The organism is Alteromonas sp. LOR, from assembly GCF_000753865.1.
Taxonomy (GTDB): domain Bacteria; phylum Pseudomonadota; class Gammaproteobacteria; order Enterobacterales; family Alteromonadaceae; genus Alteromonas.
Genome location: NZ_JQFW01000057.1, coordinates 115,971 through 231,313 on the forward strand (window position 1 = coordinate 115,971; position 115,343 = coordinate 231,313).

Here is a 115,343-nt window from a genome sequence, read left to right on the forward strand (position 1 = left end):
GCGCAGCAGAGGCAAGGCTAATGGGCGCCCAGCTAAATCTTGAGCGAACCGTTATCAAAGCGCCTTTCGATGGCATGGTGTTGAGTCAGTCTATCGATGTTGGTCAAGTTGTGACGCCATCACAGACTATCGCGTCTATTTACAGCACCGACGTTGTTGAAGTTAGGTTACCTATTAAAACTGCGGAGTTGGAATACTTTTATCTTGGTGAAAACGCCTCCCAAACTGCTGATAACCCCCGCGTTAGATTATACGGCGACTTAGGCACTAAAACTTATCAGTGGGAAGGCGAGATTGTGCGAAGTGAAGGTGCTTTCGACCCTACCACCCGCATGCTATTTCTTGTGGCTCAGGTAGAAGCCCCTTTTCAAGCTACTCAACAAAGGCCAGCGCTACGAGTAGGTCAATTTTTAAGTGCTCGTATCGAAGGGCAGAAACTCAATGATGTATTTGTCATTCCTCGTCAAGCTGTGTCTCAGAACAATATGGTAAGTGTGGTGGACGAAGGAGTCTTAAGAAAAAGGCCCATCACTCCGTTATGGACCGACGACAAAAACGTGATTGTTTCTGCCACTAATCGTCAAGTTACTGGCAATGCCAGCAATGTGTTAACGCCAAACGATCAGTTAATTCTTACCCCTACAGCCAACATTCCCGATGGCACAAAGGTGAAGTCACTGGCCGATAGCTTGCCAGAGACGTCGTCAGCTAAAAAATCGCTTCAGGCAAAGACTGCTGACAGTGCAAAAAACACTGAACAACAGTAGGAGATGCCAACATGATTGCATGGTTTGCTAAAAATGATGTGGCGGCGAATATCTTACTTGCCGTAATTTTTATCTCAGGGCTGTATGTTGTATCAAACCATATCCCCGTTGACTTGTTTCCCGAATTTGAACAGCGCAGCGTGCGAGTTACCATGTCTCTGCCTGGTGCATCGCCTCAGGAAGTTGAGGAAGGGATCACCATTCGTATAGAAGAGGCTGTTCAAGACTTAGAGGGAATACGAGAACTTAACTCATCAAGCAGTGAGGGCAGTGCATCGGTCACTATCGAAGTTGAGGAAGGATACAACGTACGGGAAGTGCTTGATGATGTAAAAATAAAAGTAGATGCCATCAATAACTTTCCGGTTGATGCTGAGAATTTACTTATTCAAGTTCCCCAATGGCGAAGAGACGCCATTGGGGTAGTGCTGTATGGCGATTACGACCCCATAACGCTGCGCCGATTAGCAGATACAGTGCGTGATGAACTGGCTGCCATTAACGGTATTTCTCAAGTTGAAGTGGGGGGAACCCTTCCTTTTGAAATTTCTATCGAGATCCAAGAATTGGTGCTCAGAAAGTACGATTTAACCTTGGAGCAGGTTGCTACCGTTATTCGTCAAAACGCAACCGATGTGTCAGCAGGTAACCTAAAGACCGAAGGCGGTGATATTTTCATCCGTAGCAGAGGCCAAGCCTATAACGCTGATGAATATGCAAATATTCCTATAGTCACCACGCAAGACGGCACAATGATTAAGTTGGGCGACCTGGCGAATATTGTAGATGCTTTTGAAGAAACGCCGCTTAAAACACGGTTTAACGGAATGCCAGCTGTGGAAGTAGAGGTATTTCGCACCGGTGATGAAAGTATTATTGAAGTTACCCAAGCGGTAAAAGATTACGTAGTAGCAAAACAATCGCAAATGCCTGAAGGGTTAAGTTTAGATTTTTGGCGAGACAGAAGTGAGCCAATTAAAGCCCGTCTTGCAACGTTATCGACTAGTGCTTGGCAGGGGGCGCTATTGGTGATTACCTTACTTGCCCTATTTTTGCGACCGTCGGTGGCGTTTTGGGTGTGTTTAGGCATTCCCATGAGTTTTATGGGGGCGTTCTTACTGATGCCTGTGTTCGACGTTACGCTAAACCTAATGAGCCTATTCGCTTTTATTCTGGTGCTAGGCATAGTGGTGGACGATGCCATCGTGACCGGGGAAAATGTTTACGCCCATTTAGAACGTGGCGAAAACCCTCTCGATGCGGCCATTAAAGGCACGCAAGAAGTTGCGGTACCAGTTACGTTTGGTATTTTGACTACAGCGGCGGCTTTCTTGCCACTCGCTTTTCAAACAGGCAGGGGAAGTTGGTATGCGGCTATTCCGTTTGTCATCATCCCAGTATTGCTGTTTTCATTAATTGAATCGAAATTTATTTTGCCCGCTCACTTAAAACATGTGAAACCCCGTGGCGACAAACCAGCCTCAAAGCTGTCAGAAATTCAAAAGAAGGTTGCTCGCTCTTTAGAAGTTCTTATTGAACGAGCGTATCAACCTGTATTAGCCCGCGCAATGCAGTGGCGCTATGCATCGTGGGTGCTCATGTTTTCAGTGCTGGTGATTATTATTGGTTCTATCGCCAGTGGACAAACCAAGTTTGTTTTCTTCCCAAGAGTTCAAAGTGAGGTGGCAACTGCTACCTTAGTCATGCCTGCGGGAACGGCATTTGAAAGCACGGATCGCATCGTAAAATCTATCACGGGTCATGCTCAAGCGCTTCGCGAGGAGTACCTTGATGAAGATACCGGTGAGTCAGTCATTCGAAATATTTACTCAGTGAGTGGTGGAAGAAATTCCACCACAGGTAGAGTGCAAATTGATTTAGTGCCGCCTGAAAAACGCACGGTAGACGTATCTACACGAGAAGTGGTTAACGAGTGGCGTAAACGCGTTGGCCAAATTGCTGGTGCAGAACAGCTTAACTATCGCGCTGAAATTGGTGGATGGGGCGGCTCGCCCGTGGATGTTGAGCTTAAAGGCAGAGACACCAATGCACTTAACGAGCTTGGTGAAAAGCTGAAAACAAAAATGGCGGAATATGCGGCTGTTTTCGATATCGAAGACTCATTGTCAGATGGTAAAGAAGAACTTCAGCTTGAATTAAAACCCGAAGCTCGACTGCTAGGGTTAGACCTTAATACTGTGGCAAGGCAAGTTAGACAAGCGGTGTTTGGGTTTGAAATTCAGCGCATTCAGCGAGGCCGAGAAGAGGTACGCGTGATGGTGCGTTACCCATTACAAGCTAGGCAGTCTATTGAGACCCTCGAACAAATGATGATCCGCATTGGACCGAACCAAGAAGTGCCACTTTGGCAAGTAGCAGATGTGATCCCCGGGTTTAGCCCAGACAGCATTTTGCGCGTAGATAGACAAAGAACACTTTCAGTTACCGCAGACTTTGATAAAAAGAATGGCGATTTAACCCTTGTGCAAGCAGAGGTAAACGATTGGTTATCTGAGCAGTTAGGTCAGTACCCTGGCGTTAGCTTTGAAATGGCAGGTGAAGCGCGAGACCAAGAAGAGTCGTCTCAAGGGCTAATTGTAGGAGGAGTGGGTCTGGCAATACTGATTTATATTTTGTTAGCCATTCCGTTTAAGTCGTATTCTCAGCCGATAATTGTAATGTCTGTTATACCTTTTGGCCTTGTTGGCGCTGTTATTGGCCACTGGATCATGGGTATGGACTTAACGCTTTTAAGCTTTATGGGCATGCTTGCGCTTTCGGGGGTTGTGGTGAACGACTCATTAGTATTAGTCGACTATATAAATCAAAAGCGTCTTGAAGGCGTAGCCCTTAAAAAAGCGGTTTACGATGCTGGTGGTCGACGCTTCAGGCCCGTACTACTTACATCGCTTACGACTTTCGCGGGGCTGATGCCGCTGTTATTTGAAAAGTCGACTCAGGCTCAGTTTCTTATTCCAATGGCAGTAAGTCTTGGTTTCGGCATTTTGTTCGCGACCGTGATTACTTTATTTATTGTTCCGCTAAACTACCTCATTCTTGAGGATATAAAGCGGTACTTTAGAGGCTACGGTAAAGACATGAAGGGGCTAGTAAAAGGAAAAAACGCACAAAGTTAATTCAATGATATCGCCAGAGACGGGGCTTCAACACGTGTGCAATGCCGTATAGCATGAAAACACGTGTTATTGTAAGCATATTAGCGAGCCCCGTCGCTTTCTTCTCTGCAAGGTGCAAAGCCTGAGCTATTGCCCAAGTTAACGTCTAAACTAACCCCTATGCTCGCGGCTTTACTTCTTACCTTAATACCAGCTTAAAGCTGCTGTTCAGATGCCATAGCTATATCGATAAGTATCTCGATAACTATTTCGGTAACTAAGTCGATAAAGAAAGCGAGAACTCCGCAGAAATTTCACAAAATCTTCTCCCATACTTACGAAAAACCGTCTTTACTGATAAGGTTATTAGTACACGCCTTCCGCGGTGACCATTGCATGGTAAACCCGTTTAACGCAACGCAAAGAGAAGTGGCAGATGAAAATAAGAAGTAAGCTGATAACTGCATTTTTAGTAGCGGTAACCGTTCCTATCATTGTTTTAGTTGTAACAACGACAGTGCAAACCTTTACACAATCTCGCAATTACTTCGTCAATAGTGCATCCCAAGAAATAAAACAAATAGATAATGCGTTTGAATTGTTTTTTGAAGGAATGAAAGAGCACGTTCGCTACCTTTCTGACGACGTGAGAGTAAAGTCAGCGGCAAATACCTCAATTACCAACTACATCAACCGCTCTGCAGACATGACCCCCTTAAGTAACGGGGATATAGAGAGAAACATTTATGAGTTTCACGGTCAGTTTCGAGAAAAGCATCCCAATTTACTGAATGTCTACATGGGAACAGAGACGGGGGGCTTTATTCAATATCCTGCTGAACCTATGACTAATTACGATCCTCGCAAGCGGCCTTGGTACGAGCAAGCAAAGCAAGCGGGGGGGGAGGCGATTATTACCTCACCTTATCAAGGGGTGTCTGGCGGACCGATGATTTCCATTGCCACCACAATAGAGTCTGACAGCGGCAGTGTAATAGGTGTTCAGTCTATTGACGTGACCTTAGATACGCTAACGCGACTGGTTAACGATGTTAAAATTGGCGAGTCGGGATACGTCATTTTAGTTGACGATAATGGTGTGGTACTGGCTGACCCACGCAATAAGAGCAATAACTTTAAAAACGTGAGTGAGTTGCAAAATTTAGCCATGTACAAAGCGTTGCAAACACAAAGAGACAATACGTTTTCTGTCGATACTAAAGAGGGTGAGGTGACGGTTACGAAATACAGCTCTCCTAACTTGAAGTGGCAGTTTATTGGGGTAATCGAAAGTTCGGATATTGAAGCGCCGGCAAGAAATATTGTGACCACCATGATGATTGTACTTGTTGTAATGCTAGTGCTTTGCAGTGTGCTTGGTGTGCTGCTCGCCGATAAAATTGTTGCGCCTATTTTGCATATTAGTCGAAGCTTAAAAGGTATCGCTGACGGAAAAGGAGATTTAACCCAGCGTTTAGACGTTAAAACACGGGATGAAATTGGTGAGCTTGCCAATTACTTTAACCAGTTTATGAACTCTATTGGCGATTTAATCAGTCAAATAAAAGCCCAAGCACAAACGCTACACAGTTCATCTCAAGACTTTAAAGCGGTAGCTGAGTCGCTTAATCAAGCAAGTGAAAAACAGGAACAATCAATAGAGCACACCGCTACTGCCACCAATCAAATGGCCGCGGCAGCGCAAGAAGTAGCCAGAAGCTGTGTATCAACTCAAGATGCGACAGAGCAAACTGATAATGCAAGTCAAAACGGCCGCTCTATCATTAAAGATACAGTGGTGCAGGTTGAGCAATTGATGACATTGATGCGTGATGCATCATCGGCTACTGATGAGCTTGAAAACGAAAGTGGTAATATCAATAAAATTCTTAATGTCATTCGAGATATTGCTGAACAGACAAATTTATTAGCGCTAAACGCCGCCATAGAGTCCGCCAGAGCCGGTGAGCAGGGTAGAGGTTTTGCCGTGGTCGCCGATGAAGTTAGGACCCTTGCAAAGCGCTCACACGGTGCAACAGAAGAAATTGATAGCATGCTCAACAAGCTTGTAGAGCGAACGCGATTTGTATCAGCGAAAATGACGACAAGTCTTGAGCAGTCCGAGCAGGCTACCACGCAGTCAAATGAGGCAAGCGAAACTTTTGAGAAAATTGGGCTGCTGGTGCAGCAAATTATGAATCAAATCACGCAAATTGCCACAGCAGCTGAACAGCAATATCAAGTGTCAGAAGAGATAAGCAAAAACATTGTAGGAATGCAGGCCTCAACCTCAGAAGTTAGCAAGGCGTCACAGGGCCTATCGAACAACGCTGAAAACTTGCTGTCGTTATCTGATGATCTTAACGACCTAGTCGGACAGTTTAAGCTGTAGGGTGGGTACGGTAAAAAGCGATAGATATATATAACTATAATCAATCGTTTATGTGTGCCTTTTGCATTGCATCACGGGATGGTCAGCGTTTACTCTATGTTAATAATTTGTAATAACATAGAGTAAGCGAGAGTCTTATGAATTTTGCAGAATTTGCCGCTTCAAGAAAGAGTGTCCGCGGCTTTACTAAGCAGCCTGTGTCAAAAGCAACCGTAGATTCTATTATCAACGCGGCTAAGTGGGCGCCTTCTTCTTACAATACACAAACGTGGAAGATACACGCTGTTACTGGCGATGTTTTAGATAAAATACGCGAAGGTAATACAGAAAATACCCTTGCGGGAAAGCCTCATAAACGGGATTTTCCCTACAAGGAAGACTACGAAGGTATTCACCGCCAGCGACAAATCGATGTAGCCGTTCAGCTGTTTGATGTCATGGGCATAACTCGCGAAGACAAAGAAAAGCGAATGGACTGGATGATGCGCGGTTTTCGTCAATTCGATGCACCTGTATCGTTAGTGCTGACTTACGACAAAACGCTTGAGCCTGCAGGAATTACTCAGTTCGGTTTAGGCTCTTTGGCTTACGGTATTGTACTGGCCGCGTGGGACTTAGGCTTGGGGTGCGTGATAAACGGCCAGGGCATTATGCAGTCTGACGTAGTGCACAAGCATGCCAATATTCCAGACGATGAAGCCATTATGATTTGTATAGCGCTTGGCTATCCAGATCCTGATTTTCCTGCCAACTCTGTTCGCTCTACCCGCGCAGACAACGCAGATTTTGTGACCTACCACGGTTTTGAGTGAGCGCTAAACAGCTAAGCCGCTAAACAAAATCTACTCATTTTTATCTACTCAACCTTTTCCTGCCGCATGATCATTACAATGATGATAGTGAGTAACAATGCGGTAGGTACCCCCACCATTAAAAACTGCTGTTGACGCACGAAGTACCACGCCAGAGATATCAAAGACACAATTACTGCAGCGGCAAAGCCTAGTTTAAAGAATTTCATAATACTTTCCTGATTTTAATTAATAAGTGTGTACGAAAATACAGTCTAAACATAGTTCTTATTAATGTTTTTTAATATTAGCAGAAATCAGGGTGATGTTCTGATCCCAAAAGTTGTTAATCAATTACCTAATGGTACGTTAAGTAATTGTTAAAATACTCAACGTCAACCTAAACTCAGTGATGAATGTGAGAGAAAAATAATGAAGATAAACTTTAGCTCCATCTCAGAAATGTGTAAAAACGTGGGTAAAGTCGGAATGAAAGGCAAAATGCTCGCCACAGTCGGTTTATTGCTTTTAACTCCAACGATGGCCCACGCGGCCGCCAACCTTGAGCCTGATGATTTCGTTGGAATTTCATTCTGGCTAATTTCCATGGCACTTATGGCCTCAACCGTGTTTTTCCTATGGGAAACACAAGCTGTAACGGCGAAATGGAAAACATCCTTAACCGTGTCGGCGCTAGTAACGTTTATCGCCGCAGTGCACTACTTCTACATGCGAGACGTGTGGGTAGCAACGGGTGAAACACCAACAGTATATCGTTACATAGACTGGTTACTAACAGTGCCACTGCTAATGATTGAATTCTACTTAATATTACGTGCTATTGGCGTAGCAACAGCCGGCATATTCTGGCGCCTGCTTATTGGTACACTAGTCATGCTAATTCCAGGATATCTTGGCGAAGCAGGATATATGGACCTTACGCTCGGCTTCGTAATTGGTATGCTTGGTTGGTTCTACATTTTGTACGAAGTATTCCTTGGTGAAGCAGGTAAAGCAGCAGAAGCCCATGCAAGTGATGCAGTAAAATATGCATATGGCGCAATGCGTTGGGTTGTAACTATCGGTTGGGCAATTTATCCAATCGGCTATGTGATGGGTTACCTAGTGGGTGCTGCAGATGCAGATTCGCTTAACATTATCTATAACTTAGCAGACGTAGTTAACAAAATTGCATTTGGCCTCTTGATTTGGTTCGCCGCAACGAATGAAAGTGACGGCAAACTAAAAAATTAAGAGAACAGGCAGTAGTTAACTAACTGCTGCTTTGCGTTATGCACGCTTGCGCTGCAAAGCAGCGCAAGCGTTACTGCCAAGGGTGTGAAAATGAACAAAAGCAAAACTAAAAGCACCAGTAAAAACAGCCTACAGGTAATGGAGTTATTAGAAAAAGAGCTCTTTTCATCTGTATCAGAAAATTCAGCTGCGTGTTACCACCTCCAAAGCGGAGGTTCGCGAACACGAGCTAAACTTTGCCTTCAAGCTTGCGAGGCATTGTCACTTAACGAGCAAACTGCTTTAACGCTAGCTAGCTGTGTAGAGCTATTACACAATGCTTCGCTGGTTCATGACGATTTGCAAGACAACGACGCACAGCGCCGTGGTCGGGCGTCTGTCTGGAGCCGGTTTGGAAAAGACATCGCGCTGTGCGCAGGTGACTTAATGCTGTCAAAGGCCTACGGCGCTTTGAGCGATATTGAAGACGTTGCAAAACTTCCTGCTTTAATTCGCTGTGTAAGCAACAATGTTTCCAAAACTATCGAAGGTCAGTGCAAGGATATCCATCAACAGGTTAAATCACTTGCCGACTTTGAAATTATCGCAGCAGAGAAATCTGGGCCTCTTCTACAGCTATCTCTAGCGCTACCGCTCGTTGCAGCTAATTATGAAAGCGCAGTCGACAAAGCCAGTGAAGCCATTCGCCAGTTTGCAATAGCCTATCAAATCGCTGATGACATGGATGATTGGCAGGCAGATTTAGCCAATGGTCAGCTCAATGTGGTTAATTTATTGGCCAGAGAATCTGATCACGACCAGGCCATTGAACTGGCTAGAACGCGAGCGCAGTATTTACTTAAACGCTGCGAACTTGAATTGAAAGAATTACCCGCTAATTGTGGCGAGTCTGCGATAAAAGCGTGTCAGCTTTTGTTCAAGACAGTGTGTAGGAGCCAAAATGAATAAAGCAGTAGTCATTGGAGCCGGGTTTGGCGGCATAGCATCGGCCTTGCGTATGAAAGCAAAAGGCTACGACGTTACTTTAGTCGACCGCCAAAATGAATTGGGCGGGCGAGCACGGGTTTTTCGTCGCAACGGCTTTGTTTTTGATGCAGGTCCTACCGTGATTACTGCACCTTTCTTATTCGAAGAGTTATTCGAACTTTTCGGAAAGAAAATTGAAGACTACATAGATATTGTGCCCGTAGAGCCTTGGTATAAATTTGCGTACCCCGATGGCGATACGTTTAACTACGGCGGCACACTTGAAGATACGTTAGAAGAAATTAGGCGTATTTGCCCAGAAGATGAGAACGGCTACCTCGAACTATTAAAAGAATCAGAAGCTATCTTTGATATTGGTTTTAGCCAATTGGCAGATAAACCTTTCCATACACTTTCTAGCATGGTCTCCCAAATTCCCAATCTCGCCAAGCTTCGTTGCTATCGCAACGTGTGGCAGCTAGTGTGCGAACACTTAAAAAGTGAAAAGCTGCGCCAAGCCTTTTCTATTCAGCCTTTGCTGGTTGGCGGCAACCCATTTGACACTACCTGTATTTATAACCTAATCCATTTCTTAGAGAGAAAGTGGGCAATTCATTTTGCTATGGGTGGCACCGGCGCATTAGTTCAGGCGCTAGGCAAGCTGATGGAAGAAGAAGGCATTAACATTCAGCTAAACACCACTATTACGGGTATCGAAACTGAAAATAAGAAAGCCACAAAAGTGCACTGCGAATCGGGTGCCATTGACTGCGATACCCTAGTGTCGAATATCGATCCAAAATACCTTTATTCAAAACTGATTAAAAAAGAAGATCAAAAACTGTCAGCTCGGATAAAAACCAAGCATGCCAAGCTCTCCATGGGACTGTACGTTTTATATTTTGGTACTACCAAAAAATTTGAAGACATAGCTCACCACACCATTTGGTTAGGCAAGCGTTACGAGCCACTTTTAGATGATATCTTTAATAAGAAAGTGTTAGCAGACGATTTTTCCCTATATTTACATCGCCCAACAGCCACAGATCCTAGTATGGCGCCCGAGGGTTGCGATAGCTTTTATGTGTTATCTCCTGTTCCCAACTTGTCATCCGAGACACAATGGGAAGACATTCGTGAAGAGTATGCAGAGAAAATTATAAAGGCTCTCGAATCATCTATCATGCCGGGTCTTAGCGACTGTATTGTTGAACAATTTGACATGACACCTAAAGAATTTTCTGAAGAGTATTTAAGTGTAGAGGGCGCAGGTTTTTCAATTGCTCCCACCCTTACTCAATCGGCGTGGTTTAGATTTCACAACAAATCAGAAGGAATAGAGAATCTTTATCTGTGTGGTGCAGGGACCCATCCTGGGGCAGGGTTACCCGGCGTACTTTCCTCTGCAAAAGTGGTAGAAAGCCTAATTCCTAGCGTGGTGCCTAATAAAACCCATGAAACGGCATCAACAAAAGCACAAGAGGTTAAACCTGTGTCCGTTGCACATTCAACGAATTGCAATGTTACCCAGTCAAGCTTGTCCGCATCTCCCGAATTACAGGGTGGGGGCGTGAATGCAAAATGAAGGGGTGGCATTAGCAACACTCGCTAAACATGGTAAGTCTTTTCGTTTTGCAGGATATTTTTTGCCTGAAGAAAGACTTAATCAGGCCGCCCGTCTTTACGCCTTTTGTCGCTGGGTTGATGATATAGCGGATGAAAGTAGCGACAAACAGCTCGCTAAGACAGAGCTGGAAACTATTCAGCGCGCTATTGAAACCGACACCGTATTATGCGCAAACACGGCAGATTTTCTGTCATTGCAGCGTGAGCTCGGCTTTTCTTCGACGCTTCCTATACAGCTTATAGAGGGGGTGAAACAAGATTTATACACCGTGGATTTTAAAACGCAGGATGACCTTATCAGGTATGCCTACCGGGTAGCAGGCGTAGTGGGGCTAATGATGTGTCCCATTTTAGGCGCTGAAGAGAAAGGGCTGCCTTATGCCACCAACCTCGGCATTGGCATGCAGCTTACCAATATAGCAAGAGACGTTTTTGAAGATGCGCAGATGGGAAGACGATATATTCCCCACAGCTGGTGCGATGTGTCTGCTGAAGATATTGTGGAAAATTCCGTTACTACGCAGCAAAAAGTAATAGATGCCACAAAGCGGTTACTGGCATTGAGTGAGTGTTACTATAATAGTGGTTGGCAAGGATTAAGGTACTTACCTAAAAATAGCAGAAATGCCATTGCCATCGCTGCTTCAGTTTACCGCGAAATAGGCATTAAGCTAGCGGCAAGTCATAACTATGCGTATTGGGAAGGAAGAACGCGGGTAGGGTTACCCAAGAAAGTACTGATTGCCTCTTCTGTAATGGTGAGAGGTGGCTACCCTGTATTTGCTGAAAAGCGTGCACCAAGTATTGATGTGCTTCACGCCTCCATTACCGACCTGCAGCCCGCTAGCATAATTAATGACTAATGATAACGTAGACATTATTATCCGCGGGGCAGGGTTATCAGGCATATCCCTGCTTTTAGCGTTAACAGAACAAGGCTACTCAGGAAACGTATTAGTCGTTGAAAAGCGCGCTAAACCCGAAACACAAAAAACATGGTGTTTCTGGGGCGAGCAAAATATTTCTTCCTCCCTACATCACTTAATTAAACGCCGCTGGTTTTCATGGTCATTCTCAAATGGCCGTCAAGAATATCACCACTGTACACAATCAAATGAACACGCTTACTGCTGCTTACAGGCCGAAGATTTTTATCGATACGCCTTTGACAAGCTCAAAGGCCTGCCCACCATAGAATGGCTATGGAATACCGATAGTGAGTTGATTAATTCTGTAGATGCCAATGCTCATGCCGATACTCATGCCGATACGCAGGCCAGCGCCAATAGTGTTGAGCTAGCGCTGAACGGCCGGCGAGTTTCAGCGTCCTTTGGGTTTGACAGTGCGTGTGGTATTTCTCTGCCAGAAGGTAATACCATTAATCAGTATTTTGTTGGTGCGTGGGTGAAAACGTCCACTCATTCGTTTAACGCAAAAAAGGCCGCACTGATGTCAAACATGACCGCTGATGAAAGCTGTTTTGAGTTCACCTATATTTTACCCTTCGATGCAGACTATGCACTTATTGAGCTAACTCGCTTTTCAATGCGCGATGAATCCCTTGCCGATATGCAGTCTGCCTGTGAGAAAATAGTTAATAATGGTGATTATGGCAATGATGTGGTTATTGAAAAGTGGGAGAAAGGTGTGCTTTCAATGGACACACGAATAGCCCCCGTTAAGGTAGGCAATTGGAATTGTATTGGTGCGCGAGGCAGTATGATTAGAGCGTCGTCTGGGTATGCGTTTTTAACCATTCAGCGTTGGGCGGAAAAAACAGCCCAAAGCCTCTGCAGTGAAAACAAACTATCTCTCGCCAAGCCTATATCGCCGCTATACTCTGCATTAGACTCTCTATTTTTGAAGGTAATGAGAAAAAACATGGCGCTGTCCCCAACGCTCTTCAACGCAATGGCTAAAAATGTGGGTGCTGATGTGTTTGCCCGCTTTATGACAGAGAGCGCTACTTTTTCAGACGTACTGTCTATCATCAAGGCTATGCCGATTAGACCGTTCGTCAAAGCGCTTTTTACCCCTGAGCACTAATGAATACCCATCGGCTTTTTAATTACTTTACGATTTCAAGTATCGTGCTTTGTATAGCCTGGTACGCGGCCTTTCCCATTTCAAATGATGGGATAGGCATAGCGGCTCTCATTGTAATTTTCATCATGGGAATGCCTCATGGTGCACTAGATATCCTTATGCTTAAGTCTTTAAGCAAGCAAGACATGGGAAAATTTCGCTTCAGCTATGCCGTGAAGCTCAGCCTACTTGTTTGCGTGTACACCGTATTAGTGGCGATGGCGTTTTTTGCATGGATGCTGTTGCCAACAGTGTGCCTCTTAGTGTTTTTAACTATTGGGGTTGCCCACTTCAGGCACGACTGGCAGCAAACACGTTCGACACCCGCATGGTGTCTCAGTACCGTGGTGGTGACAGCCCCATCGTTGGTGTACTCACAGCGTCTTGTAGATGTTTTTGAATGGCTTTTTTTACCCGCCTACCATGCGTCTATTATCCCTTTAGGCATGCAGGTGATAGCAGTGCTGTGCATTGCAATTGTATTGGCTTATTGGTTAAAAAACAGTATTGAGACGACAGTTGTTAAGAACATGATTATTGTTGTGATGTGCGCCTGCGTGCTGCCGCCGCTTGTCTTTTTCACGCTGTACTTTTGTATTGTTCACTCTGTTTACCACACAGTGTTAGTGCAAAAAGCAATGCAGATGAATTTCAAAAGTCTGGCTGTTGCCACGCTTATTCCCATGCTAGGAACTGTTGCGATTTTTAGCGTGGCCTATTGGTATTTTATCGAAACAGAAGCGTTGAGTGTGTACTACCCGCTTATCTTTATCGGGCTGTTTGCAGTAACGTGCCCCCATGTGTTGCTCACACACCTTTGTAACCGCAATAGCTAGGCATCATGCGTTGGCTTTTGTTCTCTGGCACTCACAAAGCGCTTTAGTAAATCTGCAAACCAAGCAGTATAGCTGTGTGGGTTTTGTGATAACTCAGCCTTAATGTCTTGTTCGCTTACCCAGCGAGTGGCGCTGACTTCATCAGGGTTAGGTGATAGAGCGACGTCGTTGTCATTGCAATACTGAACGAAAATATGATCGTACTCATGCTCAGTAAGCCCGTTATCTAATGACGCTTTGTATGTCATTGCGCCAACGTACTCAGGGTTAGGTAAATGGGTAACACCTAGCTCTTCAAAAACGCGACGCTTTACCGCACTATCAAGCCTTTCCCCTTCTCGAGGGTGAGAACAACAGGCATTACTCCATTTGCCACCGCTGTGGTATTTATCACTGGCTCTTTGTTGTAGTAAATGTTCAAAGCCGTTTTCGGTTTTTCTCACTAGCATCAGTGAAAAGGCAAGGTGAAGAAGGCCGTGTTGATGAGCTTGGAGTTTCTCACATGTACCAACCATATTGCCCATCGAATTGACTAACACTACTGACTCATTCATAACAATACTCATCTAAAAGAACCTGCCCAATATTTATTAATATATACGGGTGGGGGACAATATGGTTTTACATTAGTTGAAGTAAGTCGGCATGAAGCGCTGCTTTGCAATAGCAGTGATTTTTCTACCGCTTAAATTCAAATTATGTACGAGGAGGTAAGGGCGCTTTATTGATTGGTGTGATGCTTGTGTTTCATCACGCTATTTGTTGCGAAGCTGTGTGTTATCAGGAATTAAGCAATACGTCGAGTTCATGTTTTGGTATGGGCTTGCTCCAAAGGTAGCCTTGTCCAATATCGCAACCAAGCTCAATAAGCTTAGCTTTTGCTGCTTCGTTTTCCACGCCCTCTGCTACAACCTGCATGTCTAAGCTCTTTGCCATATTCATGATGGCAGACACTAAGGTTTCGTGTTTTTGGTCGATGCCGAGAGTAGTGATAAAAATCTTATCAATTTTTAATTTTCCGGCGTTAAACGCTCGCAGGTAGTTTAAGTTGGAATAGCCTGTACCAAAGTCATCAATAGAAAACTGAACGCCAAGCTGTTTAATGTGTTCCAGCTGCTTTCTAATGTTTCCGTGATCATCTGCTAGGATGCTTTCTGTTAGTTCAAGTTCAAGAGATGCGGCAGGCAAGCCACTTTTTTGCAATGCTGACTTAACAATACCGGGCAGTGAATTATCCCTAAACTGTGAAAAATACAGATTTACCGCCACGGATAAATATTTGTTGCCAATACTGTGTTGGTAAGCACAATATTCACAGGCTTCTGTGAGCACAAATGCGCCTAGTTGATTAATGAGTCCGCTGCTTTCGGCAACGGGAATAAATTGGTCGGGGAAAATAAGACTGCCGTCTTCTTGCGGCCATCTTACCAAGGCTTCCATAGCGCACACTTTTCCCGTTTCGAGCGCAATTAAAGGTTGGTAGTACACCGCTAGTTTATTATGTAATACGGCAGGGCGTAATTGCTGTAGTAAGTTAAACAGCACGTCACTGCGCTCATCGAGTGCGGCATTGTAATACTCAAACCGGTTTCGTCCTTTGCGTTTCGACTCGTACATGGCCACATCAGCTTTACGGCAAAGCTGCTTAAACGTCGTTCCATCATCTGGTGCGCAGGCTATTCCTATTGACGCAGAAACTACTATTTTGGCTTCTAATACTTCAAATTCAGTGCTGCACCACGCAATTAGGTTTGTGCAAAGCGCATCGACTTGATTTTTATCGGTTACACCGGCTGACAGCACAATGAATTCATCACCCCCAAAGCGAATGAGGCACTGATCATCGTTTAAATGCTGACTAACGGTTTGCGCAATGTTTTGTAAAAACTTATCGCCTGCAGCGTGGCCTAACGCATCATTAATAGGCTTGAAGTTATCTAAATCAATAAACAGTAGTGCCAATTTAGTCTGGGATGGGTTGTTTTTTTCCAGCATGGTCGAAAAAAGTCGCTCACCACATAAGCGGTTGGGTAAATCTGTAAGGGGATCGTGCAGTGCAAGGTGCTGTACCTGAAGCCGGCTTTCTTCTGCTTTTGTGTTTTCTATTTGCAGTGACTGCAGCAGATTCCTGATGTCTTGTACCAAGATGTACACGCAGAAACCAGTGAATATAAAAAGAATCATGATAAATATGACGTGGGACCACGTCACTGACGGGGCGTGGGGAACCACCACGCCTTCAATAGCCAACCAAGCCAGCAACACACACTGCAATAGCACTGAAGTCAGCGTGGTTAAAAATAGACGTCTATCGCCAAGGATGGCAGAAAAGATGATCACGCTTGGATAGCCCAGCATGGCCAGATCGAATACACCAGCGCCAGTTATCGACAACAGGAACAGCATAAGCGAGATTGATATTAAGAATAGGTAGTTACATAGGTTCGAATATCGCCAAACCGACAAACAGGTAGTAGCCACAAGAGAAAGCAAACCGAATGAAAAAATATAAACTGCAAGCCCACGGGCAAAGAGAAGGGCGATAAATAAACTTACGCTCGCGATAACGCAGGTTTGCACTAACCTTTGTTGTTTCACAAGTATCATCTTACCGCTTGATGTTACTGAAGAGGGCTCTGCTTTTCTATCCAACATGATGATAGTCCTAACCCATATATTGATTAATACAGTAACGGTTAGGGGGCAAAAATCAAGAAAGTAATGCGACCAAAACAGATTATGAGGATTCTGCGGCTAGTATGGATTCTTGAAGACGAGGTAAAAAAGGAAGAGGAAAACAAAGGCTAGGCGGATTAAAAAGAGCACAAACCCGCGCTAATAAGCAGACTCATTTGTTCTACATATTAGCGCGTTATTGATACCTACTCGCTTTATCTACTAGCTTAGGCGTGTGCGCTACTTGTACTAGCGCTTTAGCGCACTTAGCCTAAAACTTGGGAGTTTAAGCGTTAGGCTGCCAGCGTGAGAATTTCTCTTGCCTTTACTAGGTCAATATCGCCGTGCTCACCAAGCGCTGTTAGGCCGTTGCGCTCTAAGTTATCAACCAATCCATCAATGGCTGTTTTATCGATATCATAATCAGATAAGCGAGTTTTGACCTGCATTGTTTCAAAGAAATCTTGAACGGCTTTAATAGTCAAATCTATCGCCTTTTCTTCATTTTGTTCTGAGATATTAAATACGCGCTCACCAAGCTGCAAAATCTTCTCTTTTTTGCTGTCTCGCTGCACATACATTAGTGACGGTAGCACGATAGCTAGCGTTACCGCATGGTCTAAACCGTGAAGTGCCGTCAATTCATGGCCAATCATGTGAGTGCCCCAATCTTGTGGAACGCCTTTGCCAATAAGACCATTCAACGCCATTGTCGCTGACCACATTACGTTAGCTCTTACGTCGTAATCAGTAGGTGTTGCTAGTGACTTAGGACCTTCTTCAATAAGCGTTTGCAAAATGCCTTCTGCAAACCTGTCTTGTAACGGCGCGTTAACTGAGTAGGTAAGGTACTGCTCAATAACGTGCACAAAAGCGTCTACCACACCATTTGATACCTGTCGCATCGGTAGCGAATAGGTAAATTCAGGGTCAAGTACTGCAAATACCGGCTGTACAGACTCAGATGAAAACGCGCGCTTCTGTGAGGTTTCTTTGCGATTTACCACTGAATTACCGTTACTTTCTGAGCCAGTTGCAGGCAGTGTAAGTACGGCACCAATAGGTAATGGATTTTCAAACGGTGCTTCTTTAATTAAGATATCCCAAGGGTCGCCAGCAAAGTTAACCGCAGCAGCGACAAATTTTGCACCGTCGATTACACTTCCGCCACCCACAGCAAGGATAAAGTTAACCTTGTTTTCACGAGCCACCTCAACGGCTTTCATCAGCGTCGAAAATTCCGGGTTTGGCTCAACACCGTGAAACTCTACAACTTCGGCATCGCCAAGTGCTTCTAGGGTTTTATCGTAAATGCCGTTCTTTTTAATCGAGCCACCACCGTAAAGAAATAGCACCTTCGCATTGTGCGGTAAACGAGAGGCTACTTCACTGAGTTGGCCCTTTCCAAAAAGCACTTCTGTTTGATTTTTAAATGTAAAATTAAGCATAGTCAGTTTTTCGTCCTTATTAGTCTTGTTCATTCAGTTGGTTAATAAGCTTTTCAGCGAGTAATTTGTCTGAGAAAGGGTTTTGTCCCGTAATTAGCTCGCGGTCCACAACCACGTGAGGGGCCCACATTTCTTCGTAACTCATTTCGCCGCCAGCGGTGCTCATCGCATCGGAAGGATAGTAAAGTAAGCCTGCATCGGTAAGGGTGCTCTCAAAATACTCTTCTTCAGCTTGTGAGAAAATCGTCATTTCATAACCCGCGTAAATCCAGTCGTCAGCCTCTGCATTGGCTTGGCTTTTAAGCGATGAATTAAACGCTTCAGGGTCGTTTTGTGCGGATAAAAGCGCGATTGGGCCATGGCATATTGCCGCGGTGGGCTTTTCTGCATTATGAAAATAGCTCAAAATTTTACCCACTTCAGGGTTGTTGGCTAAGTCGATAAGTGGGGCGTGGCCGCCAGGAATAAACACGCCCTTGTAGTTATTTAAACCTGCATCGATGACTTCTGAAAGCGATAGGGTATCGTCAATGCCATCAATAGAGGCAACAAAGCGTTGTATTTGCTCCATGTAGGCACTGTCACCGCCAAAATACTGCGGGATCACCGATTTACTGTCTACGGCGGGCGCATTGCCTTTCGGCGTGGCTAATACCAGAGTGTAACCGGCGTCGACCAGTGCTTTTGCGGGTACGCCAAATTCATTTAAATAATAACCCGTTGGCTCAGTTTTACCTTCTGTAAGCTGCATTCTATCTTCGCTTGATAGCAGTACCAGTACCTCGCCTTTGGTATTAGTCTGACTTTCATGACCTTCACCGCTTCCGTGCCCGTGACTGAAAGCGCTCAGCGATAGCGATGATGATGAGATAAGTAATAATATCGGTAGTGTCTTGTTCACAAAAAATCCTTATTGATTTAAGCCAATTGCTTCAATGGGCTACATCTTACGGAGGTTTAATTGGCACGAGAAGTCAGATAAGTTAGTATCAGCCATCAATAATCTGATGGGTAGGTCGATGTCATATCTTACGCAGTTAAAAACCTTTGTTGAAGTGTATCGCAGTGGCAACATTACTCGAGCCGCATCGAGGCTACATATGTCACAGCCTGCAGTTACATCGCATATTCAAGCAATGGAGTCCATTGTGGGGAAGGAGCTGTTTGTTCGAAAAGCGAGAGGCGTGGAGCCAACCCCAATTGCCGATGATTTGGCGCTTCAAGTATCTAGTCACATCGACATTCTTGAGCAAAAAGTGGCGTCCATTCGAAGTCGAGCTTCTACAGATCACGGTACACTGCACCTTGCTGGGCCTGCTGAATACCTCAGCTCTGTGGCGGGGCCAACACTTGCCAATCTGCTGCAGGCCGATAGAGTCAACCTGGTTGTCCATACCGGCAATAAAACAGATATCTATGGCCTGTTAAAAAACGACGTGGCCGAGCTTGCTATTACCGGTTCAGAGCCAGAATCGACTATGTATGAATATCAAAAACTGGATAAAGAGCGACTAATCCTTGTTATGAACCGAGTTCAGGGCAAGTTGATAGGAGAGCGCGAGGTTACAGCTTCTCTATTAAATACGCATAAAGTGGTCGCTTACGATGAACAACTTCCCCTTATTCGCCGCTACTTTGCTGATGTGTTTAATGCTAAATGCGACTCGCCTGTGGCAGCTATTTGTCCAGATATAAGAGCTATCGCGTCTATTGTTACGTCTGGGGTTGGTTATTCAGTATTGCCCGATTACCTTTGCAAGCAAGGCATAAAGCAGGGTGAGCTTATTCAGCTGGGCAAGCCTGGTCCAGAGAATGATTTATACTTAGTGTGGAAAAAGGGCGCACTTTCTAACCCGAGAGTAGATTTTGCTAAGGACGTTATCACTGCATTTACTAACTTAAATTACCTTGCCGAATATCCAAGCTAGAACGAGGGCTAGTACGAGGGTGAAAGACTCAAAACGCAGTACAGGGGGCACTGTACTGCGCATTTCTTTTAAACTGAACAGGCGAGTTAATCGAACCAAAAGCTAGAACGTGCCTACAATTTTTACTGAGCCATCAACTTTGCTCTCATCAATGAAGCCGATAGTGTTCGGGTTTGTAGCAACGAGCGTTAGCATTTCATCTTCGTTTGAAATCATTTCAGGCGGCGTCCCTCGACCCGTGAACACAAGTTTTGACCAAAAGGCTGAGTATTGAGATTCAGACTTTCCAAGTACGTCTTTGTTAAATGTATCTCGAAGTCCATTACCTGTTTCAAACGTAAGGGGGATAGCTCTGCTCCCATCAGGAAACGCCTTTGATTTACCAAGATAAATGCGTTTCACCATTTCAACGTCAATGCCCGAAGCATTGTTGGCATTAATGATGATAGCCGTGCTAGCAAATACAGGCGTTGAAAGCAAAAGACACAGTGCGAAAATAAATTTCATGAAGGTTACCTTTAATCGTTGTAAATAAATCCGTTATAGAACGCTCGTCATTCAGATGGTCTGAAAACAGTTTAGCCAATAAAGGAAAGAAACAGTGAGTCGTGTTTACGTCTGTTAAAGTATAGCTGAAAATAACACCATGCTGCGATTGTACAATGGTAGCAAAACGTAGAATGAGTATTGGCGAGGTATTGATGGCAAAACCCCGAAAAAAAGCCCCGGAAAAAACCGTTCAGATCTATTGTGCTAAGTGTAAAACCTTACTCTATAAATACAAAAAAGGCGGTAAAGGGGCGTTGGTTAAGTGTTTCAAAGAGCGAATAGTTGAGGACTTCACAAAAGAAGAGGGCATATGCCCTAACTGCGAACAGCAATTTGCACGAGATGCATTAATTCGAGGAACTCCTTCTCTAAAAATGATTGGCGGTAAGGTGAATATGAAGTAAATGATAAAAAAATTTGCTCTATGGAAAAAGTTACCTAAATTTAAGTATATGGAGTGCGTTAACTAGGGAAGGTGCCTGAATAACAATAATTAGCAAATAGCATTAACAACCTTCATGAGCGAGCGAAAATTGTATGTCGATCCAGCGTAAGTTTTTATTAGCAATTAGTTCTGTCATCGCCTTATTAGCCTTGGTCATCGCAATTATCACAGTAGTCACCACGTCTTCCAGTGTCGTAAAGCAGATAGAAACGCAAAAACAAAACACAGCAGACAGGCTCGTTAATATTCTCACCGTTACTGACGCTATTGTACTGGAGCGAGTAAAAAGCAGTATGTCGCTGCTCAAGCAGCGAGGCGAAGCGCTGGGCGTTCCTAGTCATGGTGGGGTTGTCACCGTAAAAGACACACCAGCTCAACAATTATTTCTCGGTTCTCAAGCGCAAGCTAACGACTTTTCATTGGTAGACGGGTTGACTGACGTAATGGGCGGTACCGCCACCTTATTCAGTAAAACGGGCAATGATTATATTCGGGTCAGTACCAACGTTATTAAAAACGGTGCGCGAGCTATCGGTACTAAGCTCGCTCCATCCGGTAAGGCTATAAAACAAATAGAGCAACAACAGGCCTATTATGGTGCGGTAGATATTCTAGGTAGCCCTTATCTCACTGGCTATGAGCCCATGTTCAACGCCCAAGGCCGTGTTATTGGCATATGGTATGTAGGTTATTCTGCAGATCTAAACGTGCTCGAGGATGCAATTAAGAAAAGCCACCTTCTTGATGAAGGCTTCGTCGCCTTGAGAGATGGTAAGGGCAATATTCGCATGCACTCGTCTCATGTCAATGAGCAAACAGTGCAGTCTGCACTCAGTAATAGTGATAAATGGTCGACAACGATCGTGCCTTTTAAAGCGTGGGGCTACGATATTATTTTGGTCGCGTCGGAAAGTGAAAAATCGTCGCTCATAAGCGCGGCTGTTTTTGCGGTGATTGCAAAAGTACTGGTGGCCAGTGCAGGTGTACTTATTACGATATGGTTGCTCGTTAAATACATAGTGGGTAGGCCCCTTGAGGAATTTATTGCGGTGGTAACAAACTTAACCTCTGGCGAAGGCGACCTTACTTTTAGGTTTGAAGGCAAAAGGGGTGATGAGTTTGGGCAAATGGCTAGAGCCTTTAATCAACTATTAGGCCAGCTTCAAGAGACATTGCAAAACGTAGATGCCACAACCGGCGGTATGCTGACTAAATCACAGATGCTTAACAAAACCGCAGAGCAGTCTAGCGAGTCAGTGTCGTTACTTTCTTTAGAAACCGATAAAATTGATTCTGCCATCGTTCTCCTGCAAGAAAATACTGACAACGTCTCTGCCAGTATTACCAGTTCCAGTGAAGCTGCCACAGCCGCAGATAGCGACACCAGAACCAGCGTAAGCGTGCTTGCGCAAACTATCGATGATATTCAAGCCCAGGCTAATGATGTTGATGAGTCAGTTAAAGTCATTGATGAGTTAGCGCAAGCCAGTGAAGAAATTAGCGGCGTGATGGAAGTGATACGCAATATTGCCGAGCAGACAAACTTGCTGGCATTAAACGCGGCAATTGAAGCGGCTAGGGCGGGTGAGCAAGGACGAGGCTTTGCTGTTGTAGCTGATGAAGTTCGCTCTTTGGCAAGCAGAACGCAGTCATCGACAGAAGAAATTCGCATTACGATTGAACGTTTACAACAAGGTAGCAGAGAAGCCGCATCAAAAATGAATCGCAATAAAGATACGGCTTATAATACCCTTGAAGTCACTAAAAATGCAGGAGTCTCACTGGAACAAGCACTAGGTGCAGTGGCTCGAATTACTCGATTAAACCAAGAGGCCTCGCATACTGCACAAGGGCAAAAGGAGGTGGCAAGAAACGTTATTCAAGGGGTTGAGAGTATTAAGGCCGTTGGTGATGCCAATCGAAACTATGCCACCGAGGTGGCAATAAGCTGCAATGAGTTGGTTGATCAAATTAAACAAATGCAAGCGCAGCTTAGGCGCTACCGTTTCTAAGGAGAGGCCGCTAAGGCCTTTTCAATTAAGCCATTGACTCAATCAACTATTTGCGACGAATCTACCAATTGTCAGGCTTGAAACGAACGGTAACAATTTCATTATTGATTATGACAGCTTGGCATTGCCGTAGTCCTTGTTCCCTTTTATTCTATGCAGTGGAAAAAACATTGCAGCGGCGATATCGCACTGCTTCACACATGGAATAATTATAATGAAACGAATAACTGCGCTGTTTAATACGGCAGCGGTGCTGCTCACATTAAACATGCTATTGAGCAGTTTTGCTAACGCAGTCGATGTTGAGTATCGTCTGCCATCGTCAGTAAGCCCCACCTTTCAACGTATTCACTTAAATGTCGACCCGGATAAACCATCGTACTCGGGGACGACGGAGATTGACGTTGTTGTCAATTCACCGACTCAAAAAGTAGGTTTTTATCAGCACGATCTATCCATTACGTCTGCTGCGTTAGTCAACGCTGAGCAATCGTTGTCGCTAAGCGTTATGGAAAGTGACTATGATATTAATTGGGGGACGGCTGAGAACGTTATCAAGCCTGGCAACTACACGCTTAAAATTGCGTTTGAAGGCAATGTAAACACGTCGTCAGACGGCATGTACCTGTCTCGTTTTGAAGAAAACAATTATATCTTTACCCAGTTTGAAGACATGCACGCTAGAAAAGCGTTTCCAAGCTTTGATGAGCCTATTTTTAAAATTCCATATCAAATGACCATTAGCGCGCCTGCCCATCAGGTAGTGGTATCAAATACGCCTGTGCTTGAAGAGTCGGTAAGCGGTGGTTTGAAAACCGTTCAGTTTGAAAAAACAAAGCCTATGCCGACCTACCTTATCGCTTACACAGTAGGCCCATTTGATAGCACTGAGATGACAGGGTTGTCTGTGCCAGGTCGTATTTATGTGCCAAAAGGCTATATCGACAAAACGAAGTTTGTTATCAAGCACACCCCAGAAATACTGACGTCTTTAGAAGATTTCTTTGGCATCAAATATCCATACAAAAAAATGGATTTTGTGGCTGTACCTAACTTCACACATGGCGCTATGGAAAATGTGGGTCTAATTACCTATCGCGATAGCCTATTGCTTTTAGCTGATAACCCAAGTGTTACTGAGCGCTCTGGCCCACTTAATGTGATTGCGCACGAACTTGCCCACCAATGGTTTGGCAATTTAGTGACCATGGCCTGGTGGGACGACCTGTGGCTAAACGAAGCGTTTGCTTCATGGGCTGCAAGTCACACAATGAAGACGTTATATCCTGAGTTAAACTATGCGGATCGCCTTGTTCAAGAAGGCGCTTTTGGTGCAGATGCAAGCCCAACGGTAAAGCCCGTGAAAAAAGTAGTGAAACGTCAGCCTGACGTTATGGATGGTTTGGGGCTTAATTACTCAAAAGGCGAATCAATTTTGCAAATGATTGAGTCGCTAATCGGTACCGACAGCTTCCGTGAGGGCGTGCGTAATTACATGAAAACCCATTCATGGGGTAATACGGTAGCTGATGATTTGTGGCGAGCGCTTGATGGCGTATCCGACTTTAATTTAAGTGCAATGATGAAAGCCTATTTAGAACAGCCAGGCTACCCCATCATTCATATTACAGAAGGCGGTAAAGTCACTCAGTCTCGCTTCCATTTTGCTGGTGCATCGGTAGAAGAAAAAACGTGGGCCATACCGCTTAAGTTGACCTACCAGCAAAACGGCGAAATGAAAAGTGAGGTTGTGTTTATCGACAAAACCACTACAACGCTTCCTCAGCTAGCTGAGGCTGACTGGGTGTATCCTAATGACAATGCCACAGGCTATTTTCGCTGGTCTGTCTCGCCTGCGCAGTTAGACAATTTACTGGCAAATATTGAGGTACTGAACAAGCGTGAAAAGAAAAACGTGTTGTATAACTACCAAGCGCTGTTAAATGCTGATGAGGTTGGTGTTGATAGTGTGATGAAAGTACTCAATGCATTAAGTGCTGACGAAGACCCTGCCGTTATTCGCGCAGCTGTAGGTGTACTGCAAGAATTTGATTACTTAGTCAATGATAGCAATCGCGATGCGTATGCTACCTTGCTTACTAAAAATTATATGCCGCTATTAGATTCACTGAGCCTTACTCAGGCAGATGATGATTCGACAGACATTATTCGCCTTCGCAACCAGCTGTATGGCTTTCTAGGTATGTATGCCGATAGCGATAGCTTGGTTGAGAAGAGTAACGTGCTCGCTAAAAAGTACATCGACGATACAACAAGTGTTTCTTCTGGCCTTGCCGGAACTGCCCTTGCTATTGCGACAAAAAATAGTGCAGATAAAGATAACGCCAAATGGTTTAACGATGTGGTAAGTGCATTTAAAAAAGCGCAGTTGCCAAACGTAAAAAGTACGCTGATTTATTCCATGCGTTTTGACGACAAGGAATCTGTATTCAAGATGTTAGACTTGGCATTAACCAATGAGATAACACCAGCAAACACCATGTATATGGTTGCTCGGGTGGCAAGAAATCTTGATGATCATACCTTGTTGTATCAGTGGCTTCATAATAACGCTGACGCCTTGATTAAGAAGATGCCAGACTATCACGTAGCGCGCATGCCTGAATTTGTGTCTTTAAGCTGCTCTGAAACAAACCTTGCCATGGCGGACACGTTTTATAGCAAGATTCAAGACCGTTACGAAGGTATGTCGCGAGGTGTTGAAATTATGCAAGACGAATCTCAACAGTGCCTTCGCTTAAAAACAGCGTTTCAAAGTGACTTTGATAAGTTTCTTGCTAATTACGCCAAGTAGCTATATCAGAAATACATAGCAGGCAGCGCTGTTTGCTAGCAGTTAGAAAAAAGCACCGAAAGGTGCTTTTTTATTGCACGTGCCGACATGATGTCAGTCACACACTAACCGATTTACACTAACCGTCTCACACTAACCGTCTCACACTAACCGTCTCACACTAACCGTCTCACACTAACCGACCCGCAAAAACCAACTCACAGTAAACACTCATTGCGAATACCCTGCCTGATTAAAGTTTATATTTACACGCGGCTTAAAATGAACCACACTGGCTAAAAGAACACGTTTCTTACAGCGGTTAGCCCGTAACGCTTATTTTGTAATCTCTATTGTGAATGCGTTAACAAATAGCTTTGCCTGTAAAAATACTCTGTCGAAAATAATGAGGCGCTTTAATGCTAGATACCATCTCTTTTTCACAACGCCAGCGACTGGCTTACATCGATTTTTGCCTCTTATTTAAAGGCGCTATTCATCGACAAGACCTTATTAAGCGCTTCGAAGTGGGGCTGTCTGCCGGCTCTCGAGACTTTACGTTGTACAAAGAGTTAGCGCCTGACAACTTGGTGTATTCAGCGCAAGAAAAGCGGTATTTTCAAACAGAATCCTTTTTGCCACTCTTCGAGCACGATGCTAGGCGTACGTTAGTCAAATTAGCCAATGATATTTCAGATGGCTTTGATGCCATCGGCGATATTCATTTTCCCGTTGAAAGCGCGTCGTCCCTTAACGTGCCGGATATATTTGTTGTGGCTAAAGTAGTGCAAGCTATTGTGAATCAAAAAGCCATGAGCGTGATTTATACGTCGCTTAGTAGCGGCTCAGGCGCGCGAGAGCTGGTTCCACATAGTATTGTTGATAACGGGCAGCGGTGGCATGTTCGCGCATTTGATAGAAAGTCTCAGAGTTTTCGAGACTTTGTATTAACCCGGATTAGCAAGGTGACGGTTAAAGATACACCTGATGAAAGTGAACTCAAAACCTGTGACGAGGCGTGGCAAAGAATGATACCCCTTGAAATTGTTCCTCACCCTAAAAATATTAAATACCCTACAGCGATAGAGCTAGACTACGCCATGGAAGAGGGCGTATTGGTACTTCAAGTACGTGCTGCAATGGCGGGGTATTTGCTCAGAAGGTGGAACGTGGATTGCACTAAATTAGCCAGTCTGCGAACGGGTGAGTACCAATTGTGGCTGAAAAATCAGGCAAGCTTGGCAAATACAGACAACCTTGCTATTGCACCGGGCTATACCAGTGAGGAAGTTGAGTATCAGTAACATGATGCTGACGATTACGCTATTGTTCTAGCTGATGTGCAAGCCAGAGCAATAGCTATAATGCTAAGAATAAAACTCTGGTAAAGGTGCAATGGGTTAATGGGTTAATGTTAAGCATTAAGGCTAGGTCATTCACCTAGGTACTTTTTGATGCAGGTAATTAAGGTGTCTTTGTCTATAGGTTTGGTAAGAAAGTCGTTCATGCCAGCCGCCAAACACTCCTCTTTATCCTCGGTGAATGCGTTCGCTGTTAACGCAATAATGGGTGTTTTTAAGTCTAAAGTGGCTCGAATAGATATGGAAGATTCAATACCACTCATCACCGGCATATTGCAATCCATGAGAATGAGGTCGAAGGTGTGCTTAATACAGGCCTCAAGGGCGTCTTGTCCATTTTTAACGTGTAATATAATAAAATTTTCTTGCTGTAAAAGTGCTTTGACAATTTCCGCGTTAATCTCATTGTCTTCCGCTAACAGAATGCGCTTTTTCTTTCCCTTAGCTTTTGGCGTTTCAGCAACAGAATAAGAACTGGCAAGTAATTTACGCAAATCTTGTTCTATTTCACGTCTATTGATGGGCTTAGTGTGTGAGCGCCATATCACTTCCGTTAGCGTGTTTTGACCGTTTAGCCTCTCTAATTCCGCAGATACTACAATTATCTTTGGAAGGACACTGTGCTTACTGTGTTTCAATTGGTCAATAAGGTCTAAACCACTTACGTCCGGCATCGCTAAATCAACAATAATAGCGTCGTAGTCAAAAGGCGTGTGGTTTAAAAAGTCGCTGGCCGAAGAATAGCAGGTACCTTCAATATGCAGAGAAGCCAAAATATGGGCCAGATATTCTCTACTAGTTTGTAAGTCGTCAATAATAGCGCAGCGAACATCAGATTTTGACTGAACAGGCATAGAAGGTAAACGGGCCTCCTGTGTGTTCATAGTAAATGAAAAGGTCGTCCCTTTTCCTACCGCTGAGTGCACGCTTATGTCGCCACCCATCAGCAGCGACAGCTGTTTTGCGATGCTTAAACCAAGCCCCGTTCCGCCAAACTGGCGGGTAGTGGTTTGGTCGGCTTGTTCAAACTTTTGAAAAATTTTGTCAATGACACCTTCTTCTATGCCAATCCCAGTATCGATAATATCAAACGTGAGTAAAAGTGAATCGCCCGACATGGCGTGACTCACATTCAATGAAACGCTGCCGGATGGGGTAAACTTAATTGCGTTGCTTAGCAAATTATGCAGAATTTGTGAGATACGAGTCACGTCGCCTTCTATAATGGGGGGAAGGCTTGCCTCTTTATGGTAATAAAACTCGAGCCCTTTCTTTTGGCAAAAAACACGTTGCAACGATACGACGTCATCTAACACTTGAAGCAAGTCGACAGGCACTTTTTCTATTTTAATTTTGTTTGCTTCAATTTTTGAAATATCGAGAATGTCGTTGATAAGAGAGAGTAGCTGCCTACCTGAAATCTTCGCTTTTTTAAGGTAGATATTGCTTTTACTAGGCGTATCAATGGCAAGTTCAATCATCCCAAAAAGCCCATTCATCGGCGTTCGCAGTTCATGGCTCATACTAGATAGAAAGTCTGATTTCGCTTGGCTTGCCCGCTTCGCTTTTTCTGCTTCTTCCATAGCCACGTTTTTTAGTTTAGTGAGACGGGCTAACGAACGACGTATTTGCTTTTCCATTGGCGTAAAAACAAATACCGCCTCAATAACAAGTAGTAGTAACGTTATTAGCCAAAGATACAGCGCAAAATTTTCTGCATTGTTCACGCGGGCGCTGGCCTCGTCTTCAAATAAGGTGACAGCCATATCTAAGTGCTTAAGAAGTTGTGTGGAATCTGCAATTATCGAAGATAACGCAGACGGTTGAACTGATGCGTTTAGCAAAGATGTTGTGGGGCATTCTCTATTGCTTTCACTGACTTCACTCATTGCATTGCTTGTACTAGATGCACTCGCAAGTTTGTTTCTGCCGCTTTTTACATAGGTATTAACGGCTTTATCGAGGTTTACATCCCCAAAATACAAGTCTTTGTGGGCGGCTGATAAATTATCAAGGGCGATGAGTTTTGCATGGTTACTTTCGAGCTTATCTAATGAGGAGGCTAAATAGCTTTTGGTTTGCGTGCTGGCACATAAATTAGTGGATGACTGCAACAACGCAATTCTTTGAGAAAGCATTCGCTGCTGGCCAGCGATATTGATTATTTCTGCATCTTGACGCTGATCGTTCAATAAATCGTTAAGGATAAAAAAGGATAGAGACACTGCTGTGGCAGTAAGCAATAGGGCAAAGATGTACTGAGACTTTATGGTCATTACAAACGCATCTGGCAAACCTTGTCTAGTAATGTAATAGACACACTTTTGATAAGCAATATATCAGCTAGTTAACTTTATCAAGCAGTGATAAAATTTTAAGAAGAGCTTTAGGTCGGTGCTTATCCAGATACTTGCGCCAATGAAGAGGCAGCATAATGAGAACGCTGTGAAGCGCTAGGTTTACGTTGAATATTGTGGGCGATAAAAAGTGAGGTGGCTTCTTGAGCGGCTAACGCTTCATTTGAGCGCTTCTTTACCACGGACCCTTCCTGATCTGCCTCATCAATTGGTTCTAAGGCTTTTTCACTTTCTGTTATCTCTTCTTCGTTCGGCAAGCGAGTGACATGAATATTGCTAGTTTCAAAATCGTTATTTATTAATCCCTTTTCGGCGTAGCTATTAAGAATATCTTTGCGCGGAAAGAAGCCCCACTTTTCACGGAAAAGCTGTGCGTTATGGACAAAGTCTAATAAATGATTAACTGGGCATCGCGTGAGATCGCGAACCGGAGAAAAAACCATCGAAGGAGAGTCGGTAAGAGTCAGTCCAACTTCTCGACACTGTGCGAAGAAGTCTTCGTCATTTAACCCGTAACCGTCGAAGGTTTCATCGAAGCCGCCGGTTTTTTCAAAGTCTGTCTTACGTATAAAAAACATTGCAGAAGCAGTGCTATCGTTACTAAATTTTCCATGATTATCATCCTTTTTATTTGCTGACTCTGTATCGTGTTTTAGGCTCACTGTTGGCAAATTATTGCTCGTTGAAAGTCCGCTTTGCTGAGAGTTGTGATGCAGAGGGACGCTGGTTTGTGTTACAGGAACAGATTTATGAACATGTATTTCGCTTTTGGTATTTAAAAGTATTGAGTAGTGTTGATGGCGAGAAGTAATCGGTATGCGACACACCGGAGCCCTCATGACTGATGAAGGAGCGAGTGCTGATTTGACTTCTTCAAAACATGAGGGAGAAAAAATTGTGTCAACACTGATGTAAGCCAATAGCTCGTTTTTCGCTTCAAACAGCCCTTTATTTCTTGCCTTAGCAATGGGAAGCTCTTTCTGATTCACAAATTTATGTTCAATGTTGAATTTGCCACTGGTGATAAGTGACAAGTCAGAAGGTGGTGTCATCCAAACAATGAGTAATTCATTAGGAGTAGTGCTGCAAGCTTCAAGCTGATTAATGAGATTACAAAGCTTTTCAGTTCTGTTTTTCACTATTGTTATCACGCTTATTGGTGCACTCATTTTAAATATCCCTTTTCCATCACTATAAGAGGAGGCGTGTTGTAGATAAGAGAATGCACAACACTGTGCCTTATACTTTTGTCTACAATAATTCGTTCTTGTTTTCAGTTAAGCAATAGTCGAACCAGTTTTTAAGGTGCTGTTTTATATGTAATTATTTAATATTTAACCCAAGGGGAAGAAACGCGATACGTATTTTTACAAATGAGAAGGAAAAATTTACAGGCAGGCAACATTAGGGGGCTTTTTCTTTTTTGAGACGAATAATGCTATGCGACCGAAGGGTTATTTGCTAATCTGACATCAATGCTTAAGTAATTATTTTTCAACAACTTATTTGTAATCTTTCTTTATGCCGTAGGTATAGAACACAACCGTGGTATTGATGAAGATAGAATGTTTAAGCCTTTAACCATGTCTCGCACGTAATAGTGTTGGTTCATTTTTTTATTTTATCGATGGTGGTTATTCTTGTGTCATCTCAGTCTTCCGTAGAACTTCGACATTACGACAAACAAACGTTGCGCCTTGTAGACGTTATTTCAGGTATTTCTCCTAATGCTATGCGCAGAGTGTTTGGTGGCTGGATTTTTTTTGCTGCAGTTGTTGCAGTAATCGTGGTTGTAGCGCCAGATCTGAGCCTTCAATTTGTTTGTCTAACGCTTTTTGTATTAGTTGCTTTTACGCTAATTATGTTTGGTCAGAGTCGTATTTCTGAAGGGTGGCCGGCAATTATTAGCGACGATAACGTTATAGGAGTGGTACGGGATCCGGTTAAGAGAGAATACATATGCGTAGACAAATCATTAATCGTGGATGCCATACCTACCTTAATTAAGCCAAATAAAAAAGCGGTTGAAATTCAGCTGCGTGAAGATCAGTTAACCGATGACGATATTGAAGTATTAAATCAGGCGGTGTGGCCACGAGAGGGCAAGTTGGTAGGCTTAGCTCACTTTAAGCGTCGTGAGGATGCCTGCGAGAGCGTAATGTGGTGCGCTACCAAATCGCTTTCCTCAAAGGGATAAGCAAAGAAGCGCAACATCAAGAAATGGACTTCGGCAGCATTTTCGCTTTATTGAATAAAAATGATGATTGAGCCCCCTCTTTGAGGGGGCTGTTTTGTAAGGTAAAAAGTGTTGGGTGAGTTCTGTGTTTGATTATTTAAGAACGAGTTCTGTGTAAAGTGGATAATGATCTGAACCAATATCAGAAAGTCTTTCAAGGTCTACTAGCGCAAAATGTGAAGAGTGAAAAACGTGGTCTAGAGGCCATTTTATTAATGGATAGTGCGCGTGAAACGTATTGTAGAAGCCTCGTCCTTCCCGTGGGTCTAAAAGTCCGCTTATCTTCTTAAATTTACGTGTGGTTGGCGACCACGCCACATCATTTAAATCTCCCGCGACAATAATTGGTCCAGAGGTTTGTGCCACTTCCTGTCCCACAATATTGAGTTCAATATCTCTTGGTCGAGCGTATTCATTTTCGGTAGGACTAGGAGGTTTAGGGTGGAGGAACTGAAGCGTAACGCGTTCACCGTCTATCATTATAGTTATCTTCACAGAGGGGACATCGTCCTCCACCAAAAAGCGAAGCGTGTGCTCTACAAATTCATATTTGCTATACAAGTGCATACCGTAAAGATTTTCCAAGGAGCAGAACTGCGTGAAAGGATAGTCTTTTTCAATAGGCTTTAGTGCGCGCTCCCATTTTTCGTTAGATTCCAGGGTAACTACAAAGTCTGGTTTCTTAGTATGTATATGCTCTATTAGCTTGTGATAATTGCTGTTAGGCATATAAACGTTACTCGAAAGAATGCTTATAATCCGCTCCTTTTGAGGATTAACATCTTTGTTTACCTCTTTACGGTAAAACGGAGTGTAGGGGAGGATCCAAATAGCCTGATAAAGTAGACTGATACTCAATCCGGATACCAACGTAACCAATAACCAAGGTGGAAGTGAGAGTCCGTTGTAGCAGAGTAGTGTGATAAGCGTTACTGCAATCAACACCGCAAGTTGTAATCGCGGAAACTCCCACACTCTTACTAACCAGTGTGAAGATGGCAGCAAGGGAACAGCGCTAACTGTTATAAAAAACATTGAAAGTGATACAAGAAAAATGTCCATTAAATATCCGTATAAATTGCATGTCACAAAAGATGAAACTCTTATCGTGCGACTATTGTGCTGTGGAAGTACGCTAAGCGTGATGGTAGTAGTAAAACAGTGTTAAGTGAAATTACTGTAATGGCTTAATCATGAAAGTACAACTGTGGTTAATCTTACTCTGTAATTATTGATTACCGTGAACGTTATGAGTTACGCCTACCTATTTTCACTTATCTCGAGTTTCTAAGAGAATACATAACATTTGAAATGGTTTTTTAGCCTCTCCATATACAAAGCTTAAATCTAAATGAGAATCAGTAAAAATTGCCTGAAACCAAGCAAACTTTGCAAGGTAGCTATTCTTCTTTTTTGATATTTTGATAAAATCACATATATATTAGTAGCTTACGACTTTGGCACACATTTGGCTTTATTATTTGTGAGTTTCAACAAAGGAGAAATGTTATGAAACGTACAATACTATCTATTATTGTTGCTACATCATTGTCTACAGCTGCAGTTGCAGGCGATATGAATTCAGACAGCCATACAGATAACGCATGGGAAAAGGGTGCCAAAGACGCATGGATTGACGGCAAAGCAGAAGCTACGCTGCTGTTCAATGGTAACCTAGATTCTTTTGATATTAATACCGATGTAAAAAATGGCGACGTTATTTTAACCGGTAAAGTAGATAATTCAGTTGACAAAAAGCTTGCTGAAGAACTTGTGGCTAATATCGACGGTGTTATGTCGGTAGATAACAAGCTCACAGTCGTCGAAAGCGAAGACATGGATTCAATGACATCTGGTATGTCTGACGATCTTGAAGACGGCGTAAATGAAGGTACAAGCGAATTGACCGATGCGAAAATTGCAACTGTCATTAAGACGCGATTACTTATGGATTCTGATATTTCGGGTTTCGACATTGACGTAGACGTTGAGAACGGTAACGTTGTGCTTACGGGAAGCGTAGATTCTGACGCAGAGGAAGACTTGGCCGTAGCGATTGCACAGAACGCATCTGATGTGAAGAATGTTGAAAATAATCTTACTGTAGTTACAAAAACTGCGATGAACTAATTTTTTAGTTCTATAGATAGAAAAGGGGCTTTCGCCCCTTTTTTGTATCAAATTTTCAGGTGTTTACACAAAATTGCTGAGCAAAGTGTGTAAATCACATCAATGTTAAAGCCTGTCTAAGGCTGTTCGCTTATTTTTAACCTGTCTCAATGTCAGATTATTCAACATCTACAATTTTAAGTGTATTAGTCGCACCTACTTTTTCCATTTCATCGCCGTAGGTTAAGATAATACTATCACCACTCTCCACTAACCCTTTTTCTTTCAAACAAGCAACCACGTCGTGCTTAAGTTTGCCTGGCTCACTGTTTGATGAGTCGAAGAACACCGGTTTCACACCCCGATAAAGTGCCATTGCATTGAGCGTACTTTCATGACGCGACATGGCGATAATTGGCAGCGATGTGGTAATACGAGACATTAATTTCGGCGTGGTTCCGCTTTCTGTCAACCCTACAATTGCTTTTACGCTTGGCAAGTGATTCGCAGCATAAACCGCAGATAGGGCTATAGACTCACTAGTAGATGAAAACTGTTGGTCCATGCGATGTTTGGAAATTTTTACGCTAGGATGAGTTTCTGCACCCTCGCAGACACGTGCCATAGCTTGAACAGTTTCAATAGGGAAACTTCCCGCCGCTGTCTCAGCAGATAGCATAACTGCATCAGTACCATCTAATACGGCGTTAGCCACATCCATCACTTCTGCACGAGTAGGCATTGGGCTATCAATCATAGACTCCATCATTTGAGTTGCTGTGATAACCACTTTATTAAGCTGACGTGAACGAGCGATAAGTTTCTTTTGAACGCCAACAAGCTCGGCATCGCCTATTTCAACACCCAAATCGCCACGGGCGACCATGACCGCGTCAGAAGCACTGATAATATCGGTAATAGCGTCGTCAGTTGCAACGGTTTCTGCGCGTTCTACTTTGGCGCAAATTTTTGCATAGCAGCCAGCAGCTTCAGCAAGCTCACGAGCGTAGTTAAGGTCTGCGCCACTTCGTGGGAAAGATACTGCTAAGTAATCAACACCGATAAGCGCTGCAGTTTTGATGTCTTCTTTATCCTTCTCTGTCAAAGCCTCTGCTGAGAGGCCTCCGCCTTGACGATTGATGCCCTTATTGTTAGACAGTTTACCGCCGACAGTAACCTCGGTAATAACCTTTCGGCCTTCTACTCCAGTCACTTTTAACTGTATGCGTCCATCATCTAACAATAAGATATCTCCAGCAGACACATCATCAGGTAGTGCTTTATAATCTATGCCTACGTGATCAACGGTGCCTTCATCTCGCTCAAGTTCAGCGTCTAATACAAACTTTGCACCAATCTGTAATTTAACGGCGCCTTCTTGGAATCGGGCAACGCGAATTTTAGGTCCCTGCAAATCACCGAGTATTGCCACGTATTTACCCAAGCTTCTTGCCGCTTCACGAACACGCTTCGCGCGCTCAATATGGTCTTCTGCTTGACCGTGGGAGAAGTTCATGCGAACCGTATTTGCTCCGGCGGCAATAAGTGCTTTGATTTTTTCCAGTGAATCGGTTGAGGGGCCTAATGTGGCAAGAATTTTGGTTCTTCTAGTCATGGGATTCCGTCGCTGCTTCTTTTATAGAAAAGATGAGTAAAGCTGAATTTCAACTCAATGACCGCTGTAATCGCTTTACGTAATTTTATTACAGAATAGTAGAGTATTTTGACAAAAATGTGAATGAAAGAAAGAAAAACTCCCTACTGGCTTGACCAGTTGTCGTTAACTTTCCTTTATTTTGCGAGAAACAGATTAATAATCGCGATAGCGTTTGAGTATAGGATACTGACGCTTACACGCAAGCGTCAGTCATGTATAAGTGAAAGAGAAGGGCATGTAAAATAATTTATAGAAAAAAGAGAGAAGAAAGAGAAGTAACCCTTAGCCATCTCTTTTATCGTAACGAGACCCACGCAATGTATCCTTCACCCGTTTTAGATTTTCTCTGAATTTATTCCCACGGCGAAGTGTAAAGCCGGTAGCAAGCACGTCGATAAGGGTTAGCTGTGCGATGCGCGATGCCATTGGCATATACATGTCGGTGTCTTCAGGCACTTCTAGCGATAGTACGTAGCTACACTCCTGAGCAAGTGGACTGTCGGCAGACGTTATTCCTACCACTGTTGCATCATTCATTCGTGAGATCTGTGCAATTTCTACCAAGCTTTTGGTGCGGCCTGTATGACTTATTAGCACGACAACATCACCGGCAGAACAATTCATGCAGCTCATACGTTGCATAAGAATGTCTTCAAAGTAGACAACCGGCACATTAAACCTGAAAAACTTGTTTAACGCATCGTGGGCTACAGAGGCCGATGCACCGAGACCAAAGAAAGAGATCTTTTGGGCTTGAGTAAGTAAATCAACAACCCGATTGACCACATTCACATCTATCGACTGTCTCGCTACTTCCAACGAAGCCATTGTCGATTCAAAGATTTTGTTGGTGTATTCGTCTGGGCTGTCGTTTTCGTCAACATGACGATTCACATAGGGCGTGCCGTTTGCGAGGCTTTGTGCCAAATGAAGCTTGAAATCTGGAAAGCCTTTGGTATCAAGTCTGCGACAAAATCGATTCACAGTTGGCTCGCTGACATCTGACATTTTAGCTAAGGTTGCTATACTTGAATGGATGGCGGTTTGAGGATTAGCAAGTATAATCTCAGCAACTTTCTTTTCTGATTTGCTAAACGCAGCTTTGTTTTGAGTTATTTTTTCTAAAATGTTCATACAGATACGGCAAATAAATGGCTCGGTTTGTTGTAAGGCTCACTCTAATAGTACCCAATGTGAAAGCTGTGACAAGAAAAATGTAATTTTTTAACATTTTTTGTACTGTACATAGGAATGCACAGGGTGCTAAACCATCGTAAAGTAAAGAATTTCATCATATAGTTAGCAGAAGTTGTAATTTTACTACATTTGGTGTTAACTATACGGTAAAAATAGTCGCCAGTGTTGTAAATAAAGAACCAACATGGCACTTAAAACCACATTTATAAGGTCGACGAATATGGTATTGGAAAATTCCTACGAACCCTGTGATTTTGTACTCTTCGGTACTCTCGGGGATCTTTCACGACGCAAGCTGCTGCCATCACTCTATCAGCTTGAGAAAGCGAATTTAATGCATCCCGAAACCACTATAGTGGGTGTTGCTCGCCACGAAATGTCTTTAGAAGATTACATTGAAGAAGTGCACACTAACTTAGTCAAGTTTGGCGAAAAAGAGCTGTGTGAAGCAACATGGGAAAGAATGCGTGCTCGCCTTCATTATGCTTGTGTCGATATGAAAGACGTCGATAGCTATTGCGTGTTAGACGATCATGTAGACCCTTCTCGCACCATGGTGTGTTATTTAGCAACACCGCCTGCTATTTACGGTGACATCTGCCGGGGTTTACACAGTTGCAAAATTATCGATTCGAGCGTTCGCGTTGTGCTTGAAAAGCCAATTGGCCACGATCTTGAGTCGTCAAAAGTTATCAACGAACAAGTCGCTGAGTACTTTGATGAAAAGCAAATTTACCGTATTGACCACTATCTAGGTAAAGAAACGGTATTAAACCTTGTGTCTCTGCGTTTCGCCAATTCGATATTTGCGACAAACTGGGATCACAACTGTATTGACCATGTTCAGATCTCAGTGGCTGAATCCGTAGGCATTGAAGGCCGCTGGGGTTACTTTGATGACGCCGGCCAAATGCGTGATATGGTGCAAAATCATTTGTTGCAGATATTGAGCCTAGTGGCCATGGAGCCACCAACAACACTAGACGCAGACAGCATTCGAGACGAAAAACTTAAGGTGCTTAAGGCGCTTCGTCCGATCAATGCCACTAACATCAGTGAGAGTATTGTTCGCGGCCAGTACACATCCGGTTTTGTGAAAGGTGAAGAAGTTCCTGGATACCTCGAAGAAGATGATGCCAACACCCAAAGTAAAACTGAAACGTTTGTTGCTATCAAAGCTGAAATAGATAACTGGCGCTGGGCAGGCGTTCCATTTTATTTGCGCACCGGTAAGCGCATGCCAAATAAGGTGAGTGAAGTTGTTATTTACTTCAAGCGACAGCCTCACAACTTGTTCGGCGACAGCTTCAAGAACTTACCACCGAATAAATTAGTCATCCGTTTACAGCCTGATGAAGGCGTAGAAATTACCGTAATGAACAAAGTGCCGGGTTTGACTAACTCGGGCTCTATGGACCTTCAAAAGTCGAAGCTTAACCTAAGCTTTTCAGAAGCGTTTGCAGATGAGCGCATTCCCGATGCCTACGAAAAGCTATTGCTAGAAGTTATGCTGGGTAATCAGGCGCTGTTTGTTCGTCGCGATGAAATTGAGCAAGCGTGGACGTGGGTCGATTCAATACTCGATGCGTGGAAGTCATCAAATGAGCCTCCAGAGCCTTACCAAGCTGGTACGTGGGGCCCAGTAGATTCCATTGGCTTATTAGCGCGTGCAAATCGCAGCTGGTACGAAAGCAAAACGGTAAAGAAGAAATAATATGGCACTCACTACATTATCATTCGATAGCCCAGACGCGCTTACCAGCGCGTTTGCTGAAGATTTAGTTAGTATCCTTAAAACAGGTATTAAAACCCGTGGCCGTGCGTCGCTTATTGTTAGCGGTGGTCGCACGCCGTTAGCGTTGTTCAAGCAATTGAGCGACACCGACCTTGAGTGGGATAAAGTAGACGTTACTCTTGCTGACGAACGTTGGGTCAATGAAGACCACGACGCCAGTAACACGAGTTTAGTAAAAAATAACCTTATTCAAAATAAGGCTGCAGCTGCACGCTTTGTAGAATTAAAAAGTGATGTAGAAGATGCAAACGAAGGTGTGAATGTTGCTGAGCGCAATTTAGCCAGCATGTCTCAGCCTTTCGATGCACTTATTTTGGGTATGGGGGAAGATGGTCATACTGCATCGCTTTTCCCATGTTCAGAACAGGTTAATGACGGCCTTGATATGAGCAGTGGGCGAACGTGCATCGCTGTTCAACCTACAACAGCACCTCATCAACGTATTTCACTTACGCTGCCCGCTTTACTTAACAGCCGAAATATATTCTTGCACCTTACGGGCGAGAAGAAAAAACAAGTGTTGCTCGATGCTATCGAGAACGCCACCGAAGCGCAAAAGCCCATCACAGCCGTTGTTAATAGAGCGCCGGTTACCTTGATGTGGGCGCCATAGGAGACAACAAATGAACCCAAAAATTGCCGAAGTCACGCAACGCATTATTGAGCGTAGCAAAGAAACGCGAAAAGCGTATTTAGAGAAAATCGAAAAGGCTCGTCGCCAAGGCCCACATCGCGGTGTGTTATCTTGCGGTAACCTTGCCCACGGTTTTGCCGCATGCGGCACAGAAGAAAAGGGCGATTTGCGTTCGATGACGAAAGCAAACGTCGCTATTATTTCTTCATACAACGACATGCTTTCAGCGCATCAGCCTTACGAGTCTTATCCCGCTATTATCAAAGAAGCGATAAAAGAAGTGGGCAGCGTGGCCCAGTTCGCCGGTGGTGTGCCTGCTATGTGTGATGGTGTTACTCAAGGTCAGTCTGGTATGGACTTGAGCCTAATGAGCCGTGACAACATTGCGCAAGGTGCAGCAATAGCGCTTTCCCATAATATGTTCGATAGTGCCATGATGCTGGGTATCTGTGACAAAATTGTACCTGGACTACTGATGGGCGCATTAACCTTCGGTCACTTACCCACGGTATTTGTTCCTGCAGGTCCAATGCCTTCTGGATTGCCAAATAAAGAAAAAGCCCGAGTTCGTCAAGAATTCGCTGAAGGTAAGGTGGGCCGTGATGCATTGCTAGAAGCTGAATCACAGTCTTACCACTCGGCGGGAACGTGCACGTTTTACGGTACAGCGAACTCTAACCAGCTAGTGGTAGAGATGATGGGGCTTCATTTACCGGGCTCTTCATTTGTTAACCCAGGAACGCCTTTGCGTGAAGCGCTAACCAAAGCCGCTGCAGTGCAAGCAACTCGGTTGACTGATTTAGGCGACAACTACACGCCAATTGGCCATATTGTCGATGCTAAAGCTATTGTTAACGGCCTCGTGGGCTTGTTAGCCACAGGCGGTTCAACAAACCACACCATGCACTTAATTGCGGTAGCTCGCTCAGCTGGCTATATCGTTAATTGGGATGACTTCTCAGATATCTCTAACGCAGTGCCGTTAATGACGCGTATTTACCCTAACGGTTCAGCCGATATTAACCACTTTGTGGCCGCTGGCGGTATGTCATTGCTAATGAAGCAGTTGCTTGACGCTGGTTTACTGCACAATGATGTTAAGACAATTTGTGGCGAAGGCTTAGACTTTTACACCAAAGAGCCAAAACTTGTCGACGGTGAGCTAGAGTGGCGCGACGGACCAACTGAATCACTTGATAAAGAAGTGCTTGCAACGGTTGAGAAACCGTTTAAACCAGACGGTGGATTGAGTGTGCTAGACGGCAATTTAGGCCGTGGCGTAATCAAAACATCGGCGTTGCGTACACCACACTGCACGTTAAAAGCCCCTGCAGTGGTATTTGAAGACCAGTTTGAGTTAGACGCTGCATTTAAAGCAGGTAAATTAGATCAAGACTGTATCGTGGTTGTTCGCTTCCAAGGTCCATCTGCCATTGGTATGCCAGAGCTTCATCGCTTAACGCCGCCATTAGGTGTGTTGCAAGATAAAGGCTTTAAAGTGGCGCTAGTCACTGACGGTCGCATGTCTGGAGCGTCAGGCAAAGTGCCAGCCGCCATCCATGTTACCCCTGAAGCCTATAAAGGCGGTTTACTTGCTAAAGTGCAAGAAGGCGACATGATTGAGCTTAATACAGAAACAGGTGCACTGACTCTGCATGTCGATGAAGCAACATTGGCAGCCCGAGAACCAGCTCCTGCGAATTTGGCTAATCATCATGTTGGAATGGGACGGGAAATGTTTGCCGGAATGCGCGCAATATTGACTGGCGCGGAAGAGGGGGCATGCTCTCTTTTTTACACTCAGGAGCAAGCGTAATGAGCCAGAGATTTGTGGCTGACGTTGGCGGAACCAATATTCGTCTGGCTCGGGTTACCGAGTCTGGCGTCGCCGACATCAAAAAATATATGTGCGAGGAATTTGCTAGTATCGATCTAGCCATTGCACAGTATTTTTCAGATATGCCTCATGTTTCCTTTAGCGAAGGCTGCATTGCTATTGCGTGCCCCGTACTTGGCGATCAGGTAGAAATGACCAACCACAGTTGGGCGTTTTCACAAAATGCGTTGCGTTCACAGCTCAAGCTTGATGCACTCTTTGTGATAAACGATTTCACTGCAGTAGCTCACTCACTTCCTGTGCTAAGTAGCGACCAAGTTATACAAATTGGTGAGGGTACTGCCACTGAAAACGGCAACATTGCTGTTTTCGGCCCAGGCACTGGCCTTGGTGTTGAGCATATCACCATGACGGATTCAGGCTGGCAGACATTAGACGGAGAAGGGGGTCATATCGACTTCGCTCCGGTTGATGAAACTGACATTGTTGTTTGGCGTCATTTGCAGTCTTCTTTTGGAAGAGCATCCGCTGAAGAAGTGATGTCGGGTCGCGGAATTTTGAACATTTACACGGCACTTGCTAAACATGCTGACAAGCCGGTTGCTTTTCAAGAGCCAGCGCAAATTACCGACGCAGCCCTAGCTGGAACCTGCGAGATATCTGCAGCTGCTCTTACTCAGTTTTGCCGAATAATGGGAAGTTTTGCCGGTAACTTGGCACTAAATATGGCAACCACTGGAGGTATCTTCATTGGCGGCGGTATTGCTAACCGCTTTCCAGATTTTATACACAATAGTGACTTCAGAGCGAGATTCGAAGCTAAAGGTCAAATGAAGCACTATGTAAAAGATATTCCTACCTATTTGATAGCAGAGCCTGATCATGGTCTTTTAGGCGCAGCTGCTTATCTGAATCAAAACACAGCGAGTTAAATTATGACGACTAAATGGAAGTACACTCCAGAGGAAATTTTTGCGGCCGGACCTGTGGTTCCTGTATTGGTTATCAACGACGTAGAAAAAGCCGTTCCTTTGGCTAAAGCGCTGATGGCCGGTGGAATAAAAGTGCTAGAAGTTACCCTTCGAACACCTTCTGCTATTGACGTTATTAAGCGTATTGCGCAGGAAGTACCTGAATCTCTGATTGGCGCCGGAACAGTAACCAATGCACAGCAGCTAAAAGCGGTTGTAGATGCGGGTGCTAAATTCGCTATTAGCCCTGGTATGACTGCCGATTTACTGAAAGCGGGTATGGACGCAGAGATACCGCTGATCCCTGGTATTTCATCAACATCAGATTTGATGAAGGGTAAAGATGCGGGTTACACGCATATGAAATTTTTCCCTGCTGAAGCATCTGGCGGCGTGAAAGCTATTAAATCAATCAGCGGCCCGTTTCCAGACGTGACATTTTGTCCTACTGGCGGCATTGGCCCTAATAACTACAACGATTACCTTTCACTGAATAACGTGAAATGTGTGGGTGGTTCGTGGTTAGCGCCTGATGACGCAATTGAGTCAGGTGATTGGGACCGTATTACGCAGTTAGCGAAAGAAGCGGTTGCCGGTGCAAAGCAGTAATTATTTTAGCTTAAGCCTAAGCTAAAAGTATCAGCATTAAAAAACCTGCCAATTGGCAGGTTTTTTGTTTTACTCAATCCGTATTTGTCTGACGTTTTATCCACGCCACACTTGAGACTTATTTCGGTACTATTATCTGAACCAGTTCAAACTTTTCTCCCGGCTCAAGCTTAAGCCCTTTTGTTACCGACGATTCCACGCACAGCATATGCTTGTAGCCAAACGGGTCCATATCAGAAATAGACGCTGCACCTTGCCACGGGTTCCATACCACGAGTGAGTCGTTACCTTCTGAAATGACATCAGTAAATTCAGTGCTATCAACCGAAATAGTTGCTTGTTTTACCGCAGATAAGTGAATACGGTCTGTTTCGGCATCAATAGTGTAGGGCACAGGTGTGGGCTTTACCGCCCAGTCATCGAGCTTATCTTTGTACTCACCCGTTATTCCAACAAGCTCAGTATGTTTAATGTGGTCTACGTGAAAGTAGGTGTGTAATGCTGTGTTAAACGAGAAAGGAGCCACACCCGTGTTTTCAGTTTCTATGGCCACACGTAGACTTGCGCCTACGTGTATTCGAAGTACAACGTTACAGTCGTGTTCAAAGCCTTCTGCACGGGTAAATGAAGGGGTCAAGGCTAGCGTTGTTCCACTTTCGTCTTCTGACGACTCTGTGAGTTGCCACACTTGAGTTCGCAAAAAACCATGAGACGGTAACTCACCAGCCTCTTTGCCGTGGTCGTTAGCAAACCACGGCCAACAAATAGGGATACCCCCTCTGATAGGGCGTTCGCCGTTTAAATATGCATGAGGGCTAACCCAGAGCCTGTCTTTGCCGTCTGAAGCTGGCACAAAGGATAAAACATGCCCACCGAACAAACTGATTTTTGCCGACGCAAACTCATTGTTAACGTTGAGAAATGAGAGTCCGTTAGACTCACTGATAGAAATTGAGGGTACCGGCGACATAGATGCTCCGCTAAAAAATAAAGAAAATGAAAACGTAAAACTTAAACGACAGAAATAAAATAACAGAGCTTATACGTCAGAGCTTAAGCTAAAAGTGACGAAACATTACCACTGTCACAGAAACAAAAAAGGCGCAGATGTGACATCTACGCCTTTAGATTACCTTAACTGTAAAACAAATAAAGCGCTAACGCTGCAAAATTTGTTATTGCTAAGTTATTTAGAGATGTGAGCAACCAAATCAAGTACTTTTGACGAGTAGCCCCATTCGTTATCATACCAAGATACCACTTTAACGAAGGTGTCAGTAAGTGCGATACCCGCTGTCGCATCAAAGATTGATGTATTTGCGTTGCCAATGAAGTCATTAGACACAACAGCGTCTTCGGTGTAGCTCATAATACCTTTAAGCTCACCCTCGGAGGCTTCTTTCATTGCCGCACAGATATTGTCGTAGCTTGTTGGTGTCGCCAAGTTTACGGTTAAATCAACCACTGAAACGTTTGGCGTTGGAACGCGAAATGCCATGCCAGTCAGTTTACCGTTTAGCTCTGGAATAACTTTACCTACCGCTTTAGCGGCGCCAGTTGACGAAGGAATGATGTTCTGGCCAGCACCACGGCCGCCGCGCCAGTCTTTCATTGAAGGACCGTCAACGGTTTTTTGTGTGGCGGTTGTTGCGTGAACTGTTGTCATTAAGCCGTCAACAATACCAAACTTGTCGTTTAGCACTTTCGCAAGCGGTGCAAGACAGTTTGTGGTGCACGACGCGTTAGACACAATGCTTTCACCCGCATAGCTGTCGTGGTTAACACCCATAACAAACATTGGCGTGTCATCTTTAGATGGCGCAGACATAACAACTTTCTTAGCACCCGCTTCGATGTGTTTAGCGGCTGTTTCTTTCGTCAAAAATAGACCTGTTGATTCAACAACTACATCTACGTTAACGTCACCCCATTTCAAAGAGGCAGGGTCTTTTTCTGAGGTGATGCGGATAGTTTTGCCATTAACGACTAGGCTTCCATTGTCCACTGAAACTTCACCGTTGAAAACGCCGTGAGTAGAATCGTATTTTAGTAGGTAGGCGATATAATCTGTGTCTAATAAGTCGTTAATTGCCACAACTTCGATGTCTTGACGCTCTGCTGCTGCGCGCATTACTAGGCGACCGATGCGGCCAAAACCATTGATACCGATGCGAATTGTCATAACGTACCTCGAAAATTTAAAATAAAATGAAAATAAATTACGTAAAGTATGGATCAAAATGCCATAATTAGCAAAATAAAAAGATAAAGTGTTGCAAAATTACGAAAAAATACTTATGCAAACGTATTCAGTTTCGCGAGCGCGTCGTTTCTAGAATAATGTTAAAAAATTGTTTGTAGACGCTTTCTGCAAGTTTGCCTATGCCAGCGTCTTTTGCCGAATAACAGGAATGACTCATAATGACACAACAACTTCTGCAACAACTGGTTGAAATGCGTGGAATCGAGACCCACTACGTCGACGCATGGGGCAACCCGACAACTATCGCAGAACCGAGCAAAGCGAAACTATTAAACGCGCTAGGCTATGACACATCCAGTAATGAAAAAATTCAGTCTCAAATAGCTCAAGATGTTTCCTCCGTTTGGTTGTCGCCGCTTAATCCCGTCCAGGTAGTCAGAGCTACTGAAGCAATTTACTTGCCTGTGCGTTTACCTATCGAACTTGTTAATGACGAGCATGTGTTTGAGATTACCTTGGAAGATGGTAGTCAAAAACAGTACCCGTTTACGCCTGTGGACCAAGAAATGACGTCAATGGCCCATATCGATGACGTAGAGTTTCATGAGTACGCAGTGAAACTGCCTTTGGACTTCCCTCTGGGCTATCACAATATAGTACTTAAAGCCGACGACGACCAACTTGGCACCTCAAGACTCATCGTTGCGCCAGAAGCGTGCTATAGCCCAAAAGAAATCAAGGAAGGAAAAAAAATCTGGGGCCTAAGCGTCCAGCTTTATTGTGTGCGAAGCGAAAATAACTGGGGTATTGGTGATTTTTCTGACCTAGCAAAACTAATTGATAACGCTGCGGGCGTGGGGGCTGACTTTATCGGTCTTAATCCGATACATGCACTTTATCCGGCTAACCCAAATGCCTGCTCCCCTTATGGACCAAGCTCACGTCGTTGGTTGAACTATCTATATATTGATGTCACTGCTGTTGAAGGCTTCGAAGATAAATCCGTTCAAGATGTAGTTAATGCAGATGACTTTGTCGACACCTTGAAACATGCCCGGGACGCTGAACACGTAGATTACGAAGCGGTAGCCAAGCTAAAGCTTTCCGCTCTATACGCCTTGTTCAATATCTACGACAAACAATTTCTACGTGGCAAAACGCCGCAAAACAAAGCGTTTAATGCCTTTGTTGAAGCCGGTGGTGAGAGCCTTGATATGCTTGCGGTGTACGACGCATTGCAGTCTAAGTTAAAAGCTGATGGCAAAGAAAGTTGGGGATGGCCTGTATTCCCTAAAGCATACAAAGATTACCACAACTCTGCGGTTGCAAAATTTAAGAAAGATAACGCTCACGACGTTAAGTTTTATCTGTTCTTGCAGTGGATTGCTGCCCAGCAGCTCGACATGGCAAGCAGCAGAGCAACCGATGCTAACATGACCATTGGTCTTTATCGCGACCTAGCGGTTGGCGTGAGTGAAGGCAGCGCTGAAATTTGGGGTAACAAAGATTTATACTGTACCGATGCAAGTGTGGGTGCACCGCCAGATATCCTTGGTCCGTTAGGCCAAAACTGGGGGCTGCCACCCATGGACCCTCAAAAGCTCTACGAGCAGCAGTATCAACCTATTATTGATTTGTTTGCGTCGAACATGGCGTCTTCTGGCTCATTGCGTATTGACCACGTGATGGCACTCCTTCGCCTGTGGTGGGTGTGTAAAGGTGATAGTGCTAAAGAGGGGGGGTACGTTTACTATCCTGTAGATGATTTACTTGGGATTTTAGCGTTAGAAAGTCACCGAAATGAAAGCTTAGTGATTGGAGAAGACCTCGGAACAGTACCAGAGGAAATTCGTAGTAAGCTTGCCCAAAATGGCGTTTATTCATACCGTGTGTTTTTCTTCGAACAGGCCGAAGACGGTGGTTTTTATTCACCAAGTCACTACCCTGAACAGTCGATGAGTACATTAACAACCCACGATATGCCAACGCTTATTGGCTACTGGCATTGTTTAGATTTAGAGTTGGGTAAAGAGATTGGGCTGTATCCAACGGATGATATATTGCAAACCCTGTATGCTGATAGGCATGAAAACAAGCAAGAGATCCTTAATACACTGCACGGGCATCACTCTATCCCAGAACATGTGGGACACGACGTCAATGTTACCGGTATGAATCGAGAGCTTAACAACGGTATGCAGGTTCACATGGCTGGCGGTTCCAGTGCGCTGCTGAGCTTGCAGTTAGAAGACTGGCTGGAAATGGATAAGCCAGTGAATATTCCAGGTACGTTTAACGAATACCCGAATTGGCGTCGAAAGTTGACACAGAATATTGAGTCAATCTTTGAAAGTCATGATATAAATGCGTTAGCGTCTAAACTTACTGCTGCAAGAAAACAAGCGAGTAGTCGTTAAACTTGCAGGGTAATTTACTGAGAGGTGCTCTATGTTGCCTCTCACTATGACTTAGTTAGGCCCGCGTAACGCGGGTTTTTAATAGGAGTAACAAATGCAGTTAGTGCAGAAGGTAGTTGAGCAGTTTGAACAAGCAAAATGTTCACAACCGTTTTCCCAATTAGGTGTTATCGAGGGCGAAGGTGAATTACTTCTTCGGGTTTGGCGTCCAGAAGCAACATCGATAACGATAACGTGGGATAGCCCTGCACTGAAAGACATTTCGCTACTGCCTATTTCAACCTCAGGTTTATTTGAAGCTGTCATTCCAAGAGATTGTGCTAGTCATGTTTATCGCGTTGTTGTTAATAAAGGGCAGCAACAGTACGATTACATCGACCCATACCAGTTTAAAGAACAGGCATATCACGCCGTTCACTTTATCGACAGCACACCGTTCAATTTGTATCAGCAAGCGGGCGCTCAGTTGCTCACTATAGATGCGGCAGATAATTCATCGGTAGAAGGGGTCAGATATTGTGTGTTCGCACCGAATGCGTCGGCAGTATCGGTAATCGGCGATTTTAACCAGTGGGATGGCCGGGTTCATCCTATGGAAAAAACATCCATGGGTTATTGGGTGTTGTTTATTCCAGGTATGGCCGAAGGCGAGCGCTATAAGTATCAAGTTAAAGATTCTCGTGGCTACGACCTTCCGCACAAAGCCGACCCTCTCGGATTCAGCGCTGAGCAATACCCTTCCCACGCATCTAAAGTATATAACCACGACAACTACACGTGGAATGATGACGAATGGTTGGAGAAACGAAAAGCGAATAAATACACCACACCATTGAGCATTTACGAAGTTCATTTGGGGTCATGGAAACGTCCGAGTAGCGAGAGCGATGCACGCTACTTAAGCTATAAAGAATTAGCTGACAACTTAATCGATTACGTTAGCGATATGGGCTATACCCATGTCGAGTTGTTACCTATTTCTGAGTTTCCGTTTGATGGTTCGTGGGGATATCAGCCAGTGGGTATGTTTGCACCCACAAGCCGATTTGGCGACCCTGACGATTTCAAATACTTTGTCGACCGCTGCCACCAAGCAGGTGTTGGCGTTATTATTGATTGGGTTCCAGCTCATTTTCCTGAAGACGGACACGGATTGGCGCGCTTTGACGGCACGTGCATGTATGAGTATGAGGATCCTAGAAAGGGCTGGCACCCGGATTGGAATTCATGCATTTACGATTTTGGCAAAGACACGGTTCGTCAGTTTTTAGTCGCCAACGCGTTATTCTGGTTAGATAAATTCCACATCGACGGTTTGCGCGTCGACGCCGTAGCATCAATGCTGTACTTGGATTACTCACGCAATGATGGCGAATGGATCCCCAATGTGGATGGCGGCAACGAGAATTACGAAGCTATTAGCCTATTGCGCTGGATGAACGAAGAAGTCTACAAACACTTCCCTGATGCGATGACGATTGCTGAAGAGTCAACGTCTTTCCCTAAAGTATCTCGTCCTGTGTTTGACGGTGGTTTAGGGTTTGGTTTCAAGTGGAACATGGGGTGGATGCACGATTCACTGCACTACATTGCCAAAGACCCCGCATACAGAAATTACCACCACGGCGACATCACCTTCAGCATGGTTTACGCATTTGACGAAAGCTTTGTTTTGCCAATTTCTCACGATGAGGTTGTGCACGGCAAGGGAAGTATGTTGCGTAAAATGCCTGGTGACGAATGGCAGCAAACAGCGAATTTACGTTGCTACGCTGGGTTTATGTACGGGCACCCGGGCAAAAAGCTAAACTTTATGGGTAACGAGTTAGGCCAGTCTTCAGAATGGAATCACGATAGCGAACTAGACTGGGGGCTCTTGAACTTCGACCGCCATGCAGGGGTGCAAGCTGTCTACAAAGCACTTAATCATTTATACAAAACAACCCCTGCGCTTTATGAACAAGATCACCACGCCGATGGTTTTGCATGGATAGACCACAGTAATGCAGGGCAAAGCATCGTTTCATTTGTTCGAAACGCAAAGTCCTCAAAACAAAAAGTGTATGTCATTACAAACTTTACACCAATACCTCATGAAAACTTCAGGGTAGGGGTAGACTCCAAAAATGCGCTGACGCTTGCGCTTAACACCGACGATGAGAAGTTTTGGGGAAGCGGTATGACGGTATTAAGTAAAGCTACACCGCAAAAAACGGCGTGGAATGACAGAGACTACTCGGTAGAACTTACGATACCGCCCCTTGCGACAATATTTTATGTGGTTAATGAAAAGTAGCTATGAAAAGTAAATAGGCGCGGTACACCATAGGCACAGAAAAACGCCCCCTTAGGTATAATTTCGCAAAGTGAATGAGCAGTGAATAAAAACGTGAAGCTGAATAAAATAAACAATATAAAAAGCGGTACATCATTTCCTTTAGGAGCCACTGTAAACGCAGACGGATGTAATTTTGCAGTGTATGCACCTGGGGCATCCACCGTTATATTGTGCCTTTTTAACAGCGATACAGAGCAAACTACTCACGAGCAAGCGTTACCAGAAAAAACCGGGGACGTGTGGCACGGTTTTGTAGATGGCATTGCCGCCGGGCATCTTTATGGCTATCGCGTTGAGCGAACAAAGGGTGACCTTGACGAAGTAACGCGAGAAAAGCTGTTAATCGACCCCTATGCAAAGAAAATTAGCCGACCTATTAAATGGAATCGCCGCCAGTATGACGATGATTCACAGTTTATGGTCCCTAAATGTTTAGTTATTGATGACGCGGCATATGCACATTGTGATACCTCTCGCCCGAATATAGCGAAACACAACCGCATTGTTTACGAAGCCCATGTTAAAGGCCTAACAAAGTTACACCCTGACGTTCCTAAGGCACATCAGGGCAAGTTCCTTGGCGCCGCCCACCCAAGCGTCATTAATCATATTAAAGCACTAGGCGTCACCACCGTGCAATTTATGCCGCTGTGCTCGTTTATGCCAGAACCCTTTATTACAGATAAAGGGCTAACCAATTACTGGGGATATAACCCTGTTAATTTTTTTGCACCAGAACCGCGCTACGGTGTGTCTGACGCACTGGCTGAACTTAAAGAGATGGTGAATAGTTACCATGAGGCCGGTATTGAAGTCATTGTGGATGTGGTATTTAACCATACTGCAGAGGCCGGATTTGGCGGTCCAATATTGTCCTACAAAGGGCTGTGTCCTCATGAGGCCTATTTACTTGAGCAGACGGACGCCGGTGAGGTATTTTATTCAAATCACTCTGGCTGCGGCAATACTATTAACACAGCGCAACCTTTTATGATGGGGCTTATTCTTGATGCCATGCGCCATTGGGTAAACGTTATTGGTATCGATGGGTTTAGGTTTGACCTAGCAGTGTCTCTTGGTCGGGAACCTCAGCATTTTAACAGTCAGTCGGGCCTACTAAGAGCAATTAGTGCAGACCCGGTGCTCAGCGACAAAGTATTGCTTGCTGAGCCGTGGGACATTGGTCCTGGAGGCTATCAAGTCGGTAACTTTGAATCACCGTGGCTAGAAGTGAATGACAAATACCGAGACACCGTTCGCGCGTTTTGGCGCGGCGATGATGGTCAAACACCTGACTTTGCAACCCGCCTAATGGGCTCTAGAGATATATTCCATAAAGGCCATCGCCATATCTCTACGTCAGTCAACAATATTACGTATCACGATGGATTTACTCTGCACGATATGGTGACCTACGCCGATCGCCACAACCTCGATAATTTAGAAGACAATCGTGATGGTCATGGGAACAACCTGTCTGCCAACTACGGCGTTGAAGGGGAGACCAAGGACAGTGCCATTTTGGCAGTTCGTGAACGCCAAAAACGCAACTTGTTTGCCACGCTTATTTTTTCCCAAGGAACCCCGCATATACTCGGTGGCGATGAACTAAGCCGAACGCAAAACGGAAACAATAACGCGTACTGTCAAGACAATGCCATAAGCTGGCTGAATTGGGAGATGAATAAAAGCAAACAAGACTTCCTGCAGTTTTGTCAGTTTGTTATTCGCTTGCGTCAATCATCCACTTTATTGAGCGAGCTAAAACTTCACGATGATTCGTTTACGCTGTCGAGGAATGTGAAAGCCATTAATTGGTTTAAACCAGATGGTTCTGACAAAGCCTCCGAAGACTGGAATGCGCATCACAACAAGGCTTTTGGCGTTGAAATTAAAGGTTACCGTGACGGTAATGTTAAGCCCGAGCATTGGTTTTTATGCGTTAACGCCAGTGAAAATGACGTAAGGTTCCATCTGCCAACGTCAAAACGCCTTGGCGGCTGGACACTACAGCTAGATACCCGTTATGCCTCACTTGATGACCAGCCTTCAATTTGTATTCAGCAGGTCTTTTTACAAGCAAGCAGGTCGTTAACCTTATTCAGTTTCTCTGAATTAACCCGTTAACAGCGAATTAACCTTTACCAGCGGTGGTAAATACGGCATACCGCACTAAATTTTCGATGTTTGACTGTTCTTTATATCATCAAGTGGTAACATGCTCTCCCATCTAAATGTGAGGGTTTTCCTATGCAAAATAATGGTGGCAGTTCGCACAAAGACACTTTGTGCGATATCGGTTTTATCGGTTTAGGGGTAATGGGTAACAACCTTACCATGAACCTAGTAGATCATGGTTATCGAGTGGCATGCTTCGACTTAGATCAAAATAAAGTTGATGCAATTCTTGCCAAAGATGACAGTGAAAGAGAAAGCAATACCCCCCCACGGGTTGAAGGTTGCAGTTCTTATACTGAATTACTCAGTAAACTTAAAGCGCCACACCTCATTATCCTCTCAGTGCCGGCCGGCGACCCCGTTGACCACGTATGTAACCACCTTATTGATGCAGGAATTCAAGCCGACGATATCGTTGTTGATACGGGAAATAGCTTGTGGACCGACTCAGTTGCACGCGAAGAGCAGTACAAAGGCAAATTCATATTCTTCTCTACTGCTGTATCCGGCGGTGAGGTAGGGGCTCGTTTTGGTCCCTCGCTAATGCCATCGGGTAACCCTTACGCGTGGACGCGTATTGAGCCTGTTTTGAAATCTATTGCAGCAAAAGTTGACGCTGAAACCGGCAAGCCTATCGAGAGCTATGTACCGGGTAAGCCCGTGGTTGGCGGTGAGCCCTGCGCGACTTATATAGGCCCTGTGGGTGCAGGCCATTACGTGAAAATGGTGCACAACGGCATCGAATATGCCGATATGCAGCTTATTTGTGAAGCATACCAAATTATGCGCGATGCGCTTCACATGGCGCCTGCCGAAATAGCAGAAGTATTCCGCCGCTGGAACGATGGTAAACTGAATAGCTATCTTATTGAAATCAGTGCCGAAGTACTCGAACAGCTAGACCCTGAAACCAAGCAGCCTCTAGTGGATGTTATCTTAGACCGAGCAGGGCAAAAAGGCACTGGCCTGTGGACTGCGGTAAGTGCGTTGCAGGTGGGAAGCCCGGCTCAAACGATCACGGCAGCGGTATTTGCTCGCAGTATTTCAAGCCTCAAGGAAGAACGCGTTGCGGCAAGCCAAGTACTGGCAGGCCCAGAAGCCTCTGTGTTTGATGATGAACAAAAAATGTCAATCATCAACAAGCTTGAACAGGCACTATATTGCTCGAAAATCTGTGCTTACGCTCAAGGTTTCCAGCTAATGGCAATGGCAGGTAAAGAGCATGGCTGGACATTAGACTTTGGCGAAATAGCAAAAATATGGCGAGCTGGATGTATTATCCGCGCTGTATTCTTACAGTCTATTTCAAAAGCGTATGAAAATAACGAAGACCTGGCTAATTTGTTAATGGACCCGTATTTTGCAGAGCAAATTACCGAGTATCAGGCTGATTGGCGTGAGTCTATTGCGCAATCTGCACTAGCAGGAATTCCGTGTCCTGCAATGATGTCGGCACTGAGCTATTACGATTCGTACCGCTCAGCAGTGTTACCGGCAAACCTGCTTCAAGGGCAGCGTGATTACTTTGGTGCACATACCTACCAGCGCGTAGATAAGCCAGCGGGTAAAAAGTACCACATAGAGTGGAGTGATCCTGCAAGACCAGAGACTGCTATAAAACGTTAACGTTAAACACATAGCGAGTTAGCGTAAGGGTGTATTTGGTAACAAATACACCCTTTTTTGTTAGCCAGTTTACCCACATTATTTTGTTAAGAGTGAGGTTTAACAGACTGGCTACAAAGGTGAGCACTGGTAAACCGCTAACGTGAATTGGATTATATTAAACAAAGAGAGGGCGTAATGTCAGACGATAAATGGAAAGAAAAGCTGAGTGAGCAAGAATATCGTATTTGCCGTCAGGCCGAAACAGAGAGACCATTCACTGGCGCATTGCTCGATGAAACCCGTGGTGGTGTGTATGTATGCAAATGCTGCGATGCGCCATTGTTTCCTTCAGACACAAAATTTGATGCAGGGTGCGGTTGGCCTTCGTTTTATAAACAACTGGACGATGGCAATGTAGATTACCGCGAAGATGTATCTCACGGCATGCGTCGAGTAGAAATAATATGTAAGCAGTGTGATTCACACCTAGGCCATGTATTCCCAGATGGCCCAGAACCAACAGGCCAGCGATACTGCGTAAATTCTGTCTCTATGACATTTAAAAGTGAGAATAACGAAGTAGTAAAAGGCTAGCACCACGGGCTAGGTTAAAGGTAAACAGGTGGTTAAAGTTTAAGCTTGTTTCGTTATCGCTTTCAATAATAGAAAAAAAACCGCCAACGAAAGGCGGTTTTTTTGTGTTTTATACGCTTTTAAAATGTAATTTACTTTCAATATCAGAGCTTGTTGAGCTTTAATTTTGCAGCATCAAACGTATTGCTATCGAGGGCACTGATGATGTCAGCGGTGACCGAGTCTAGTATGTCTGTAGGTAAGTCGAAGCGTTCGCCTAACTGCACGCGCTGAGTGTCAGGTAATCTATCGTCATACTCTTCTGCTACGCCATACCACACATAAGCCATTTGGTAGTTGTCTGCATCAATGCCTATTGATGCCAGAGAATGATAAACGCCAATATCAATGTCGTCACTGTCGGTATACAGGCTTAGTGCGCGATAAAGTGTCTCTATGGTTCGCGTAGGATCGTTTTTAATTTGCACAGAGGCCAAATTAACCAGCAGTTCAGGATCTTTGACTTGGTTACTCGCTGCATAACGTTCGAAGCGATGAAACGCGTCGTCATCACCGAAGCGCGTCCAGTGATAATAGCTTAGGTGAGGGTCTAAAGAGTCTTTTGTTTCTCGGGCTAAACGCTGCAGTTCTCTTCTTGCGGTAATCACCCCTTTTAGACGCGTTGCTTCCTTACCTTTACGCTTTATATGCTCAATGTGCTGTACTTCTTGAACGCACTCAAGGTAGGTTTCGAAAGACAAGAGTAGGGGGTATTTATATGCATCACTCGACGGGTTTTGATTGTAGTAACGCAGCCTAATAATTTCTGCTCTTTGCGGCGTGCATCGAGCATCTAAGCTCAAGTCTACGCACATGTTCTCATGTTCTGCGCAAATTTCTTTGATGGTAGGCTCGAACCAATCACTACAGCCACTTATCACAACTAACGACGCCACAAGGCAGGCAGCTTTATAATGACTTGTTGGAAACTTACTAAATAATGTACGTCCATTCATAAAATATACTGCATTTTTGAAATTAATAGACAATTTGGTCTTCCCTGCGTGTTTAATTAAGATACGTCCCACGATCGTCAGGCAAAAACTCACCTACGTGTACCCTAAGAATAATAAAAAGCTGACGTGAAACCAACGTAAATTTACATCCATGAAGGCTGAAGCATGAATCAACAGTACGAGCAGGAATTACAAAGTAGCTGGCAAGAGCGTCAGGAATACGCAGAAATTATGCTGCCTTTGATAGGCAAGCTGTATCGCAACAAAGCCGTAGAGATATCCGTATACGGCCGCTCTCTTCTCAATGCCAGTGCTATCGACATCATTAAAGCGCACCGCAAGGTCCGTTTGCACGAAGGCATCAAGTTACGTTTGCGTGAAAGCTACCCTATATTGGAAGCGCTCAGTACAATGAAGATTGCTCCAGCGCAAATTGATATCGGCAAGTTGGCGTTTGACTTTCACTATGGTTCTGCCGTTGATAACGATGACTTAACTGCTTACCTCACTGACAAACTCAGTGATGTGGTTGATAAAGACGATAATCAGCAGCCTCAAGATGTTGTGCTTTACGGTTTTGGTCGAATAGGTCGTTTACTAGCTCGTTTGCTCATCGAGCGTCAGGGTAAAAACAACAAGCTTCGTTTACGTGCCATTGTAGTGCGCGGCGGTCGCGATGGCGATTTGGAAAAACGTGCAAGTTTACTTCGCAGAGACTCAGTACACGGTCCATTCAACGGCAGTATTACGATTGACCACGAGCGCAATGCACTAAAAGCAAACGGCTCGTTTATCCAGGTTATCTATGCGAACAGCCCTGATGAAGTGGATTACACACAATACGGTATCGACAACGCTATTATCATTGATAACACGGGTATTTGGCGCGACCGAGACGGATTAGGTCTTCACTTAAAAGCAAAAGGCGCAGCAAAAGCGGTACTGACCGCGCCTGGTAAAGGCGACATTAAAAACATCGTACATGGTGTGAATGATGGCGAAGTGACCCTTGATGACACCATTGTATCGGCAGCCAGCTGTACCACCAACGCTATTACACCAGTGTTAAAAGCCCTTGATGAAGAATATGGCATTAAGAATGGTCACGTTGAAACTGTTCATTCTTACACAAACGATCAAAACCTTATCGATAACTATCACAAAGGGGACCGTCGAGGCCGAAGTGCACCACTTAATATGGTGATCACCGAAACCGGCGCAGCGAAAGCAGTGGCGAAAGCATACCCTAAATTAGGCGGTAAGCTTACGGGTAACGCGATTCGAGTGCCTACCCCGAATGTGTCTATGGCAATTTTGAACCTCAATTTAGAGAAAGCCACAGACAAGCTATCGGTTAACGAATTCTTACGCGATACCGCCTTATTCTCTAAATTGCAGCACCAAATAGACTACACGGCGAGTAAAGAAATTGTATCTACCGACTTGGTAGGTTCAAGAGCTGCATCAGTCGTAGATTCACAGGCAACCATCGTGTCTGATGACCGATTAACGCTTTACGTATGGTACGATAACGAGTTTGGTTATAGCTGCCAGGTGCTTCGCGTAGTTCGCGATATGGCTAACCTTAGCTTTCCAACGCTACCGCTTTAGTAAGTTAAGCGGCTGCTGAAATCAGTGCACCGCCGCTAGCTAGAGCACCAAGCGTTAATTGATTAAAAAACCGACCAACAAGGTCGGTTTTTTATTAGTGTAAACAAAATGTGTACTTCATGCTGGTAAAACCAGCCAGTGCACATGGTATTTGTGTCGCTGACTATGCTAAATTAGCGCACAAATAATAAGGGAAACGACAGTCTATGCATATCTCCAGTCAATTCGACAGCGGCAACATCAATGTTGTGAGCGCAGAGTCTCCAGAAGATATTCTTCTCACTATACCGAAAGACAACCAATCAGAATTTGCCCAATGGTTTCATTTTCGTCTTGTGGGCGAAACGTTTGTCACTCACAAAATGACCATCCAAGGGTTGGCAAAATCTGCGTATCCAGATGGTTGGAAGGGGTATAACGTCCTTGCTTCTTACGATAGGCAAACCTGGTTTCGCGTTCCAAGTGAATTTGACGGCGACAATCTTACCTTCTCACTCACGTTAGAACAGCCAAGCGTGTATTTTGCGTATTTCATTCCTTATAGCTATGAACGCCACCTAGATCTAGTTCACGACGCGCAAATGTCACTGTTGTGTGAGCACCGCTTTCTAGGGCTAACGTTAGATGGCCGTGACATGTCGATGTTAGTTATTGGCGAAGAAACACCTAACAAGAAAAAAGTATGGATAACAGCCCGCCAGCATCCTGGTGAAACCATGGCTGAATGGTGCGCAGAGGGCATTATTTATCGGTTACTGGACGAACAAGACGGTTTGGCTCGACAGTTGCTTGATAACGCCGTGTTCTATGTCGTGCCAAACATGAACCCGGACGGCAGTGCCAGAGGGCATTTGCGTACAAACGCTGTGGGCACCAACTTAAACCGCGAATGGGCAACACCGACACCTGAAAAAAGTCCTGAAGTACTGTTTGTATTAAAGGCGATGGAAGATGCAGGCGTGGATATGTACCTCGATTTGCACGGTGATGAAGCACTGCCGTACAATTTTGTTGCAGGCGGCGAAGGAAACCCGAGTTATAACGACGAAATAAAAGCGTCAGAAGATACATTTAAATCGGCTCTACTTAATGCAACACCAGAGTTTCAAGATGAATTTGGCTACGACAAAGACGCGCCGGGTAAAGCAAACCTAACGGTGGCGTCGAATGCAGTGGGCGAAAAATTCACTTGCATAGCGTATACCGTTGAAATGCCGTTTAAAGATAATGCAAACGTGCCTGACGATGTTTATGGTTGGTCTGTTCAGCGATGCCGTCAGCTTGGCGAAGATATTCTCGTCGCTGTTAATGCTGTGGTAAAAAAACTCAATAACGATAAATAAAAAGAAGCGCCCGCTTCTAACAATAAAGGCCTCAGAGAATGAGGTTTTTTGATAAAAACAACAAAACGAAATAATAAAAAAGGGGAAATACCTTGGAAGGGTTATACGGTTTACTTATCACGCTTGATAGCTTCTTGGGGGGCGCAAGTTGGTTTCCTTTTGTGCTTCTTGGTGTGGGCTTATTCTTCACAGTTTACTTGAAGTTTCCGCAAATTCGATTCTTCAAACATGCATGGCAGGTTATTACTGGTAAGTTTGATAAAGAGAGCGATCCTGGTGATACCACACACTTTAGAGCGTTAACCACGGCACTTTCAGGTACCGTTGGAACAGGTAATATATCTGGTGTTGCTTTCGCTATTTTTCTCGGCGGCCCGGCGGCGCTATTTTGGATGTGGGTTACGGCCTTTTTAGGTATGACGACAAAGTTCGTCGAAGTGACCTTGTCGCACAAGTACCGAGTTAAGACAGAAGACGGCACGATGGCCGGCGGACCTATGTACTACATGGACCGTCGCTTAAACATGAAGTGGTTAGCCGTCGCATTTGCAATTGCCACTGTAGTAAGCTCGTTTGGAACGGGTAACCTTCCACAAAGCAACGGTATTGCACAAAGCATCGAAGCCACCTTTGGTTTCGAACCTTGGCTTGTGGGTAGCGTGCTAGGTATTTTGCTTGCGCTGGTTATTCTAGGCGGCATTCAACGTATTGCGGCATTCACCGCCCGCGTTGTTCCTGCAATGGCGGTTATCTACCTCATTGGCGCTATGGCGGTTATTTTTGCCAACCTTGAGAATATCATTCCCTCGTTCTTATCGGTAATCAGCGATGCGTTTACCGGGTCTGCCGCAGCAGGTGGATTCTTAGGTGCCTCACTTGCCTACGCATTCAACCGTGGTGTAAACCGTGGTTTGTTTTCAAACGAAGCGGGTCAGGGTTCTGCGCCTATCGCTCACGCGGCTGCTAAAACCAAAGAGCCTGCATCAGAAGGTATGGTGTCTTTATTAGAGCCATTTATTGATACTATTCTAATTTGTACTATTACTGGCTTAGTGATTCTTTCTTCTGGCGTGTGGAAAGAGAAGCATGAAAATGTATTCGACCGTTCAGACATGTTCTTTATAGCAGGCGAATATGATGATAGTGAATCAAAAGATGTCGAAACGCTATACGGCTTTTTAAACGGGGTTGAAGGTAACGAAATTAAACCATTTACAGGTGCGATTACCGTAGTCAATGGCACCGCAGTAAGCGGCGATTTCACCCTAATAAACTCTCGTTCAGTAGCAGAAGACGTGAAGTACTCGGTGGGCAGTGAAGATTTATTTACCGGTACGTTGAAAATAGAGGACGGTAAACCGCTAAAAGAGAACCTAGAGGTAAGCGGTAAGTCCTTGGTTCACTCTGCTGCACTGACTACTATTGCATTTACCCGAGGCTTCTTCGGTGATTTCGGGCAATATATCGTGTCGGTTGGTTTGCTTTTATTTGCGTTTTCAACGGCAATTGCATGGTCGTATTATGGTGACCGTGCGATGACATACCTTCTCGGTCCCCGTTCTGTTATGCCTTATCGAGTCATTTATGTCGCTGGCTTTGTATGGGCTGCGTTCTCAGATACTACATTGGTATGGGCGCTCTCTGCGGTAGCAATTGTGGTTATGACGCTACCTAACTTATTTGGCATATTAATGCTTAGTAAGGAGATGAAAGAGACAGTGAACGATTATTGGTCAAGAACCAAAAATAACCGCGATAAATGAATTAAGATTAAGACAAACAAGTAGTCTTAATCGGCTTCTAAACAGTAATAAAATGCGTGTTACGGCGTTATTCTTAGAATAACCCTTACACGCATTTTTGTTTGCGAAGTGTATAATCCGACTTCATTGTTGTAATCAACTTCAGTATGATACTCGTCCGCGAGATAATAGTACGCGCTGGCGTATTGTTTTCGTTTCTTACTCGCAGCGAATAAACAGGAGCAACACATGGCATTAGTTGACTGCCCGTCGTGCAAGAAAAAAACATCTGACAAGGCAAAAGAGTGTCCACATTGCGGATTTAAAGTTGGCGATGCAACGTCTGAAGATGTTGAGCGCAAGCAAAGCCTTAACCGTTTTCAAAAACTTCAAAGCATTCAAAATCAATCACTGCTGGCTATGCTGATATTTGTGGCAAGTTTTGGTTTTATGTATTGGGGTGGAACTAGACCGGGTGATTTGCAGCACAACCTCGCTATTTTAGGCGCTATTGTAGGTTTCGCTTGGTACCTCGTAAACCGAGCTCGAATTGTAATGATTAAGCGTTTCTCATAAATGAATATAGATGCACTAGTAAGTAGCATGACGCCAGAGGTTTACGAACGCTTGCGTCAAGCCGTAGAGACCGGGAAGTGGGTTGATGGAACGCCACTTAACGAAGAGCAAAAAGCCAGCACTATGCAGGCAGTTATGTTGTATCAGGCGAAAATTGAAAAATCGTCTGAACACATGACAGTAGGAGAGGGTGGCGAAATTGTGCATAAAAGCAAAGCCGATTTCAAACGCTCTCTATCGGACCACCAAAATGATAACAACACGATAGCGCGGTTCAAACAGGATGATATTTAGTCGTATATTTGCTCCTTCTCATACCAGTCAAAAGCCAGAAAAAAGACTGGAAGCCATTGAAAAACTCTCACCGGAAAAACCTCAAGACAAAACAATTCTACATGAGCTGGCTTTTAACGATGATAATGCAGACGTTAGTCTTGCGGCGTTGGCAAAGTTAGATAGTTTCGTGCTATGGCAAAAGATGGCACAAATTGCCAAGTCGCCAAAAGTAAAAAAAGCGGCCCAGCACAGTGTGAGCGAAGCGATATCAGGCAAAGGCAGTGTAGCCCTTAGCGCAGAAGAAAAGTCTTCGTTTTTGCAAGAAACGGCAAGCACAGATGTAATCATTGATGTAGTCCAGCGCGAGCCTGAGCTGCTAGGTAATACTGAGTTGGCCTTTGCGCTATTAGCCAAAGTCGACAAGCCTTCGTTTACGCAACACGTTTTTTTACATGCGAATAATGACCAATTACAACGCCAGCTTATCAGCAGTCAGTCTCAGACAAATACACTGCAAAAATGGGCAAAAAAACTGAGCGATTCCCCTACGCTTGATGCGATCAATAACCGAATCGATGAAATAAGGGCAGCAGAGCAAAAGCCTGTAGAACTTAAAAAGCAACTTACACTGTGCTTGTCTAAATACCGTGCGCTACTTGATAAAGCCGATGTTGAACAGGTTGTAGATTTGCAGTCCAGTTACCACAGTGAGCTGGAAGGCTTGTTTGCTCAAGCGGGCGTTCTTTCAACTGACGATAAGCAAGAGTTCGAAGAAAAGCGTAGCAAAATAACTGAGCAAGTTACGCGCTATGTAGACAGGATCCGTCCTGCGTGGGAAGAGAAGCAAAAGTCGGCGGTACTTGCAAATACACAAGCCCTTTGCGAACAGCAGCTAACCCATGCGAAAGAACAAGTAGGTTGGTTATTCAACACGCGCTTGTGTGAAGCCACGTTAGCCGATGTTGCAACGGTAAATGAAAGCGTAAGAGGTGTCGAGGCTACGCTGGAACAGTTGGGGCAGCTTGGCAGCAATGACAAGCGAGTCAACGAGATTCAATTAGCTGTTGATGGGCTAAATACAAAGCTTGAAGCTTTTTCCATGCAGCAGCAGTACGGTCAAAAGTTATTGTCTAGACTGAACGTCGTTGAAGACGTGGCGCAAAAATTAAACAGTGCTGATGTGAGTGATGAACACAAGCGCGACTTACGCAGCGAATTTGATACTGCGATAGAGGAATACTCAGCTATCAGTCGCGAGCTTATTGCGCAGCCCAAAGCGCTTTTACAGCGTTTTAAGGCAGCAACTAAGCAAGTGAGAGCCGATGAAAAAGCCGCTAAGTCAAAGCACCAAGACGAACTGAGACACGTTAGAAAGCAAATAAGCATTGTTGATAACCTAGTTTCACAGGGTAAGTTTCGTGCGGCGATGGCTAAGTTTAAGAAACTGTCTGATAATGTGGCTTCGCTGCCTGAAAGTTTAAAGAAAGACATCGATAAGCGTTTTCAGAAGACGGCTGACGACATAGCCAGGCTAGAAGGATGGCAGAGTTATATCGCCGCGCCGCGAAAACCTGCTTTAGTTGAAGAGGCCAAAGAGCTGGCCGCTACGCCAGCAGAGAACATAAAACAGCGCAGTGAGTCGATAAAGTATTTACGTAGCCAATGGTTATCGCTGAATACACCATCTGCAGGAGACAATGAGCAAGAAAATGCAGCGCTGCAGCAGGATTTTGATAATGCACTAGAAAAGGCGTTTGAGCCTTGTAGGGAGCATTACGCTAAATTAGATGCTGAACGAGCTGCAGCGTTAGAACTGCGTCGTTCGATTATTGAAAAAGTAGCGTCGGTACCCGAAGACATTGAACCAACTGAATTAAGCAAAACCCTCGATAGGCTTGCCAAGCAGTGGCGAGCTTGCGGTCAAGTTGAAAAGCAAGCTTACGAGGAACTCAAGGTCGAGTGGAAGGCTGTGTTTTCACCCCTTCAAAAGCGCGTTTATGGTTGGCAGAGTGACAATCAGGCGCTTAAGCAAACGCTAGTGGATAAGGTTAATGCGCTACAAGATGCTGATGATATTAGTGATGCAGCAGAGTCTGCGCAGCAACTACAGCAAGAATGGAAGCGTATTGGACATGCCGGTAAGCGCGAAGAAAGCCGGTTGTGGGCAGAATTTAAAGCCAGTAATGATGCTATTTTCGAACGTTTAAAAACCCAGCGTAAAGCGCAAACTAGTGAGTATACTGAGCAAGCTGAAAAGCTGTTGTCTTCTATCGCGTCTATCTCTGTAGAAGTTGACGACAGTACTTTTCACAGTGCAGTTCAGCCTATTCAAGAAGCCATGTTAGCACTGCCAAAACCACAGCGAGTGAAGGTAGAACGCAAGCTTGAGACGCTCTTTAAGCAAAGAGAGTCTATGCAGCGTGAACATGACGCAAAAGTGATAGAGGCGCGAGCTCATGCCATTATTCGGTTGCTGCAAAATGATGAACCTGAGTCTAGGAATGAGCTTTTAGAAATCTTAGGCAAACGTTGGTCGAATTTACTGACTAACGCTAGTGCATCAAATGTGCCGAGGAACGATAGAGCGTGGTTAACGGTAGCGTTAGAGGTGGCGAGTGGTATGCCTAGTCCGCAATCTGATGCATCGGTACGTTCGAGTGTGCAGCTTCAAATGATGACGGCAAAACTTGAGCAAGGTGAAGCCCCAGAGGCCCAAGAAATATTGAGCGATTGGTTACAACATGGTGAAGTAAAAGAAGACGAAAGCGGTCTTTTACAGCGTGTAGTTACCATTATCGATAACAATCCGAGTATGTTGGCATAGATGGAAAATAGTGTAGAGTTTCAATTTGATACAGAGATGTCAGCGTATCGATTTCTCAATACTGTAAAACATGTTGATGCAGACGGGTTACGGGCTAAGTTTGGTCAAACTGATCATCATGTTAGTGTGAAGTACACCTATATTGTGGGTGAATTTGATGAAACCCTGTCGATACTAGATGACTTGGCAAGGGATCTCGGCGGTATAGAGGTTTCTTAACGTCGTTCTCTTTGCGTCAGCCAAACTCAGTTTAAACAAGGGCCAATTTAATAAGGTCAGTTCAAACAAGGTCAGTTCAAACAAAGACCAGGACACGCAAACATAAAAAAGACCGGTATAAACCGGCCTTTTTTGATTTCTGTAAAATATGTAGGTAGCTATGCTTGTTATCTAGCTACACAACTACACAATTACATAACTACTTAGTAAATTAACAGTCGTCGTCTTCTGCTTCAACGCCTTCTTTAACGTCTTCACATGCATCTTCTACGGCGTTACCAGCGTCGTTGGCCATATCGCCAATTTTGTCACCACCGTCTTCAAGCGCATTGCCAGCGTCTGTGACCATTTCGTCAAGTTCTTCGCCTGCGCTTTCCGCGTCGTTTTCACTACACGCTGCTAGTGAAAGTACAAATGCTGATGCTGCTACTACTTTTAATAAATTCTTGAATGAACTCATGTCCTTACTCCTTTTCAATTACTACTGTATATAATATGTTGTTTACGCTTTCGGTGCTTTACCGCGCAAGGCATTCACTAGAAGTGATATGACAAGAAAGGCGACAAATACAAAAAATAATATCTGTGCAATTCCTGTTGCTGCCCCAGCGATGCCTCCGAAACCAAAAACTGCTGCAATAATGGCGATAATAAAAAATGTGATTGCCCAACCTAACATGACTTATTCCCTCTTGTTGCTTCCGTTACGTTCACAATAGCTGTTGCTATGATTAAGCTCCTGCTATGTATAAACTGTTGTTACATTAGTTAATGCTATCTTCGTGCCTAAGTTGCAAGTCATTGAAAATATTAAAATAATTTTATTTTCTAAACTTTTGCTTGGTGTGAAGTTCACAATGTATAGACAATAGTTACAGGTAAATTGCATTTTTTACATTCTTACTAAAATACTCGGATATGTGATTGGAGCCATGTAATAAGTGCTACGTAATAAGGGCTACGTAATAAGGGCTACGCAATTTGCGTTGCGCATATAGGTAACAAGGCGATAGAGTTTAGTTGTTAGAATCGAGCAGATGATAAATGGTCGTGTGCACAATTGTTCACATAACATTATTCATAAAAAAAGGAGACGGCGTTTATGGCAAATACACATTCGGCATTTATAGGGCTTATGCAGCGTGCGCGCAACGTCAAGCGCTGGCCGCTAATGGCGCAGTTCCAAGATGAAATGCTATCGACTCATATTTATGAGGCGTCGGTGGTAGCGCATATGCTAGGCGCCATTGCATGTGATGTATTTAACGAAGATGTGGACCCAGATCGTGTGGCGGCAATGGCTATTTTCCACGAGGGAAGTGAAATAGCGGGGATGAGCGATATTCCAAGCCCGGTCAAATACCACGATCCTGAAACCACTGCGGCGATTAAAAAATTAGAACGTCGTTTTGAAGCTATGTTAATAAAAACTTTACCTGAAGCACTCCAGCAGCGATATCAATCGCTAATTGAGCAAGACAAGGAAGATGTTCATGTGACGCTTGCAAAGGCTGCTGACGTGCTCTGTGCTTATTTGAAATGTGACTACGAGCTATCCAAGTCGAATTCTGAGTTCTCCAACGCGATGCAAGAAATGGAAGTGCAGCTAAAGCGCTATAAGGAAAAGCTACCCGCCGTTGGCTATTTCTGCCAAATATTCCTTGAAGATGCTAAGGGAACCCTAGATGAGCAAACAAAAGATTTGGAGTGGATAGAGCGAGCGAACACGCTCCATCTTGACAGTAACGAAAGCGGAAAGTAAAGCAAACAAGCCTATGTGTGTACTGCAAGCATTCGCGATAGGGAAGGTCAACGCTGATAGCAGTATTTAAAAAGCGGCACTCAAAAAACGGCATTCAAAAAGCGGCATTCAAAAAAAGAATCACCGATGATGCAGTTTATTTCATTCTCTTGCGTTTTGCCCAAATAGCAAGCAAAGCAGGGCCTATATACATTGCAATACCGTACACGCCTGGCGCGATAGCATAATCAGGCGCTTTTAAAAATGTAATACAAATCAACATGGCGAGAGCCGCGTTCTGAACACCTATCTCAATAGCAAGGGTTAGAGAATCTTTAAACGAAGCTGCGGATACTTTTGATAGTATTAATCCCATCAACACAGAACTGAGATTAAGGGTAAGGCATACTAAAAATGCGCTTTCAAATGAAGTCGCTAAGTTATCGCGCTCCGACACGAGTACGCCCACAATCATTGCCAACATAAAATACATGGAAAACTGACGAAAAAAAGTTTCCGTCTTTGTCGCAAAGCCTGTGAAAAGACGTCGAATGATCATGCCTATCACTACGGGTAAGATAGATACGCCAATAAGCCCTAACACGGTTTCAACAACCGAGAAAGCAGGCGCATTTTCTTTTACAAAGTAATCGATAGCGAACTGAATAATGAAAGGCGTGGTAAAAACACAGGCAATAGTGGAGATGGCGGTTAAACTTACAGACAGCGCCAGATTAGCTTTCGCGATATGACTGATTAAGTTACTCGTGGTTCCCCCAGGGCATGCTGCCAAAATCATGATACCCACAGCAATATAGGGCGGCAGTTCAAACGCGAGACAAATAGCAAAAGTGAGTAGAGGCAACAATACTATTTGACCCAAGAAACCGGTCAAAATAGCTTTAGGCGCTTTAAGTAACCGTCCAAAATTAGAAATAGTTAGCGTTAAGCCCATACCGAACATCACAAACGCCAACGCTAGAGGTAGTAATACCTCAGTAAGTACAGATGCCTGCACGCATACGCCCCTTAACACAGCAACTTATTATAGTGGCGCTAGTGTACTCTGTTTAACAATAGATAGAAGTGATGACCCGTTATTAAGATTGATTAATTCTACGAATGATAAAATGAGCACAAACGTATATCGGGCGCTTTAATGAAAATTGGCAAGGGCTGTCATGATAGCCGCCGAAAGCGTTAATAGAATTTGCCGAGGGCGGTCATTAAAGTTGCCGAGAGCGTCAATTAAAATTGCCCAAGGGCGGTCATGAAAATTGCCGAGAGCGTCAATGAAGAATAACGAGTGCACTGTCATTAAGGCTATAAAATCAAATAGCCCAAAATTTATTGAAAAAGTTCAGCACGTACTATTAAAAAGACCAGAGTGCTAAAGCGCTCTGGTCTCTATTGTTCAGGAGCTTTGCTGGCTATTTTTATTAAAAACACGCTATTCGCAATACCGTATTTGCCAAACGCTATTCGCAATACCGTATCTGCCAAGCTCTACTCACAAGGCTCATTTGAAAAGCCCATGTAGAGAAACGGTCTAGGCAGACTAGCTGGCAGTGGGGTTGTAAGGTAACGACGATTGGTGAGCAACAATACGTAAGTTTCCGTCACTGTCTTTAACATAGGCAAAGGTATACTCCACTTTAGTTTCGCCGCCATTGGTATCTGTGAAAAAGTAATTGCCCATGGCAACTGCCATTCTGCAGCTATTGTTGATAATGCCTACATTGTCAAATTTAACATTGGTATACGGTTTTATTGCAAAGCCCTTATCTTCTTCGTACGCATCGTTACCGCCCACAAAATAGGAAAGAGCGGCATCGAAACTTGAGCGAAATTGATCTTCGGCTGCCAAGGTTGGTTTAAACAGTACACTACTCAGATCGTACCCATACATATCTTGGATAAAATCAGCAGCTTCATCAGAATAGTTGCCGCTATTAGTAAACACTGAGCCGATTCTGACAATGCCGTTCCCCCACATTTTTTGCGCAGCAATGATCTCTCTTTCCGTAATGCAGGTGTTTGAATACAGTAACGAGTTGTCTAGTGCTTCTGCAGTAAGCGAAGCCTTTGCTTGCGCGCCACTTTTGGGAGGTTGCGTATCGGCTACAGCACTGCATGCAGACGCTAACAGGATTGAGGCGATAGCAGCGGTAATTTTTGAGCGAGTTGCTTTTACATTTTTCATAGCATACATCCTAAATTTAATAACAATAATTTTGCTAGAAGCATGTGCAATATCAAACTCATTGCAATGCGATAGCTAAAGGATATACACAACGAATGACGTGTACTTTTTCAGAGGATTAAAAACTGATTAACGCAGGGTTAATCTTAAACGCGTTCAGTGAAAAAGAGGCATCCGATGCGCTGAAATCTGATTAACAATGCATCGAATGTATTCTTTTGAGGCTACGTCTTAGTAACCTTTATTTTTTTCATCAAGCGGCGTAGCAAGGAGTTCAGATACCGAAAATGCGTTTACACCTAAGCTCTGCTCGTCATTCGACATTGAGGTGACGATTGAAAAGTATATGTCTTTCATTGCCGTTTTTTCAATATCACTTGGATTTGGCACAGTAGAAGGTTGCGCAACATCTGAACAGCCTGACATGGTGCACTGTTTATCTGACGGAAAAACCACGGGCTCATCGTTGCTCATAATAACTTCGCGAGCAAGCACACGTTTTTTAGTGATGTTGGTCTTTGTTACTGCTACGTAGTCGAAGTTATTTTGTTTTGCTATTTCTGCCGCTCGACGCAGCGCGTACTGCTGCACTTTGTCAGCAGGTGTTCTATCCGATGCCTTAAATAAAATACGGTATTCACCATTACCCAGCTCTTCGCTTGAATAGCCGTAACTTTGTTCAGAATTTGCCGATTTATAAGGCGTTGGCGTGGCAACAGGTACTGACGAGCAGCCTGTTAGTAAAGCGGTGACTGCAATGCCCACGCCTAAGAGTAGGTGAGTGGGTCTCGATTTTACGTGGCTGCTTTTTAGAGCGTTTTTTTCCAACTTACGGCGCATTTACTACTTCCTTTCGTCACACAATTATAATTTAAACAGCGATAGCAAAGCAGTTCTGCCTATCGTCATGAGTGCAGTTTTACGGTTGCTCTTCACTTTTGGTTTTGCATCGGACATTCCTTTATAGGCACCTAACCCTACAATACCTAACAATATTTCTGGTTTGCCCACTAAGTAATGGCATTGTTGCTTTGCTGTTTTTTCGGCAAGGTGAGCATGATGACGCTGCGCATAAAAATCCCGTTCTTTTTGTGCAATGTCAGTCATGTTTTTCTTCAACAAAAATTTATTTAACAATGCGTCTACCATTTTGGATGTCCTTTAAACTATAGCGTAATTCTTGCTAGATGTTAGGTTAGGTGTTGCGTTAGATATCGGGTTAGATTCTGGGTTAGATGTTGTCGTTAAAAAGCGTGCTTAAAGAGAGCGCTTAAACAATGCGATTAGCCGTTCAAAGCTAACGAAACACAGCGATTTTTTCGCAATTCGATAAAACAACACGCTGAGCCCAAGGTTAAAACACAACAAGATAGCAGCGATAAAAATAATACTGATACCCAAAGAGTATAACGCGCCGCCAATCGCTACATTTACGAGCAGCCAGCACACAATGCCAATAACAAAGGCGGCAAGGGCTGCAAAAACTGAAATAAACAGCGACTTTTTGACGAGCATTATTTCGCTATTTACCAAACTTAAATAGGCCGCACCCTGTTTAGTTCGCTGTTTCGCCGCATTTTTAAGTGCGTCAATAACCGCTTCATAGGATGGGTCAGGGTAGGGTGCTTGTTGTTCGTCTAGGTTTTTTTTGTCTTTTGGGGAGGCGTCGTGATATCCAGTACTAACGCTGCCATCGGCGTTAACCGCTATCACAGCATTGTCTACGCCAATGAAATAGAGCGCCTGCTCCGATGGTGGAGTCAGGCGAAACGGATTTTCAGCGCTCATTGTAAAATGAGCGCTATGAAAATCAGGTATTGTTGCCATTATTACTTCTTACGGAATAATGAAGTAACTAGCATGCCCGCTGCAAACGCAAGCCCGGCTGTTGCCACTGGATTTTCAACGGCATAGTTACGCACAGAAGATGCCTGCCATTTTTGTTCAGCGAGACGTTTACGCTCTGACATATTCTCAGCCGATGACGTAGCGGTACGACGAATATTTTCTTCAGCAACACTCGCGTTATCTGCAAGCTTGTCTACAGACTGATGGAGCGACTCTTTCAGTTGATCCGTAACTGGATGACCTTGCTCATTAGAAGTATTTGCTTTTGTCGATGTATTTTTAGCTGTTTGTGTAGCCATAGTATTCTCCTTGATTTTACTAAATGCATCTTTCCCTATTAGTAAAGCAATGGCTGTACCACTGTGTAGGAGGTTCGTAATCTATTGATTTTCAACCATAAAGTTTTTTTGATGCAAGCGGCTATATTATGAGGCAGGAAGAATGCACACAGTATTGTGAACACCCTGTAATAATTTCGCGGATAAGAGTTTAGCAGATAAGCATGTCGAGACTGAGTGGCTCTAGGCTAAGTAGTTCTAGGCTTAGCTAATCCATAGCTAATCCATAGCTAAGCCTTTTGTGGATAGGCCTTTTGTAGGTAGGCTAGTCGTTATAATGAATTAGCGGCTCAAGCAATAACACTTTCTAAGTCATCTTTCGTCACCGGCTTGAGCAAGGCGCTATCAATGCCAATTGTTGACATAATATCTTTATCTGCTTGATGCCCGCTAACAATAGTCAATATGCAGTTACGCTGCTGCGCTTTTAATTCTTTTGCTAGCTCGTAACCATCATAGTCGGGCAATGTTAAGTCCATAAGAACATGGTCAAATTGCTGTTCACTCATTGCTTGCAAGGCATCATTTCCACACAGGCTTTTTACAACATCGCATCCAAGATGTGTTAGAAATAATTGCAACAACTCTGCGGCATCTTCGTCATCCTCGACAACTAATACCTTCTTTTTGCCACTTCCTGCAGTGTCTTTCTCTGTCACCTCATCCGCTATCTGCTCTGTAGTTTGCTGTGAACCAGAAGAGGTTCGCGCTTTCAATAGTTCTGGAATATCTAAGTTGCTGCCACGCTGATGTGACAATGCCGACTCAGGGGCAAAAGGTTTTGTGGTCGGCATGTTCGATACTTGAGCTTCAACATTGGAAAACGTAATAGGGTTGTCTGCAGGTAAGTAAAGTGACAGCAAGCTGGCCAGTGCAAATCTATCAATAGGCTTGCCGATAACATCGTTAAAGCCTTCGCGTATTAGCGACTCTTTAAGCCCTTTTCGACTCGCCGCGGTAACTGCAATAACAGGGAGATTTTTACCATGTCGCCTTATGGCATGAAGGGCTTCAATACCATTCATTACTGGCATATGGATGTCCATGAGTACCAAGTTGAAAGGGGCGTTCTGCTCGTCAGCGTGTAACACTGCTTCAAGTGCTTTAACACCATTTTCCGCATAGCTAATATCGGCTTTTGATTGACTGACTAAGTGACCAGTAAGTCGCCTTATTTCTCTAAGGTCGTCTACAATAAGCACTTTTCCAGTCAACTTTAAATTTAAGTTAGCTGGCTCAACGATTGAAAGTTGACCTAAGGCAAGCTCTTCTATTGGCTGAGTACTTATATCCCCTGGGTTAATGTAAAAACTAAAGCTGCTGCCTTCTCCCATGCGAGAGGTCACTGAAATATCACCATCAAGTTTGCAGACCAACTCTTTACAAATTGCCAGCCCCAGGCCTGCACCGCCATGATTGGCACGCATCACATCTTCAATTTGTTCAAAGGGATGGAAGATATTTTCAAGCTTATCAGGCGCCATACCAATACCGGTATCGTCCACGGTAAATCGCAACACGGTGTCTGGCTGAACAGACTGTTCTTCTAGCGCTAGGTTGCCCGCCTCGGGGGTTTCAATTTCAATGGTAAGTGTAATGGTGCCGTTATCTGTAAATTTCACCGCATTGGTAATTAAATTGAGCAATATTTGGCGAAGACGTGTTGGGTCTGTTTGGATAAACTCAGGCATCTTGGTTTTAGCAACCACATTGAGACTGAGCCCTTTGTCTTTCGCATTCAACTGCATCAAGGAATGTATATCGGTGAGAAATGACGCTAGGTTGACTCGCTTTACATTCAACTCAAGTTTGTCTGCCATGATGCGGGACATGTCGAGTAAGTCGTTAAGCAGGCTCAAGAGGTGTTTACCATTAGAGTGAATAATTGATAACTCTTGCTGAAACGGACTATTTCTCGCGTCGTCAATCAATAGCTCTGTGTAGCCAAGTATTGAAGTAAGTGGCGTTCTTAACTCATGACCCAAATGGGCAAGGAATTTATCCTTTGCTTTGTTTTTTTGCTCTACTTTATTACGTTCTATCCGCTCGTTTTCAATGTCTCTTCGAACGAGAGCATAGCGAATAGTTCGCATAAAGCGGGGTGATTCAATTTCGGACTTTTGTAAGTAATCTGCGGCGCCTGCGCGCATCACCATTTCATCAACCATGGCGTCAGATTGACCCGTTAATATAACAACGGGTACGTTAAATTGATTTGCTTTTAAAATACTTAACACATCGAGCGCATTTTCTGCGCCCAATAAAAAGTCGAGCAAGCACAAATCGAAAGAGCGTTCTTTCAGCGCTTCTAATGCAGCATCGCTGTCGGTCACCCACGTCAACTCGAAATGTGTAGATTCGCACCGTTCTAGATAGTCAGAGGTAAGGAAGTAGTCATCTTCATCATCCTCAATCAATAGAATTTTTATTACCTCTGTCATCTAGTACTCCGCTACTCGTGTGGTAGTTCTACGAATTCAATCCAATAGCGACCAAGTGCTCGCATTAGGTCAACCAAACCCTCAAAATTCACTGGCTTGGTAATATACGAGGCACAACCTAAGTCGTAGCCACGCAACATGTCTTCCTCTTCTTTCGAGGTGGTTAAAATAACCACGGGAATACTGCGCAGTTTAGGGTCGTTCTTCAGTTCTTGAAGTGCTTCGCGGCCATCTTTACGAGGCATATTCAAATCGAGCAAAATGAGACTTGGGCGCGGATACTTTTCGGCATCGGCGTATTTGCCTTCATGGCGCAAGAATTCAAGAAGCTCTACGCCGTCTTCAACACAAAAAAGTGTGTTTAAAACACGAGACTCTTTAAGTGCATCAACGGTGAGTAAACGATCATCCTCGTCATCATCGGCCATTAGTATATTTATTGATTGGGCTTGTTTACGCATCATGCGAAGACTCTCCATTTTCGTTATCTGAGCCGAAAGGCTCGCTGTCTAGGGGTAATATTATATCGAACTTAGCGCCTTTACCGGGTTCGCTGGTGGCGGCTATGGTTCCGTTATGTCTTTCTACAATCCGTCGGCACACCGCAAGTCCAATCCCGGTGCCCTTATATTCACTTCTACCGTGCAACCGCTGAAATGGGGCAAATATTTTTTCGGCAAAAGATTGCTCAAAGCCAATGCCATTGTCAGTAACGGTAATTTTGATCCATTGATACTCATCAGACTTCAGTAATGTGCTTTGCTCATCACTGGTAAGGTCGTTACAGGTTATGTCTATAACTGGTGCCACGTCGGCTGGCTGAAATTTAAGTGCATTAGAGATAAGGTTCAGAAATAGTTGCTCTAACTGCGATTTATCACCACGAATACCCGGCATGTCTGCCACGTTGACTTGTGCAGACTTTTCTTCAATTGCGATTTCAAGGTCGCTCAACACACCAGAGAAAATGGTGTTTAGCTCTACGTCTACAAAATCCTTTCCGCGGGTGGAAACGCGAGAGAATGAAAGCAAATCTGAAATGAGCATAGACATACGCTCAGCAGCGTTAAGCATTCTCGCGAGAAAGTCTTTGCCTCGCTCATCAATCACATCGCCATAGCCAGACTCTATTCTATTGCCGAAAGCGCGGATTTTTCTTAAAGGTTCTTGAAGATCATGCGAGGCGACAAAAGCAAAGTCTTCTAATTCCCTGTTGCTTCTCGCAAGTTCATCGGAATATACACTTAACTCTTGAGTGCGCGCTGCTATTTTGGCCTCTAATTCTTCGTTAATCCCTTCAAGATCAGACTGGTGTTTTTCGTTTTCTCTGGCATTAACCTTAAGCAGCAAAAAGATGGTGACAATAAGAAGTAGGGTAGTGGCTGAAGAAATAATTAACGTATTGACGGAGTCGCGACGCAGTTTCATCAAGCTAGCCAAGTGAGTCCCTTGGATATCTCGCTCAGAACTGTCTACTTCTTCAAACACACGCTCAAATTGATTGTACAAACGTAAACCGCGGTCAGAACGCAAAAGGTCGGTGGCCTGGGCGCGCTGGTCTGAACGAGCTAGCTCTACAATCTCGACCATACTATTGATTTTCTGTTTGGTTAAAACAAGCAATTCACTTATTCGGTCATTTTGTTCGGGGGTGTCTGAGGCAAACGCGCTGACTTCCACTTCTTCAGCGACAGATGAAAACGTATTAAGCGTTTCGGTGTACTCCATCAAATAGGCTTCATCACCGGTGAGTAAATAGCCTCTTTGCCCTGATTCTGCACGAAGTAACGCAACATGAAGCTTGTTAACGGCGCTAATAATACGATTTGTACTGAACAATTTTGCTTCAAGTGCAGATAAGTCGTCTAACGTGTCTACAACGTAAAATGAATTCGCGGTTATAACCGCTATCACCAACACTACCATCAATATCCAGCTATAGAGGGACGACAGAATTTTGTTAATCATCAGACCCATCCGATGCAGACTCACCCATCTTTAAGGTCATTTCAGCTAGCGTATTGCTACAATCTTTTGCGCTTGCAATTATCTTGTCTAATGCTTCAAGAGCTTTCTGAGGTGGGATATCGCCATTGAGCGCCATTTTCACTAACTCCGCCTGCATCGAAATGCGATTTAGCGGTTTACGAGCGTCGTGTACAAAAACGCTCATGGTCGAAAATTCTTCGTCAGTCATTCTATTTGGCCTTTTACTGCTCGTCTTTAGTCAAATCGCCGTAGGCATGCAGTCGGTTGTAAAGCGTTTTAGTGCTGATGCCTAGCATTTCAGCTGCCATTGTCTTATTGCCATTCACTTTTTCAAGCGTGGCGTAGATAAGCTCTTTTTCTACATCCTCAATAGTTCGGCCTGCTTGCAAAGAGGGCGTAGTGCTTTGCTTTTGTGCAAACGGAGATTCAATAGTTTTTGGCAGCTCCAATACATTACTTTCTGGATCGCTCATTATTGCCGCGCGGTGAACAAAGTGGCGAAGCTCTCGTACGTTGCCCGGCCAATCGTAGGCCTGAAGAGTGTCAAGCTGGGTGTCGTCCCATTTAAATTTGGCATTGTTGTCTTTGTTAAACTCTTCAATGAAGGTTTTTGCAAGAAGAGCAATATCTTCTTTTCTTTCGCGAAGCGGTGGAATGGTAATGGGGAATACGGCTAGTCTGAAGTAGATGTCTTCTCGCAACACCTTGCTTTGCGCAATCTCTTCCATGGTTCTGTTAGTGGCTGATACAACGCGACAATTGACGGGAATGGTTTTGGTACCCCCAACGCGTATTACCACTTTATTTTCTAAAACACGCAGTAAATTAGGCTGCATATCGATTGGCATTTCGGTAATTTCATCTAAAAACAGCGTGCCGCTTTCTGCTTGTTCAAATACACCTTCTTTGCGGCCCACAGCGCCAGTAAAAGCGCCTTTCTCGTGGCCAAATAGCTCACTGGCAATTAACTCTTTAGAAAACGCACCACAGTTAGTCGCCACATAGGCGCCCTCACTGTCTGATGCTTTATGAATTGCCGCAGCGACCACTTCTTTACCTACACCACTTTCCCCTAGCAGCATGACGTTTGCACTGGTTTTACTCACTCGCGATATTAGCTTGTAAAGATCTTTCATTGCCGGCGATTCACCGATAAGAAGGTCGAAGTGCTTTTCAATTTTTGCTTTTTTCGGTGCGGCCTTTTCTGATTTTTTCGTTAATACTGCTTCTATGTCTTCTCGTTGAATCGGTTTAACAAGATAGTCAATATTTGGTCCGCACAGTCCTTTAATAACGCTTTTTACTGATGGGTGACCGGTAATGAGTGTCACACGAGGGCGCTTTTCTAATTCGTCTAATTCGTCGAACAAGTGGGCTCCGCTGCCGTCTGGCAACATGAAGTCGAGTAAGATATGGTCGAATGTTTCTTTTTCTAGCCAGTTTCTTGCTTCTTGAAGCGTAGCCGCCGTGAGCACTTCGTGCCCCAAAAACTCAATAATGGTACAAGCTACTTCTGTAAATTCGGCGTCGTCGTCGACAAGTAATACGGTAAGCACGTGAGATTCCCTCTTTATCTATTCCATAGGTATGAAAACTGGAACAATATCAATTATATAATTTCGCATTAAGACAAAAGTCTACCATTAAGTATGGAAGAAGTGACCTCTGCATTGTAATTTTATTTAATGCCTTGGAATGTGAACATAAAACACGCAACGGTATTACCGTCAGCTTATAACCTTTACCCGAAGGCATGTTGGTGTTTTGGCTCGAATTTTATTTGTCATGCCACAAGCACTATTTTGAAAGGGAGTTTTGCAAAAATCATTCCCTTTGCTGTGGTTTTACTCGCGACCTTTTTTATCTGTTTTTTAGGTGCGGTAGCAAGAAAGGTATAAGAGCGGTTATGAGTGGTGTAATCGCAAGCATACCAACAAAGGGCTAATATAGGGCGAAGAGCATATAGGCAAGGGCGTTTGTGGAACGTCCTAACGCGTTTTAGATAGACCAAAACGGCACAACTCGTCGCGCGTGTTGCGCATTATGTGGCTAGCTATTATTTACTTATCGCCTAATCATTAGCTAAATATCGACGATATGTGAGCTCGTTACTAGCAAAGCATGCCTATTGAAACGGGCAATACAACTGCTAAGAAAAGTGACTTTCACCAATAGCGTGACAATATTACTCGGTGGTTTGAAAATATTACCCGCTTTGTATTAGTTACGTATCGTCCTTAATACAATCCCAATCCATAAAGTCAGAGGTGGGCAGCTGCATTGTCTGATAGCGAAGTTCGCCAATGAAGGCTCTTGCGGCTGGACCTAGTGCGTCGCCATCTTCAAAAGATAAATAAAGCAGTGCCTTTCTTAGCGCCGCATTATTATTAAGTGGTAACGGCTTTAACAATCCGCTTTCGAGCTCATTTTTTATAATAGCTATTGGTAGCCATGCAAACCCAAGCCCTTGAGCAATAATATCAACCGACGTTCTTATATGGCTTACGGTCCAGCGCTGCTCAGCGCCAAGCCAACCTGCATCTACTTTGCGTTCTGCCGATGAATCGCGAACTACAATTTGCCTGTGAGATTTCAAATCTTCGAGGGTTAGGGTGCGGTTGAGTTGATGAAGGGGATGGTCTTTATGTGCCACCGCCGCGAATTCTATTTCGCAAAGGTCCTCACTGAAACCACTGGGGTATAAGAAGGGAGAAATGCCAATGTCTACATTCCCGCTTGAGAGTAAGGTATTACTGCCGCTTAGCACCGTCTCTTCTAATTCCACGCGCAAAAGAGGGAACTCCTCAGAAACTTTATTAAGCACATTATAAAGAAGGTGTGAGGGGAAAATGATGTCTACTGCTACTCGCAACGTGGTCTCGGTGCCTGAGCGAAGGCTATGCGCAATGGACTCAAGTTTCTGAGCCTCATCAAGAAGAAAAGTGGCTCTGCGGTACATTACCTCTCCCTGGGGGGAGAGTTTGACCTTGCGACCACTGTTCTCAAATAGCACCACGCCTATGGCATTTTCTAGCTTTTGAACAGCATGATGGACACTGGATTGGCTCTTATGTACCACCAAAGACGCTTGATTAAAGCCGCCAGCATCCACCACGGCTTTAAACATTCTCCACTGCTCTAACGTTGACTTCAGCATACTTCAACCGTTCTTATATAAACAATAAACTCGAGTATATACAGTTCTTTGCATTTATGTGCGGTGAACTTGTTTGATGGTTGCTAACGAACAGGTAATAACAGATATATTTTCGTAGCCCATTTTTATGAGTTGTTCAGCAGAAAGCTTAGCTCGTGCCCCTGATGCGCAATGCAGGTAGATGGGTTTTGCTGCATCCTTTTCAAGCTCTAGCATTTTCATTTCCAATATGCCTCGTGGAATATGAAGTGAGGCGTCTACATGGTTTTCTGCCACTTCCGCTGGCTCCCTAACATCAACTAATAGCCCTTGGTTAGTTTTCATTTCGTCTGCGGCCTCTTTTGCCGAGACAATTCGAATATCTACATCAATATTTTCTAAACGTGTTTTTACATCAATCAGCATTTTACTTTCCAAAAATTAATATAAGTATAAACTAATTTATAGTTATGATTTCTCTGAGACAAGATAATATCGCTATTTTAGCGTCTATTTTAACTGTTTTGTCAGAAAAACTTATACTTTAGTATAATAAAGCGGTAGATTCGTGGTTAAAGTTAATGTCATTAGGAAGCCCTTATGTCTGAAGAAGTTGTGTTAAGCCCAAGCGAGATGATGGAACATTCTGCCGAAGCAGAGTTTTTTCTAAAGCAATTTGCGAACAAGACTAGGCTCATGATCCTTTGTTCTCTCCTTAAGCAAGAGAAGTCTGTGTCTGAATTGTTGCAAGTTGTAAGCGTTTCACAGCCTGTTATATCGCAGCACTTAGCGTTGTTGCGCGAGTCGAATATGGTGGCGACGAGAAGGGAAGGTCAAACTATTTTCTATCGTTTGTCTGATGAAAGAGTGAAGCGCTTAATTGCGCTTATGTATGAATTTTTCTGTGAATAGAAGTAGGGCGTGTGGATTTTTACTGCACGCCAACACTGCGTCCACTAATAAGCGGACGCAGTTTTTTACGCTCGTTTTAAGTCTCAGTAATTTGCGCGATAAGTGCAGCAATGTAATGCCCATCACCTAACTTGTCATTATCCACTTCGGGACGTTGTACTAAATCGTCATGACTTAAGTTTACCGCAACATGGTGTGCCGCCCAGTCAATTTCTTTAATGTCGCTAGGTAACAATGCCAAATGTTTGCCGCCTGGCAGCCAGTTGTTGGTATCCACCACTAGCATAACCAATTGCCATGTTTTCGTATCGATTAGAAAATCACTAATATGACCTACCTTATCGTCGGTAGTCGCAACTTCATAACCATCAATTTCGCCGCATGCGCGTAAATGATTAGTTGAATTTGATGGAAGCGCGCTCTCTGCCTCTTCATCGGTGGGTGAAGTCACCAATTCGTTAGGGTGTGCGTATTCCCCCCATGCTCCGGGACCAATCCAGTAATAGCCATAGCCAAAATACTTGAACAAATGCTCCTCATACTCTCGAGAAACCGGCTTGTGTTCGTCAATCGATGGGCTATTTTTAAGGGTGTCGACGGTCATGTCTACGTGTACGCTTTCCTCTTCAACATCAACCTGAGATACTGATACCGGAGATATCACTACCTTTCTGCTCAACGGTAACCAAGTGTTGGTATCTGCTACTAAGTAGCGTGTTGTATAGGTTTCATCGTCAAAGAGGATATCTTTTATGCCGCCAATCTTGTCATCTGTGGCATGTATAGAATATTGGGTGAGTTGTTTTGAACTTATAATCATCTTTGCGCCTCCTTTGCTCGGCTGATAAGAAAAAATAGGCTGCCGTTACGTTAAGCATGCATTATTTTCTCTATAATAAGTGTAGTCACTTCTATCTATAAAACATCATGTTTGTAATTTGTTCTGCTGACTTCTTGATTGAGATCATTTTACCCAAACGAAAAAGCCCGCAAATTTGCGAGCTTTTTTAATACGTTATGTTGAGGTTTAGGCTACATCGAACTCGTCGTCAGAGTAGGATTCATCATAATCCGCTTGATTACTAGCACTACTATGCAATGTAAAGAACTGCTTTCTTCCTCTTGCTAGCTGAACATACTTCGCCCACGTTTTTTCGATACTACCGGATTCTTGAGCTTTACCGTTTACAAACTTAACGAAATGCTTTTCGTCTGCTGTTTCAGGTTTCAAGTCACCGCTTTCTAGGCCAAGCAGAGTACTGCCGTAGGTGGTGAGAATATTTGCCTCGGAAATACTAAAATCTCCCGATTTTTTAAAGCCATAAGGAAACTTTCGACGATCTACAAAGGGTTTGCTTGAAGGACGAATCGCTGTGCTCATGATAATAGTTCCAACGTTGTTAATTCCACAGCGCACTTTTAAAACATGTTTTTGCTGAGATAAAGCAAAAGATTTTTTTCTTATCAATAAAAAAAAGTGATGCTTATGTGAAAATTAAAAAACTGCCGATAATGTGAGTTTAGTTTTGCAAAAGCTAGGTGTGAAAAAATTGGCTTTATTGCTTTTAAGTATCTGAATTTCAGATGTTAAATTAATTTTCTTATTGGCTTTTTTATCGGTTTTAACGCTAGGCACTACGCAAAATGTTGAACAATTCGGCATGGCGTTAAGCCGGCATTTTAAGAAGCAATATTTATTATCGCTACGATAATAAAATTTCGTTTCCAATTAAAATCTCCGCGGCAATAATCATAGGGTGATTACAACCTAGAGACACTAATGAGCAAAGACTATCGTTTTCAAAGTGATGAATGGAATGCGGCAGACGAAGGTGAGTTTCATTCTAAGAAGCCCAATACTTTACGAGAGAAAAGTGTAAAGGCTATGCAAAAGCGCGCTATGTTGCGACGCAACAAGCAGCGCCGTTCGCACGACGAAACACAACACTGATCTCCTTCATCACTTAAAAAGATAATATCGCGCTATCATTCGGTAGCGCGATACTGTGCTTTTCGCCTCAATTAACGTATCATTTAGCCAAATTTGGTTTTACATTACGCTGGTTGTACTGCAAGCATGGATATTCGCTTTCTCACCACTTTTATAGAGGTGACTAAAACACGCCATTTTGGCAAAGCTGCCGAGAACCTCTACCTTACTCAGTCTGCAGTAAGCGCCAGAATCAAACTCTTAGAAGAATATTTTCACACTACGCTCTTCATACGTCAGCGAAATAGCATTCAGCTTACCCAGTCGGGCGAAAAGCTGCTGCCTTTTGCTCGACAGCTTTGCGCTACGTTAAACGACGCAAAGCAGGAGCTGCAGGTGCAAAGTTCTGAATATGCGGTGTGCGGCGCCACGCAATTAGCAAGCGACTTGTTTTTACCACAAACACTCACTCACCTTCACAAACATTTTCCTGACTTCTCTGTAAAAGCAGACATACTCACGCTAGATGCGTTATCCCGACAGCTTCATGAGCGGGTTACCGACCTCGCTTTTTCTACAGAGCCTCTCAAATCAGAAGATGTTAACAGTGTAATTTTGTTTGAGCAGTCACTCGGTCTATATCGAGTTGGCGAGCCTTCTTCACAGATAAAGGCTGAAGAATTTGTGGCGATAGACTGGGGCGCAAAGGCAAGAGATTGGTTGCTCACCGCTTATCCGCAGCTGCGAGATGCAAAATTACGCACAAACTCCCTTTCATTGGCGCTTAATAATTTATGCGCTGAAGGTGGAATTGCGGTATTACCGGTAAATGTAGAGTCACAATTAAGAGATAGGGCACCGTTAACGTTAATTGAGCCCATCGACGATATTTCATTGAAGGTTTACCTTCACACTATGAAACAAATAAGACGAATAGGATTGGCTGATATTATAACCAGCGTTTCTTCTATCGCCCCGAATTAAGTAGCGAGAAAAATATGTCATCATTACACCCAATGTTAGAAAAAAACGCGTTTCAACGTTTAGAGGCAAGCATTGCCGAAATAAAATCACAGCAGAAGTTGTTTATTCTTAAAGATGAGCACGGTTGCGTCATGCTAACCACCGATGAAGACGACGGCGTGCCGGTATGGCCCGATGCTGAATTAGCCCTTCTTTGGGCTACAGATGACTGGGACCATTGTGAGGCGATGGAACTGACGACTGATGACTTTTTGACAAAATGGGTGCCTGGAATGACCCAAGACAACTTAATGGTTATTGTGTGCCCCGTGCCGGCAGAAGAAGGTGAAGTGATGTCTCCACAGGAGTTTGCTGAATCTTTGTAGGGTGATCCTCCCGTTCGATTTATCGTTTACATGTTATGGCCTCGCACAATGAGGCCAAAGCCAAACACGGCACGTCACTGTCACAACTTCCTATTGTTTGCATTATTGTAGAGGTACAACACTTGTTAGAGCCAGGCATTGAAGATTTATGGTTTGCTCCTTTAGGAGGAACGGGCGAAATAGGAATGAATCTAAATTTGTACGGTCATAATGGACAGTGGCTAATGGTAGATTGCGGTGTATCGTTTGACGAGCCTCTCACCGCTCCCTATAAGCAAAACGCGCGAGCGTCAAAAACAACGCACAGAGTGGTTGCACCTGACCCATCCTTTATTGCAAATCAAAAAGATGCGCTTGCTGGCATCGTTATCACCCATGCTCATGAAGATCATGTTGGCGCAATTCCTTACCTTTGGCAGCGTTTTCAAAAGCCCATCTACACCACGTCGTTTACCGCCGAAGTACTGCGCAGAAAGCTATCTAGAAGCAAGCTTGCCAATAAGATACCCATCATTGAAGTATCGGCGGGCGATACGGTAACCATTGGCGTGTTCTCTGTTAAGTGGCTAGAAATAACCCATTCGTTACCTGAGCCATTTGCATTAAAAATTGATACCCCTGCGGGGGCAATATTACATACTGCAGATTGGAAAATAGACGCATCGCCGGTGACCGGTAAACCCTTCGAGCCAAAGCTCTACAAGCAACTAGCGAATGAAGATATTCTTGCCCTCGTGGGCGACTCCACCAATGCGAATAAGCCTGGTTTCTCCATTTCCGAGCGCAATTGCTACGACGGGTTGTTAAGCACTATATTGCCGCTTAAAGGTCGCGTGGTAGTAGGCTGCTTTGCAAGTAATATTTCTCGGCTTATTACTCTGGCAAAGATTGCAAAAAAAACCGGGCGGTATATGGGCCTTTACGGGCGCTCATTATTGAATATGTATGGTATCGCCCGCCAACAAGGGATTTGGCCTGATGATTTGCCTATTGCCGACGCACATCACCTAGGGTATTTGCCGCCTAAAGAAGTACTTGTGGTTGCAACGGGAAGCCAAGGTGAAAAAAATGCTGCACTCGCTCGCTTTGCTCATGACACTCATCCTCATCTTCAGCTTGAGAAGGGCGATACCGTTATATTTTCGAGTATCGTTATTCCAGGCAATGAAGAGACCGTTGCTCGTTTAAATACTGCGTTTAAAGGGAAGGGCATTGGGACAATTCACAGTGAGGATAGCACCCTGCCCATTCACGCAAGTGGACACCCTTGTGCAGAAGAACTGAAACTTATGTACAACTGGGTGCAGCCAAAAATAGCCATTCCGGTACACGGTGAACACAGTCATTTAATGGCGCATGCTGAGATAGCGAAGTCTGTAGGTATCATGAAAACCTATGTGGGCGAGAACGGCGATTTATACCGTTTAGCGCCTCAGCCAAGTATTCGACGAAATGTCATTCCTGTTGGTCGAGTGCCAGTACAGCAAGAATAGAGCGCGGCTTCGCAAAATTGCGTTGGCTGGTTTTGCAAGTGTTTGATTAATCAAGTACTTAATTTCATAACAAGGTGTATAACGTGTTGGTTATATAGGCTGCCCATCCATCAATCATTCTGATACACTGCGTGTGGGAATTTACTTACTTCAATGACACTGGGTATGCATCGACACATTTTCGCCACATTTTGTTTATTGCTTGTCAGCTTTTTGTCTTTCGCAGAGCCTCGGATCCAAAACCCGGTCTTCCAACCACTGTCGACTAAAAATGGGCTACCTCAAGATGTTGTCAATGACATCGTTATCGATAAAGAGGGTTTTGTTTGGATAGCTACTGACGGCGGTGTGGTGCGCTGGGATGGTGTTCAAACGACTATTATCGATAATAGCGACAGTCTATTTTCAAACAGCTCCATTTGGAAGTTGACTGTTCAAGAAGACAAAGCCTTATTTGTGAGCGTTTATGGGCGCGGCATATATCGTGTGGACCTAGAAACGCAGGCCATATCACAACTCCCCGCAACACCTTACAAGTATTACAGTGAATATAATCAGCATGCCGAGTCTTTCTTTTGGCAAGATGATTCACACCTCATCCTTGCCTTATCTGAAAAAGTACAGCGACTGAATGTATCAACCGGTGAAATAGAAGTGCTAGCATCGCTAACCGATAAGATGTTAGACGATTCTCATTCCATTCGATACGCAATGATGGTTGAAGACATACTGATTGTAGCAACCACCTTAGGTGTTTTTACCCGTAATACCCTTGACGAATCAACATTGCTGCAGCCCCTTGATTACCTAGACGGCATCGAGCCAGATGAAGATAATCAAAACGCAAAATTCTTGATGCAGGATGAAAGTGACCGAATTTGGATCACCACGGTAAACGGGGTATTTAATTCAGAGCAGGACAGTTTTATTGCGCAGGTGCTAGACAACAAGCAGAGCCGCTTTGAGAAGGTACTCACAGGTCGCAATGTATGGACAATGGTTCAGTCTGAAGCCGATGCGTTTTGGATGGGAACGAACAAAGGACTGTTTGAACTTAAAAGAACACAAGGCAAGTGGGTTTACGAACACATACTTCAGCCAAATAACGGCCGCTCCGAGCTGTCGGACAAAAAGGTTTCGGCCATTGCGAAGACAGAAAGAGGTAATCTTTGGCTGAGCACCGTTTTCGCCGGTGCGCTGCACTTTGGAATACAAAGCTCAGATATTTACACTATTCAAAACGAACGAAGATCCGGTGTAGATAGGTTGAGCGATAACGTGGTGTGGTCTTTTGCTGAGACATCTCCCGGTCAATTGTGGATAGGAACCGCTAACGGGATGAGTCGGTACGACTTTGCCACGAAAACCTCGTCGCACTTTTTGAGAGAGGAGGTTGAAGACTCACTGTTAGGAACCAATTCCGTCGACCGAATCATAAGGACTCCAGATAACAAGTTGGTTCTGGAAAAGTATGAGGGTATTCGGGTGTTTGACCCGGAAACTGGCAGCATTTCGGTGCCATCAGTAAAAGGGGGAGGAGATGCCAGTGTATTCAATGCGTGGGATTCGAACCCTGCAATAACCTCAAATGGCGTTATGTTTTTTACCGGGCCTACCGAGTTCTACACCTATGATTTTACGTCAGAAACGTTAACGCCGCTGCCACTCGACCCAAGTATTTTCGACGTAAAATTCGACACATCCTTTCTTGGTGAATCTAAGTATCACAACGCTATGTTTTTTAGTACAGAAGGGGGCGTATGGTTACTTGACCTCACAACGTATGATCATCGCCTTGTGTACCGTTTTGCTGAGGGCGAGCGACTGAGCAATCAATCAGTGAGTTCTTGGGTGATAGATGATACGGGCGTACTGTGGTTGGCGCATAACGGTAGAGGGCTAGTTGGGTTAGACGCCGATACGTTTGAACCTTTATACACGCTGGATGAGTCAAACCTTCTGGTGACCAATATTGTTTATGGCCTGCAAAAAGACAGCGCAGGGAATATCTGGTTTAGTTCACACCAGGGGTTACATCGCTATGATCCTCGGGCAAGTGCGGTTCAGAATTTCATTTATGGCCGTGAACTTTCGGTATCGGAGTTTAACCAAGGTGCTTCTATTATCCTCAGTGACGGCCGGTTAGCTTATGGCTCTACCAGCGGTGTGGTTGTCTTTTCACCGGAGCAGCTAGACGTCTCTGATGAAGGCCAGACATTGGTGGGCAAACAGACCGCGATTACTGGAGTTTCAGTTGGAAAACGGACACTTCCTCAAGGGCTGAAAAATCTAAATGGTCAGCATTTCGACCTCGCCCACGACGACTTTGGCCTGACTGTTTATTTTTCTTCACTCACTACATCAGGTATTGGCGAGACCAAGTATTATTATAAGCTACTCGATGGGAATAAACTTGTTTCCGAAGGGGTCACAGAAGATGCGAAAATAACCTTTGCGAACTTAGAGCCTGGGAAATACACGTTTTCTGTGGTTCCCACACCTGGCAGTTTCGAATCGAGCTATCGAGCGGCGCAAATATCACTGTTTGTGCCCTATGCGCCATATCGCTCACCTTTAGCGTACGCCGTTTACGGTGCATTATTGCTTTGCTTGCTTATTACCTATCTTTATTCTCGACACAAGTCGTTGACCCGGCTAAGAAAAGCACAGCAGCAGGTATCGTTATTTAGCGACGCGTTCAAACAAACCCGCGATTGGGTCATTATTTTTGACGAACACAAAAAGCTAGTGGCAGCAAACCCAGCCTTTGAGCATGTATTCGGCTTTAATCAAAAAGAGCCGTTGCCAAAGCAACTAGAGCGACTCTACTTGCGCTCCCCTGGCCTTAGTAGACAGCTTTCCGACAGGTTGACCGACATGCAGGGAGGTGATTTTTGGAAAGACGAGGGGGTAATTGATGGTGCCGATGGAAAACGCTACGACGTACTTATCGATATCACGGCGATTAGTGGTAATGGGCACATCCCTGAGCACTACCTTATTGTAATTTCAGATATTTCTGAGCAAAAACAGGCTGAGCGCAAATTACTCAAGATTGCCACCTACGACAGCCTTACGGGCTTGGTTAACCGGACACTGCTACTCGATCGTTTAGAGCATGCCATTGCGCTTGCCAGACACCACGGTCATCGAGTTTCGGTGATGTTTGTTGACCTTGATAGATTTAAAGGTATTAACGATTCACTGGGCCACGACTACGGCGACAAACTGCTTCGCATTGTCGCGAATAGAATGCGCAATTTAGTGGCCGATACGGGCACTGTGGCCCGCTTGGGAGGGGACGAGTTTGTAATTGTTATCGAAGAAGTTGAGGCTAACGATGATTTAAGTTCGTTTGTCGGACAAGTCATAGAGGCGGTAGAAACACCTATATCATTGTCTAGCGAAGTGTTAAGAGTATCCTGCAGTATAGGCGTTGCATTTTACCCTGATGATGCGCCAGAGCCTGCCGAGCTTATTAAGCAAGCCGATGTTGCCATGTACACCGCTAAAAAAGACACGCTTAATGGTTTTGCCTATTTTACAAATGATATGAATGAAAAGGCGAAAACCCGCTTAACCCTCGAAAACAAAGTTAAGCGTGCGTATTCAGAGGGCAGTTTCTTTAATCACTATCAGCCCATTATTAATGCTCAAACAAAGCAAACCGTGGGTGTTGAATTACTTCTTCGCGGCAGGCTAGACAATCAGCCTTTGTACCCTGATCAGTTTATTCCCATCCTAGAGGAACTGAGATACATCATCGAAGTTACTCGCAAAGCCATGTATCGCGCGGCTGAAGACCTATCGACCTGGTATGAGGATGGCTTTACAGGCTTTGTGTCTATTAACCTTTCAGCGCTGCACTTTAAAACTGAGTTTGATTTGCACAGCGTCTTTAGTTTACTAGAGCAATTTGGCTTGCCAAAAGAAGCCTTCCGTTTTGAGATAACGGAAGGGGTATTGATGGACGACACGGATAATGCATTGCACCAAATTCAACGATTTGTCGACGCAGGGTTTATTTTAGCCCTTGATGATTTTGGTACCGGCTATTCATCGCTAAGCTACTTGAAGCGCTACCCGTTGTCGGTGCTTAAAATTGATAAAAGCTTTGTTAATGAAATGGCGCCCGGCAACGCCAACGAGGCACTGGTTGCAACCACTATATCGCTGGCAAATAGCTTGAACATGAGCTGCGTGGCAGAGGGGGTAGAAACCCATGAACAAGCGGTCGCACTTCTTGATAAAGGGTGCGTACTTCATCAAGGTTATCACTACGCTAAGCCCGCGGCAGCAAATGAAATAGCGTCAGTTCTCACCAAAAATTGGGGGTAGTGCGCTGATTAAGCGTATTTTTTATGCCAGCCGCCTCATAATAAAATCATAGACGCTACTATAAAAAAACTAAATTGTGGTCTGTATCACCCGTTCTACGTGGGGTGCAATGTAAACGCCTGTTTAAAAAGCTTGTCATTCAATTAAAAATAAGGCTTATTATACTACTGTGAAATCATTGTAAAAATGAGCTACATTATAACAACAAATGAGTGACCTATGCCGCTAGATATGACAGCAAACGCAAACAGCACGGAAGTAATTAAATCGCCATTAAGCATGTTGTACCACTGGGAAAAGTCCCGTGGAGACGAGGTGTTTCTTACTCAGCCCATCAAAGGTGAGTACCACGATTATACGTGGAGCCAAGTTGCCAATCTCGCGAGAAAAGTGGCAACCCGCCTTTGTGAAATGTCGCTACCCTCGGGAAGCCGCATTGGAATTTTTTCTAAAAATTGTGCCGAGTGGTTCATTACCGATTTAGGTATTATGATGGCGGGACATGTGTCCGTGCCTATTTTCTCAACCGCGGGCCCAGACACAGTTCAGTACGTATTGCAGCACGCCGATGTTCAGCTTTTATTTGTGGGCAAGCTAGACAATACCGAGCAACAAGTAGCGTCTATTCCAACATCCTATAAAACGGTCGCTTTTCCTTATCCGAATATTACGGCTTCACAGCAGTGGGATGAGTTTATTGACTGTGAACCACTGAGAACGTCGCCCGTCCACGATATGGACGATGTGATGACCATCATTTATACCTCGGGCAGCACAGGGCAGCCCAAAGGGGTTGTACATAGCTATAACACCGCATGCTGGGCGGCCAGACGTTCGTTGGACCAACTTGGTATTGACGAGAACGATCGCACCTTAAGCTATCTACCACTCGCCCACATTACTGAGCGTGTTCTCGTGGAGTTGTCGAGTTATTACAGTGGTGGAAAAATTCATTTTGTTGAAGATTTAGCCACGTTCCAGCGCGATGTAACCCATTGTCAGCCTACGCTATTTATCTCTGTCCCTCGTTTGTGGACGAAGTTCCAAATGGGCGTACTGGCCAAAATGCCTCAGAAGAAGTTAGATACCTTGTTGAAGATCCCTATCTTGAACAAGATAGTGGCGAAGAAAATACGTAACGGTTTGGGTATAAACAATGCGAGACTATGGGCAAGCGGCTCAGCACCGCTAGCACCTGCCGTTATTGAGTGGTTCGCTAAAATTGGTATCAACATTTCCGAAGGGTGGGGAATGACTGAAAACAGCGCCTATGGAACCGGCAGTGTACCCTTTAGGCACGATAAAATAGGCTGTATCGGCAAGCCTTACGACGGTGTGGACATTCGCACCTCTGAAGAGGGCGAAATACAGGTGCTATCACCGTGTAATATGATTGAGTACTACCTAGAGCCAGACAAAACCGCTGAGGTATTCACCGAAGACGGCTATTTGTGTACCGGTGACAAGGGGGTAATTGATAGCGACGGTTACGTTAAAATAACCGGCCGACTAAAAGATATCTTCAAAACCGCGAAGGGTAAGTACGTTACTCCAGCGCCAATTGAAGCCAAGTTCATGGAAAACCCCATTGTGGAGCAGGTTTGTGTAACGGGAACAAACTTGCCTCAGCCTGTAGCGCTGCTTGTGCTTAGTGAAGGTGCGCAGAAAAAAGACAAGTCGGTGGTAGAGGCTAGTCTCAAGAAAACCTTCGAGGCGATAAACGCGAAGCTTGAGAGTCACCAGGTGATGGATAGGGTGGTTATAATGAGTAATGAGTGGAGTATTGAAAACGATTTGCTTACGCCTACCTTAAAAGTGAAGCGACACGTATTAGAAGAGCGATTCGTTGATGTTATTCAAGGTGATTATACCAAAAAGCTTGTGTGGGTTGATGCCTAAGCAGCCTATGTTGGTGTGTTTTATCAACCTAGTTGATATTGCTCGTTAACAAAGAGTTGTTAGTAACAGTTCCAAAAAACAATAAAGAGGCGCCATTTAAAAGGCGCCTTTTTTGTTGGTTACGAGTTATTTACTCATTACTTGCTCTGATAGCGCGCTTGCAGCCCTTGGTAAACCAAGTCACTGAATTCTGGCTTCGACAAGTCTAATGCATTCATTACTTCAACAAGGTGTTCATTGTCTTCACGACCGCTCCATTGTTTAACATATGTCCCTTCTTTGTAGCCGTTATCCTGACGGAAAAAGTTAAGTACATTCTTGCCAACGTACTGACGGTATAACTCGTCAACTGACATGTCACATTGTTCAACAATATGCATAAACAAAGGAACACTAAAGCGCTTCGCTGCACACAAACCCGTCATTAGTTCTAGGTTATCAAGCAAAGACTGTTGGGTTGCATCGTAGTTTTGATTGTCGAAGGCTACTACTGTTTGACCACTCGCGAGTTCTGCTGCAATACTTTTTGCAGAAGCGTCAACGTCACCATTAGCATCGATAATGCACGCACTTAATGCGAAGTGCCAAATGTCTACAAGTTCCATCTGCAGCTGTGGTAAGTCTTTGTGTTGTGCTTTCCACCATTTCCAGCCGTGATGCTCTATGGCTTCAACCGACTCAACCATGGCGGCGCGCAGGTAACCATAACCCGCATTTAGCCAGTCTGGGTTCACTTTTGCATTCATCTTGTCTTGAAGCGAAAGCATTGTTGCTAGCTGCTGTGCATTTAACATTGTGGCTCCTGATAACCTAATTTTAATCTGTATACGATGGCGCAAAGTGTACTGGAAGCCAGCGTGTGGATAAATAATTATTTGAATGAAGCATGATGCTGCTGCTTGGAGTTTGCGCAGTTTAAGAGAAGGGAAGCGTGTTACACATTGGTGCGGCTGCACCAAAATTAATCTAAAGTCTTAGGTAGATAGAACAGGTTTTGATTTAAATTATTGATTTATATAGTTTTTAAAACTGGCATCTTACCTGCTTTGCTAATACCGTTAACTGAGCTGTGCAATAGCACATCGTTTAAATGAGTGCCAGGCAACACGCATTTGAGCGGCAATTGCGCAGCCCGTAAACCTTACCCATACAGAATTTTCGTGTCCTGAGGTCTGTATGGGTTTTTTTCTCTTTTTTCCTGTTTTTCCCTGTTTTTCCCCTTTATCGCCCCTTCACAACAAGAAATAAAACACTTAACACTGCAGTTAATTGCGATACACTAATTCTCTATTAAAGGCCAACATGCCCTCGTATGTATAAGATAGGCTAACTGCCAGTCAAATAAAGGATTTTTAGATTGCTTGCGCTATATCCATCAAATAAATTAGAGCATCTTAGTTTTCTGCTTACCTCGTTACTTGAGCAACAACCCTCCTCAGTATTCTCCCCTGAAACTATCCTTGTTGAAAGCCCTGGTATGCAGCATTGGGTAAGCATGCAGTTGGCTCGAGAGCAGGGAATTGCAATGAATCTTGATTTCCCTTTGCCTGTAAGGTTTATGTGGAATACAGCCCGGGTGGTGTTAGGCAGTGAAAAGGTACCTCGTCAGTCTCCTTATCGACGAGAGGTACTTACGTGGCGTGTAGATAATATTCTGCAAGACGAAGCCCTGATGACCACCGGTGCGTTTGAACAAGTGCGCCGCTATTGGTTAAGTGCGGGCAGTGAGCAAGAGCAGGGCGTTCAGCGTTTACAGCTCGCTACGGCCCTTGCTGATGTGTATGAGCAATACTTACTTTACCGACCAGACTGGCTTTTTGCTTGGGAAAATAACGAGCAGGTGGTGTTCGATGACATGGAATCGTGGCAGAGCGAAATTTGGCGCATTCTGACAAAAGAGCAGCCTCTGCATCCTGCTCGACTGCATAAAATGACCCTAGAAGCACTTTGCGAAGGCCAGCTACCAACGAATCTTCCCTCTCGCATAGTGGTTTTTGCTATCAATACCATGGCACCTCAACTCATTGCATTTTTTGATGCACTGGCCGAGCACATCGATATTCATATTTTTCATTTAAACCCTAGTGTGAACTATTGGGGTGATGCGAAAAGCGATAGCGAACTTGCGAAACAACTGCGCATGGAAGGCGTCAATAAGTGGATGGAAAACGAGCAGAGTAATTCGTTGTTAGGGAACTTGGGAAAACAAGGTAGAGAGTTGTTTAACTTACTGACTGAGTTGGACACCTTTGAAATTAGTGCTTTTGATGCCCCCGAGATTGATGAACCTGAGATTGAAAACCTTGACGACGCCACCCCTGAAGAAACGAAAAGTTTAGGCAGGGGACTTGCCCAGCGCAATCTGCTAAAGCGTATTCATAGCGATATATTGCAGGCCCTGCCTGCAAGCCCTATTCGAGTAAACGACCCTCAAGAAGCAGAGCAAGACGACAGTGTCACTATTATGTGCACTCATTCTGCGCTCCGTGAGGTGCAGGTGCTGCACGATCATCTATTACATTGGCTGTCACAAGATACCACTCGCACGCCTTCAGATATTCTGGTGATGTGCCCTGCTATTGAAAATTATGCTCCTTTCGTCGACGCCGTTTTTCACCGAGTAGGCACTAAAAACCAGTACACCAATGGCACCACCCGTTTGCCATGTTCAATCGCCGACAGAAGCCCGATGGATACCGAGCCATTGATTGCCGCTTTTATGGCGCTGCTAGAATTGCCAGATAGCCGCTTTGGCGTGGCAGATATAATGGATTATTTACAGCTCGATTCTGTGCAAAAGCGCTTTAATGTTGCGCAGGCTGATATCGATCAGATGATGGTGTGGCTTGAGCAAGCTCATATTCACTGGGGACTGAATGCCCAGCATAAGGCGTCTGTCTCAGAAGGCGTGACAAAGGAAAACACCTACAGCTGGTGGTGGGGAATTCGTCGCTTGCTAATGGGCATGCTAGCACCAGATAGCGAAATGATTGTTGATGGGGCGCTGACCATACCCGACGTAGAAGGACAAAGCGCGCTTATTTTGGGCAAGCTAGTACAGGTAATTGATTTACTTGGCCGATTTGCAAACGAGCTCACTACACCGCGCTCGCCGAAAGCTTGGGCCCAAGATTTGCTGCAGCTGCGTGATGCGTGCTTTGTGTCTACCAAAGATCAAGAACAAAGCTGGGATTTAATCGCTAAAGTTGCCGCTGATTTATATGCGCGATGCGACGAAGCTGACTACGAACACGAGTTGAGCTTACGTCAAATTCGGGAGCTATTGTTAAGCCGCTTCTCCTCCCCAGATGCCGGAAACCACTTCATGACGGGGCAAGTAACCGTATGTTCTATGTTACCTATGCGCAGCATTCCGTTTAAGAAAGTGTGCATTTTAGGGTTAAACGATAGCGAGTTTCCAAGAAAAGCAACGCCGCTTGGTCTTGATCTTATGACGGGACCGAAAAGACGAACAGGCGATAGGTCACGAAGACTGGAAGACAGGTATCTTTTTTTAGAGGCAATCATCTCTACCCGAGAGAGCCTGTACTTAAGTTACCAAGGTAACGATGTAAAAAATAACAGTGAACGTCAGCCAAGTTTGGTGCTAGCAGAATTTCTCGATATGCTAGCAACAGGCTATCAGCTTGATACATCGCACTTTGTAAAGCACGCACCACTGCATCCCTTTAGCGAGGCTGCATTTACCGGTCAGCTTCCAAGCTATGAGACGGGTTGGCTTCGCTTAGCAGACGCATTGCAAAAAACCAATGCTTCACAGTCCCATGCTACCAAATCTTCACAGCCACAGGCTGAGCCTCAAGAATTAGATTCAGTTCAAAGCGCTTCTTTAGAAACAAAAACGAACGCCCAGACTGGCGATAAGCATAGCGCTAACGAAAACAGTAAAAGTCCGGATGAAACACGACTTTCAACCATGCAGGTGGCGAGGGCATTTAAAGACCCTTTGGAATACTTTTCGCTGCAGCGCTTAGGGGTAAACCTATCTCAGTCTTTCACCTTGCTAGATAACAGCGAGCCGTTTGAAACCAATGCGCTTGTGCGCTATCAGGTTCTAGACGCTATTTTCTCAGTGCCGTCTGGGCAACAGGAAAGCTCGCATCACGAACTGTCTTCAGAGCAGGTGGTTGAATTTGCTTCTTTGCGAGGCGATATTCCGAATAACCCTGTAGCAAAAGAAGAGCTACAAATGTGGAAAGACGGAGCGCTAGCATTAACCCAGGCAATGGGCCCTCATGATGCTGCGGCAAAAAATGTCAGTTTCGTTGGTAAGCACATTACCTTCACCGCCAGCGCTTTTGAAGCTGCTGATAGTTTAGTGCTACGAAGCGCCGGAAAAATTAACGACATAAGAGCACTGTCGTACTTTATGTCTCAACTCGTTTTTTGCGCTGACAGTGAAACCAGCACTCATCATGGCTATCCGTTGGATATATATTATTGCGATTGGGAAAAAGGCGAAACAAAGTTGATGAAACGTCGCTTTGCGCCACTCGACGCTGCCACTGCTGAAAACATATTGTTATTTATTGAACAGCTATACATGGCAATACTCACTGCGCCAACGCCTCTTTACCGCAGCTTATATTCAGACCTAGTGCCAGGTAAGCGAAATTCTGATAGCAAAGCGATAGTGGGTGAGGTTAAGCCTGAACACTATGACGATATTATCGCAACGTTACAGCAATCAAGCGCTACTGCTTTTGCATATCGCTTTGAAGATCATAGCTCTAATGATAGTGCCTCGGATGATACAAAAGGCAGCGAAACTGCGCCTGATGTCGTATCAGAAAAGGCACAACAAATCGTCGAGCGCAGTGGTGATCTGTTCAATAGCATAGAGGCCGAACGTATACTTAAAAACTGGCTGCAGTCCTCGGGGCAATTTAGTGCAGACATGGCAAATAACCCGTATCTGAAATGGCTTTTTCCTGACGGTATTTCATGGCAAAGCTTTCCACATATTGAAGGCTTTATTTTGTTTTCCATGGTGGCGAATTGTGCAGCGGAGGAACAGCTATGAGTGATGAACTAGCTAAAGACACTCAAATGCAAGACAGAGATGTTTCAAGCAGTGATGGTTCAAGCACTGTGGCATCTCGACTGCTCGATGTGCCAAGTATGCCCCTGCACGGCAGACATCTTATCGAGGCCAGTGCAGGAACGGGGAAAACATACAATATTACGCGGTTGTATCTACGCCTACTGCTTGAAAAGAAGCTAACGGTAAAAGAGATTTTGGTAATGACATTTACCAAGGCCGCCACCGAGGAAATTAAAGGTCGTGTAGCGGCGACGCTGCGTGAAGCTGCTAGTTTTTGGCAACAAGCAATAGACAATGAAGGGAGCGCTTCTGAAAACATAGCCTTTGAAGATGCAGATGCCAAAGGCCTGGACTCTAAAGGACCAGATCCTAAAGGAATGGACCCCGTTTTTCATCATTTACTGACCCATTGCAATCTTGAAGAAAGCTTGGGCCTACTCAAAGCCGCGCAGCTAGAGCTTGATGAGGCATCCGTTTTCACAATTCATGGGTTCTGCCAGCATGTAATAGGGCAACTCGCCTTTAATAGTGGCTTCGCTATGTCACTGAATTTAAGTAAAGATACCAGCGATCTATACTTGCAGGCCAGTGAAGACTGGATAAGAAAAGTAAGCGGTGGTCACGACGGTTATACCGAAGACGACTTCTTGCTGCTGGCATCAAAAGGGTGGCATGTGCCTGAGCGTTTGATAGGTGAATTTAATGCAAGTATCCGCAGTACGTTAACCCCTAATTTGCTTGATGAACACGCAGTAGAGGAGTCATTTAAATATAATTTAGAGAGTAACCCTGATACTCAACAGGCTCAATTTACGGCCTTTTTAAGTGGCATAGAAGCCAATGAATCGCTATTACACGAACAACTTATTAAAAGCCCTGCCCACAAAAAGGTACGCCCTGGCGAGCTTGAAGCACTGAAATCGTGGTTGCGGCAGGGGCAGTACACCGATGCGCCTAGCGAGGCCAAAGCGTTTCTAGATAAAAGGCGTTACTCTCGCAATACCTCTGGCGTTAAAGAACTGCTAAGCCCTATAAAAGACTTCACCAAGGCGATAGAGGTTGAGATTGAGGAAAGAGATAACACGTTGGCTCAGCTGCCTGTTTTTGCGCTAGTTAATGACGCTATCTCCTTTATAAAAGAGCGCGTGATAAAACAGAAAAAGCAGCGTGGGATCATTGATTTCGACGACCTCATTAATATGCTGGCTGATGAGGTGGCAAAACCTGACAATACGCTAGCCGCAGAGCTTCGCAAAAAATTCCCCGTAGCATTAATCGATGAATTCCAAGATACCGATGCCAAACAATACGCTATTTTAGACGCAGTATATCCTCGCGATTCTGATACCAACGCTTTAAGCACTAGCACCAACAAGACTAGCACCACCGAGACTAACACCACCGAGACTAACACCACCGAGACTAGCACCACAGAGACTAACACCAAAACAAGTGCGCTCTTGATGATAGGCGATCCCAAGCAGGCTATTTATCGCTTTAGAGGTGGGGATATTTTTACCTACTTAAAAGCAGGTAAACAAGCAGATTTCCGGTGGGTTATGAACACAAACTGGCGTTCTGTTAAAGGGATGGTCAGTGCGTACAATCGCGTGTTTTATGGTGCGCCGCTGGCGGCAGCTCATTCTGGTAATGTTTTCGGTTTTAATATTGATTACACGCAGGTGGAGTTTACCAAAAAGGCCGCTGCAGCGAAGCATCCGTTAAGCGATCCGTGTGAGCAGCGCAGTGCAATGAATTACGTGAGTATGTGCTTAGACGATAAGCAAGATACCAACACAATGCGCCGTAAAATGGCGCTGTGGATTGCACAAGAAATCTATCGTCTTCTAAACGAAGCTGGTTTTGATAATTCAAAGCCAGAAAGCGTTAATGATCAAAGTGTTAATGATCAAAGCGCTGATGCTACAAACTCGTCAGGCACCAATGACAGCAAATCCATTGCCCCTGTCACACCAGCCGCCCCTGTCACACCAGCCGCCCCTGTCACACCAGCCGCCCCTGTCACACCAGCCGATATTGCCATTTTGGTTAAAGACAGGACTGAAGCCAATGCAATAAAGTATGTTCTGCAGCAGCAAGGTTTGGCCTGCGTTTACTTAAGCGATCGCAGTAATTTATTTCTCACGCCAGAGGCCAAAGACATTTTGCGCTTGTTAAATGGCATTTGGCATGCCAGCGACAGCAGCAAAGTAGCGGCAAGTTTAGCATCGCCCTTGTGGGGCTATAGCCCTGAAGTACTGGTTGATTTGCTGTACCACGAAGATGATGCGCTGTGGGATACTGCCTTCGAGCGGGTACTGTTGCTGCGTGAACTGTGGCTGCAAAAAGGCTGTATGAGTGTGCTGCTACACTTAATGCAAGAAAGCTACACGCCATACGGTGGGGAAGTAGAGCGAGCGCTAACCAATTACCAACACCTTGCTGAAGTACTTGAAAAGGCAAGCACAACCCATCAAAGGCCCGAGCAATTACTCGATTGGCTGCACAAGCAAATACACCAGCCTGAGTCAGATGAAGAGATGACGCTGCGTTTGGAAAGTGACAATCAGCTTATCCGTTTAGTGACACAGCACGGCTCTAAGGGGCTAGAGTATCCCATTGTGTTTATTCCATTTGCTACTGGCTATAAAGATCCAGCAAAAAACGGCAAATCGATGTCGCAAATACTGACGTACTATGATGAAGACAAACAAGGGTTACAACTGCAGTTAGGGCAAACAAAGCAAGCTATCGCAAGAGTGCGTGCTGAAGGGGCCGCAGAAGATATGCGACTGGCCTACGTAGCGGTTACTCGCGCCGCCCATCGCTGTTATATGGGAGTTATTCCCCTTGATGGTAATGAAAAAAGTGCACTAGCGCGAGCCCTAGGAGTTAATAATGATAACGCCGATAGCGTCTGTGATTGGCAGGGTGTGCTCGACACGGTTAGCGGGGAAACTGACGCGTATACGTGTCATATCAGCGCCGATGAATTTGACCTTAAGTACACCAGTTTCACCCTTGATGAAAACAGCCAAGATCTCTTTGCACTTCAATTTACAGGCACCCACAGTGAAGATTGGCGGTTATATTCGTTTTCGGCCCTAAGTAGGCTGACAACGCAAGGAAACATACCGGTTGCCAATCAAAAAGAGCATACGGTACCTGTACTTCAAACTGTTCGTGACGAAGAGTTCTCAATAGAGGGGCTATCTAGCTTTGGCGACAGATTTACTAATGAAGCAGCGGATAAACCTACTACTACGAATATTGAAGAGGCGCACCGCTTGCGCTTTACGTTAACTAAAGGCGCAAGCGCCGGTAATCTTTTACATGACTTGTTAGAGCTTAATGACTTTAGTGCGCCCACGTGGGATGAACATGGGCCTGAGTTGGTCAGTCGTTTTGGGCTAGAGGAGGACAAGGTAAGTTCACTGTACGACTGGCTAGAGGAAGTACTGCAAACACCGCTTTACCCTAACACGAGCCTTGCGTTAAGCGACTTAACGCTTAACCAAACCCTGAGAGAGGCTGAATTTTATTTTCCCATGAACGACAGTAAATGGGCGGGGCTAAGCGAGGTATTACGTGCCCACAGGGCAAAGGTGGCCATTGAATACAACGCTCAGGCGTTGACAGTGCCTCACCTCATGACAGCCAATCTTGCGGGAATGATGCACGGATTTATCGATTTATTGTTTGAACATGAAGGCAAATACTACGTGGCCGACTATAAGTCTACGTGGTTAGGCGATGACATCGCAAGCTACAGCCCCAGTGCATTGTTTGAAAATAATCAGCATCATCTTTATGACCTGCAGTATCTTATTTATTGCCTTGCGCTACATCGGTATTTAAACAATACGCTTGCAGATTACCAACCAGAACGCCATTTTGGGGGAGTATATTACTTGTATCTGCGTGGTATGCACCCAGAGAACCAAGAAGGGGAAGGGGTGTTCTTTACGTCTATCTCTCAAGAAGTGCTGCATTCGCTAGACAGCATATTTGACGGCGACGATACGGTCATGGCCCAAACTGATAATAGCAGTGAGCCCGTTACTGGAAGCAAGCCAGAAAATACACCGGAGCATACTGTTGACCATAAGCCGAAGCAAAAGCCGTCTCATTCGCAAGATCAAAAGCCGAAAAAAACACTGAAAGAAAAACCAGAGAACGGCGAAGCAGGTCATCAGCAAAGTTTTGGGTTTGATTGATGAAAGTGTCTATTGAAAAGAGCGACGCAAACCATGAGTGAAAAAAATACGGCTAGTACTGATAAGGCTCAATCAACCGTAATGAACACAGACAGAATAAACACAGACAGAATAGACCAAAAAGACAGTGCTGATACAGACGGCATAGCAGCAATGAAAATGAATAAAAATGCATTGTTTGAACAGCTATCTGGTATTGAGGCCATCGATAAATTTATAGCTTCTGAATTTACACCCACTTCGGTGCTTAGTGAGCAAGAAAATACAACGTGGCTGCATCTTCTGGTTTTGTTGTCGTTTATGCAGCGCCATGGGCACAGCTGTGTGATGCTTAGCGATGTAGCAGGCAAGACCTTGTTTAGTGAAGATGTTAGTGAAAATGCAAGTGTGAGTAATAGCACTCATAGCTCACCATCAAGTGACAACCGCCAAACCGTTACGCAAAAGAGAGGGTACACGTTTGATGAACTTACACCGCTTATCGGTGTGGTGAAAAAAGCGTTAAGTGACGAACGCATTTCTCAGCTGTTTGTTTATAACAACGGTATGTTTTACAGCCGCAGATATTATGAGTTTGAACAAGAAGTAGCGCAGGGTGTCGTTGCTAGAACCGCCTTTACTCCCTTATCCGATGAGGCATATTTAAAGGTAAAAGCCTTGTGGCCCGCCATGTTTTTCAAAGCGCCATCAAGTGCGGCTTCAGAAGAGCCTAGCCAAGAACTGCCGCTTAGCAGCGAGCAAGACTGGCAGCAGGTAGCCGTTGCAAAAAGTATTGTACAAAAATTTAGCGTAATAAACGGTGGCCCAGGAACAGGAAAAACCTACACCGTGCTGCGTTTGTTGCTAGCTCTTCAAGCCTGCGAAGACAGCATTAACATAGTGCTAGCGGCGCCTACAGGTAAAGCACAGCAGCGTATGACGGAATCAATTAGCGACAGTATTGCTGGCTTGAGGGGAAAGATTGATGACGGTGTGTTAGACCGCGTTCCCACACAAGCAGTCACTATTCATCGGTTGTTAGGGCTAAGAGAACACACGGTATCAACTAAATACAACAGGCAAAATCAGCTTTCCCTTGATGTATTAATCGTGGATGAGGCCAGTATGGTAGACCTTGCCCTAATGACGCGAATAATGAGAGCGCTACCTGAGCATGCACGCCTGTATTTTATTGGCGATGCTGAGCAGCTGCCCGCTGTAGAGCTAGGGAACGTGTTAGAGCAATTGGTAGAAACGAATGACGACTTAGTTAATTTAGACGCCAAAATGCTTGGCGCAGTGCCCACTGCGCTGCGTCAGCATATCGCTACCCTATGCCCCCATTTACCTTTATTACCCGTAGATGAAGATGCTAAAACGTGGGTACACACGCTGCGAGCACCACAACGATTTAAAGGGCAAGTGGCGGCAGTGGCAACCGCTATCCAAAAAGGCGAACCGCAGGGGGCCTTGAGTGCGTTAAATAATGCAAATAACGCAGAATCAATGGCTGATATACCAGTACTGAACGATGGTGTTCATTTATGGCCAGAAGAATGGGTAAGCGAGAAAATGCTGCGCAAAATGGCCGTGCAAAGTTTTATGCCTATTTTCGATGCCACCAATGCACACGATGCGCTACGTCGATTAAACCAAGTCAGGTGGTTAACGCCGGTGCGCAAAGGCAACATGGGAGTTGAGCGTTTAAATTCATTGGTTTTTGATGCTATTAAACACAAAATTACACGGCGAGAAGGCAACTTCTATCAAGGCCAGCCCATCATGATAGTTAAAAATAATCATCCTCAGCGCCTATCTAATGGTGAGGTCGGTATTATTTGGCCAGACAGTAGTGGAAAGCTACTGGCGTGGTTTGAAGCTGAGAATGATGAACTAAGGCATATTTCCTTATCTCGCGTGCCCCAGTTTGAAACCGTTTACGCAATGACCATCCATAAGTCGCAAGGTTCTGAGTTTTCTCACGTGGTGCTGCTGCTTCCAAAGCCTGAAACAGAAAAGGCTGCAGGCTTGTTTCACCGTGGCCTGGTATACACCGGGCTTACACGAGCTAAAAAGGGGTGTTTGATAATTGCCAATAGTCCTACCTTTAGTGACATGGTATCGAGAGTAGACAAGCGATATTCCGGCCTGGCAAACGCCATTCGCGACGCCGCCATTGATGAAATGTAATTCTATAGCTCACACTGGCGTAAAGAAAAACGCGCCGTGTTCGTGAGCGTCTGATGCGTTTTTAGCAATGGGGTAAAAGCGGGTGGTCATATTTACTCTTAAAATACCCCTATCACAATGCATAAATTGAGACGGTAAAAAGGGTGGTGCGGCACTATTGTCCGCAGCTCCCTGTATACCTTCTTCAATACTCAAATAAGATAACCCGCCAACGTCAAGCCAACCGATAACACACCGAGGGCTAGCAACAAAGCTAGGATGTTCGATAATATCGCTGTGAAAGGTGACGTTTGCGCCAAAAACAGGTTTTGTCTGTATGGCCAGGTTTACCGTTGGCTTCAATGTCAGCTTGTATAGTCCATGCACCATAGGGATAATGGTGGTTTGAAAAGCGGTGGTGTTTTCTAACGTATGCATTCTCATTAACACGAAAAGGTGTAGATGATTGAAGTGTGGCTTATCACCAGAAAAGATGCGTTGATGTGGATCAACGCTACGCCTTGCTTTAGCGCAGATTAATCGGCCGTAAGTAATAGACCAAGCGTAATAAAACACAGCTTTCACGGTGACTCATTATCGACTTCACCGCGACGTTAACTATCACAAAAAACATCAATAGGAACTCTGTGAGCGAACCCACTAAAAGCCAAACGAATGAGCGTGCTGAAAGTACACAAGCCTATTTTCGGTTTCTGCATTTAGATATCATGCAGGCTTACACACTGAAAAAAGAGATAACAGGGGCGTGGTTTTATAAAGACGACAGTACTGATTTTTTTATTGGGCTTGTGCCTCTAGAGGAGCGCTTTTTTGACGAGCTTAACGATTATGTTATACGTCAGCAGATTCGTTATGATGGGTGCGATCTATTGGTAAAAGCCAAATCTATCAATGAGCCGCTTACAGAAATTTCCATTCCCTACGCAGTTAATAAAATGCTCAAGTATATTGATTGCAAAATTACGGTTGCGATTGAGTAGTGCAGTCGCCTTCTTTAATCATTATAGAAAGATAGTTAAAGAGCCTTGTTTATGTTCAAACATCAGATAAACCCAAAAAAACTTCTGCGCAGTAAATGGACATCCACGTCGCCTAAAAACAAAGAAAAGCATTTTTTAGTGACTGACGTGACATTCGACGAAGAGGGTGTTGTTGTCTCTTGTGTTCTTGAATCGGTGATGTCAAAAACAGAATACCCGATAAATTGGCGAGATTTAAAAGACACGACAATGTGGCGCCAAGGCTGGAAATAGCAATCAACCAGGTAATCCGATAATGTATTCGATATGATAACCTAGACATAATGTTAGCGTTATTTCGATTTACCAATTTATATTAGTCATCGACTTACATTTAATCACTTCTATGACTCTACACTTCTTAAGGAATCTTTGCTTTTAAAATGATATTAACAAAAGACACAAACCCACAACGTAAGATAAACATCCCGCTATTTGCCATTACCGCTGGGTTTATCAGTGTATTTTGTTTGATGGCCTTAATTGATGTGAGCGCCCTTGCTGCTTGGGTAGACAGCAGCTTCGCATGGTCGGTAACGTATTTTGGTTTGTATTGGCAAGTACTTTTATTGGCGACATTTTTAATTAGCCTTGGTATGGCATGTTTGCCAGGCGCTAGAGCTGTAATGGGGAATATAGACAAACCAGAGTTCTCTAACTTCCAATGGGGCTCAATGATCATGTGTACGCTTCTCGCTGGCGGTGGCGTATTTTGGGCAGCTGGCGAGCCCATGGCACATTTCTTAAGTGTGCCGCCGGTATTTGGTGACGTTGAAGCAGGTACTGGCGAGGCGACGGTGTACGCCCTTGCGCAATCTTATCTTCACTGGGGTTTTTTAGCCTGGGCTATTTTAGGTAGCCTGACGGTGATAATGCTTATGTATTATCACTACGAGAAGGGCCTGCCATTAGCGCCCCGAACGTTGCTTTACCCTATTTTTAAGCGCCGCGCTATACAAGGCCCTATTGGCACTATTACCGACGCGGTATGTATTATTGCAGTTGTTGCAGGCACGGTGGGGCCTATAGGATTTCTGGGTTTACAGGTAAGTTACGGGCTCAATACGTTGTTTGGTATAGCCGACAACGCCACAACTCAAACGGCAGTTATTAGTGTGCTCACCATTGTATATGTTGCCTCGGCCATCACCGGGGTGACCAAAGGTATTCAGCTGCTTAGCCGATTGAATATGATCCTCGCAGTCTGCTTGCTGGCGTTTTTAATGGTGACCACCAGTGCAATGTTTGTCATTAGCCATTTCTTTGAGGCGTTAGGCACACACATTACGCACTTTTTCCAAATGGCGCTGTACCGCGGAGATGCGGGTATGTTTGGCGAGGCGGGTTGGTTAGGCTGGTGGACAGTATTCTTTTGGGGATGGTTTATTGGCTACGGGCCTATGATGGCAATTTTTATAGCTCGTATTAGCAAAGGCCGCTCTATTCGCGCAATTGTAATTATGCTGTCTATTATTGCGCCGCTTATCACCATGTTTTGGTTTACCATTGTTGGTGGAACAGGGCTGTCACTAGAGCTTGACGCCCCAGGGACTATTTCAGCTGCGTTTGAAGGCTTTAATTTACCAGCGGCGCTGCTTGCGGTTACTCAGGCCCTGCCTATGGGCGCCATTGTTTCGTTCTTGTTTCTATTGCTTACCATGACGTTTGTAGCCACAACGGGCGACTCCATGACGTACGTGTTATCAGTTTCTATGTCAGACTCTGACCAACCGGCAACATTCGTGAGAGTGTTTTGGGGCATTGCAATGGGGCTTATGGCCGCCATACTCATTATGATTGGCTCTGGCGGTATAGATAAACTGCAAGCATTTATTGTGGTGAGTGCTGTGCCCGTGTCCTTAATTTTATTGCCGTCTTTATGGGATGCCCCGCGCATTGTAATTACAAAATGCAAAGCTAAGGCGAAAGATGATGGGTGAAGCTAGTAGGAATTCTCCGGTATGAATTCTTCGCTATAAAAGCACCGTTATAGCTCGACCTTATAGCTCCGCGTTATGACTCCACGTTATAAGCCCCCAGCATTGAAAGAAAAAATAAACCCGTGAAAAGGAAAGTGCCTTTTCACGGGTTCGTTATTATTCACCTAAATGTCAAAACTGGTTTTAAAAGCGGCGTGTGCGCTAAGGTAATAAAACCAGTTCGTCAAATTTGCAGGTTTACTTTCTCAAGCTTACTTTTTCCAGTTTATTTTTCTATGGTAAACGTAAGGCCAGCATTGGCCTCTAATCTGCTAATTAAGCTATCGCCTAGCGCAGATGCAGGCGTGTAAAAACCGCCAGATAAACTTACGTCTTTGCAAAGACACAGTGCAGATTCTGCAATCATTTTACTGGTAGAGCCGTAGCCCGGGTCTTTATCACCTTTTACTGATACTGCCAGCATATCGCCATTTGTCGCATTGCCAACAAACATGACGTCATAAAACCCATTTTCGCGCTCCTCTTTACTTGGTCCTTCGCCGGGCTTAGGGCCATCATCACTGGCTAACGATTTATCATTAGCCACATGTTTTGCCATGGCTTCACCTTTTTCACCTGGGCCGGTCATTAGCATTTCATCATATTTGAACGCTTTGCCGTAGGCATAGTTACTTAGGTAATTAGCGCGATGCACGTTTTTAGTATTAATGGCAGCCATAATGAAAGGGGCAACCCATGTTCCTAACTGCTCATCAAAATAGGGTTTGTTACCATCTGGCTGTTCTGTCGCTACGTTTGTATCCGCCAGTGAAAACGGATTAATCAATGCCGCCATTATCGACTTGTCTTTCTTCGCCGCTACCATTGTGGCTTTAAGGCTGGCTGCGGTACCGCCAGAAAACGTCCCCTGCATTTTACGCACGCGACCTTTAACATATTCAATGGCATCGCCGGTTTGTTTCTTTGCGTGTTGTTGCAGATAGTGCACACCTAAGTCGAAAGGCACAGAGTCGAAGCCGCACGAAAAGACGATATTGGCACCAGTCTCTTTGGCTTTGTCATTGTACTTATTGATCATCTGGTGCATCCACGCAGGTTCACCACATAAATCGGTATACCCGGTGCCGTTGTCAACGCAAGCAGAAAGCAGTTTTTCACCGTAAATTTGATAAGGCCCTACGGTAGTCAGTACAACATGAGTTCGTTTTGTCAGTGTATCTAGCGCGCTGTCGTCATCGCCGTCAGCAATAATCATTTCAACAGCGTCACTGATACCTAGCTCTTGTTTTACATCGTTAAGCTTTTGCTCGTTACGGCCTGCTATTGCCCATTTAACGCTGCTGTCGTTGCCGTACTGCGATTGAAAGTATTCTGCAACTAATTTTCCTGTGAAGCCGGTGGCACCGAAAATCACCACATCCAAATCTCGTTCAATACTCATACTTGCATCCTGTTTTTAATTTACGTTTATATGCTTTTATTGTGTTAGCGAATTACGTGATAGTTAAGCTAAATATACCTATCTCGCGGGCTCGCTATTATTTTTTTGCATAATATTGGTGTATTCATGAAACCGTTAGCTTACTAATTCATTCACAAATTGAGATAGTCTTTCCAGCCCTTTTAGTAAATCACTCTCACTAGTGGCAAATGACAAACGAACGTAATTGTCGGCATTATGTTCACCAAAGTCGTTTCCTGGAGTAAGGGCAACATAGTATTTATCCAATAACGTGTCACAAAACTCGATGGCTGAAAGCCCGGTTTTTTGAATATTGATATACGCGTAAAAAGCGCCGTTGGGCTTTGCATCAACAGGTAGCCCCATCTTGTCCAATGCAGAAAATACCAGTGTGGCCCGTTTAATCAGTAATTGCCTATTTTCCTCACATTGGCTAAGAGCTTGCGGGGTAAAGCAAGCTAGCGCTGCTTTTTGAGAAAGAGTAGAAGGGCATATAAAGAGGTTTTGTGCTAAACGCTCAACAACGCTTGTCATTTCCTCAGGTACCACACACCAGCCTAAACGCCAGCCGGTCATGCCGAAGTATTTGGAAAAGCTATTAATCACAATAATATTATCGTGTAGAGGCGTGTTAGCGAGAACGGTTGTTGCCGCAGGCGCAGTTTCATCTCTTGCCGCAGCATCTTCTTGTACAGAAGCGTCTAACAGCAAATCTAAATAAATTTCATCGACAATTAAAAAGCCATCATGCTGTTTACAGATTTTACCAATAGCCAACAATTCAGTGGCATCAATCACTGTGCCCGTTGGGTTCGCTGGGGTTGCAATGAGTACGCCTTTCGTATTGGGCTTCCAGTGCTTTTCAACATCGTCAGCAGTAAGCTGAAAGTTATGTTCACTAGAGGTGGGAACCAGAGTGACATCCGCGCCAAAAGCGTTCAAAAAACGACGATTACACGGGTAAGAAGGGTCGCCTAGAATCACATTGTCGCCAGGCTCTACCAGTGCAGCACTGGCTAACAAAAGCGCCGCACTTGCTCCGGCGGTAACCACAATGCGTGATGAGGGAATTTTCACATCGTGTTTTTGCTCGTAAAAGCCAGCTATAGCCTCGCGAAGTTCAGGTGTGCCCAGCGCCGATGTATAAGGGTAATCAGGTGAGTCTAACGAGTCTTTCATCGCTGTTATTACAGCGTCTGGGGCACCAAAGTCAGGCTCGCCTAGATTCAGGCGAATAACATCAAAACCGTTTTTAACAAGCGCCGATGCTTTTTCACCATAGGCCATGGCCAAGAACTCAGAGATACCAGTAGCGCGAGACGTAAACTTCAAAATAGCCAACCTCAATATTGATAGATAAAAAAACAATGTAAGCGGGTACACATTAGGAAATACTCACGATAACTATTCAAGTATTTTCTGTTGATGTATTTTTTACCGACGCAATCATAGGCAAATACAGTCACTTGGGGTAGGCTAACTGAAACAATTCATACTTTACTGTTTCGCATGTACGAAGAAGGAATTAACGAATGCAGCGTTCTACCTTGATTGGTAGGTACACACAGTACCTACGCGCTACCAGCCATTTCATCACCGTTTTGTTTGCGCTATTTATCACGTCATCTTCTCTTGCCTTAGCCGCAGTGCCAAGCATCAGTGAATTTACTGATGGCATGACGAAGAAAAACGGCCTGATCCCCATGTATTATGATGACTCTGCCGACAAGGTGTTTTTGGAAGTACCAGCATCTGATGAGCAGTATCTATTTCAAAGTAGCCTTCCATACGGCGTGGGTTCAAACGATATTGGCCTGGATAGAGGCCAACTTGGTAGAACTCGATTAATTTCCTTCGAGCGTTTCGGCAATAAACTATTGCTAACACAGCACAACACTAAGTTTAGAGCCGGCCATGGCTCTGTTGCTGAAAAGCAAAGTATTGATGAAGCCTTTGCCGACTCGGTTATTGCAGGCTTTGCTATTGTGGCGAAAAGTGACAGCGCGAACCTAGTTGACTACACCGATTACTTACTAAGCGATGTTCATGGAATTGGCAATCGTTTGTCTCGCAGTAATCAAGGCAGCTATAAAGTAGACAAAATGCGCAGTGGTGTTTACCTACCGCGTACGAAAGGGTTTGAGAAAAACACTGAGCTTGAGGCCTTGGTCACGTTTAGCGGAAGCAAACCAGGTGACTATGTACAGCAAGTCACGCCTGACGCTGAAAGCTTAAGCGTGCACTTGCATCATTCCTTTGTTGCGCTGCCAGAGGCGGGCTATACACCCCGTGTATATCATCCGTACTCAGGCTACTGGAAATTCAATTATTATGATTATTCTACGGCGATTACTGAGTCGACAGAGCAGCGCTTTATTACTCGTCATCGGCTAGAGAAAAAGACGCCTCACGCTGCAATGAGCGAAGCGGTAGAGCCTATTGTTTATTATTTAGACCCCGGTATACCTGAGCCAGTAATGTCGTCGCTTAAAGAGGGCGCTAGCTGGTGGAACCAAGCGTTTGAAGCGGCAGGGTTTAAAAACGCATTTCAGGTGAAAGTGTTGCCTGAGGGCGCTGATCCTATGGACGTGCGTTACAACGTTATCAACTGGGTTCACAGAGCAACGCGGGGGTGGTCTTACGGCTCTTCTGTTGTAGACCCAAGAACTGGGGAGATAATAAAAGGTCACGTTACGCTAGGTTCATTGCGCGTGCGCCAAGACTATTTAATAGCCCTTGGCCTCACCAGCCCGTTTTCTGATGGCAGTGTCAGCAATACAGCCGATACTAGCGCGCAGCAAGAAATGGCGCTAGACAGAATAAAACAACTTTCTGCCCATGAAGTTGGCCATACGCTGGGTATTGCGCACAACTTTGCGGCTAGCGAAAACAATAGAGCTTCGGTGATGGATTATCCGCACCCTCAAATTACATTAAAAGACGGGGTGATTAGCTTAGAAAATGCCTATGACAAAGGAATAGGTGACTGGGACAAGCATGCCGTCACCTATGGCTATGCTACATTTGCCAGTGAAGACGAAGAGAAGGAAGCTCTTGCGAAAGTCATCACTAAAGCAAGAAATGCCGGCCTTGCCTTTAAATCGGATTCAGATACGCGAAGCTCCAGACACGGCTCTGCAAACGGGCATATGTGGGAGAATGGTTCAGACCCATTAGACGCCTTTGATGACATTTCGAAGGTACGCGATGTGGCGCTTAACAACCTTGGTATGAATACGCTAGCGCCCAATGCCAGCCTTTCTTCACTAGAAGACAGCTTAGTGCCCATTTTCTTGCTTCATCGCTATCAGCTTGAAGCAGTAGCAAAACAGGTAGGTGGTTTGCATTATGAATATGAACGCAAGGGCGATTATGTTACCCCACAAGGCCAACAGTTTGTGGCACCTGCGGTGCAGCAGCGTGCAATGCAGCAGTTGATTAAAGCGTCGACGGCCGACTACCTAAGCATGCCTGAAAGTGTGCTGTCGTTAATTCCCCCCACAGCCTACGGTGACGATATTACTCGTGAGCAATTTAAGGGTAAAATGGGATTAATGCTCGACCCTGCATCGGCTGCGGCCTCTGCGGCAAACTTCTCATTGTCGCTATTGTTACATCCAGAACGCTTAAATCGTCTTCAGTGGCAAGTAACAAGCAGCAAAGATAGACGCAATAAAGTTGACGTGAATCTTCTGATAAAACAAATTCTGAATGTTCATTGGTATAAGAATAAAGATACCAGCGCTATCGCAAAACGCCTTCAGTTAGTAGCGCTTAACGCCATTATGGAAGCTGTGACTAACGACAAATTGGCACCTGAAGTAAAACTTGCGGCCGATGAAGCTTTGTTAGAGTTTAACGAGTGGCTAGAGGATGAAGCTGATGACGATAAGTACGAAATATTAAACGGATATTTTGACGCTTACTTTAGCAGTGGAACATGGCCTGCCGCATTTGACGTAATGCCATTACCACCTGGCTCACCAATTTAAAGAGAGGGATGTAAAGGCTTTGGAGTAGGCTTATTTAGTCTCTTAATCAGCCTGCAGATGCCACAGCACTCACCTTAGCATATGCCGTACTGTACGCCATAATGTGCGCCTTTAAAGCCAGCTTTGATAAGTTGGCTTTTTGCGTTTTATGGTTTGAATTTTGTGAAAGTAAACAGTTGGTAACCCCTTGTTATTTTAAACCTTTTACTAAACAGGTTGTCGACTTGAAGGTCGGCGTGTGTGAGTAAATCTCTTGTTAAAAGTAAAGGGAGGCAGGGGGCATTTCATAGCCCTTGAGTGGTTTCGCGTTTTGTCTAAATAACAAACATGCGGCCATAAGAAGGCTATTTATATTATTAAGATAGTTTTGCTAATGTTATACAAATTGAACTCGGAAACTACAGCCTCTCTACAAATCACTTGATACCTTTACAGAGATCTAACGTACCATTCATCATGTTAATAAACTCATAAGTTCCATAATAAAGATGATGAAGAAGACGTTGATAGCGCAACAACGCGTCGCTCGGCGGTGCCTCTCGACAGGCCCCGTTTCAGCGGCTTATGAACTTAAGGTGGATGCGGGAGAGGTGCGACGCGACGAGGCGCAAGTCGCTCTGGCGGCAAAATTGGATGCCCTACATGAGTCTCTTGCCTCGCTGCCACCAGTACCCGTGCGCACCAACTATTCGACAGAGAGCAGTTATGCAGGCAGTGGCCCATTGTTACTGGCGCGACCCCTGGCATCCGCCCAGTCCTTTCTTCAAAAGAAGTTCCATTTGTGGTCTTTTGGTCCACCACCGCGAGGCATTTACATTCATGGACCGGTCGGGGTTGGCAAAAGCTTTTTAATGGATCTCTTTTACGCGTCGGTTAATGTTTCTGATGATGATTCTTGCTGTAATGATGACAGCCACAGCCACGCAAAAATTACTCAACGCCGCGTCCACTTTCATGAATTCATGCTAGACGTCCATCATCGAATCTTTGTCTACAAACAGAAACACCCACAAGATGATGCAATTCCTATTATTGCGCAACAATTAGCACAAGAAGCCCAACTCCTCTGTTTCGATGAATTTCAAGTGACAGACGTTGGCGATGCTATGATTTTGAAACGACTCTTTTTATTCTTATTGGATTGTAATGTCGTGGTGGTGGCCACCTCGAATCGCTCTCCCGATGCCCTGTATGAGAGAGGCATTAACCGATCCCTCTTTTTACCATTCATAGACATGTTAAAACAGACGTTCGACATTATTTCCATGGCAGATTCCACCAAGGATTATCGACTCGAAACTAGAGCGGATGGTCAATCCTATTTTTGGTCAAACAAGGATGCTCATGGCGACAATAATGCTGATAACGACATACAGGCGCAGTTGGGAGAAATATTTGGTGGCACTGCATCCACAACTGAGGCCGAAGACATTCAGGTCCACTTCGGTCGCACCGTCCAGGTCGCCCGATTAAATGATCGGTGCGCCTGGTTTGACTTTGCCGAGTTGTGCTATCAACCGCTCGGCGCGGCCGATTATATTTCCCTTTGCGACCGATTTCCGGTCATCATCATGGACCGCGTACCCCAACTTACCGCTAATCACCTCAATGAAGCGCGACGATTCGTGACCCTCATTGATGCGTGTTATGAATCTCGCACCCGCTTGGTGCTGGCGGCACAAGTCCCGCTCGACGAGTTGTTTGTCGATTTTGAAGCGCAAGTCGAAAGCAGAGATGGAGATGAAGAATTGTTTGTCAGTGAGAAGGGGGGAAACTCGAGTTCCTTTGCGACGACCATGATTCGCAACAAAGAGGGGGAGCATGTGGAGTGGTCGGCGACGGGTCTAATTGGTGTGTCACTGGCACAATTATCGGCCGCCAATGATCTCGCCTTTTCATTTCGACGAGCCGCGTCTCGGTTGGTAGAAATGGGTGGAAAGGAATGGGGACGGCAATAACGACTTACGTTAAGGTGCCCTCCCAACTAAAAAGTGCCTTACATCAGTTACAGGGGCATCATCCTAATTTGCTAAAACTTAGGTTTCTTTCTCCTGAATCGCTATTACCACGAACGCTTTCAATTGACTCAGGTAATGTAAAAACTTCAACAACCCAATTGATTGCGCAATGCTATGTAAAATGTAAGACAAGTATTTATATCTATTTTTGTTCAAATAACGGGCTGAATATAGTTTTTACACAGCCCGCGCACGCAGCCGACGGATAGAGGGAGTTGAAGGGTTTAAACGGCAAAATGTAGAAATATAATTCTTTGTTCGTATGTCTGCTTCGTCGGACTTTTTGTCGTTTTTAAAATGTCGACTGACGACCTAAAGCCGACATTAGCAAATGTAAGCTGTCAGATTTTTTGGGCGATTACCAGATTGTCACCACCGCGCGGGCGGTGGTCTGCTGAAGACAATTAAGCAGCCCTTCAACTTGCTGTTTCGCTAATTCCGGTTTGTGCCACTAGTGTCATATCGAGTAACTGTCATTACAGATTACCATGACATGAGGGTGGTCAAATTAATGTAATGGAAAATAAAAAATTTGACTTACTGTCCTGTTTTGTGAGATTTTATATTTGTATGGTAATGGTACAAAATTTTTACAGGAGTTTTTTTGAAACACAGGATGTTACTAGGCTTTTATTCACTTGCTGTGTCTCAATTTTCGATGGCAAACGACGAATATGTGACGGTATGCAGTTACACTCCAGCGGATACTTTTCAAGAACCCGAGGAAATCACCCCTACAGATTCATATACTTGCCCTACCTGCCCATCAAACATATTGGCCACAGTGATGGTTTCTAGAAGAATTGTAATCGGATCTTCTGACGGCAATGATTTTATTCTACTTTCTCAGGAACCTAAAACCAAAAATGGGATTTGCTTTACGAACTGCCTGGCGGCGACTAAACATATAGTTTAAGCCTTATTGCAGGCATAAATATTTTGTTCCTGTTCTTAACTTCTATTTAAACGGAATTTACTATGAAAGCAGCATTGTGCAGTTTAGCGTTAGTCATTGCACTCAGTCTTAGTGTTGACGCAAACTCTCAAGAAACTGACAATCAAAGTCAGGATGTGGAAGTGGTTGAAGTTTACGGTTCTAAGCCATATAAAGCATGGAAGCAAGAATTTTTGGATTCCAGAGACGAAGTCAGAAATTATCTAAATGACTCCATTAGCAATACAGATTTCAAAATAAAGTGTCGTCGAGTCAGTATACCGAATTCAAACTTTAAGGAGCGAGTCTGTTCCAGTGGTTACGACACTAGAATTAAAAGAGAATTATTTGAAGATGCATTTTTCCTGGGGGCCGGGGGCTTTTATGTAGCGCAACGAGTGGCAGATTCAGGTTCAACGGAGAATAGAAAAAAACGAGAAGAGCACCTCGCGATTATTGAAAAAATATATGTTGAAGATGAAAAGTTCAGGGAATTATTTCATAAACATAAGCAGATTGAAGCAGGCTACCAAAAAGCCCACGTAGTAAAATTTGGATCTCTAAGTCAATTTAACGACAACCTCGAAAGCGATCAAGAAAACGAGCAATAAATTATACACCTCTCACGTTGAGCTATCTTCCTCCATAGCCGTTCGGTGCTCGGACAACGGCGCATACAACGTGTCAGGCATATAATTATATTGAAATAAGTGCGTAGCGGTCCAAACCCCATGCGCTTTTACGTATGTAACTGTTCGGATATGAACGCCGTCCCGATAAATAAGTAGTTTCTTTTACACAAAAAATATAATACCGCATACAAGGTGCTCAACCGGACAAATTTTTGCTGAGTCGCTATTCTGCTTCGCAGGCATAAATCAACCCAACAACATTTGCCCATTAGCTTAGCGTTAATGTTCGATTTGGGCCTGAAACCCGTCGAAAGAAAAGCCCGTGCTTATGTCCGTTTTGTCGGAATTTTGCCATCAATAGGTTGGCAAAAACCACCTAAAGCCGACATTAACTTTTAGGTGTGGGAGACAAATAGGCAGGCTACGGTGGCGAAGCCGCACCGCGTGTTTGCGGCCCAGCCCGCGCGGCGGGCGAGCTTAATTTTTTTGTATGGATAATTCTTCCCTAAATACACGACATTCCTTTTCGAAGATGGGTAAAGTGAGGCCCAGACTTTGGCTGCAACCAAAGTTGGCTGTGTAGTAGTTCGGCGATTGAGTGGATCCTCAATAGAGAGACCGATAACAAACTCGAACGCTACACGGTACTCCAAGCAACATACTCGAATAGTCGACTGGGCCCCGAGCTCGCATTTAGCAAGCCAGAGTTAGATTATTATGAATAAAACCTTAGTGCAAAACATAAACGTAGGCGTAGAGACCGGTAAGAATTTTCTCGATATTCATATTCGTCCATTAAACGAATATTTCAAAGTCAGTAATAACAAGAAATGCATTGGCGAGGCGATAAAACGTCTGCGGAGGCTCGACATCGAGCGTGTAGTTATCGAGTCAACGGGACGTTATTAAGCTGAATTTGTCGATGCTTGTGCCAAGGCTGGCATAGCGTTCAGTGTCGTCAATCCAGTTCATGTTAAGCGCTTTGCAGGTGCGATAGGCCGAAGAGCTAAAACGGATAAGCTGGACGCCGCTTTAATAGTTCAGTTCGGCGAAGTGATACAGCCAAAACTGCCGACGCTAAAGCCAGAGAATATGCAGAAGATGGCAGATATCGTACGACTAAGAAATCAGTTGATAGAAATGCAAACCAAAGAAAAGAATCGTCTTCAGATTATGCCGAAATCAGTCCAGTTGAGTATCAAAGCGATATTATTGATATAGAAAAAGCACATTGAAAAGATGAACGATGAGTTAGCAGAGCTTATAGAAAGTTGCCCAGATTATAGTGCGAAGAGTGAGCTTGTGCAGAGCATGTCTGGAATAGGGAAAGTGTCGGCAGCAGCGCTAATAAGCTACTTGCCAGAGCTAGGATTAATGAACAGTAAACAAGTCGCTGCGCTAGTTGGTGTTCACCAATGAACAAAGAAAGTGGAAAGTACAAAGGTAAACAGGTTACACAGGGAGGTCGTCATCAAGTCCGTACAGTTCTTTTTATGGCGATAATGTCTGCGATGCAATGTAATCCGAAGTTTAAGTCGTTTTACGAACGTCTAGTTGAGGCAGGGAAACCGAAAAAAGTAGCGATAATAGCCTGTGTAAGAAAGAGGGTTGTAATACTAAATTCAATGGTCAGAGGTGGTGTCATGTGGGAAGAAAAAGTAGTTTAAATTCAAGGTTGACGCCATAGTCGTTTGTTAGGTACGTTTATAAACATCAGAGCGATGCCCGATTTTTATCACCTGTACAACAAGTTCAGTTTCTCGGATTTCATAAATTATTCTATAAAGGCCTTGTCGGATACGATACAAGTAGAGTCCACTAAGCTTAATTGCTCCATCCTTTCGCGGGTTTTCAGCTAATAAGTCAATTTTGGCGAGGATTTGTTTAACGTCCGACTTGGGAATTGCCCTAAAATCTTTTGCTACTGATTTCTTGAAAGTGACGCTATATTTTTCCATCAGCTTCCAAACTGTTTAGCAAGTCCTCATAGGAAATTTCAGGCTCTTTGGCCCTTTGTCTTACTGCAGCCAAATCTTCTTGATCTTCTTTCATAAGGAGTCTTACTGCTTCATCAATCAGTTCTGATATTGAGGTATCTGATGATGCTGCCCGCAGTTTCAAAGCATTATGAATGGCTGGTTCGAAGTAGACGGTTGATCGTTTTGATAAAGCACTCATGAATATGTCTCCACTTGAGTAATGTTAAAACATTATAGCGTTAAAATGTCATTTGGGCTAATTTTTGCTCAAGAGTACCTAACTCCCGCATAAGCGGCACAAATGGCTTGGCTAAAATTTTGTGAGGGACGAACACAAGCCAAGCCATTTGTGTGTCCGCTATTGATGCGATTGTTAGGTAATTTTATCTCTAGGATACGTGGCAACAGTTAATACTAATGGGACAATTATTTGAGATGCGACATTCGTAAAATAAGCATCTGTAAAACCCAAAAGATGTACGGATATTTGATTTAAGCTTACGTTTATACCCAGTAGCGTGAAGAATAAGAATACAGACCCCATAAACTTATAGTTACGCCTGACAGCTATAAAGTCCTCTTGCCAGCATTTGAGTAATTTATAAAAACTCATAACCCCCCATGGTTACCCAACAATTTATTAGTGCGCAAGTTGCGCGTTTTTCTACCGAATTTGCGCTCGTTTTTTTCCATAGTGTCATCATTGCCAAGTTTCTGAAAGGCAAAGAGTACAATGGGTGCAAGAAAATCAGAATGACTTTGCTTCGGACAAAAACGAGCGATCGGGTCGTTTTCCTGAATATAGGAGAAAGTTGTAAAACATGTATAGATATTCAGTTTTTTTGCACGATATTTAGAATCTTTTTAACTACTAAACATTAAAAGCAGACCTTTATTGGCACTTTTCTGTCGGCACCTCAGTAAATG

At 44.4% G+C, this 115,343-nt stretch carries 88 protein-coding genes and 1 pseudogene (1 of these 89 only partly in view); 52 read left to right on the top strand and 37 right to left on the bottom strand.

Annotated features, from left to right (window positions below):
- From JV36_RS0117545 to JV36_RS0117560, 4 genes are all read left to right on the top strand, one after another.
- On the top strand, positions 1–767 hold the 3' portion of the coding sequence (locus tag JV36_RS0117545) for an efflux RND transporter periplasmic adaptor subunit (RefSeq protein WP_032096672.1). It extends 553 nt beyond the left edge of the window; only the last 767 of its 1,320 coding nucleotides appear in the window; its start codon lies beyond the left edge, outside the window; the stop codon is at positions 765–767.
- Between the two features lie 11 nt (positions 768–778).
- Positions 779–3,904: an efflux RND transporter permease subunit gene (locus JV36_RS0117550; protein ID WP_032096671.1), complete on the top strand. Its 3,126-nt coding sequence runs from the start codon at positions 779–781 to the stop codon at positions 3,902–3,904.
- A gap of 415 nt (positions 3,905–4,319) precedes the next feature.
- Positions 4,320–6,275, top strand: a complete 1,956-nt coding sequence (locus JV36_RS0117555; RefSeq protein ID WP_032096670.1) for a methyl-accepting chemotaxis protein — start codon at positions 4,320–4,322, stop codon at positions 6,273–6,275.
- A gap of 137 nt (positions 6,276–6,412) precedes the next feature.
- The gene (locus tag JV36_RS0117560) at positions 6,413–7,087 is read left to right on the top strand and encodes a nitroreductase (RefSeq protein WP_032096669.1); all 675 of its coding nucleotides are present in this window, start codon (positions 6,413–6,415) and stop codon (positions 7,085–7,087) included.
- Positions 7,088–7,131: 44 nt separating this feature from the next.
- Here the strand turns inward: JV36_RS0117560 and JV36_RS19735 are convergent, their stop codons facing one another.
- Entirely contained in the window at positions 7,132–7,296 is a 165-nt protein-coding gene (locus JV36_RS19735) for a hypothetical protein (protein WP_160173365.1), read from the bottom strand.
- A gap of 202 nt (positions 7,297–7,498) precedes the next feature.
- Here JV36_RS19735 and JV36_RS0117565 point away from each other — a divergent pair, with 202 nt between their 5' ends.
- The 6 genes from JV36_RS0117565 (at position 7,499) to JV36_RS0117590 (ending at position 13,833) form a co-directional block, all read left to right on the top strand.
- A complete protein-coding gene (locus JV36_RS0117565; protein ID WP_442853196.1) occupies positions 7,499–8,320 on the top strand; it encodes a bacteriorhodopsin-like in 822 nt (273 codons plus the stop codon).
- Positions 8,321–8,410: 90 nt separating this feature from the next.
- Positions 8,411–9,268 carry a polyprenyl synthetase family protein gene (locus JV36_RS0117570; protein WP_032096668.1) on the top strand — a complete coding sequence of 286 codons (858 nt, stop codon included), beginning with the start codon at positions 8,411–8,413 and terminating at the stop codon, positions 9,266–9,268.
- Complete coding sequence (gene crtI / locus JV36_RS0117575; RefSeq protein WP_052010229.1) at positions 9,261–10,871, top strand: phytoene desaturase family protein; 1,611 nt, start codon at positions 9,261–9,263, stop codon at positions 10,869–10,871. Before JV36_RS0117570 ends, crtI begins: the two co-directional genes overlap by 8 nt.
- Positions 10,861–11,775: a phytoene/squalene synthase family protein gene (locus tag JV36_RS0117580; RefSeq protein WP_032096667.1), complete on the top strand. Its 915-nt coding sequence runs from the start codon at positions 10,861–10,863 to the stop codon at positions 11,773–11,775. Before crtI ends, JV36_RS0117580 begins: the two co-directional genes overlap by 11 nt.
- Positions 11,768–12,958 (top strand): lycopene cyclase family protein, encoded by a 1,191-nt coding sequence (locus tag JV36_RS19360; RefSeq protein ID WP_052010228.1) that lies wholly within the window; start codon positions 11,768–11,770, stop codon positions 12,956–12,958. The genes JV36_RS0117580 and JV36_RS19360 overlap by 8 nt, the downstream gene beginning before the upstream one ends.
- The gene (locus JV36_RS0117590; RefSeq protein ID WP_032096666.1) at positions 12,958–13,833 is read left to right on the top strand and encodes a Brp/Blh family beta-carotene 15,15'-dioxygenase; all 876 of its coding nucleotides are present in this window, start codon (positions 12,958–12,960) and stop codon (positions 13,831–13,833) included. Before JV36_RS19360 ends, JV36_RS0117590 begins: the two co-directional genes overlap by 1 nt.
- Here JV36_RS0117590 and idi read toward each other — a convergent pair.
- The 4 genes from idi to JV36_RS0117610 form a co-directional block, all read right to left on the bottom strand.
- Positions 13,830–14,399, bottom strand: coding sequence for an isopentenyl-diphosphate Delta-isomerase (idi, locus tag JV36_RS0117595; protein WP_200883171.1), 570 nt, complete (start codon positions 14,397–14,399; stop codon positions 13,830–13,832). The two genes, JV36_RS0117590 and idi, sit on opposite strands and share 4 nt — an antisense overlap.
- A gap of 214 nt (positions 14,400–14,613) precedes the next feature.
- Positions 14,614–16,488, bottom strand: a complete 1,875-nt coding sequence (locus tag JV36_RS0117600; protein ID WP_032096665.1) for a putative bifunctional diguanylate cyclase/phosphodiesterase — start codon at positions 16,486–16,488, stop codon at positions 14,614–14,616.
- A 314-nt stretch (positions 16,489–16,802) separates the two neighbouring features.
- A complete protein-coding gene (locus JV36_RS0117605) occupies positions 16,803–17,957 on the bottom strand; it encodes an iron-containing alcohol dehydrogenase (protein WP_032096844.1) in 1,155 nt (384 codons plus the stop codon).
- A gap of 19 nt (positions 17,958–17,976) precedes the next feature.
- Complete coding sequence (locus JV36_RS0117610) at positions 17,977–18,807, bottom strand: type 1 glutamine amidotransferase domain-containing protein (protein ID WP_052010257.1); 831 nt, start codon at positions 18,805–18,807, stop codon at positions 17,977–17,979.
- Positions 18,808–18,976: 169 nt separating this feature from the next.
- Between JV36_RS0117610 and JV36_RS0117615 the strand changes: the two genes are divergently transcribed.
- On the top strand, positions 18,977–19,885 hold the full coding sequence (locus tag JV36_RS0117615; protein WP_032096664.1) for a LysR family transcriptional regulator: 909 nt from the start codon (positions 18,977–18,979) through the stop codon (positions 19,883–19,885).
- 102 nt (positions 19,886–19,987) lie between these two features.
- Here JV36_RS0117615 and JV36_RS0117620 read toward each other — a convergent pair whose 3' ends face one another.
- Positions 19,988–20,392, bottom strand: a complete 405-nt coding sequence (locus tag JV36_RS0117620) for a phosphate ABC transporter substrate-binding protein (protein ID WP_032096663.1) — start codon at positions 20,390–20,392, stop codon at positions 19,988–19,990.
- 194 nt (positions 20,393–20,586) lie between these two features.
- Here JV36_RS0117620 and JV36_RS0117625 point away from each other — a divergent pair, with 194 nt between their 5' ends.
- The 4 genes from JV36_RS0117625 (at position 20,587) to JV36_RS0117640 (ending at position 26,989) form a co-directional block, all read left to right on the top strand.
- On the top strand, positions 20,587–20,838 hold the full coding sequence (locus tag JV36_RS0117625) for a hypothetical protein (protein ID WP_032096842.1): 252 nt from the start codon (positions 20,587–20,589) through the stop codon (positions 20,836–20,838).
- 133 nt (positions 20,839–20,971) lie between these two features.
- Positions 20,972–22,891, top strand: a complete 1,920-nt coding sequence (locus JV36_RS0117630; protein WP_032096662.1) for a methyl-accepting chemotaxis protein — start codon at positions 20,972–20,974, stop codon at positions 22,889–22,891.
- A gap of 268 nt (positions 22,892–23,159) precedes the next feature.
- Entirely contained in the window at positions 23,160–25,706 is a 2,547-nt protein-coding gene (locus JV36_RS0117635; RefSeq protein ID WP_235207899.1) for a M1 family metallopeptidase, read from the top strand.
- A 398-nt stretch (positions 25,707–26,104) separates the two neighbouring features.
- On the top strand, positions 26,105–26,989 hold the full coding sequence (locus JV36_RS0117640; protein ID WP_032096661.1) for a WYL domain-containing protein: 885 nt from the start codon (positions 26,105–26,107) through the stop codon (positions 26,987–26,989).
- A 128-nt stretch (positions 26,990–27,117) separates the two neighbouring features.
- On the opposite strand, the gene JV36_RS0117645 is transcribed toward JV36_RS0117640, so the two are convergent.
- Both JV36_RS0117645 and JV36_RS0117650 read right to left on the bottom strand, forming a co-directional pair.
- Positions 27,118–29,322, bottom strand: coding sequence for a response regulator (locus JV36_RS0117645; protein WP_032096660.1), 2,205 nt, complete (start codon positions 29,320–29,322; stop codon positions 27,118–27,120).
- A 122-nt stretch (positions 29,323–29,444) separates the two neighbouring features.
- On the bottom strand, positions 29,445–30,572 hold the full coding sequence (locus JV36_RS0117650) for a glycosyltransferase family 2 protein (protein WP_052010226.1): 1,128 nt from the start codon (positions 30,570–30,572) through the stop codon (positions 29,445–29,447).
- Between the two features lie 473 nt (positions 30,573–31,045).
- Here JV36_RS0117650 and JV36_RS0117655 point away from each other — a divergent pair, with 473 nt between their 5' ends.
- A complete protein-coding gene (locus JV36_RS0117655; protein WP_032096839.1) occupies positions 31,046–31,600 on the top strand; it encodes a hypothetical protein in 555 nt (184 codons plus the stop codon).
- Between the two features lie 132 nt (positions 31,601–31,732).
- On the opposite strand, the gene JV36_RS0117660 is transcribed toward JV36_RS0117655, so the two are convergent.
- Positions 31,733–32,701, bottom strand: coding sequence for an endonuclease/exonuclease/phosphatase family protein (locus tag JV36_RS0117660; RefSeq protein ID WP_032096659.1), 969 nt, complete (start codon positions 32,699–32,701; stop codon positions 31,733–31,735).
- A gap of 447 nt (positions 32,702–33,148) precedes the next feature.
- Between JV36_RS0117660 and JV36_RS0117665 the strand changes: the two genes are divergently transcribed.
- Positions 33,149–33,769, top strand: a complete 621-nt coding sequence (locus JV36_RS0117665; protein WP_032096658.1) for a BON domain-containing protein — start codon at positions 33,149–33,151, stop codon at positions 33,767–33,769.
- A 157-nt stretch (positions 33,770–33,926) separates the two neighbouring features.
- Here JV36_RS0117665 and pyk read toward each other — a convergent pair whose 3' ends face one another.
- Positions 33,927–35,363: a pyruvate kinase gene (pyk, locus tag JV36_RS0117670; RefSeq protein WP_032096657.1), complete on the bottom strand. Its 1,437-nt coding sequence runs from the start codon at positions 35,361–35,363 to the stop codon at positions 33,927–33,929.
- A gap of 324 nt (positions 35,364–35,687) precedes the next feature.
- Positions 35,688–36,539: a MurR/RpiR family transcriptional regulator gene (locus JV36_RS0117675; RefSeq protein WP_032096656.1), complete on the bottom strand. Its 852-nt coding sequence runs from the start codon at positions 36,537–36,539 to the stop codon at positions 35,688–35,690.
- Positions 36,540–36,822: 283 nt separating this feature from the next.
- Between JV36_RS0117675 and zwf the strand changes: the two genes are divergently transcribed.
- From zwf to JV36_RS0117700, 5 genes are read left to right on the top strand one after another with little or no spacing between them, the layout of a single operon-like run.
- A complete protein-coding gene (gene zwf / locus JV36_RS0117680; RefSeq protein ID WP_032096838.1) occupies positions 36,823–38,316 on the top strand; it encodes a glucose-6-phosphate dehydrogenase in 1,494 nt (497 codons plus the stop codon).
- A 1-nt stretch (position 38,317) separates the two neighbouring features.
- Entirely contained in the window at positions 38,318–39,010 is a 693-nt protein-coding gene (pgl, locus tag JV36_RS0117685) for a 6-phosphogluconolactonase (RefSeq protein WP_032096655.1), read from the top strand.
- 10 nt (positions 39,011–39,020) lie between these two features.
- On the top strand, positions 39,021–40,847 hold the full coding sequence (gene edd / locus JV36_RS0117690) for a phosphogluconate dehydratase (RefSeq protein WP_032096654.1): 1,827 nt from the start codon (positions 39,021–39,023) through the stop codon (positions 40,845–40,847).
- A complete protein-coding gene (locus JV36_RS0117695) occupies positions 40,847–41,800 on the top strand; it encodes a glucokinase (protein ID WP_032096653.1) in 954 nt (317 codons plus the stop codon). Before edd ends, JV36_RS0117695 begins: the two co-directional genes overlap by 1 nt.
- Before the next feature lie 3 nt (positions 41,801–41,803).
- Positions 41,804–42,448, top strand: coding sequence for a bifunctional 4-hydroxy-2-oxoglutarate aldolase/2-dehydro-3-deoxy-phosphogluconate aldolase (locus JV36_RS0117700; protein ID WP_032096652.1), 645 nt, complete (start codon positions 41,804–41,806; stop codon positions 42,446–42,448).
- 118 nt (positions 42,449–42,566) lie between these two features.
- On the opposite strand, the gene JV36_RS0117705 is transcribed toward JV36_RS0117700, so the two are convergent.
- Together JV36_RS0117705 and gap are read right to left on the bottom strand one after the other, a co-directional pair.
- Complete coding sequence (locus tag JV36_RS0117705) at positions 42,567–43,418, bottom strand: D-hexose-6-phosphate mutarotase (RefSeq protein ID WP_032096651.1); 852 nt, start codon at positions 43,416–43,418, stop codon at positions 42,567–42,569.
- Between the two features lie 216 nt (positions 43,419–43,634).
- Positions 43,635–44,630: a type I glyceraldehyde-3-phosphate dehydrogenase gene (gene gap, locus JV36_RS0117710; protein ID WP_032096650.1), complete on the bottom strand. Its 996-nt coding sequence runs from the start codon at positions 44,628–44,630 to the stop codon at positions 43,635–43,637.
- A gap of 239 nt (positions 44,631–44,869) precedes the next feature.
- Here gap and malQ point away from each other — a divergent pair, with 239 nt between their 5' ends.
- The 5 genes from malQ (at position 44,870) to msrB (ending at position 53,786) form a co-directional block, all read left to right on the top strand.
- A complete protein-coding gene (malQ, locus tag JV36_RS0117715; protein WP_032096649.1) occupies positions 44,870–47,068 on the top strand; it encodes a 4-alpha-glucanotransferase in 2,199 nt (732 codons plus the stop codon).
- Between the two features lie 94 nt (positions 47,069–47,162).
- Positions 47,163–49,364 carry a 1,4-alpha-glucan branching protein GlgB gene (gene glgB, locus JV36_RS0117720; protein ID WP_032096648.1) on the top strand — a complete coding sequence of 734 codons (2,202 nt, stop codon included), beginning with the start codon at positions 47,163–47,165 and terminating at the stop codon, positions 49,362–49,364.
- Positions 49,365–49,445: 81 nt separating this feature from the next.
- Positions 49,446–51,533, top strand: a complete 2,088-nt coding sequence (glgX, locus tag JV36_RS0117725) for a glycogen debranching protein GlgX (RefSeq protein WP_442853197.1) — start codon at positions 49,446–49,448, stop codon at positions 51,531–51,533.
- 123 nt (positions 51,534–51,656) lie between these two features.
- Positions 51,657–53,210 (top strand): NADP-dependent phosphogluconate dehydrogenase, encoded by a 1,554-nt coding sequence (gndA, locus tag JV36_RS0117730; protein ID WP_032096647.1) that lies wholly within the window; start codon positions 51,657–51,659, stop codon positions 53,208–53,210.
- Between the two features lie 177 nt (positions 53,211–53,387).
- Entirely contained in the window at positions 53,388–53,786 is a 399-nt protein-coding gene (gene msrB, locus JV36_RS0117735) for a peptide-methionine (R)-S-oxide reductase MsrB (RefSeq protein ID WP_032096646.1), read from the top strand.
- A 143-nt stretch (positions 53,787–53,929) separates the two neighbouring features.
- On the opposite strand, the gene JV36_RS0117740 is transcribed toward msrB, so the two are convergent.
- Positions 53,930–54,781, bottom strand: a complete 852-nt coding sequence (locus JV36_RS0117740; RefSeq protein ID WP_152561566.1) for a DUF2989 domain-containing protein — start codon at positions 54,779–54,781, stop codon at positions 53,930–53,932.
- A gap of 165 nt (positions 54,782–54,946) precedes the next feature.
- On the opposite strand from JV36_RS0117740, the gene JV36_RS0117745 reads away from it, so the two are divergent.
- The 7 genes from JV36_RS0117745 to JV36_RS0117775 all read left to right on the top strand — a co-directional run bounded on the left by JV36_RS0117745 (position 54,947) and on the right by JV36_RS0117775 (position 63,372).
- On the top strand, positions 54,947–56,392 hold the full coding sequence (locus JV36_RS0117745) for a glyceraldehyde-3-phosphate dehydrogenase (protein ID WP_032096644.1): 1,446 nt from the start codon (positions 54,947–54,949) through the stop codon (positions 56,390–56,392).
- 206 nt (positions 56,393–56,598) lie between these two features.
- A complete protein-coding gene (locus JV36_RS0117750; RefSeq protein ID WP_032096643.1) occupies positions 56,599–57,735 on the top strand; it encodes a M14 family metallopeptidase in 1,137 nt (378 codons plus the stop codon).
- Between the two features lie 92 nt (positions 57,736–57,827).
- A complete protein-coding gene (locus JV36_RS0117755; RefSeq protein ID WP_032096642.1) occupies positions 57,828–59,498 on the top strand; it encodes an alanine/glycine:cation symporter family protein in 1,671 nt (556 codons plus the stop codon).
- A 228-nt stretch (positions 59,499–59,726) separates the two neighbouring features.
- On the top strand, positions 59,727–60,053 hold the full coding sequence (locus JV36_RS0117760; RefSeq protein WP_032096641.1) for a Zn-ribbon protein: 327 nt from the start codon (positions 59,727–59,729) through the stop codon (positions 60,051–60,053).
- Positions 60,054–60,347, top strand: a complete 294-nt coding sequence (locus JV36_RS0117765; protein WP_032096640.1) for a YeaC family protein — start codon at positions 60,054–60,056, stop codon at positions 60,345–60,347. It abuts the gene before it with no gap.
- Positions 60,337–63,153 (top strand): DUF349 domain-containing protein, encoded by a 2,817-nt coding sequence (locus JV36_RS0117770; protein ID WP_032096639.1) that lies wholly within the window; start codon positions 60,337–60,339, stop codon positions 63,151–63,153. The genes JV36_RS0117765 and JV36_RS0117770 overlap by 11 nt, the downstream gene beginning before the upstream one ends.
- The gene (locus tag JV36_RS0117775; protein ID WP_032096638.1) at positions 63,154–63,372 is read left to right on the top strand and encodes a hypothetical protein; all 219 of its coding nucleotides are present in this window, start codon (positions 63,154–63,156) and stop codon (positions 63,370–63,372) included. It begins immediately after the preceding gene.
- 211 nt (positions 63,373–63,583) lie between these two features.
- Here the strand turns inward: JV36_RS0117775 and JV36_RS0117780 are convergent, their stop codons facing one another.
- Complete coding sequence (locus tag JV36_RS0117780; RefSeq protein ID WP_032096637.1) at positions 63,584–63,832, bottom strand: hypothetical protein; 249 nt, start codon at positions 63,830–63,832, stop codon at positions 63,584–63,586.
- Between the two features lie 42 nt (positions 63,833–63,874).
- The gene (locus JV36_RS19505; RefSeq protein WP_032096636.1) at positions 63,875–64,051 is read right to left on the bottom strand and encodes a DUF1328 domain-containing protein; all 177 of its coding nucleotides are present in this window, start codon (positions 64,049–64,051) and stop codon (positions 63,875–63,877) included.
- 423 nt (positions 64,052–64,474) lie between these two features.
- Here JV36_RS19505 and yfbR point away from each other — a divergent pair, with 423 nt between their 5' ends.
- Complete coding sequence (gene yfbR / locus JV36_RS0117790; RefSeq protein WP_032096635.1) at positions 64,475–65,134, top strand: 5'-deoxynucleotidase; 660 nt, start codon at positions 64,475–64,477, stop codon at positions 65,132–65,134.
- 136 nt (positions 65,135–65,270) lie between these two features.
- Here the strand turns inward: yfbR and JV36_RS0117795 are convergent, their stop codons facing one another.
- From JV36_RS0117795 to JV36_RS0117855, 13 genes are all read right to left on the bottom strand, one after another.
- On the bottom strand, positions 65,271–66,131 hold the full coding sequence (locus JV36_RS0117795; protein ID WP_032096634.1) for a bile acid:sodium symporter family protein: 861 nt from the start codon (positions 66,129–66,131) through the stop codon (positions 65,271–65,273).
- Between the two features lie 540 nt (positions 66,132–66,671).
- Positions 66,672–67,316, bottom strand: a complete 645-nt coding sequence (locus JV36_RS0117800; protein WP_032096633.1) for a phosphoribosyl-AMP cyclohydrolase — start codon at positions 67,314–67,316, stop codon at positions 66,672–66,674.
- A 231-nt stretch (positions 67,317–67,547) separates the two neighbouring features.
- Positions 67,548–68,156, bottom strand: a complete 609-nt coding sequence (locus JV36_RS0117805; RefSeq protein WP_032096632.1) for a CC0125/CC1285 family lipoprotein — start codon at positions 68,154–68,156, stop codon at positions 67,548–67,550.
- Between the two features lie 24 nt (positions 68,157–68,180).
- Positions 68,181–68,465: a hypothetical protein gene (locus JV36_RS0117810; protein ID WP_032096631.1), complete on the bottom strand. Its 285-nt coding sequence runs from the start codon at positions 68,463–68,465 to the stop codon at positions 68,181–68,183.
- Between the two features lie 108 nt (positions 68,466–68,573).
- Entirely contained in the window at positions 68,574–69,143 is a 570-nt protein-coding gene (locus JV36_RS0117815) for a hypothetical protein (RefSeq protein ID WP_032096630.1), read from the bottom strand.
- A 2-nt stretch (positions 69,144–69,145) separates the two neighbouring features.
- The gene (locus JV36_RS0117820; protein WP_032096629.1) at positions 69,146–69,463 is read right to left on the bottom strand and encodes a hypothetical protein; all 318 of its coding nucleotides are present in this window, start codon (positions 69,461–69,463) and stop codon (positions 69,146–69,148) included.
- A 329-nt stretch (positions 69,464–69,792) separates the two neighbouring features.
- Positions 69,793–71,943 (bottom strand): response regulator, encoded by a 2,151-nt coding sequence (locus JV36_RS0117825; RefSeq protein WP_032096628.1) that lies wholly within the window; start codon positions 71,941–71,943, stop codon positions 69,793–69,795.
- An 11-nt stretch (positions 71,944–71,954) separates the two neighbouring features.
- Positions 71,955–72,407 (bottom strand): response regulator, encoded by a 453-nt coding sequence (locus JV36_RS0117830; protein ID WP_032096627.1) that lies wholly within the window; start codon positions 72,405–72,407, stop codon positions 71,955–71,957.
- Positions 72,397–73,911, bottom strand: coding sequence for a sensor histidine kinase (locus tag JV36_RS0117835; RefSeq protein ID WP_032096626.1), 1,515 nt, complete (start codon positions 73,909–73,911; stop codon positions 72,397–72,399). Before JV36_RS0117835 ends, JV36_RS0117830 begins: the two co-directional genes overlap by 11 nt.
- Positions 73,904–74,140, bottom strand: a complete 237-nt coding sequence (locus JV36_RS0117840; RefSeq protein WP_032096625.1) for a hypothetical protein — start codon at positions 74,138–74,140, stop codon at positions 73,904–73,906. Before JV36_RS0117840 ends, JV36_RS0117835 begins: the two co-directional genes overlap by 8 nt.
- Before the next feature lie 13 nt (positions 74,141–74,153).
- Entirely contained in the window at positions 74,154–75,488 is a 1,335-nt protein-coding gene (locus JV36_RS0117845) for a sigma-54-dependent transcriptional regulator (RefSeq protein WP_032096624.1), read from the bottom strand.
- 668 nt (positions 75,489–76,156) lie between these two features.
- Entirely contained in the window at positions 76,157–77,089 is a 933-nt protein-coding gene (locus JV36_RS0117850) for a LysR family transcriptional regulator (RefSeq protein WP_032096623.1), read from the bottom strand.
- Positions 77,090–77,143: 54 nt separating this feature from the next.
- Positions 77,144–77,494: a rhodanese-like domain-containing protein gene (locus tag JV36_RS0117855; protein WP_032096622.1), complete on the bottom strand. Its 351-nt coding sequence runs from the start codon at positions 77,492–77,494 to the stop codon at positions 77,144–77,146.
- A gap of 174 nt (positions 77,495–77,668) precedes the next feature.
- Here JV36_RS0117855 and JV36_RS0117860 point away from each other — a divergent pair, with 174 nt between their 5' ends.
- Positions 77,669–77,980, top strand: coding sequence for an ArsR/SmtB family transcription factor (locus tag JV36_RS0117860; protein WP_032096621.1), 312 nt, complete (start codon positions 77,669–77,671; stop codon positions 77,978–77,980).
- A gap of 76 nt (positions 77,981–78,056) precedes the next feature.
- On the opposite strand, the gene JV36_RS0117865 is transcribed toward JV36_RS0117860, so the two are convergent.
- Both JV36_RS0117865 and maoP read right to left on the bottom strand, forming a co-directional pair.
- The gene (locus JV36_RS0117865; protein WP_032096620.1) at positions 78,057–78,800 is read right to left on the bottom strand and encodes a PRC-barrel domain-containing protein; all 744 of its coding nucleotides are present in this window, start codon (positions 78,798–78,800) and stop codon (positions 78,057–78,059) included.
- 207 nt (positions 78,801–79,007) lie between these two features.
- A complete protein-coding gene (gene maoP, locus JV36_RS0117870) occupies positions 79,008–79,361 on the bottom strand; it encodes a DUF413 domain-containing protein (RefSeq protein ID WP_032096619.1) in 354 nt (117 codons plus the stop codon).
- Between the two features lie 399 nt (positions 79,362–79,760).
- Between maoP and JV36_RS19795 the strand changes: the two genes are divergently transcribed.
- The 6 genes from JV36_RS19795 (at position 79,761) to JV36_RS0117895 (ending at position 88,989) form a co-directional block, all read left to right on the top strand.
- A complete protein-coding gene (locus JV36_RS19795; protein WP_200883172.1) occupies positions 79,761–79,931 on the top strand; it encodes a hypothetical protein in 171 nt (56 codons plus the stop codon).
- A gap of 126 nt (positions 79,932–80,057) precedes the next feature.
- Positions 80,058–80,894 carry a LysR family transcriptional regulator gene (locus JV36_RS0117875; protein WP_032096618.1) on the top strand — a complete coding sequence of 279 codons (837 nt, stop codon included), beginning with the start codon at positions 80,058–80,060 and terminating at the stop codon, positions 80,892–80,894.
- 14 nt (positions 80,895–80,908) lie between these two features.
- Positions 80,909–81,259 (top strand): DUF2750 domain-containing protein, encoded by a 351-nt coding sequence (locus JV36_RS0117880; RefSeq protein ID WP_032096617.1) that lies wholly within the window; start codon positions 80,909–80,911, stop codon positions 81,257–81,259.
- A 185-nt stretch (positions 81,260–81,444) separates the two neighbouring features.
- Positions 81,445–82,752: a ribonuclease J gene (locus JV36_RS0117885; protein ID WP_032096836.1), complete on the top strand. Its 1,308-nt coding sequence runs from the start codon at positions 81,445–81,447 to the stop codon at positions 82,750–82,752.
- Positions 82,753–82,917: 165 nt separating this feature from the next.
- Positions 82,918–87,090: an EAL domain-containing protein gene (locus JV36_RS0117890; RefSeq protein ID WP_032096835.1), complete on the top strand. Its 4,173-nt coding sequence runs from the start codon at positions 82,918–82,920 to the stop codon at positions 87,088–87,090.
- Positions 87,091–87,309: 219 nt separating this feature from the next.
- On the top strand, positions 87,310–88,989 hold the full coding sequence (locus JV36_RS0117895; protein WP_032096616.1) for an AMP-binding protein: 1,680 nt from the start codon (positions 87,310–87,312) through the stop codon (positions 88,987–88,989).
- Between the two features lie 137 nt (positions 88,990–89,126).
- Here the strand turns inward: JV36_RS0117895 and JV36_RS0117900 are convergent, their stop codons facing one another.
- Complete coding sequence (locus JV36_RS0117900) at positions 89,127–89,783, bottom strand: dUTP diphosphatase (RefSeq protein WP_032096615.1); 657 nt, start codon at positions 89,781–89,783, stop codon at positions 89,127–89,129.
- Positions 89,784–90,346: 563 nt separating this feature from the next.
- Between JV36_RS0117900 and recC the strand changes: the two genes are divergently transcribed.
- Genes recC through recD form a run of 3 tightly spaced genes read left to right on the top strand, consistent with a single transcriptional unit; the run spans position 90,347 to position 100,440 of the window.
- A complete protein-coding gene (gene recC, locus JV36_RS0117905; protein WP_032096614.1) occupies positions 90,347–94,033 on the top strand; it encodes an exodeoxyribonuclease V subunit gamma in 3,687 nt (1,228 codons plus the stop codon).
- Positions 94,030–98,271, top strand: a complete 4,242-nt coding sequence (locus tag JV36_RS19960) for a UvrD-helicase domain-containing protein (RefSeq protein WP_052010225.1) — start codon at positions 94,030–94,032, stop codon at positions 98,269–98,271. Before recC ends, JV36_RS19960 begins: the two co-directional genes overlap by 4 nt.
- A gap of 33 nt (positions 98,272–98,304) precedes the next feature.
- Positions 98,305–100,440 carry an exodeoxyribonuclease V subunit alpha gene (recD, locus tag JV36_RS0117915; protein ID WP_326938231.1) on the top strand — a complete coding sequence of 712 codons (2,136 nt, stop codon included), beginning with the start codon at positions 98,305–98,307 and terminating at the stop codon, positions 100,438–100,440.
- Between the two features lie 9 nt (positions 100,441–100,449).
- On the opposite strand, the gene JV36_RS0117920 is transcribed toward recD, so the two are convergent.
- Positions 100,450–101,004 carry a hypothetical protein gene (locus JV36_RS0117920; protein ID WP_052010224.1) on the bottom strand — a complete coding sequence of 185 codons (555 nt, stop codon included), beginning with the start codon at positions 101,002–101,004 and terminating at the stop codon, positions 100,450–100,452.
- A 62-nt stretch (positions 101,005–101,066) separates the two neighbouring features.
- Between JV36_RS0117920 and JV36_RS0117925 the strand changes: the two genes are divergently transcribed.
- The 3 genes from JV36_RS0117925 (at position 101,067) to JV36_RS0117935 (ending at position 103,399) form a co-directional block, all read left to right on the top strand.
- Positions 101,067–101,420, top strand: a complete 354-nt coding sequence (locus JV36_RS0117925; RefSeq protein ID WP_235207888.1) for a hypothetical protein — start codon at positions 101,067–101,069, stop codon at positions 101,418–101,420.
- Between the two features lie 51 nt (positions 101,421–101,471).
- Positions 101,472–101,693, top strand: coding sequence for a TIGR02450 family Trp-rich protein (locus JV36_RS0117930; RefSeq protein ID WP_032096613.1), 222 nt, complete (start codon positions 101,472–101,474; stop codon positions 101,691–101,693).
- Between the two features lie 149 nt (positions 101,694–101,842).
- Positions 101,843–103,399: a BCCT family transporter gene (locus tag JV36_RS0117935; protein ID WP_032096612.1), complete on the top strand. Its 1,557-nt coding sequence runs from the start codon at positions 101,843–101,845 to the stop codon at positions 103,397–103,399.
- A 265-nt stretch (positions 103,400–103,664) separates the two neighbouring features.
- Here the strand turns inward: JV36_RS0117935 and JV36_RS0117940 are convergent, their stop codons facing one another.
- Together JV36_RS0117940 and JV36_RS0117945 are read right to left on the bottom strand one after the other, a co-directional pair.
- Positions 103,665–104,840: a saccharopine dehydrogenase family protein gene (locus JV36_RS0117940; RefSeq protein ID WP_032096611.1), complete on the bottom strand. Its 1,176-nt coding sequence runs from the start codon at positions 104,838–104,840 to the stop codon at positions 103,665–103,667.
- A gap of 135 nt (positions 104,841–104,975) precedes the next feature.
- A complete protein-coding gene (locus JV36_RS0117945; RefSeq protein ID WP_032096610.1) occupies positions 104,976–106,193 on the bottom strand; it encodes an aminotransferase class I/II-fold pyridoxal phosphate-dependent enzyme in 1,218 nt (405 codons plus the stop codon).
- Positions 106,194–106,393: 200 nt separating this feature from the next.
- Between JV36_RS0117945 and JV36_RS0117950 the strand changes: the two genes are divergently transcribed.
- The 4 genes and pseudogenes from JV36_RS0117950 to JV36_RS19140 all read left to right on the top strand — a co-directional run bounded on the left by JV36_RS0117950 (position 106,394) and on the right by JV36_RS19140 (position 114,104).
- Positions 106,394–108,853 carry a zinc-dependent metalloprotease gene (locus JV36_RS0117950; protein WP_032096609.1) on the top strand — a complete coding sequence of 820 codons (2,460 nt, stop codon included), beginning with the start codon at positions 106,394–106,396 and terminating at the stop codon, positions 108,851–108,853.
- Positions 108,854–109,341: 488 nt separating this feature from the next.
- Positions 109,342–110,811, top strand: a complete 1,470-nt coding sequence (gene zapE, locus JV36_RS0117955; RefSeq protein ID WP_032096608.1) for a cell division protein ZapE — start codon at positions 109,342–109,344, stop codon at positions 110,809–110,811.
- Between the two features lie 1,038 nt (positions 110,812–111,849).
- Positions 111,850–112,416 (top strand): hypothetical protein, encoded by a 567-nt coding sequence (locus JV36_RS0117960; protein WP_032096607.1) that lies wholly within the window; start codon positions 111,850–111,852, stop codon positions 112,414–112,416.
- A 738-nt stretch (positions 112,417–113,154) separates the two neighbouring features.
- Positions 113,155–114,104: pseudogene (locus JV36_RS19140) on the top strand (IS110 family transposase).
- 27 nt (positions 114,105–114,131) lie between these two features.
- On the opposite strand, the gene JV36_RS0117970 reads toward JV36_RS19140, so the two are convergent.
- Complete coding sequence (locus JV36_RS0117970) at positions 114,132–114,395, bottom strand: type II toxin-antitoxin system RelE family toxin (protein ID WP_032096606.1); 264 nt, start codon at positions 114,393–114,395, stop codon at positions 114,132–114,134.
- Positions 114,382–114,615, bottom strand: coding sequence for a ribbon-helix-helix domain-containing protein (locus JV36_RS0117975; protein ID WP_032096605.1), 234 nt, complete (start codon positions 114,613–114,615; stop codon positions 114,382–114,384). Before JV36_RS0117975 ends, JV36_RS0117970 begins: the two co-directional genes overlap by 14 nt.
- Positions 114,616–115,343 lie beyond the last annotated feature (728 nt).

Coding starts and splice junctions, on each gene's coding strand:
- JV36_RS0117605 (WP_032096844.1), bottom strand. CDS start 17,957: ATGCTTAATTTTACATTTAAAAATCAAACAGAAGTGCTTTTTGGAAAG.
- JV36_RS0117695 (WP_032096653.1), top strand. CDS start 40,847: ATGAGCCAGAGATTTGTGGCTGACGTTGGCGGAACCAATATTCGTCTG.
- JV36_RS0117940 (WP_032096611.1), bottom strand. CDS start 104,840: ATGAGTATTGAACGAGATTTGGATGTGGTGATTTTCGGTGCCACCGGC.
- msrB (WP_032096646.1), top strand. CDS start 53,388: ATGTCAGACGATAAATGGAAAGAAAAGCTGAGTGAGCAAGAATATCGT.
- pgl (WP_032096655.1), top strand. CDS start 38,318: ATGGCACTCACTACATTATCATTCGATAGCCCAGACGCGCTTACCAGC.
- JV36_RS0117960 (WP_032096607.1), top strand. CDS start 111,850: ATGAAAGCAGCATTGTGCAGTTTAGCGTTAGTCATTGCACTCAGTCTT.
- JV36_RS0117840 (WP_032096625.1), bottom strand. CDS start 74,140: ATGACTGACGAAGAATTTTCGACCATGAGCGTTTTTGTACACGACGCT.
- JV36_RS0117830 (WP_032096627.1), bottom strand. CDS start 72,407: ATGATGCGTAAACAAGCCCAATCAATAAATATACTAATGGCCGATGAT.
- zwf (WP_032096838.1), top strand. CDS start 36,823: ATGGTATTGGAAAATTCCTACGAACCCTGTGATTTTGTACTCTTCGGT.
- JV36_RS0117970 (WP_032096606.1), bottom strand. CDS start 114,395: ATGGAAAAATATAGCGTCACTTTCAAGAAATCAGTAGCAAAAGATTTT.
- JV36_RS0117620 (WP_032096663.1), bottom strand. CDS start 20,392: ATGAAATTTATTTTCGCACTGTGTCTTTTGCTTTCAACGCCTGTATTT.
- JV36_RS0117550 (WP_032096671.1), top strand. CDS start 779: ATGATTGCATGGTTTGCTAAAAATGATGTGGCGGCGAATATCTTACTT.
- JV36_RS0117765 (WP_032096640.1), top strand. CDS start 60,054: ATGAATATAGATGCACTAGTAAGTAGCATGACGCCAGAGGTTTACGAA.
- pyk (WP_032096657.1), bottom strand. CDS start 35,363: ATGACTAGAAGAACCAAAATTCTTGCCACATTAGGCCCCTCAACCGAT.
- JV36_RS0117560 (WP_032096669.1), top strand. CDS start 6,413: ATGAATTTTGCAGAATTTGCCGCTTCAAGAAAGAGTGTCCGCGGCTTT.
- JV36_RS0117760 (WP_032096641.1), top strand. CDS start 59,727: ATGGCATTAGTTGACTGCCCGTCGTGCAAGAAAAAAACATCTGACAAG.
- JV36_RS0117930 (WP_032096613.1), top strand. CDS start 101,472: ATGTTCAAACATCAGATAAACCCAAAAAAACTTCTGCGCAGTAAATGG.
- JV36_RS0117865 (WP_032096620.1), bottom strand. CDS start 78,800: ATGATTATAAGTTCAAAACAACTCACCCAATATTCTATACATGCCACA.
- gap (WP_032096650.1), bottom strand. CDS start 44,630: ATGACAATTCGCATCGGTATCAATGGTTTTGGCCGCATCGGTCGCCTA.
- zapE (WP_032096608.1), top strand. CDS start 109,342: ATGATGAAGAAGACGTTGATAGCGCAACAACGCGTCGCTCGGCGGTGC.
- JV36_RS0117855 (WP_032096622.1), bottom strand. CDS start 77,494: ATGCTGATTGATGTAAAAACACGTTTAGAAAATATTGATGTAGATATT.
- JV36_RS0117700 (WP_032096652.1), top strand. CDS start 41,804: ATGACGACTAAATGGAAGTACACTCCAGAGGAAATTTTTGCGGCCGGA.
- malQ (WP_032096649.1), top strand. CDS start 44,870: ATGACACAACAACTTCTGCAACAACTGGTTGAAATGCGTGGAATCGAG.
- JV36_RS0117770 (WP_032096639.1), top strand. CDS start 60,337: ATGATATTTAGTCGTATATTTGCTCCTTCTCATACCAGTCAAAAGCCA.
- JV36_RS0117810 (WP_032096631.1), bottom strand. CDS start 68,465: ATGGTAGACGCATTGTTAAATAAATTTTTGTTGAAGAAAAACATGACT.
- JV36_RS0117635 (WP_235207899.1), top strand. CDS start 23,160: ATGCTATTGAGCAGTTTTGCTAACGCAGTCGATGTTGAGTATCGTCTG.
- JV36_RS0117895 (WP_032096616.1), top strand. CDS start 87,310: ATGCCGCTAGATATGACAGCAAACGCAAACAGCACGGAAGTAATTAAA.
- JV36_RS0117745 (WP_032096644.1), top strand. CDS start 54,947: ATGAATCAACAGTACGAGCAGGAATTACAAAGTAGCTGGCAAGAGCGT.
- JV36_RS0117815 (WP_032096630.1), bottom strand. CDS start 69,143: ATGGCAACAATACCTGATTTTCATAGCGCTCATTTTACAATGAGCGCT.
- JV36_RS0117615 (WP_032096664.1), top strand. CDS start 18,977: ATGTCATATCTTACGCAGTTAAAAACCTTTGTTGAAGTGTATCGCAGT.
- glgB (WP_032096648.1), top strand. CDS start 47,163: ATGCAGTTAGTGCAGAAGGTAGTTGAGCAGTTTGAACAAGCAAAATGT.
- idi (WP_200883171.1), bottom strand. CDS start 14,399: ATGAGTATTGTTATGAATGAGTCAGTAGTGTTAGTCAATTCGATGGGC.
- JV36_RS0117640 (WP_032096661.1), top strand. CDS start 26,105: ATGCTAGATACCATCTCTTTTTCACAACGCCAGCGACTGGCTTACATC.
- edd (WP_032096654.1), top strand. CDS start 39,021: ATGAACCCAAAAATTGCCGAAGTCACGCAACGCATTATTGAGCGTAGC.
- JV36_RS0117820 (WP_032096629.1), bottom strand. CDS start 69,463: ATGGCTACACAAACAGCTAAAAATACATCGACAAAAGCAAATACTTCT.
- crtI (WP_052010229.1), top strand. CDS start 9,261: ATGAATAAAGCAGTAGTCATTGGAGCCGGGTTTGGCGGCATAGCATCG.
- JV36_RS0117705 (WP_032096651.1), bottom strand. CDS start 43,418: ATGTCGCCGGTACCCTCAATTTCTATCAGTGAGTCTAACGGACTCTCA.
- JV36_RS0117630 (WP_032096662.1), top strand. CDS start 20,972: ATGTCGATCCAGCGTAAGTTTTTATTAGCAATTAGTTCTGTCATCGCC.
- JV36_RS0117950 (WP_032096609.1), top strand. CDS start 106,394: ATGCAGCGTTCTACCTTGATTGGTAGGTACACACAGTACCTACGCGCT.
- recD (WP_326938231.1), top strand. CDS start 98,305: ATGAGTGAAAAAAATACGGCTAGTACTGATAAGGCTCAATCAACCGTA.
- JV36_RS19795 (WP_200883172.1), top strand. CDS start 79,761: ATGAGCAAAGACTATCGTTTTCAAAGTGATGAATGGAATGCGGCAGAC.
- JV36_RS0117750 (WP_032096643.1), top strand. CDS start 56,599: ATGCATATCTCCAGTCAATTCGACAGCGGCAACATCAATGTTGTGAGC.
- yfbR (WP_032096635.1), top strand. CDS start 64,475: ATGGCAAATACACATTCGGCATTTATAGGGCTTATGCAGCGTGCGCGC.
- JV36_RS19505 (WP_032096636.1), bottom strand. CDS start 64,051: ATGTTAGGTTGGGCAATCACATTTTTTATTATCGCCATTATTGCAGCA.
- JV36_RS0117775 (WP_032096638.1), top strand. CDS start 63,154: ATGGAAAATAGTGTAGAGTTTCAATTTGATACAGAGATGTCAGCGTAT.
- JV36_RS0117875 (WP_032096618.1), top strand. CDS start 80,058: ATGGATATTCGCTTTCTCACCACTTTTATAGAGGTGACTAAAACACGC.
- JV36_RS0117665 (WP_032096658.1), top strand. CDS start 33,149: ATGAAACGTACAATACTATCTATTATTGTTGCTACATCATTGTCTACA.
- JV36_RS0117860 (WP_032096621.1), top strand. CDS start 77,669: ATGTCTGAAGAAGTTGTGTTAAGCCCAAGCGAGATGATGGAACATTCT.
- JV36_RS0117555 (WP_032096670.1), top strand. CDS start 4,320: ATGAAAATAAGAAGTAAGCTGATAACTGCATTTTTAGTAGCGGTAACC.
- JV36_RS0117675 (WP_032096656.1), bottom strand. CDS start 36,539: ATGAACATTTTAGAAAAAATAACTCAAAACAAAGCTGCGTTTAGCAAA.
- JV36_RS19960 (WP_052010225.1), top strand. CDS start 94,030: ATGAGTGATGAACTAGCTAAAGACACTCAAATGCAAGACAGAGATGTT.
- JV36_RS0117660 (WP_032096659.1), bottom strand. CDS start 32,701: ATGGACATTTTTCTTGTATCACTTTCAATGTTTTTTATAACAGTTAGC.
- JV36_RS0117570 (WP_032096668.1), top strand. CDS start 8,411: ATGAACAAAAGCAAAACTAAAAGCACCAGTAAAAACAGCCTACAGGTA.
- JV36_RS0117580 (WP_032096667.1), top strand. CDS start 10,861: ATGCAAAATGAAGGGGTGGCATTAGCAACACTCGCTAAACATGGTAAG.
- JV36_RS0117835 (WP_032096626.1), bottom strand. CDS start 73,911: ATGATTAACAAAATTCTGTCGTCCCTCTATAGCTGGATATTGATGGTA.
- JV36_RS0117880 (WP_032096617.1), top strand. CDS start 80,909: ATGTCATCATTACACCCAATGTTAGAAAAAAACGCGTTTCAACGTTTA.
- JV36_RS0117600 (WP_032096665.1), bottom strand. CDS start 16,488: ATGTTGGATAGAAAAGCAGAGCCCTCTTCAGTAACATCAAGCGGTAAG.
- JV36_RS0117740 (WP_152561566.1), bottom strand. CDS start 54,781: ATGAATGGACGTACATTATTTAGTAAGTTTCCAACAAGTCATTATAAA.
- JV36_RS19735 (WP_160173365.1), bottom strand. CDS start 7,296: ATGAAATTCTTTAAACTAGGCTTTGCCGCTGCAGTAATTGTGTCTTTG.
- gndA (WP_032096647.1), top strand. CDS start 51,657: ATGCAAAATAATGGTGGCAGTTCGCACAAAGACACTTTGTGCGATATC.
- JV36_RS0117935 (WP_032096612.1), top strand. CDS start 101,843: ATGATATTAACAAAAGACACAAACCCACAACGTAAGATAAACATCCCG.
- JV36_RS0117650 (WP_052010226.1), bottom strand. CDS start 30,572: ATGAGTGCACCAATAAGCGTGATAACAATAGTGAAAAACAGAACTGAA.
- JV36_RS0117805 (WP_032096632.1), bottom strand. CDS start 68,156: ATGCGCCGTAAGTTGGAAAAAAACGCTCTAAAAAGCAGCCACGTAAAA.
- maoP (WP_032096619.1), bottom strand. CDS start 79,361: ATGAGCACAGCGATTCGTCCTTCAAGCAAACCCTTTGTAGATCGTCGA.
- JV36_RS0117975 (WP_032096605.1), bottom strand. CDS start 114,615: ATGAGTGCTTTATCAAAACGATCAACCGTCTACTTCGAACCAGCCATT.
- JV36_RS0117900 (WP_032096615.1), bottom strand. CDS start 89,783: ATGTTAAATGCACAGCAGCTAGCAACAATGCTTTCGCTTCAAGACAAG.
- JV36_RS0117890 (WP_032096835.1), top strand. CDS start 82,918: ATGCATCGACACATTTTCGCCACATTTTGTTTATTGCTTGTCAGCTTT.
- JV36_RS0117590 (WP_032096666.1), top strand. CDS start 12,958: ATGAATACCCATCGGCTTTTTAATTACTTTACGATTTCAAGTATCGTG.
- JV36_RS0117780 (WP_032096637.1), bottom strand. CDS start 63,832: ATGAGTTCATTCAAGAATTTATTAAAAGTAGTAGCAGCATCAGCATTT.
- JV36_RS0117800 (WP_032096633.1), bottom strand. CDS start 67,316: ATGAAAAATGTAAAAGCAACTCGCTCAAAAATTACCGCTGCTATCGCC.
- JV36_RS0117885 (WP_032096836.1), top strand. CDS start 81,445: ATGAATCTAAATTTGTACGGTCATAATGGACAGTGGCTAATGGTAGAT.
- JV36_RS0117625 (WP_032096842.1), top strand. CDS start 20,587: ATGGCAAAACCCCGAAAAAAAGCCCCGGAAAAAACCGTTCAGATCTAT.
- JV36_RS0117645 (WP_032096660.1), bottom strand. CDS start 29,322: ATGACCATAAAGTCTCAGTACATCTTTGCCCTATTGCTTACTGCCACA.
- JV36_RS0117825 (WP_032096628.1), bottom strand. CDS start 71,943: ATGACAGAGGTAATAAAAATTCTATTGATTGAGGATGATGAAGATGAC.
- JV36_RS19360 (WP_052010228.1), top strand. CDS start 11,768: ATGACTAATGATAACGTAGACATTATTATCCGCGGGGCAGGGTTATCA.
- JV36_RS0117565 (WP_442853196.1), top strand. CDS start 7,499: ATGAAGATAAACTTTAGCTCCATCTCAGAAATGTGTAAAAACGTGGGT.
- JV36_RS0117850 (WP_032096623.1), bottom strand. CDS start 77,089: ATGCTGAAGTCAACGTTAGAGCAGTGGAGAATGTTTAAAGCCGTGGTG.